Consider the following 112673-nt stretch of genomic DNA (forward strand, 5'->3'; position numbering starts at 1 on the left):
CGATGTCGGCCTGGCTCGGCCGGCCAGCGGCGGCCATCGCGGCGGTCTCGGTCTCGGCGAGGCGCTGGAGGCCGGGATCGAGGGCGAGCGGCGGAAGGCCCTTGTTGCGGCGGTAGGCGGCGATCATGTCGCGGGCGGCGCCCGCGTCGATCTGCGCCCCGGCCGCGGACATCGGCCAGTACAGGCTCGGTCCCGCCGCCCCGGTCGACACCCGCGTCGCCTCGGTCGCCGAGCAGGCGGCGAGGGCGAGCGGCAGGCCGAGACAGGCGAGGCGCTTGAGCGCGGCGGGACGGAGTTTCACGGCACGGTCTCGGGGGTTCGGCGACGCTCGGCCTCGGGCTCGTTGCGGGCCTCGGGACGGAAGGCGGCAGGGGTCGCCATGCGGGCGATCTGCCCCATGGCATCCTGCATCGCATCCAGCCCCTGAACCGTGACGACGCTCGATCCAGGTCCGAGATTGGGGATGAGACCGCCCTCGGACAAGGTCTTGAACACCGCGAAGTTGAGGTCGCTCTGCACCTTCAGCTGCGAGCCGACGTCCGTGATCATCGCGATCAGCTCGAATTCGAGGAACGGATCGCCGATCTTGCGGAACACCACCCGCGGGGGCGGCTCCTTGAGCACGTCCGGATGGGCCTTGGCGCACACGACGATCAGCTCGGCGGCGTGGACCGGGTCCTGGTTGCGCAGGACGCTCACGGTGATCGAGACGCGCCCGGTGCGGTCGCCGCGGACCCGGTTCTTCACCACGCCGGAGATCAGGTTCGAGTTCGGCACGATCACGGCCGAGCGGTCGAAGGTCTGGATCTCGGTCGAGCGCACGCTGATGCGGCGGACATAGCCCTCGTTGTCGCCGATCACCACGAGGTCGCCGACCCGGATCGGCCGCTCCCAGAGCAGCAGCAGGCCCGAGACGAAGTTGTTGACGATCGATTGCAGGCCGAAACCGATACCGACCGACAGGGCACCGGCCACGATGGTGAGCTTCTCGAGGCTCAGACCCAGATAGGAGAAGGCGAGCGCGATGGTGAGCAGGAAGCCGACATAGCCGCTCACCGTCGAGATCGAGTTGCGCAGGCCCGGGTCGAGGTCGGTGGCCGGCAGGTAGGTGTTCTCGAGCCAGCGCTGCACCGCCTTGGTGATGACGAGGCCGAGGGTGAACAGGCCGATCGCGATGGCGATGGTCGAGAGCGAGATCGTCACCCCGCCGACGGTGAAGCCGAAGAACGCGGCCTGCGCCCAGGCGAAGATGTCGGTCGAATCGACGCCCCAGGAGGCGAGCAGCAGCACGCCGGCGGCGGTGAGCAGCACCACCCGGACGAAGCCCGAGATCAGGACGGCGATCTGGTTGAGCGAGCGCTTGCGCAGGCCGGTATTGGCCTGGAGCGCCGTGGCGATGCGGGAATCGTCCTGGAGGGCGGAAGAGACCACCGCGTCGACGCTCGAGATCGCCAGGTAGAGGATCGCCGCGGCGATCGCGGTCCACATCAGCTGGTCGATCAGGAACGACGACAGGGCGATGTAGCCGACGAGCGCCGAGATCCCGATCGCCGCCACCACGATCCAGCCGAGGATGCGCAAGGGGCCGCCGATGCCGGTATTCGCGTCGGCCGCGATGTAGGGGCCGAGGCAGGCCTCGTCGGTCTCGGCGCGAGCCGCGAACCGGCGCAGGCCCTCGGCGAGCACCACGGCGACCACCGCGGCGAACACCCCCTTGGTGACGATGGTGATCGGCAGGCTGAGCGAGATGCCCTCGTTCAGACCCTCGATGGTGCGGCCGACCGCGATCACGGAGGCGATGGCGAGCACCAGGCGGTTCAGCCGCTCGGCGGTGGCGTCGGTCATCGCGACGAGGCGCCAGGCCGGGCGGTCGGGCGAGAGCAGGGCGTCGGCCATCGCCTCGACCACCGCCACGAAGGCCAGCGAGGCGACGATCCGGTGGGCCGCCGGCAGGAGGCGCACCGGCAGGAGCTCGGTGACGTCGAGGGTGTAGCCGACGAGGAAGCTGCCGAGCACCGCCGGCACCGCGCCGACGAGGAAGACCCGCCAGGCCGCCATCACCCGCGCGTAGCGGCTCGGCTGCGCGTCCTTGGACGAGCGGTGGCCGACCCGCGGGGCGATGTGCCGGCGCCCGACATAGAGCGCCACCGACACGCCGATCGCCAGGGCGAGCAGGAACAGGTTGAACACCGTGCCCCGGCGCTGGACCTGGGTGACCGAATCGTCGAGGGAGGATTTCAGCGCCCGCAGGTCGCGGGTGTAGTCGCTGGTGGCGCGCATCCACAGGCTCGGGCTCACCAGGCCGTCGGTGCGCTCGAACAGGGCACGGGTGAAGGCGGCGCGGCGCCGGTTGCTGATCTGATCGGTGATCTGCTCGCTCTGGACCAGGAGCGAGCGGGCGAGGCGCAGGGTGTCGTCGATCTCGGCGACGCCGGCCTCGCGCTGGGCCCGCTCCTGGGCCACGTCGGCGCCCTCGGGCTCCTTCGGCTTCGGCCCGAGCTGGTTCAGCCGCTCCTTGGCCGCATCGAGCCGGGGTCCGAGATGGTCGACGACCTGGCGCAGCCGTTCGGCCACCGGCGGGATGCCCTCGCGCAGGAGGGCGAGGTCGTCCTTGTTCAGCTCGCGATGGGTCAGGGCCTGCTCGCGCTGGTCGAGGTCGGCCTTCTCGGCGTCGAGCTGCGCGCGGATCTGCTTGATCTGCTCGGAGATCGGCGTCTGCGGCGGGGGCTTGGCCGGTTCCTTGGGCGCCTCGGCCGGCACGGCGGCAGGCTGGCCGGCGGCGGGCTGGCCGGGCTTCGCGTCCCCCTTGCCGGCCGGCGCCTGCGCGACCGTGGTCCGCTCCGGTTTCGCCACCGGTCCCTGCGCCACCGCGAGCCCGGAGCTCAGCAGCGCGGCCGCCAGGGCGATCGTCCATCGGCGGAGCTGTCTCATGCGCAATCCTTCTCACCCGCGTGTCGGGCTCGTCTCCCGGCGGCCCGGCCTGGTCGGTCATGGCGAAACGCCCGGCGCTCTGGCCGGCGATCCTCGCGATGGGGTCGTCGGTTCGAGCCCTCTACCTAGGTCATCCGCCCGGCAGGGGAAACCGGACGGAGGAGACGAGGCGGGACGCGGCATCGCGGATCAATGGGGCGAAAATCCGTGCCGGGGGCGCCTCCCCCGGCCGAAGGCCGGCGCCGGAGGCCTGTGGTATGCGGATTCGTGTGGGCGTGACGAGACGCCCCGGCGCGAAACCTTCACAACCCTGTCATGGTGCTATTAGACTAAGCCCCAATGGACTCGGCCTTTTCGTTCTGCTGCGGGAGGATGTCGGTGATCGCCCCTCATCAGCAGCCCAGACGGCGCCCGGATCGCATCCCGGCCGCGCCCCCCGGCGTCCGCTCCCCGAGCGGCCGTGGCGGGCATCCGCCGTGTCCCCCCACTCTCCCCGACCGGCTCGGAGGATAGGCGATGGTTCCCATCTCCTCTCCTGGCGAGCACCGCGAGGACCGGCATCATGCCGGCTCCCCTCGCTGCGGTCGGCCCGTCGCCAGGGCAGGATGATGCTGGACCTTCAAACCCTCGTGCTCAACGCGGATTATCGGCCGCTCTCGTACAATCCGCTCTCCCTGTGGTCGTGGAAGGATGCGTTCACGGCCCTGTTCCTCGACCGCGTCACCCTGGTGGCGAGCTACGACGTCGAGGCGCGCTCGCCCAGCCGCTCCCTCAAGGTGCCGAGCGTGGTGGCGCTCAAGAGCTACGTCGCCATGGCGCGCAGCCCCGCCTTCACGCGCTACAACATCTACCTGCGCGACACGTTCTCGTGCCAGTATTGCGGCCTGCGCCTGCCCTCCGGCGGCCTGACCTTCGACCACGTGGTGCCGCGCTCCCGCGGCGGCCAGTCGAGCTGGGAGAACGTGGTCGCGGCCTGCAGCCCGTGCAACCTGCGCAAGGCCAACCGCACCCCCGAGGAGGCCGAGATGCCCCTCCTCAACGAGCCGCGCCGGCCGAGCCGCCACGAGCTGCACCGCCGCCAGCCGGAATTCGACCACCGCCAGTACCACCACACCTGGGTCGACTACCTGTACTGGGACAGCGAGCTCGAGACCTGAGGGGGCAGCGCCGGCTGCCGTCGCGGGGTGGCCCATGGGCACGGGGTGCTATTCTGAACCGGTCGGAGGAGTGGAGCCATGCCCCTCGCGGCCGTCGCGCACGCATGCCGGATGTCGGGGACGGAGTTCCGCGCCTTCCAGGCGGGACGGCCGGACCACGAGCGCTGGGAACTGATCGAGGGGATTCCGGTCATGATGACGCCGCCCCTGATGGAGCACGAGTGTCATCACGACGAACCTCCAGCCCCTCTTCAACGCCGCCTTGCGGGGCCACGACGAGAGCCGCTACGCCGTCCAGCGGCCGGGCATCGAGTTCCCCTGGCCGCGCGCTGTCGTGGCGGAGACGGAGAGGAACGGCGCCTACAGGCCGGAGCCCGACGTGGCGGCGGTCGATGACGACGACGCGGTCGGAGGCAAGCGGTTCACCGAGACGGCGTATCTGCTGACCGAGGTAGTCTCGAGCACCGACGAGGACCTGACGCCGGCCAGCTTCGCGCGTTGGATCGGCGTGACGGTCAGGCTGTACCGGGAGCACGATCCCTGCCAGGCCATCCTCGTCGCGGAGCAGGAGTCCGTTCACGTGACGGTGCATCTTCGCGATGCCGGCGGCTGGACGCATCGGGTCTCGACCGGCCTCGACGACGATCGCGCGATCCCCTCGGCCGGTCTCCTCTGCAAGGTCGGGGATCTCCACCGGGACACCCGCTGGCAGCCGCGCCGGGCTCGGTCGCACCGAACCTGGCCGGTTGACCGCACGACACCCTGGAGGGAGCGGCGCGGATTGCGCTACACGCTGGACGCTTGTCCCGTCGCGGCCGCGCCATCGCGCGGCCCGCCAGCGCCGAAAGCCGCATGCCGCACCCGACCGTGACCGACGCCCCCGCACCCGCCCGCACCCGCCGCGACTGGCCCGGGCTGTTCCTGCGCGCCGTCCTCTCGCTGTTCCTCGGCCTGCCGCTGGGCGGCCTGCTCTTCGCCCTGACAGGGCTCGGGATCGCGCTCGTCAACGGCGACCCGATCCTGCAGCATCCCTGGCTGCTCGCCTTCCGTACCCTCGCGGCTGCGGTCACGTACGTTTTCCTGGGCGGTTTCGCCTGGACGCCGGAGGGAGGCTACGAGAGCATGCATGCCTGGTACGCCGCCGGCGTCGTGCTGGCTTTCATCCTGCTGAGTCGGCCGTGGCGGCGCTGGACCCGGCGGAGGCAGGCAGAACCCTGGCCGCGGCGGGGCTGAGACAAGGCACGCCTGATACGGGCCTGCGCGATATTGCCGCTGTTATGCTTCGGGAGGTAGCGGAACGGAACGTCCGTCGGGCGAGAAATTTACTCCCCCCGAGCATCCGGGCCCGCGAGCGCCGGGATGCGTGCCCTCCACCGGAGCCACATCCATGCACCGTCGCGACGTCCTGGTCAGCATGCTCTCCGCCACCGCGGCCCTCGCGGTCACCCGCACCGCCGTGGCCCAGCCGACGCCGGCCGGCGCCATGCCGACGCCCGTCTACCTGGCGATGGCCACCAAGGGCGGACTCTTCCTCGAGAACACCGCGCGCGACGCCTTTGCCAAGACCGGCAACCCGCGGGTCAAGCGGTTCGCGCGGGCGGAGGTGACCGAGCAGGTCAACCTCGCCAACAAGATCGACGGGGTGACCGGCGGCAACGTCGCGGTGCCGGTCGGCGGGGGCCAGCCCGGGGGACCAGCCGGTCCCGGCGGCCTCGTCGGCGGCCTAGTGGCGGCGCCGCTCGCGGTCGCGGGTGGCGTGGCCGGCGCGGCGGTCGGCACCGTGGGCGGCGTGCTCGGTGCTCCCGGGGGCGGCGGCGCTCCCGGCGGCATGACCTCGGACGAGCAGAAGGCACAGATCCAGGCGCAGCTCTCCGGCCTGCAGGGCGGTCCGCAATACGACGCCGCCTTCGTCAACGCATCGCTCCAGGGCCACCGGGAGGCGTTGATGATCCACGGTTCCTACGCCCAGAGCGGCGAGGATCCGGCCCTGCGGCGCGTCGCCCGCGGGGCCATTCCGCTGATCCAGCTCCACATCTCGCAGCTCTCCCAGATGCAGCGGATGATGGGCGGCGGCGGCGAGGGGTAGGGGGCGCTGGCCAGAGCGTCGGGCGGAGGCTCGGCGCTCACGCCAGGATGATGCGAAGGGCAACCGGCCGGATCCGGAATGCCGTTCGGCGTGCGTACCGAGCCTCGCCCCGTCAGTCCGAGGCCGCGAAGGCGGAGCCCGGGATGACATGGTGGGCGTGAATTGCGTCACCCAATTTCGCGATATGGATGATCGACAGGAACGCCCCCGAGCCCGTCGGCCGGGGGCATTTCTCTTTGTCAGTCCTTGAGGTCCTTCTCGATGTCGGCGAGCAGCGCTAGGTGCTCGCGGATCTGGCCGCGGGCGAGCTTGGCGACGCCGATGGTCTCACGGTCCTTGCCGGAGCCGAGGTAGGCCTCCTGGATCTTGAGAAGCGCCTGATGGCCCTCGACCTGGCCTCGGATGTACTCGAGGTCGAAGGCCTTGCCGGACTTGGCCTGTTCGAGCTTGTCCAGCATCGCCTTGCCCTTCGGGTCGAGCTGGCCGGTGACATCGGGCTCGGCCGGCGGCTTCACCTGGCCGGAAGCGGCCTGGGTGGGGTCGCGCATCGCCTTGAGCACGTCGGCGATGGTCTCCTGCTCGGCAACCTCGAAGCGCGCGAACTGCTTCACGTCGCCGTCGGAGCCCTTGGTGAGCGCGACGCGGCTCGCCGCCAGGGAGGCCGACCCGGCCGCGAGGGTGTCGGCGACGTATCGGGCCTCGGCCTCGCCCATCCGGGCGCCGCTATTGCCGGTCGCCGCCGCGGTCGGACCGCCCTGCAGCTGCGCGAGCGCCACCGTGGTGAAGGAGGGAATCGCCACGGCCGAGGCGATGGCGGTCAGTGCGAGACGACGATGCATGGGACACCTTGCTCTTCGCGGTGGAAACTCTCGACAGTGAGAGGCGTCCGGGCGTCGGACCTCTCGAGAGCAAGCACTAACGTTATGGCGAGAGAGGGGGTTTCACCGTCGCCTTTCGGGAATCGCGTCGGCCCCCGCGCCGCGGAGCGCGGCCGAGGGCGAGGAGCGCTGCACGGGGATTACGGGCCACGGCCCTGCACCGTTCGCGCCCGGCGGCTACGCCCATCGGTGAGGTTACGCCGATCGTCGTTAACGTGTCGTCTGCCGGTGACAAGGGCCATGATCGGCAAGGCCAGGATCGGCAAGGCCAGGATCGGCGGGACGGCCGCGGGACGACGGAGGCTGAGGATGACGACGATCTTCTTCGGATCACTCCGCGCGGCCCCGGACGCCAGGCAGGGGGGCGTCAAGCCGGTGGCGTTCGTCTGCTGCTCGGCGATCGTCGTCTGCCACATCGTCGACCGACGCAGGGTGACGAAACCGTAATCTCCCGGTGAGGTCCGGGCCATCAGGCCGCGCGCACTCTGCCACCTCGGCGGCTCGACAACCGGCCGCGCGAGGATCTGGGCCGAGGATCTGTGCCATGTGGATCTGTGCCATGCGACGCACTCTCACCGCCGGAGCCTTGGCGGGGATCTTGAGTGCGGGGATGCTCGCCACGGCTCTGGCGCAGGCGCCGGACGCGTCGCGGCCGATGCAGGTCGCCCATGCGGGCGACAGGCCGGGCGAGCCGGGCGGCCGGCACCGTCTCAGCGCCGAGGACGTCCAGGCCCTCACCGACGCGCGCGTGGCGGCCCTGCATGCCGGCCTGAAGCTCACTCCCGACCAGGAGAAGCTGTGGCCGCCGGTCGAGGGGGCGATGCGCAACCTCGCCAAGGTCCGGCGCGACCAGCGCGAGGCCCGGCGCGGGCGCGACCGCGATCCCGTGGCGGAGACGGCGCCGGATGCGATCCGGGCCCGGGCCGACGCCCTGGCGGCGCGCTCGGACGCGCTGCGCAAGCTCGCCGACGCTTCGCAGCCGCTCTACGCCACCCTCGACCAAGCGCAGAAGCAGCGCGCCGCGATGCTGAGCCGGCCGATGGGACCGCGCCACCATCCGGGCATGCACCGGCACCATCGCGACGACTGACCCCGCGACGCCCGATCCGATGCCCGCGTAACCGCCGAGCGGACGTCCCGAGCCTCCTCCTCGATCCCCTCCCTCCGCAAGCCCTTTCCCCCCTCCTGCCGCTCCTCGCCGCCCCGGCTCACGCCGCGGGCGGCGCTGCCGCGTGGGGCGCTCGCAACATTCCGCGCAATCCGCACGCAATCCGGCCATGCGATACCGGACGGCGCGGTGAAGCTCGGCAGAAATCGACAACTGGCCGGGACACCGCGAGGAAACGCGCCGCGGCGGGCCCTCGCGACCGATCGGACCCTCGACGAGGCCGAGCGGCGCGACCGACCCAACCGAAGAGCAGCCATGACAGACTGAGCGGCAACCAGCGGGAGAGGCAGATGGACAACATCATCCGTCCGGATTTCCAGCGTGCGGCCAAGGCCCGAGCCGGCGAGACGAGAAAACCCGGCGCCAGCAGTCCCGTGCAGTACGTCAAGACCTACGGCGAGGTCGGCTCGCACGCCGTCTCGCTGGTGCGCACCCGGTCGGGTCTTGGGGGCGACGTCTACCAGGTCGTGATCGACATGCCCGGCGGCCAGGTCGGCCCGGTCGGCGTCGAGCCGGCGACGAAGGACGGCATGTTCGACGCCGACCGCGTCGGCATCGCGGTGCTCCGCACCCTCGAATTGCTGGCTCTTCGCTCCGGCGATTTCGACGTCGCCTGACGCGCAGCAGGTTCAACCCCCTCCCTCTCTCCCCGAAGGCTTCCCGCGTGGACAGTCGCCACCGGGCCGCGCCATCATGCGGAAGAGAGGGTTGGGAGGACATGATGGCCGAGCCGACGGGAGCCGGGAACGCCGTTACCGAGGAAACGTGGACGTATTTCGAGGGCGCCTGGCATCCGGGCAACGTGCGGATGATGGGGCCGCGCACCCACGCCGCCTGGCTCGCCTCGACGGTGTTCGACGGGGCCCGGGCCTTCGAGGGCGTGACCCCGGATCTCGACCTCCACCTCGCCCGGATCAACCGCTCGGCCGCCGCCTTCGGCCTCGAGCCGGTGGTGGCGGAGGGCACCTGGGCCGAGCTGGTGCGGGACGGGCTCAGGCGCTTCGCGCCCGACGCCGCGCTCTACATCCGGCCGATGTACTGGGCGGAGGCGGGCCTGGGCGGCGCGGTGCGGTTCGATCCGGCCTCGACCAACTGGTGCCTGTGCCTCTACGAGGCGCCGATGCCGCCGCCGACCGGCTTCACCGCCACCCTGTCGCCGTTCCGGCGCCCGACGCCGGACACCGCCCCCCTCGACGCCAAGGCCGGCTGCCTCTACCCGAACAGCGCCCGGGCGATCGCCGAGGCCGCCTCCCGCGGCTTCGGCAACGCCCTGATGCGCGACGCGCTCGGCAACGTCGCGGAATTCGCCACCGCCAACGTGCTGATGGCCCGGGGCGGCGTGGTCTACACGCCGGTCCCGAATGGCACGTTCCTGGCCGGCATCACCCGCGGGAGGGTGATCGCGCTCCTGCGCGAGGCCGGGATCACCGTGGTCGAGAAGACGCTCACGGTCGACGACCTGATGGGCGCCGACGAGGTCTTCTCCGTCGGCAACTTCGCCAAGGTCGTGCCGGTGACGGCCCTCGACGGCCGGTCCTTCGGACCCGGGCCGCTGTTCCGGAAAGCCCGCGAGCTGTACTGGACCTTCGCGCATCGTGGCTGATCCGCCTTTACGGCTCCGCTTCCCGCGCTACCCTTGTGGCAGCGTGGCGGTGCGGGGGATGTCGGGCAGTGATGGTCGTGCGGTTGGCGGTGGCGTGGGCGACAGTGGCGGCCTTCGCGGTGTTCGGCGGCGGCTGGCTCGGGGGGCTCGATGCGCCGCTGGTGGCGGCAGGGCTGTTCGTCTGGCTCTTCTCCGTGATCCTGTGGTCGGCCTTCGGGGTGGTGCACGAGGCGGAAGAGCTCGCCGACCGCCTTGGCGAACCCTACGGCACCCTGATCCTGACTCTGTCGATCGTCGTGATCGAGGTGGCGCTGGTCGCCGCCGTGATGCTCGGGGCCAAGGCCGCCCCGACGCTCGGGCGCGACACGATGTTCGCCGTCATCATGATCGTGATGAACGGCCTCGTCGGGGTCGGGCTGATCCTCGGCGGCCTGCGCCACCACCGCCAGAACTACAACCTCGATGGCGCCGGCGCCTACCTGGCGGCGATCATCCCGCTCACCACCATCGCCCTCATCATCCCGAACTTCACCACCTCGACCCCGGACGGCTCGCTGACCGCGTTCCAGGCGGTCGCCTTCTCGGTACTGACGGTGGTACTCTACGGCATCTTCCTGCTGCTCCAGACTGGCCGGCACAGCGACTTCTTCACCGACTTCGTCAAGCCGGGCGCCGTCGCACCGGAGGCGGCGATTGCCCACCCGGATGCGGGCCGCGGCGCGATCCTGCGCCATGCCGGCCTGCTCCTCGTCAGCCTCCTGCCGATCGTGCTCCTGTCGAAGAGCCTGGCGGCGATCCTCGACCACGGCATCAAGGCCCTCGGGGCGCCCTCGGCCCTCGGCGGCGTCATCATCGCCGCCATCGTGTTCACCCCGGAGGGCATCAGCGCCATCAAGGCGATCCGGCGCGACCAGCTCCAGCGCGCGATCAACCTCTGCCTCGGCGCCGTGACCTCGACGGTCGGCCTCACCGTGCCGGCGGTGCTCGCCATCGGCCTCATCTCGGGCCAGCGGGTGGTGCTGGGCCTGGCTCCGGCCGAGATGGCGGTGCTCGCCATGACGCTGCTGCTCAGCGTCATCACCTTCTCGCGCCAGGGGACCACGGTGCTGGAGGGCGCGGTGCACCTGGTGGTGTTCCTGACCTACCTGACGCTGATCTTCAGTCCGTGAGGCAGCCGACGCGCCACGATTCCATCCCACACGCGACCTCGGGATGACGTCGCGTGCGGCATGGGCCGAAGCATGCAGCCCGATATGGAAAACGGCGCGGGCCCTTCGGCCCGCGCCGCTCATGCTCTCACTGCTCTTGCACCGCTCTTGAAGAGGCTCAGGCCGCGGCCGAGACCTCGGTCGGGACGGTCGAGATGGTCTTCAGGATCTGCGAGGCGATCTGGTAGGGGTCGCCCATCGAGTTCGGGCGGCGATCCTCGAGATAGCCCTTGTATCCGTTGTTGACGAAGCTGTGGGGCACGCGGATCGAGGCGCCGCGGTCGGCTACGCCCCAGCTGAAAGTGTGGATCGAGGCGGTCTCGTGCTTGCCGGTCAGCCGCATGTGGTTGTCCGGGCCGTAGACGGCGATGTGGTCCTCACGGGCATCCCCGAAGGCCGCCATCAGCTTCTCGAAGTACTCCTTGCCGCCGACTTCGCGCATATACGAGGTCGAGAAGTTGGCGTGCATGCCCGAGCCGTTCCAGTCGGTGTCGCCGAGCGGCTTGCAGTGGTACTCGATATCGATCTCGTACTTCTCGCAGAGGCGCTGCATCAGGTAGCGCGCCATCCACATCTCGTCGGCGGCCCGCTTGGAGCCCTTGCCGAAGATCTGGAACTCCCACTGCCCCTTCGCCACCTCGGCGTTGATGCCCTCGTGGTTGATGCCGGCGGCGAGGCAGAGATCGAGGTGCTCCTCGACGATCTGGCGGGCGACCGAGCCGACGTTGGAGTAGCCGACGCCGGTGTAGTACGGGCCCTGCGGCGCCGGGAAGCCGGTCTCGGGGAAGCCGAGCGGGCGGCCGTTCTTGTAGAAGAAGTATTCCTGCTCGAAGCCGAACCAGGCGCCTTCGTCATCCAGGATGGTGGCGCGCTTGTTCGACGGGTGCGGGGTCTTGCCGTCCGGCATCATGACTTCGCACAGGACCAGGACGCCGTTGGTGCGGGCCGGATCGGGGAAGTGGCGGACGGGCTTCAGCACGCAATCCGAGGAGCTGCCCTCGGCCTGCTTGGTCGAGCTGCCGTCGAAGCCCCAGAGCGGGAGCTGCTCGAGGGTCGGGAAGCTGTCGAAGGCTTTGATCTGGGTCTTGCCGCGAAGGTTCGGGGTCGGCGTATAGCCGTCAAGCCAAATATACTCGAGCTTGTATTTGGTCATCTCGCGTCTCTCTTCAGGTTCCGATGGAGCCCGTGATTCCTCGTCGGCGCCCATCACCCGCCAGCGGCATCCCCCGGCTTGCATGTCCCGTGCCAAACTCGGTCGGGCCCGACCGAACCGGCGGAACGATCGCGGGGGCGAGACGTTCTGGAGACCTTGCGGGGTATCGGGAGCGTCCCTGCATTCCGTCTCGCTCGGCGTGGCCCGCAACGCGCGCGGACGCTGCGACCGACGAGACCGGACGAATGCCCGGTTGCGCGCCAGGACGCCAAGGAGCCCAACTCCGCGCCACACCCGCCAATTCGAGCGGCGGCGCAAGCGCAGGCATGCACGAATTGTAGCCAATCATTGTTTTTTTCGTAGTCAAGCCGCGCAGTTTCCAGGCACACTTCGTTACGAACTCAGAGGCCGTGGCAGGCATGCGCGGCCCTCACGGGAGGCCAGCCCATGAGCACCACCAACCCGCACGTCTCCGCCAAGATCTACGCCTTTCCGGCCGGCGGCCGCAGCCGCGGCGGCCGCAACGACTGGTCGGTGCCCGGTCCCGTGGCCCGGGAGCGGGCGCCCGTGATCGTGCCGGCGAGCGGCGGCTACCACGACGAGGCGATCCGCGAGGAGCGCTCGCGCAAGCCGTAGGAGGACGGACGAGCGCCTGCATTGAGGCGAAGCCCCCGGGCGGGCCGCGCCTACTCGCCGAAGATCGACCAGCCGAGGCGCTTCGTCAGCCGCTCCAGGGCGATGCGCCCGAGATGGGAATTGCCGGCGGCATCAAGCCCCGGGGCCCAGACCGCGATGGAGGCCTTACCCGGCGCCACCGCCAGGATGCCGCCGCCGACGCCGCTCTTGCCCGGCAGGCCGACCCGGTAGGCGAACTCGCCGGAGCCGTCATAGTGGCCGCAGGTCAGCATCACGGCGTTGATGCGCTTGGCCCGCTCGGGCTGCACCACCGACAGGCCGGTGCTGGGATCGCGCCCGGAATGGGCGAGGAACCGCCCCGCCACCGCGAGCTGCCGGCAGGTCATGCTGATGGCGCAGTGGTGGAAATAGACCCCGAGCGTGTACTCGACCGGGTTGTCGATCACCCCGAACGACTTCATGTAGTTGGCGAGCGCCACGTTGCGAAAGCCCGTGCGCTGCTCGGAGGCCGCCACCGCCTCGTCGATGGTGATGCTCGCGTCCTGCGCGAGGAACTGCATGAAGCGCAGGATCTCGCCCAAGGCCTCGCGCGGCTGGTGGCGCGACAGGATCAGGTCGGTGACGGCGATCGCTCCGGCGTTGATGAACGGGTTGCGGGGGATGCCGCGCTCGTATTCGAGCTGGACGACCGAGTTGAACGGGCTGCCGGAGGGCTCGCGCCCGACCCGCTTCCACAGCTTGTCCCCGACCATGCCGAGCGCGAGCGTCAGGGTGAACACCTTCGAGATGCTCTGGATCGAGAACGGCACGTCGCAATCGCCCGCCGCCGCGACCGCGCCGTCGGCGCCGATCACCGCGAGGCCGAAATGGCCGGGATCGACCCGGGCGAGCTCCGGGATGTAGCGCGCCACCTCGCCGCGATCGGGACGCTGGCGCATCTCGTCGACGATCTCGCTCACGACGGTTTCGAGGTTCGGCACGAATCGGGGATCCCGGACTGGAGGAGAAGCGCGGCCTTATCGCTGCAAGTTCGAGGCCTCAAGCGCGACGCCGCAGGCTCCCACCTCCGCCACACGAGATTTCGCGCGATTGATTGGCACCGCAGCGGATTGCCGTGCGTTGACGCCGCGGCTGGACGGAAGGCAGCCGCAGCGCGGGAGCGGCAGGATTGGACCGGAACGGGACCATCGCGATCATCGGGGCGGGCATCGCCGGCGCGGCGGCGGCGCGCCGGTTGAGCGGGGCGGGCCGGCGCGTCGTCGTGATCGACAAGGGCCGCAGCCCCGGCGGCCGGATGGCGACGCGGCGCGGCCCGGACTCCCTGCGCTTCGACCACGGTGCCCAGTATTTCACCGCCCGCGACCCGCGTTTCGCCGCTCTGGTCGAGGACTGGACGGCGCGGGGCATCGCGGTGTCCTGGGGCGGAGCGGGCCGGCATGTCGGCGTTCCGGCCATGACCGCGCCGGTGCGCGACCTCCTCGCCGACATCGACGTGCGATGCGGCCGCGCCGTCGGCCGCCTCGTTCGGGAGGGGCGGGACTGGCGGCTGGCGGAAGCCGACGGCGCGGCCCTGGCCGGGGACGCCGCCTTCTCGACGGTGCTCCTCACCTGCCCGTCGCCCCAGAGCCTCGCCCTTCTCGAGGCGGCGGGCCAGGATCTGCCGGGTGTGGCCGAGATGCGCTACGCGCCGTGCTGGACCCTGATGCTCGCCCATGACGGCCCGCCGTTCCGCGGCGGGCCGGTGCGGGAGGACCGGGATCCGGAGGCGACGATCGCCTGGATCGCCGAGAACGGGAGCAAGCCCGGGCGCGAGGGCGGCACGATCGTGGCGCACGCGTCCCCGTCCTGGTCGCGCGCCAACCTTGAATGCGCGGCACAGGACGTCGCCGAGCGGCTGGTCGCGGCCTTGCAGGATAGCGTCGGACCACTCGGCGAGATCCGCCACCGCGCCGCCCATCGTTGGCGCTACGCCGCGGTCGAGCAGGCCGTGGGCGAGCCATGCCTGTTCGCACCGGAGGCGGGCCTCGGTTTCGCCGGCGACGGCTGCCTCGGGCCGCGGGTGGAGTTCGCCTATCTGAGCGGCCTCGCCCTCGCCGAGCGGGTGCTCGCGGCATGACCGTCAAGGTGCGGGAACGCACCGCAAGCCGGGCGCGGTCGGAGTTAACGTGGTGCCACATCAGGACCATCGTTCCGCCCAAAGGCGGTGCGACACCCCTCCTCACCGGGATGCCCGCATCCCTCCAAGCCGGCGATGCCGGCCCTCGAAGGTCGGAAGCCTCCGGCCTCGCACCAAGCCACAGGGAGCTCATGAACCCGGACCAGGGGGTGCGTAGCCTCCGCGGTTCTGCTCGAGTCCCTCTTGTCGGGTGAGTCCCATGTCTGATGCGTCCCTTTTCCTCCATATCGCCCTGTCGCTGAGCTTCGTGGGCCTCGTCGGCCTCGGGATCGGCCGGGCCCTCGACGCCTGGGTGCGGCTGGCGCCGACCGGCGCCGACGACGAGGGCGCGCTGGCGGACTAGACCCGACCGGATAGTCTTCCGCCCGAGCCAGGAGGACCCCGCTTGCGCGAGTTGATGGAGAGGGCCGGCCGCATCACCGCCCGGCTGACGGCTCGGCGGGAGACCGTCGCGGTGGCCGAATCCTCGGCGGGCGGCCTGGTGGCGGCAGCCCTGCTGGCAGTCCCGGGAGCCTCCGCCTACTTCCTCGGCGGGGCCGTGATCTACACCGCTCAGGCGCGCCGCGCCCTGATCGGGCTCGACGAGGCCGGGATGGCCGGCCTGCGCAGCGCCAGCGAGCCTTACGCCGAGCGCGTGGCCGCTTTGGTGCGCGAGAGCCACGGTGCGGTCTGGGGCCTGTGCGAGACCGGCGCCGCGGGCCCGGGCGGCAACCGTTACGGCGATGCGGCGGGCCATACCTGTCTGGCCGTCGCTGGTCCCGTGACCCGCCGCCTCACCCTCGAGACCGGCAACAACGATCGCGTCGCCAACATGGAGGCCTTCGCGGCCGCCATGCTCGACGCGTTCCTGGATGCGCTCGCGGAGGCGGACCGGGCTCCTTGAGGAGCCCGCCCCAGGACGCTCCTCCCCGGCTCAGCTCGGCCGGTCCATCCGGCAGGTGGTCGGCACCAGCGTGTCCTTAGTCTCGACCCGCCCGGCCATCTTCCAGCCCCAGCCGGTGCCCTCCTCGTCGAAGCGCATGCCGGGCTCCATCGGGCCGAAGGACGAGACGAACATCGTCTGGAAATATTGGTGGTCGTCGGGCCGCATGTAGCCCTCGCCGCCGGAATACGGCTTGAGGCGGGCCTGTTCGAGCTTCGGCGCCACCTTGCGCGCCTCGGAGGAGCCGGCCTCCTGCATCGCGGTCAGGAGCGCGTTCATCGCGTTGAACGCGCGGGGATAGGTCGAGCCGATGCCGGTGCGGGCCCGGAACGCGGTCTCGAAGTCCTGCGAGGCGGCGTCGCCGACATTGGCCGCGCCCTGCGTGACTTGGAACACCCGGTGGGCGAGCCCGGTCTGGCGCACCACCGTGGGCCCGCCGGTGCCGCCGGCATAGTAGGTGTAGAAGCTCGCCTGCAGCCCGGCCTCGGCGGCGGCCTTGAGCAGCAGGTTGAAGTCCTGCGCCCAGTTGCCGGTGATGACGGAATCCGCCCCCGAGGCCTTGATCTTGGCGACGTAGGGCGCGAAATCATTGACCTTCTGCAGTGGCGTCACCTCGTCGCCGACGATCTCGATGTCGGGCCGCTTGGCCTTCAGCATCGCGCGGGCCTGCGACCGCACCGACTGACCGAAAGAGTAATCCTGGTTGATCAGGTAGACTCGTCTGATCTCCGGCCGCGCCTTCATGAAGTTCGTCAGCGCCTCCATCTTGATGTCCGAATTGGCATCAAAGCGGAAGTGCCAGTAATTGCACTTCTCGTTGGTCAGCGACGGATCGACGGCGGAATAGTTGATGTAGATGACCTGGCGGTTCGGGTTGCGCTCGTTGTGCTTGGCGACAAAGTCGGTGAGCGCCGCGGCAGCCGAGGAGCCGTTGCCCTGCACCAGCACCCGGGCGCCGGCATCGATGCCCTTCTGCGCGGCGATCAGGGTCTCCTGCGGGTTGACCTTGTTGTCGTAGGCCAGCACCTCGAAGCGGAACTGCTTCTGTCGGGCGTTCAGCACCTCGGCCATGTACTGGAAGTGCCGCAGGCCCGCCTCGCCGGTCGGCGCGCCCCCGCCCGAGAGCGGATCGATGAAGGCGATCTTCACGGTCTCCTGCTGCGCGAGGGCCGGGACGGAGAGGGCCAGGGTCGCGGCGGCTCCCCCGAGCGCCAGGATGGCGGATGGGCCCCACAGGGACACGGCGACGGCGGCGCCACGCAGCGCCTCGCGGATGGACGTCATGCTTCCTCTCCTCTGGGCCGCGATCGTCTCTGGCCCGTCAGGGCCGGCATCGCATTGCCGGAGGGGAGAGTCCGGCGCGGGGGAGAGGCTCGTCAAGCCGAAACTGCGCGCACTCGCCGCTATTCGCGCCTCACACGTGAGATGCGCGCACGATCGAAGTAGAAAGGCGCTCATGACCCAGTGACCGCGCCCAGCCTGGAATCGTTATAATGATATATCGTCCGCGATCCGAACCGATTTCGTTGACACACTCTTCGCCCGGGGCATAAGCGTCGGGGTGACGAGGGATATCGGCCGGCGATCTTGCGACAGCGATCTGCGGCCCGGCGCGCGACGCGGGAATACGGACCATGACTCAGCCCGACGCAGGCTCCGCGCCCGCGGCCACCGCCGCCCCGGCCCGCGCGGGAATTCGTCGGTGAGGAACGTCCTGTTCCAGGTCCACTGGTTCCTCGGCCTCACCGCCGGCCTCGTCCTGATGCTGGTCGGGGTGACGGGGGGAATCCTTAGCGTCGAGGACGAGATCACGGGCCTTGTGAGCCCCGGCATCGTCACGATCCCGGCTCGGGAGACGCCGCGCCTGACGCCGGACGCGCTGATCGCCCGCCTGAAGGAGGAAGCGCCGGGGCGCCGCGTCATGCTGATGGTCCTGAGCGGCGCCGCCGACCGGGCCGCGCAGGTCCGCCTCGCCGACGGGCCCGGACGGGGCACCGAGACCTATGTCGACCCTTATGACGGGCGGGTCCTCGGGCGGGCGTGGGGCGAGGACTTCTTCGCCGCCGTCCGGCGGCTGCACCGCTGGCTGCTGCTCCCCGGCAACGGCGACGGCTGGGGCCGCACCATCACCGGCGCCTCGACCCTGGCGCTCGTCTATCTCGCACTGTCGGGCCTGTACCTGCGCTGGCCGAAGGGCCGGCGCGACTGGCGGATCTGGCTGAAGCCGGCAGTCAGTCGCCGCGGCCGGGCACTGTACTGGTCGCTGCACGCGGTCGTCGGCACCTGGGTGCTGGTGCTCTATCTGATGATGGCGCTGACCGGCCTGTGGTGGTCCTATGGCTGGTACCGCGACGGGGTGACGGCACTGCTCACGGGCCGCCCGCCCGCTGCCGCGCCCGCCCGGGGCAAGGAAAACAGGGATATGGGCAAGCGCGAGGGCGCGCCCGCCCCCCTCGATCCCGCCTTCGCGGCCTTCACGGCGGCCACGAACGGCCGCTACGCCACCGCCTCGCTCGCCCCCGCCCGGGACGGCGAGACGATCCGCATCCGCTCGGTCGCGCCCGACGCCGACCACGTCCAGGCCCGCGACGAGTGGCGCTTCCGTCCCGACGGCGCCCTCGACTCCCGCGACCTCTACGCCGAGCGGCCGCTGGGCGCCCGGCTCACCGGCAGCATGCTGGCCCTGCACGGGGGCCGCTTCTTCGGGCCCGTCGGCTGGATCGCCTTCATGCTGGCGGCTCTCGCCATGCCGCTCTTCGGCGTGACGGGGCTCCTCCTCTATCTCGGCCGGCGCCGCAGCCGGCGCCGCCACGCGGCCGCGACGGCCCAGACGGCCTGACGCGCCGTCGCGAGTTGCCTTCGGGTCCCATCAGGCATTAAGCGCACGGGCAGCAGGGCCGCCCGACCGGCGAGAGGATGCCGCATGATCCGCAACGACGTCTCCATCACGCCCGAGCTCGTGCGCCAGCACGGCCTGACCGAGGACGAGTACCAGCGCTTCGTCGGGCTGATCGGGCGCGAGCCGACCATCACCGAGCTCGGCATCGTCTCGGCGATGTGGAACGAGCACTGCTCGTACAAGTCCTCGCGCCTCCACCTGAAGACGCTGCCGACCAAGGCGCCGTGGGTGATCCAGGGCCCGGGCGAGAATGCCGGCGTCATCGACATCGGCGACGGCCTCGCCTGCGTGTTCAAGATGGAGAGCCACAACCACCCGAGCTTCATCGAGCCCTACCAGGGCGCGGCGACCGGGGTCGGCGGCATCCTGCGCGACGTGTTCACCATGGGCGCGCGGCCGATCGCGGCGCTCAACGCGCTCCGCTTCGGCTCGCCGGACCATCCGCGCACGCCCCACCTCGTCTCGGGCGTCGTCGCGGGCATCGGCGGCTACGGCAATTCCTTCGGCGTGCCGACGGTCGGTGGCGCCGTGGGCTTCCACACCCGCTACGACGGCAACATCCTGGTCAACGCCATGGCGGTCGGCCTCGCGCGTGCCGACGCGATCTTCTACGCCGCCGCCACGGGCGTCGGTAACCCGATCGTCTATCTCGGCTCGAAGACCGGCCGCGACGGCATCCACGGCGCCACCATGGCGTCGGCCGCCTTCGACGCCTCGTCCGAGGAGAAGCGCCCGACGGTGCAGGTCGGCGACCCCTTCGCCGAGAAGCTGCTGCTCGAGGCCTGCCTGGAGCTGATGGCGTCGGGCGCCGTGATCGCGATCCAGGACATGGGCGCGGCGGGGCTGACCTGCTCGGCGGTCGAGATGGGCGCCAAGGGCAATCTCGGGGTCGAGCTGAACCTCGACGCGGTGCCGACCCGCGAGCCCGGCATGACCGCCTACGAGATGATGCTGTCGGAGAGCCAGGAGCGGATGCTCATGGTGCTCAAGCCCGGCATGGAGCGGGAGGCGGAGGCCATCTTCGTGAAGTGGGGCCTCGATTTCGCGATCATCGGCCACACCACCGACACGCTCCGCTTCGTCATCAAGCATGGCGGCGAGACCGTCGCCGATCTGCCGATCAAGGAACTCGGCGACGAGGCGCCGCTCTACGACCGGCCGCACCGTCAGAACGCCTATCAGCCCGAGCTGAAGGCGGAGGACGTCGTGGCGCCGATGCGCAACGTCGATGCCTTGAAGCAGCTCGTCGGTTCGCCGGACCTGTGCTCGAAGCGCTGGGTCTACGAACAGTACGACCACTTCATCCTCGGCAACACCGTGCAGAAGCCCGGCGGCGACGCCGCGGTGGTGCGGGTCGAGGACGGGCCGAAGGGCCTGGCGCTCACCACCGACGTGACGCCGCGCTACTGCGAGGCCGATCCGGTCGAGGGCGGCAAGCAGGCGGTCGCGGAAGCCTGGCGCAACATCACGGCGGTCGGCGGCCGCCCGCTGGCGATCACCGACAACCTCAACTTCGGCAACCCGGAGAAGCCGGAAGTGATGGGCCAGTTCGTCGGCTGCATCCAGGGCATCGGCGAGGCCTGCCGCGCCCTCGACTTCCCGGTCGTGTCCGGCAACGTCTCGCTCTACAACGAGACCGAGGGCGTCGGCATCCTGCCGACCCCGTCGATCGGCGGCGTCGGGGTGATCGACGACGTCAACAAGATCGCCACCGTCGCCTTCAAGCGCGACGGCGACGCCCTGGTGCTGATCGGCACCACGAAGGGCTGGCTCGGCCAGTCGGCGTATCTCGCCACGATCTGCGGCCGCGAGGAGGGAGCGCCGCCCCCGGTCGACCTCGCCGCCGAGAAGCGCAACGGCGACTTCGTGCGCGGGCTCATCACCTCGGGCCTCGTCGACACCGTCCACGACCTGTCCGACGGCGGCCTCGCGGTGGCGGTGGCCGAGATGGCGCTCGCCGGCAATATCGGCGCCGTGCTGCCGGAATGCCCGCTGCCGGTGCCCTGCCACGCCTACCTGTTCGGCGAGGACCAGGGCCGCTACCTCCTGGCGGTGGAGCCCGACGCGGTCGCCGACCTCCTCTACAGCGCCAGCGCGCAGGGCATCGACGCGGCGGTGATCGGCGTCACCGGCGCCGATTCGCTGACCCTGCCGGGCGACGAGATCATCGCCCTCGACGACCTGCGCACGGCGCACGAGGGCTGGCTGCCGACCTATATGGCCGGTCCCTCGGCCGACGCGGCCTGAACAGGAGACGACCCGATGCCGATGGATGCCCGCGAGATCGAGGCGATGATCCGGGAAGCCCTGCCCGACGCCACGATCGAGATCCGCGACCTCGCCGGCGACGGCGACCACTACGCCGCCACCGTCGTGTCGGCGGCGTTCAAGGGCAAGTCGCGGGTGCAGCAGCACCAGATGGTCTACGGCGCGCTCCAGGGGCGCATGGGCGGCGTGCTGCACGCCCTTGCCCTGACCACGGGCGTGCCGCAGGATTGACGCCCTAGGATCGACGCCCTTGGAGGGCCGCCGCATGGACGAGATCCGCACGGATCAGCCGAGCCTCTACGACGAAGACGTCGTCGCCTGGGCGGAGCAGCAGGCGGCGGCCCTCCGCGCCCTCGGGGCGCGCCCGGACCTCTCGAACGTCCTCGACTGGGACAACATCATCGAGGAGGTTGAGGACGTGGGGCGGTCGCAGATCAGGACCCTCGAGGGCACCCTGCAGGCGATGCTGGTCCACGTCCTGAAGTACCTGTCGGCCCCGAGGGCCCAATCGGTGCGTTCGTGGCGGGCCGAGATCATCGCGTTCCACGCGACGGCGAGGCGCCGCTACACGCGATCGATGCGGCAGCGGATCGACTGGAACGGCCTCTGGCGCGACGCGAAGGCGGTGGCCGCGGCCGAACTGGCGGTCTGGGGCGACGAGCTGGCGACCGGGCTGCCGGACCGGAGCCCGTTCACGCCCGCGGAGCTGGTGGCCGAGGACTTCACCCTCGATTGGGCGCTCCTGCGCCTCGCTTCGGCCTTGCAAAACCCGAGCGACCATCACTAGCTAGGATCCACACAGGGATAGAGCCATGACCGACGTCAACAGCCGCATCGAGACCGAGATCAAGTCCCAGGACGTGGTGGTGTTCATGAAGGGCACGCCGCAATTCCCGATGTGCGGCTTCTCGGGCCAGGTGGCCCAGATCCTCAACTACCTCGGTGTGCCGTTCAAGGGCGTGAACGTGCTCGAGGACATGGAGATCCGTGAGGGGATCAAGGCCTTCTCGCAGTGGCCGACCATCCCGCAGGTCTACGTCAAGGGCGAGTTCGTCGGCGGCTGCGACATCACCCGCGAGATGTTCCAGTCCGGCGAGCTGCAGCAGATGCTCTCCGAGAAGGGCATCGCCACCAACACCGCCGCGGCCTGAAGCACAGGCCCGATCGGAGACCGGAGGAGGGCGCGCGAGCGCCCTTTTTCGTTGCATCCGCGAACCCGGCCACGCGCCGGCGCGTCTACCCGTGTGCGGCGCGGCGCGGACAGGTGCGACATGCGGGACGTGATCATCGTGGGCGGCGGGCCGGCGGGCCTGTCGGCAGCGCTCATCCTCGGGCGTTGCCGGCGCCGGGTACTGCTGATCGATGCCGGCCACCCGCGCAACGCGGTGACGCCGCGCATGCACGGCTTCCTCGGCCGCGACGGCCGCGCGCCCGGCGACCTGCGCGACGACGCAAGGAAGGAACTCGCCGCCTACGACACGGTCGAGGTCTGGGACGGGCGCGTCGTCGATGCGGTGCGGGCGCCGGACGGCTTCCGGGTGGTGATGGAGGACCAGCGCCGGGCCGATGGCCGCCGGATGATCCTCGCCACCGGGCTGCGCACCGACCTGCCCGCCATCGAGGGCTTCTCGGAGTTCTGGGGCCACGGCGTCCATCATTGCCCCTATTGCGACGGGTTCGAGAACCGCGACCGGCCGCTCGCGATCTACGGCCCCGGCGAGGCGGCCAAGGGTCTCGCCCTCGAACTCACCGCCTGGAGCCGCGACCTGACGCTCTGCACCGATGGTCCCTGCGACCTCGACGCCGCGGAGCGGAATCGGCTCGCCCGCCACGGGATCCGGCTCGAGGAGCGCGAGGTCGCCCGGCTCGAGGGAGAGGGCGGGCGATTCTCCCGGGTCCGCCTGCGCGACGACACGGCGCTCACCTGCGCCGCCCTGTTCTTCACCACCGGGCCCTGCATCCCCTCCCCTCTCGTCGAGCGGCTCGGCTGCGACCTGTCGCGCAAGGGCACGGTGCCGACCGGCGACTACGAGGAGACGAACGTGCCGGGCCTCTACGTCGCGGGCGATGCCTCGCGGCGGGTCCAGCTCGCCATCGTGGCCGCCGCCGAGGGGGCGATGGCGGCCTTTGCCATCAACACCGAGCTTCTGCGCGAGGACACCCGCTGATTCGCCGGCCGATTCGCCCGCCGCGCACGGATCAGCATAGCGCAGGACAGGATTCCATCGATTTGCAGCGCCGCGCTCCCACGCAAATAACACGGCAGCAGCAAGCGCTTGGCGGGCCGGACGGCGCCCCCTGCCGAACCCGGTGAGCCGACAATTCTCCTGTCAAGACTTTATCGCATGACGAAGGTTTGTTAGCCTTTATTGACTGATCACGGGAGGGGCGCCCATGATAGCGTTGGCGCAGGCATGGCGGGCCGGGCTCACCCGGCGCACGCAACGCGCAGCGATGGCCCGCGAAGCCACCCGACCGGCCGAGGCTGAGCCGCCCGAGCACCACGAGTTCACCGTGCGGGAACTGATCCGCATGGCCCAATCCGCCCGCGCCGCATCCGAATCGCGGGGCTGACGCCGGACATGGCTTCCGCGCGGCTGTCTGGACGCACGGGCGCGACGAGAGGGCAGTACGGGATCCCTTCTCCCTTCTGGGAGTGGCTGGTGGGGATCAAAGATCCTGCGTGAGGAGACCTGCCTGATCGCGGGTCGATCACCTGCCAATGCTGGCGCGGATCCGTCAGGGCTGAGATGTGGTCGAGGATCGACAAAGCTGACGGCATGGGGGCCGCGCGGAACGCCGAGTCCCGGCTGAACCACGATCCTCCACCTCGCCCGGCCCAAACCCGCTCCGGGGCTGAAGCGATCGCCCCGGTTCCCGGAGCGTCGCCTCTTGCCCTCGCGTGAAAACCTGCTATAGGCCGCGCCTCGCGTTCGCTCCGGCCGGGGGCTGAACGGACGGTGTCGGGCCTTTGGCCTGACATAGGGGTTCGCCCCGTCGTCCCGTGTCTCCGCCTTCGAACAACCGCTCGGGCCTTTGCAGGCTCGAAGGGCTTGGCGCCGTGCGACGCGAGGACGAACCGGCCCGACGCCCGACGCACGCCCGTGCTCTCAGGCAGCGGGCCTTAGTCTCCCTGAGAAAGGCCCATCATGGCTCTCTACGAGCATGTGTTCCTGGCTCGCCAGGACGTGACCTCGCAGCAGGTCGAAACGATGATCGAGACCTACAAGTCCGTCATCGAGCAGAACGGCGGCAAGGTCGAGAAGACCGAGATGTGGGGCGTGAAGTCCCTCGCCTACCGCATCCGCAAGAACCGCAAGGCGCATTTCACCCTCCTCAACATCGACGCTCCCCCGGCGGCCCTCGCCGAGATGGAGCGCCAGATGCGCATCTCCGAGGACGTGCTGCGCTTCATGACCGTGCGCGTCGAGGAGCTCGAGACCGAGCCGTCCGCGATGATGCAGAAGCGCGACCGTGACGAGCGCAAGGACCGCGAGCGCGGCCGGCGCCGCGACGATGACGGCTTCGGCGGCGGCTTCGGCGGCGGCGACCGTGGGGAGCGCGGCGAGCGTCCTGAGCGGGCCGAGCGCCCGGAGCGCGCTGAGCGCAACACGAACGAGGAGCAGTAAGCCATGGCTTTCGGTGCTGGTGGCGGCGGTGGCCGTCGTCCGTTCTTCCGTCGGCGCAAGACCTGCCCGTTCTCGGGCCCCAACGCCCCGAAGATCGACTACAAGGACGTGAAGCTGCTCTCGCGCTACGTCTCCGAGCGCGGCAAGATCGTGCCCTCGCGCATCACGGCGGTGTCGGCCAAGAAGCAGCGCGAGCTCGCCCAGGCGATCAAGCGCGCCCGCTTCCTGGGCTTCCTGCCCTACGTGATCCGCTAAATCTCTGATCAACAACCCGGCGGCCGCGTGCCGCCGGGTCGCTGGGGCGGATGTCTTCCGCCTCTAACCCCGCCCGAACGGGCGGCGGGACAGCGGACGGGTTCGTCATGGTTCGTCACACCGGCATCGGCGTCGTCGCCGGCCTCGCCTCGGCGCTCCTGATCGGGGTCGTCGTCCAGGCGACGCCGCTCGCGCTGGCCCTCTACCTGCTCGCCCCGCTGCCGATCCTGATCGTGGCGATGGGCTGGAGCCACCGGACCGGCCTCGTGGCCGCCGCTTCCGGCACGCTCGCCCTCGCGATCGTCTCCTCGCCCCTGCGCGGCCTCGCCTTCCTGGTCTCGACGGCGCTTCCCGCCTGGTGGCTCGGCTACCTCGCGCTGCTGGGGCGGCCCAAAGCCTCCGGTGGGACGCCATCCGGCGAGATGGAATGGTACCCGACCGGCCGGCTGCTGGCCTGGGTCGCCGTCACCGCCGCCATCGCCCTCGTCGTCGTGGTGATGCTGTCCTCCGGCGACCACGCCGCCTACCAGGAGCGGGTCCGCCGCCTCGCCCGGGCGATGCTGCAACTGCAGATGCAGGAGACTCCGTCCCGCGGCGCCGGGCTGGAGGAGGACGACCTCGCCCGCATCGCCGAGCGGGTCGCCGGCCTCGCGCCCGCCATCATGGCGACGACCTTCACCCTGCTGCTGACGTTCTATCTCTGGGCCGGCGCCCGAGTGGTGCAGATCTCCGGCCGCTTAGCCCGGCCCTGGCCCGACCTGCCCGCCACCGCCCTGCCGCGCCGGGCCCTGTGGGGATTGGTCATCGGCGCCGTGCTCTCGGTCGCGCCGGGCTATGCCGGGGCGTTCGGGGTCGCGCTGCTCGGGGCCCTCTCGGCCGCCCTGGCGCTGCAGGGCCTGGCGGCGCTCCACGACCGCAGCCGGGGCAAGCCCGGCCGCACGCCGCTGCTGATCGGCCTCTACGTGCTGGTCTTCCTCACGCAGGGGCTGGCGCTCGCCGCGCTCGCCCTGTTCGGCCTGGTCGTCGCCCTCACCGGGCGCCGCCGGCCGGTTCAGGCGCCTCCGGTGGCCTGACGCCCTCGAATCCCCGGGCCGCCCAGGCGATCCGGATCCCCGACGGCGGAACGCTCCGCCATCACCATCCGAGGCCGACGAGGCCTCACAGCAAAGGACGACGACCATGGAAGTGATCCTGCTCGAGCGCGTGGCCAAGCTCGGCCAGATGGGCGAGACCGTGAAGGTGCGGCCGGGCTTCGCCCGCAACTTCCTGCTCGCCCGCGGCAAGGCCCTGCGCGCCACCGAGGCGAACAAGAAGCGCTTCGAGGACCAGCGCGCCCAGCTCGAGGCCCGCAACCTCGAGCGCCGCTCGGAGGCCGAGAAGGTCGGCGAGACCCTGAACGGCAAGAGCTTCGTGCTGATCCGCCAGGCCGGCGAGACCGGCGTGCTCTACGGTTCGGTCTCCCCGCGCGACCTCGCGGAGGTGGTGACCCAGGAGGGCTTCACCATCAACCGCGACCAGTTCAGCATTGCGCAGCCGATCAAGACGCTCGGCCTGCACACCGTCCCGGTGGTGCTGCACCCCGAGGTCGAGGTCGCGGTGACCGTCAACGTTGCCCGCAGCCCCGAGGAGGCCGAGCGCCAGGCCCGCGGCGAGTCGACCACCACCCGCGAGGAGTTCAACCTCGACGATCTCGGCCTCGAGGTCGGTGCCGCCCTGGCCGAGGCCGGCCCGGACGCCGACAGCGACCGCTGATCATCCACGGCTCTCCCGCTCTCCGGGTGGGATAACCGGGACAGCGGGGACAAGCCCGCGCACCGGGCTTGACATGTTCCCATTTTGTTCCAGCATGACGGGGTCCGCGGCGTGAGTCGCGGGCCCCGCCTTCGTTTCGGACGACCGCCCGCGGCCCCTCGGGCAAGGTTCGGTCAAGGATGCAAGGTTTGGTCAACGACGACAGTGCGATGGTCGCCGCAGCGTTTATGATCTGACATGCGGTCGTCCCGACCCGTGCCGCCCCCCTCGATAAGCCGGAGCCCCGCCGGATGGCCATTCCCAGCACCCTGACGGCGAATCTCGAGCCCGTGCAGCAGGAATACCGCGTCGCGCCGCACAACATCGACGCGGAGCAGGCGCTGCTCGGCGCGATCCTGGTCAACAACGACGCGTTCTACCGGGTGTCGGACTTCCTGCTGCCCGAGCACTTCATGGAGGAGGTGCACCGGCGGATCTACGAGGTGTCGATCAGCCTGATCAAGGCCGGCAAGCTCGCGAGCCCGATCACCCTCAAGACCTATTTGGGCGACGCGGATCTCGGCGGCCTCACCGTCGGCCAGTACCTCGCCCGGCTCGCCGCCGAGGCGACCACGGTCATCAATTCCGAGCATTACGGCCGCACGATCTACGACCTCGCTTTGCGCCGGCGGCTCATCACCATCGGCGAGGACCTGGTCAACGGCGCCTACGAGGCCCCGGTCGAGACCTCGCCGCGCGACCAGATCGAGTCGACCGAGCGCCGGCTCTACGAACTCGCCGAGACCGGCAAGTACGACGGCGGCTTCCAGAAATTCTCCGACGCCCTGACGGCGGCGGTCGACATGGCGGCCAAGGCCTACCAGCGCGAGGGGCGGCTGTCGGGCATCGCCACCGGCCTGTCCGACCTCGACGCCAAGATGGGCGGCCTGCAGGCCTCGGACCTGATCATCCTGGCCGGCCGGCCCGGCATGGGCAAGACCTCGCTCGCCACCAACATCGCGTTCAACATCGCCAAGGCCTATGTCGGCGAGAAGCAGCCCGACGGCACCATCGCGACCAAGAACGGCGGCATCGTCGGCTTCTTCTCGCTCGAGATGTCGGCCGAGCAGCTCGCCACCCGCATCATCGCCGAGCAGTCGGGCGTCGCCTCCTACAAGATCCGCCGCGGCGACATCCGGCCGGAGGAGTTCTACAAGATTACCGACGCCGCCCGGGACATGCAGACGATCCCGTTCTACATCGACCAGACCGGCGGCATCTCGATCGCCCAGCTCGCCGCCCGGGCGCGGCGGCTCAAGCGCCAGCGCGGCCTCGATCTCCTCGTCGTCGACTACCTCCAGCTCCTCTCCGGCGCCTCGAAGAAGGGCGACAACCGGGTGCAGGAGATGACCGAGATCACCACCGGCATGAAGGCGCTGGCCAAGGAGCTGGCGGTACCGATCATCGCCCTGTCGCAGCTCTCGCGCCAGGTCGAGGCCCGCGACGACAAGCGGCCGCAGCTCTCGGACCTGCGCGAATCGGGCTCGATCGAGCAGGACGCCGACGTAGTGATGTTCGTCTTCCGCGAGGAATACTACGTCAAGAACAAGAAGCCGCGCGAGGGCACGGAGGAGTTCTTCACCTGGGAGGCCGAGATGAACCGCGTCTATGGCAAGGCCGAGGTGATCCTGGGCAAGCAGCGCCACGGCCCCACCGGCACGGTCGAGCTGCAGTTCGACGCCGAGATCACCCGGTTCTCGAACCTCGCCCAGGGCGACCGGCTGCCGGATACCCACTGACGCCCTGTCGACGCAGGAACCGAGATGAAGCCCTCGATCGTCATCCCGGGGGCCCGGCACACCCGGGATGACACCGTGAGGTTCGGGTGGGAGCGTCTGACTTTCGGTCAGGCCGCCCCTCGCTGCGGCCTTGGCGCTACCCCTCGTCAGAGGGTAGACCGGGCGCCAGGAGCGAGATCATGACCGAGCCCACCCCGATCGGCCACGGCGGCCGCCTCATCATCGACCTCGCGGCCCTGCGGGCGAACTGGCGGATCCTCGCCCGGGCGGCGGAATGCCCCGAGACCGCCGCGGTCATCAAGGCCGACGCCTACGGGTGCGGGATCGCCCGGGCCGCCCCGGCCCTGTGGGCCGAGGGCTGCCGCACCTTCTTCGTCGCCCATCTGTCGGAGGCGCTGACCGCCCGGGAGGCCGTGCCGGAAGCGGCGATCTACGTGCTCAATGGGTTTCCGCCGGGTCGCGCGCCGGCCTACCGCGGTGCGGGCTTACGCCCTGTGCTCGGCTCGCGCGAAGAAATCGCCGAGTGGGCGGCGGCGAACCGCGCTGAGGGCGTGACGCGCCCGGCGGCGCTCCACGTCGATACCGGCATGAACCGCCTCGGCCTGTCGGTGCCGGAGGGACTGGCGCTCGCCGGCGACCCGGTCGTGGCCGAGGCTGGCATCGACCTGCTGATGAGCCATCTCGTCAGCGCCGAGGTCGCGCACGATCCCCTGACCGACCATCAGGCCGCCGAGTTCGCGCGGGTGCGCGCCGCCTATCCGGGACTCCGCGCCTCCCTCGCCAATTCCTCGGGCGATTTCCTGCCCTCCTGCCGCGCCGACCTCGCGCGGCCGGGCTACGCCCTCTACGGCGGCAATCCACGGCCCGGCCGCGACAACCCGATGCGCCCGGTGGTGCGGCTCGAAGCCGGCATCCTCCAGATCCGCGAGGTCGCAGCCGGCGAGACCGCCGGCTACAACGCGCGCTGGACCGCGCCGGGGCGGCGGCGCCTCGCCACCCTGTCGATCGGTTACGCCGACGGCTATCCGCGTTCCTCGACCGGCCGCGGCGAGGCTGTGGTCGGTGGCGTGCGCTGCCCCTTCGCCGGCAACGTCTCGATGGACCTCATCATCCTCGACGTCACCGAGGCGCCGGACGAGGCCCTGGTCCGGGGGGCGCCCGCGACCCTCATCGGCGACGGGCTCGACCTCGACGCGGTGGGGCGCAACGCCGGCACGATCGGCTACGAGATCCTGACCAATCTCGGCCGGCGCTACGAGCGGGTGTATCGGGACTGAGAGCTTCGAAAACCCGGTACGGAGCCGGCGCAGCGCACATCTCCCACACCTTTCGAAAAGACGGTTTTGCTCTCGCGCGGTTGGCGCTAGGCTCCGGCCCGGCAAGGCCGGGGCGCGAGACCCCGGCGACGGGAGGAACCGCAGATGGACTTCACCCTCTCCGAGCGGCAGCGCCACTGGCGCGACCGGGTCCGGGCCTTCATGGACGAGCATGTCCGCCCGGCGGTGCCGACCTACAAGGCAGAGATGGAGGCCTTCGGACCTGAGCGCTGGCAGCCGGTGCCGGTGATCGAGCGCCTGAAGCCCAAGGCCCGCGAGGCAGGCCTGTGGAACCTCTTCCTGCCCCCCTCGCCTCAGCACGACGACGGCGATTTTCGCGGCGCGGGGCTGACCAACCTCGACTACGCGCTCTGCGCCGAGGAGATGGGCCGGATCCAGTGGGCCTCCGAGGTATTCAACTGCTCGGCCCCCGATACCGGCAACATGGAGGTGCTGCACCGCTACGGCACCAGGGCCCAGAAGGAGCGCTGGCTCACGCCCCTGATGGCGGGGGAGATCCGCTCGGCCTTCCTGATGACCGAGCCGGACGTGGCCTCGTCCGATGCCACCAACATCGAGACCCGGATCCGCCGCGACGGCGACCATTACGTCATCACTGGCCGCAAGTGGTGGTCCTCGGGCGTCGGCGACCCGCGTTGCGCCGTCGCGATCGTGATGGGCAAGACCGACACCAGTGCCCCCCTGCACCAGCAGCAGTCGCAGATCCTCGTTCCCCTCGACACCCCTGGGGTCGAGGTGGTGCGGATGCTGCCGGTCTTCGGCTACGACGACGCGCCGCACGGCCACGCCGAGGTGATCCTGCACGACGTGCGGGTGCCGGCCGAGAACCTGCTCCTCGGCGAGGGCCGCGGCTTCGAGATCGCGCAGGGGCGCCTCGGGCCGGGGCGCATCCACCATTGCATGCGCACCATCGGGGTGGCCGAGGAAGCGCTGGAGAAGATGGCCAAGCGCCTGCTCGGCCGCGTCGCTTTCGGCAAGCGCATCGCCGACCACTCGGTCTGGGAGCAGCGCATCGGCGAGGCGCGGATCGACATCGAGATGACGCGGCTCCTCTGCCTCAAGGCGGCCGACATGATGGACAAGGTCGGCAACAAGGGCGCCAAGCTTGAGATCGCGATGATCAAGGTCGCCGCCCCGCGCATGGCGCTCAAGATCATCGACGATGCGATCCAGGCCCATGGCGGCGCCGGCGTCAGCAGCGATGCCGGCCTCGCCTATGCATACGCCCGCATCCGGACCCTGCGCCTCGCCGACGGGCCGGACGAGGTCCATAACCGCTCGATCGCCCGGCTCGAGCTGGCGCAGTACGGGAACCGCGAGCGGCCGAAGGCCTGACCGGGCGAAAGGAAGATCACCCGCACGGAGAGCCCGATCGGGAGAACGGGTTTTCCGCGCGGGCAGCAAAAAAGCACGACGATGCTTTTGACGAGGCGGAATACGCTCCGGATACTCAGGGTCAACCGCACCGCCCGCCCGGGCGGTACCGGCTCTTCTTGCGAGAAGACGAGCGAGGACCCGCCATGACACAGCAGACCCCTGAGCCGATCCGCTTCGCCTACTGGGTGCCGAACGTCTCCGGCGGCCTCGTCATCAGCAAGATCCCGCAGCGCACATCCTGGGACGCCGACTACAACCGGGAGCTGGCGCGGATCGCCGAGCGGGCGGGCTTCGACTACGCCCTGACCCAGATCCGCTTCACCGCCGGCTACGGCGCCGAGTACCAGCACGAATCGGTCGCCTTCAGCCACGCGCTGCTCGCCGCGACCGACCGCCTGACGGTCATCGCCGCGATCCTGCCCGGTCCATGGAACCCGACGCTAGCGGCGAAGCAGGTGGCGACGATCTCGCAGCTCACCGGCGGGCGCATCGCCGTCAACATCGTCAGCGGCTGGTTCTCGGGCGAGTTCCGGGCGATCGGCGAACCCTGGCTCGACCATGACGAGCGCTACCGCCGCTCGGAGGAGTTCATTCGCAGTCTCCGCGGGATCTGGACCCAGGACGCCTTCACCTTCCGGGGCGATTTCTACCGCTACACGAGCTACACCCTGAAGCCGAAGCCGGCCGCGCCCCTGCCCGAGATCTTCCAGGGCGGCTCGTCGCGGGCGGCGCGGGACATGGCGGCCCGGGTCTCCGACTGGTACTTCACCAACGGCAACACCCCGGAGAATCTCCGCGTCCAGGTCGACGATATCCGCCACAAGGCTCACGCCGAGGGGCGGAGCGTGAAGATCGGCGTCAACGCCTTCGTGATCGCCCGCGACACCGAGGAGGAGGCCCGGGCGGTGCTGCAGGACATCATCGACCAAGCCGACCCGGAGGCGGTGCGCGCCTTCGGCCACGAGGTGAAGAATGCCGGCGCCGCCTCGCCGGAGCGCGAGGGCAACTGGGCGAAGTCCAGCTTCGAGGATCTGGTGCAGTATAATGACGGCTTCCGCTCGAACCTGATCGGCACGCCCGACCAGATCGCCGAGCGCATCCTGGCGCTCAAGGATGCGGGCGCGGATCTCGCGCTCCTCGGCTTCCTGCACTTCCAGGAGGAGGTGGCGTATTTCGGCGAGCAGGTGATCCCGCGGGTGCGGACGTTGGAAGCGGCGCGGGCCGAGCGGAGGGCGGCGGCCTGACGGTGCGGCCTCCCCGCCCTATCCTGATGGGGCTATTTCCAGGGGAGGCATCCATGACCGAGGCGAGCGCGGGACCGATTCACGCCTTCCTGGCCGGCGACGGTCGCGACGGGCGTGGGCGCAGCCTCGCCGAGGTGCTGGCCTTCGACGACGCGCACATCGAGCGCGTGCACGACTTCATCCAGTGGCTGTTTCCACTCGCGGAGCCGAGCCGGGCGGTACCGGGAGCGCCGGTGCTCGGAGCGGCGGAGGCCACAGCGATTCGGGCCGATCCGGCGGCGCGAGCCGGGCTCCTGGCCGCCCGCGACCGGATGCTGCGCTTCTATTCCGGGACCGACGGGTGGCTCACGGCCTTCGACCACAACCACCTGCGGATCACCCGCATCCTCACCTCCCTGCGCGACCTCGTCGGATTGGAGGAGGCCGAGGCCTTCCACGAGGCCGTTCTCCGCCTCAACGACAGGGCAGGCTCCCCCGTGAATCCGGGGAGCCTGGATTACTGGCGGAGGACAGTTGCCTAATCATCTTCCTACTGATGATTGGAATTTGCACACCCTGCGGATGATCGGGAAACCCTCGACGTCGCGAATCTCTCGCAGGGGAACATCGAGGCACCGGACCCGTTAACCGGTGGTCGTTTGTGCAGTGCACCAAAGAGGTCGAGTCACGATGTCCAGACGTGTAGCCGACGTGATCGTCGCAACCCTCGCGGCCGCCGGCGCGAAGCGTTGCTACGGCATCCCCGGGGATACGCTCAACTACGTCACCGACGCGATCCGTCGCAGCGACCTGCGCTGGGTTCATGTCCGCCACGAAGAGGCTGGCGCCTTGGCTGCCGGAGCGGATGCCCTGCTGACCGGCGAGCTGGCTCTGTGCGCGGGATCCTGCGGGCCGGGCAGCCTGCATTTCATCAACGGCGTTTGGGAGTCGAACCGCAATCGGGCGCCCGTCGTCTTGATTGCCAGCCAGATCACGCGAGACGAACTGGGCTTCGACTTCCCGCAGGAGGTCGATTTCAAGGCGGTCTACGCCAAGGGGACGGTCTTCTGCGAGGAGATCCGGACCCCGGCGCAGGCCAGGCGGATGACCGCGATGGCGGCGCAGGCGGCCCTCGCGCACAAGGGGGTCGCCGTCCTGATCGTGCCGATCGACGTGTCCAAGGCCGAGGCACCGGAGGAGCCCGACTTCGCGGTCCACCGCGCCCGCCCCGTGATCCGTCCGTCCGACGCCGAGCTTCAGGCGGTCGCCGACGCGCTCAACCGGGGCAGGAAAATCGCCATTTACGGCGGATCAGGATGCGAGGGCGCACGAGAGGCGATCGTCTCGCTCGCCGAGCGCCTGAAGGCGCCGGTCGCACGGACCAGCCGCGCCAAGGACTTCCTGGAATACGCCAACCCGTACGACGTCGGCATGACGGGCGTGTTCGGGACGGCCGGCGGCTATCACACGCTGATGGAGTGCGACACGCTCCTCCTTCTAGGGTGCGACTTCGCCTGGCGGCAATTCTACCCGAGCAAGGCGACGATCCTTCAGATCGACATCGACGCCACGCATCTCGGCCGGCGCCACCCGGTCGACATCGCGGCCGTCGGCAACATCGCGGATACGGTCAAGGCGCTGATCCCGCTCGTCGAGCCGCGCGAGGACAGCGCTTTCCTCGACGCCGCGCTACGTCACGCCCGCAAGGCCGAGGCGGCGCTCGACGCGCGCGCCACGCCTGGCCACCAGGGCCTCGTCCACCCGCAATACCTGACCGAGCTGATCGCCCGCCACGCCGCGCCCGACGCCGTCTACACCGCCGACGGCGGCTCGCCGATGGTCTGGTGCCTGCGCCACATTCCGGCGACCGGGGCGAACCGCACGGTGGTGAGCCTCTCGCACGGCACGATGGCCAATGCCATGCCGCAGGCGCTCGGGGCACAGGCGGCCTATCCCGACCGTCAGGTCATCTCCATGTCCGGCGACGGCGGCCTGACGATGCTGCTGGGCGACCTTCTGACCGCCGTGCAGGAGAAGCTGCCGATCAAGGTCGTGGTCTTCAACAACGGCACGCTCGGCTTCGTCGAGATCGAGCAGAAGGTCGAGGGCCTGCTCGACACCTTTACCGATCTCCACAACCCGGACTTCGCCAAGCTCGCGGAGGCGGCCGGCTGGTGGGGTCAGCGCGTCGATCACCCGGACACCCTGGAGGATACCGTCAAGGCGTGGCTCGCGGCTCCCGGCCCGGCCCTCCTCGATGTCGTGACGGTGCGCGACGAACTGGTGATGCCACCCAAGATCGAGCCTGGGCAGGTCTTCGGCATGGCGCTCTACTCCGCGAAAGGCCTTCTGGCCGGTCAGGAGCGCGCCAAGAGCGTGGTCGAGATGCTCAAGGACGCTGTCATCGCCTGAGGGCTGCGACGCGCGTGTGGGGACGGTGGGCCGATGGAGACCCGCCTTGTTCGACTTGTTCGATTTGGCGGGTCCGGCACTCGATGGAGAGATGCGCCGGCATCGGCTTATACCCTCGCGCCTTCGCATCGACGCGAAGGCGACCGGCGCATCAGCGCCGGCGCCCATTCGGGCTTGCCTGGCACCGTCGAACGCGTCCGTTCGAAGGCGCGGCGGTATTACGCGTGCGTCCAGCCAATGCCGGAGGCGGTGGCCCAACCTCGGCTCCCGGCTGCCGTTTCCTGATCAGAGTATCACGAAGCGGCAGCCCCGAATCGGTAACGCAAGCAGCCCGACAGGACCGCCGCTCGGGCGATCCCGACGATGCGTCGATGGGCGCCGCGCAGGGGCGTCCGGTCATCGTCGGCCGCAGATCAGATGTGGATCGCGCGGCCGCAGGTACCTAGAAGAAGGCCTGCAGTCCGGTCTGCGCCCGGCCGAGGATCAGGGCGTGCACGTCGTGGGTGCCCTCGTAGGTGTTCACCGTCTCGAGGTTCTGGGCGTGGCGCATCACGTGGTACTCGCCCATGATGCCGTTGCCGCCGTGCATGTCGCGCGCCTCGCGGGCGATCGCCAGCGCCTTGCCGCAATTGTTGCGCTTGACCAGCGAGATCATCTCGGGCGCCATCCGGCCCTCGTCGAACAGCCGGCCGACCCGCAACGAGCCCTGGAGACCCAGCGCGATCTCGGTCTGCATGTCGGCGAGCTTCTTCTGCACCAGCTGCGTCTGGGCGAGCGGCCGGTTGAACTGCTTGCGGTCGAGCGTGTATTGCCGCGCCCGGTGCCAGCAATCCTCGGCCGCGCCCAGCGCCCCCCAGGAGATGCCGTAGCGCGCCCGGTTCAGGCACCCGAACGGCCCCTTCAGCCCCGAGACGTTGGGCAGCAGCGCGCTCTCCGGCACCTCGACGCCGTCCATCACGATCTCACCGGTGACCGAGGCGCGCAGGGACAGCTTGCCCTTGATCTTCGGCGCCGAGAGCCCCTTCATCCCCTTCTCCAGGACGAAGCCGCGGATCTGGTTGTCGTGGGCCGGGGACTTGGCCCACACCACGAACACGTCGGCGATCGGGGCGTTCGAGATCCAGGTCTTGGCGCCGGACAGCCGGTAGCCGCCGTCGATCTTGTCGGCCCGGGTCTTCATGCCGGCCGGATCGGAGCCGGCATCCGGCTCGGTCAGGCCGAAGCAGCCGACGAACTCGCCCGAGGCGAGCTTCGGCAGGTACTTTTTGCGCTGGTTCTCGTCGCCATAGGCGTAGATCGGGTACATCACGAGCGAGGATTGCACGCTCATCATCGAGCGGTAGCCCGAATCGACCCGCTCGACCTCGCGGGCGACGAGGCCGTAGGCGACGTAGCTCGCGCCGGCGCAGCCATACTCCTCCGGCAGGGTGACACCGAGGAGGCCCAGTTCGCCCATGGCGTTGAAGAGCGAGCGGTCGGTCTTCTCCTCGGCATAGGCCTCGACGATGCCGGGCAGCAGGCGCTCCTGGGCGAAGCTGCGGGCGGAGTCGCGGATCAGGCGCTCATCGTCGGTGAGCTGGTCGTCGAGCAGGAACGGGTCGTCCCACCGGAACGCGCCGCGGGTCCCCTCATGGGGCTTCACCGGGCTGAGGTTGGTCTGGGTCGCGACCGCGGCGGACGGGGCGTTCATCTCGTCTCCTCCTTGCATTTCGGGCGGGACGTTACCCCGGGTGCGCCGAGTTCGCCAGGATGCGAAACCGCATTCCGCACGCTCCAGCCATGCAGGCGGCCCGGGGGCCGCGGCACGGGACAGGATTACTTGACCTGCTGCTTGTCGAGCTTGCGGGCCAGCGTCCGGCGATGCATCCCGAGCCGCCGGGCGGTCTCCGAGATGTTGAAGTCGGTCTCGACCAGGGTCTGGTGGATGCGCTCCCATTCGAGCGTCTTGATCGAGGTCGGCCGGCCGTCGAGGGTGACGTCGACGTCGCCTTCCGCCTTGGAGAAGGCCGCCTCGATGTCATCGGTATTGGCGGGCTTGGCGAGGTAGTGGCAGGCGCCGAGCTTGATCGCCTCGACCGCCGTGGCGATGCTGGCATAGCCCGTCAGCACCACCGTGAGGATGCCGGGATCGTGGTCGTGCAGGGCCTTGACGCAAGCGAGGCCCGACTCCCCGTTGAGCTTCAGGTCGACCACGGCGTAGGTCGGGGTGCGCTCGGCGAGCAGGGCCTCGAGTGGTGCGAGCCCGGCCAGGCTCACCACCGTGTAGCCGCGCCGCTCGAACGAGCGCGTCAGGGTGGCGGCGAAGCGGTCGTCATCCTCGACGATGACGAGCAGGCGGTCCTCGTCGGGCATCTCACACCGTCAGGCTCGAGAGCGGCAGGCTGATGGTCACGACGGCGCCTCCATAGCTGCGGTTGCGGGCCTCCACCGTGCCGCCGAGCTTGCGCACGACGTTGACGACCAGGAACAGCCCGAGCCCGCCGCCGAGGCGGCCCTTGCTCGATGTATAGGGCTGGCCGAGCCGCGCCAGCATCTCTGGCGCGAAACCCGGGCCGCGATCGGTGACGGAGAGCCGCAGGGTGTCGCCGTCGCGCAAGAGCACCAGCTCGACGTAGTTCGGCGATAGGTCCAGCGCGTTGTCGAGGACGTTGAACAGCACCTGCTTGAGGGCGGTGTCGGAGACGATCTCCTCGTCCTCGCCGAACTCGTCGCGGACCTGGAGGCAGAAGCAGGAGCGCATCCGCCGCCAGTCGCCGACGAGCTCGGTCACGAAACTGCGCACGGTGGTGAGGTGGGGCGCCTCCCCACGGGCGGCGCCAGCGGCGAGCAGGATGCCGGTGACGATCGCCTTGCAGCGCCCCACCGCCTCCTGCATCTCCTCGATCTCGCGGGCGATGTCGGGGGAGGACGTCAGTTCCGGCATCCGGCGCCAGTCGCCGAGGATCACCGAGAGCGAGGAGAGCGGCGTGCCGAGCTCGTGCGCCGCGCCTGAGGCCAGCAGCCCCATCCGGACGATGTGGTCCTCCTCCGCCGCGCGCTGGCGCAGGTCGGCGAGGCGGGCATCCTGCCGGCGCAGGTTGCGCGAGATCCGGGTGACGAACACCGCGATGAGCGCCGCGTCGATCACGAAACTCACCAGCATGCCGACGAGGTAGAGCCGGAACAGCTCGTCGCTGTCGCCCGGCGGCAGCACCAGCGGGCGGTAGGCCAGCATCAGCACGCCGAGCGCCGCGGTGGTGATGGCGACGAGGCCGATCGTCGCCCGGCTGCTCAGCAGCACCGCCGCCAGGGTGAGCTGGAGCAGGAACAGCGAGGTGAACGGGTTGGTGGCGCCGCCGCTCAGGGAGAGCTGCAGCGTGAGCGCCACGACGTCGAGGAGGAGTGCGACGAACAGCACGCCCTCGGTGACGCCACCGCCGCGGGCGATCCAGCCCAGGCTGACGAGATTGAGGAGGACGAGCCCGGCCAGTACCACCGCCATGGGCCCGAGCGGCAGCGCGATGCCGAGGCCCGCTTGCGCCACCGCGATGGTGACGACCTGGCCCGCCACCGCGATCCAGCGCAACTGCACCAGGAGCAGAAGGTTCTGGCGGCCGCCATCATGATCCTCGGGCGTGCCGGACTCGCCGAGGCCCGCCAGGGAGCCGATGCCGAGGTGGCGCGCGGCGGTGACGAGGATGGCTCGCAGATCAGATCCGTCGATCACGGGAGTGCGACCAGCGCGCGCCCGAACCCTCCCCCCTCTGCGGGGGAGGGTGCCCCGCGGAGGGGGGAGGGAGGGGGGAACCACGCTTCCGGAAAAGACTGAGTCGTTCTGGAGGGCGCCACCTGGACTAGCGTCGCGCTGCCCCTCTTCCGGCCTGCTCCGCAGGCCACCCTCCCCCGCAGAGGGGGGAGGGTTCTCGCGCGTTCGTCCTGTCTCGAACTCATCACCCTGAAGAACCCGCCTCACCGCTCGCGCAGCGCCCGATAGGCCGCATAGCCCGACAACGCCGCCAGCCCGAACCAAGTTAGTGCGTAGATCAGGTGATGGTTGCGGAACGCCACGACGGTGAGCCCGCCGACCGGCCCACCGGGGCGATTGGCCGATGCATCCGCGTCGATGAAGTAGGGCGCCACCGGACCGAGGCCCTTGGCCGCCGCGATCGCCGCGACGTCGCGGGAATACCAGCGGTCGTGGGCCGGATCGTTGCTGCGCAGGAAGCCGCCGCCGGGCTCGGGCAGGCGCAACAGGCCCGTCACCGTCCTCTCCCCGCCTCCGGATACGGCCTGCCAATCGGCCGGCACGAAGCCGCGATTGATCAGGATCGTGTCGCCGGCCTCGGTCACGAGGGGGACGAGGAGCCAGGAGCCGGCGCCCTTCTCGGTCACCGCCAGGGTGCGGACGGCACGGTCGGAGAGGAAGCGGCCTTGCACCGTGACGCGGCGATACTCGTCGGCATCGCGGGAGATCTTTGGCCACTCGGCCCGGCCGGGCGCCGGGACGGGGGGGCTCGCGAGCCGCGCCTCGACTCGGGCGATGAGGTCGAGCTTCCAGGCCCGGCGCTCGACCTGCCAGATCCCGAGACCGACGAACAGGGCGGTCGCCAGGAGCGAGAGCGCCACCAGGACGAGGCGCTTGGCCCCCGGGGCGGACCGGGGCGGAGCCGCCCCGGCCGGTGTCTGTCGATCGTCGCTCGCGATCGTCACGGCATGTTGCGCATGTCGCCCGGCGACATCGGCATCATGTTGGTGTTGAGGTGGTACATCACCCAGAGCGAGCCCGACAGAGCGATCACCACCAGCACGATGGTGAAGATCAGCGCCATCATGGTCCAGCCGCCTTCCGAGCGCGCGTTCATGTGCAGGAAGTAGATCATGTGAACCACGATCTGCACGACCGCGAAGGCCATGATGACGAGCGAGGTGACGCGTGGATCGGTGAAGACCTCGGCCATCACCAGCCAGAACGGGATCGCCGTCAGGATCGCCGACAGGACGAAGCCGGTGATGTAGCCCTTCCGGCTGCCGTGGCCGGCCTCGTGGTGGTCGTGGACGACTTCGACGTGCACGTCGTCGGAAGCGGGCGCGCGGGCGCTCATGTCAGGGACCCCATCAGGTAGACGAAGGTGAAGACGCCGATCCAGATCACGTCGAGGAAGTGCCAGAACATGCTCAGGCACATCAGCCGGCGGCGGTTGGCTTCGATCAGGCCGCGCTGGTGCACCTGCACCATCAGGGTCACGAGCCAGATCAGCCCGAAGGTGACGTGCAGGCCGTGCGTCCCGACCAGGGTGAAGAACGAGGACAGGAAGGCGCTGCGCTGGGGCGTGGCGCCCTCGTGGATCAGGTGGGCGAACTCGTAGAGCTCGAGGCCGATGAAGCAGAGGCCGAAGGCCCCGGTGATCGCCAGCCAGCGCTGGGTCATGCGCTGGTCGCCCTTCTCCATCTCCAGCATGGCGAAGCCGTAGGTGATGGAGGAGAACAGCAGCATGGCGGTGTTCACCGCCACGAGCTTGAGATCGAACAGGTCCGCGCCGGACGGGCCCGCCGCGTAGTTCCGTCCCAGCACGCCGTACGTCGCGAACAGGATCGCGAAGATCAGGCAGTCGCTCATCAGGTAGAGCCAGAACCCGAGCATGGTCCCGCCCTCGGCGTGACCGTGCTCGTCGTCCGAGACATAGAAGTGCAGCTCGGCGTCGCTCGCCGTGACGGTCTGTGACTGTGCCATGGCGGGGTCCTCAGGCGCCGACGGGGGTGGGGGCCGGGGCGAGGGCGAGTGCGCGGGTGCGCTCGTCCTCGGTCCGCGCGACCTCGTCGGCGGGGATGTAGTAGTCGCGGTCGTAGTTGAAGGTGTGGATGATGGTCGCCGCGATCACGCCCACGAAGGCGATCGCCGCCAACCACCAGACGTACCACACCATGGCGACGCCGAAGACGGTGGCGATGGCCGAGATGATGATGCCCGCGCCGGTGTTCTTCGGCATGTGGATCGGCTTGTAGCCCTCCAGCGGACGCTTGTAGCCGCGGCTCTTCATGTCCCACCAGGCATCGCCGTCATGCACCAGCGGGGTGAAGGCGAAGTTGTAGGCCGGCGGCGGCGAGGACGTCGCCCATTCGAGGGTGCGGCCGCCCCAGGGATCGCCGGTGAGGTCGGCGAGCTGCTCGCGCCGCAGGATGCTGACGGCGAACTGGACGATCATCGCGGCGATGCCGCAGGCGACCAGGAGGGCGCCGAAGGCCGCGATCACGAAGAGCGGCTGCAGCGAGTGGTCGGCGAAGGAGCTCATGCGCCGGGTCACGCCCATCAGGCCGAGGATGTAGAGCGGCATGAAGGCGACCCAGAAGCCGACCACCCAGCACCAGAACGACACCTTGCCCCAGAACGGGTCGAGGCGGAAGCCGAAGGCCTTCGGCCACCAGTAGTAGATGCCGGCGAACAGGCCGAACAGCACGCCGCCGATGATCACGTTGTGGAAGTGCGCGACCAGGAACAGCGAGTTGTGCAGCACGAAGTCGGCCGGGGGCACGGCGAGCAGCACGCCGGTCATGCCGCCGATGACGAAGGTCAGCATGAAGGCGACGGTCCACATCATCGGCAGATCGAAGCGGATCCGGCCGCGATACATGGTGAACAGCCAGTTGAAGATCTTCGCGCCGGTCGGGATCGAGATGATCATCGTGGTGATGCCGAAGAACGAGTTGACGCTCGCCCCCGACCCCATGGTGAAGAAGTGGTGCAGCCAGACCAGGTAGGACAGGATGGTGATGACCACCGTGGCGTAGACCATCGAGGCGTAGCCGAACAGGCGCTTGCCGCAGAAGGTCGAGACCACCTCGGAGAAGATGCCGAAGGCCGGCAGCACCAGGATGTAGACCTCGGGGTGGCCCCAGATCCAGATCAGGTTCACGTACATCATCGGGTTGCCGCCGAGATCGTTCGTGAAGAAGTTGGTGCCGACGTAGCGGTCGAGCGTGAGCAGCGCCAGCACAGCCCCGAGCACCGGGAACGAGGCGACGATCAGGATGTTGGTGCAGAGCGAGGTCCAGGTGAAGACCGGCATCTTCATCATCGACATGCCCGGCGCCCGCATCTTGACGATGGTGGCGATCAGGTTGACGCCCGACAAGGTCGTGCCGACGCCGGCGATCTGCAGCGCCCAGATGTAGTAGTCGACGCCGGTGCTCGGCGAGTAGGCGATGTTCGACAGCGGCGGATAGGCGAGCCAGCCGGTGGCCGCGAACTCGCCGACGAACAGCGACATCATCGTCAGCACGACGCCGCCGGCGGTCATCCAGAAGCTGAAGTTGTTGAGGAACGGGAAGGCGACGTCGCGGGCGCCGATCTGCAGCGGCACCACGAAGTTCATCAGCCCGGTGACCAGCGGCATCGCCACGAAGAAGATCATGATCACGCCGTGGGCGGTGAAGATCTGGTCGTAGTGGTGCGGCGGCAGGAAGCCCTCGGCGCCGCCATGGGCGATCGCCTGCTGCGACCGCATCAGCGCCGCGTCGGCGAAGCCGCGCAGCAGCATGACGAGGCCGAGGACCATGTACATGATCCCGATCTTCTTGTGGTCGACGCTGGTCAGCCAGTCGCGCCAGAGCGGCCCCCAGAGCTTGTAGCGGGTCAGCGCGCCGAGGATGGCAAGGCCGCCCAACGCCACCACGACGAAGGTCACCACCACGATCGGCTCGTGGAGCGGCAGGGATTCGATGGTGAAGCGGCCGAACAGCAGCCGCCACCAATGCGGGTAGGCTTCGATCGGATTGTGCTCGGAATTCATGGCTCAGCCTGGAATGCGGGTCGTTCTGTCGGGGTCCGGGCTCTCAGTTCAGGCGCGGCGTCGCAGGGGACGCGGCGGACGTCTTCGAGGCGTTGCCGAGGCCGTAGGCGTCGGCGGGGGTGCAGAGCGCGGTGACGAAGGTCGCCTGCTGGGTCGCGCCGGTGCCGCGGCGGACGGCCTTGTCGTAGGTGAGGCTCATGACGCTGTGCAGGCCCTCGCGGCCGCCGCCGCCGCGGGCGTCGATCGCCGCCATGTCGTGCATGCACATCTTGGCGCGGTCGACGCACATGTTGAGGATCGCGTCGTAGAGGTCGGCGTCGACGGTCTTGTAGTAGCGCACCGGCTCCTTCTCGCTCGGGCGCTCGAGCTTCAGGTAGTCGGCCCGGGTGAGGCCGCCGCCCTCCTGCTTGACCTTGTCGACCCAGGCGCTGAACCCGCCCTCGTCGACGCCCTTGAAGGTGAAGCGCATGTGGGAGAACCCGGCTCCGCTGTAATTGGCCGAGAAACCCTCGTAGTCGCCGGCCTTGTTGATCACGGCGTTGAGCCGCGTCTGCATGCCCGGCATGGCGTAGATCTGGCCGGCCAGCGCCGGGATGAACAGCGAGTTCATCACCGAGGAGGAGGTGATGCGGAACTCGATCGGCCGGTCGACGGGGGCAGCGACCTCGTTGAGCGAGGCGATGCCCTGCTCGGGGTAGAGAAAGAGCCACTTCCAGTCGAGGGCGACGACCTGGACCACCAGGGGCTTGCCGGAGACCATCGGGTCGCCGACACTCGACACGATCGGCTTCGAGGCGCTGATGCGGCTGACCGACCGATAGGGATCGAGCAGGTGGGTGCCGAGCCAGGTGAGCGCTCCGAGCGCCACGATGATCAGCAGTGGCGCCGACCAGATCACCACCTCGAGACCAATCGAGTGATGGAAGCTCGGGTCGTAGACCGCCTTCTTGTTGCCCTCGCGATAGTGCCAGGCGAAGGCGACGGTCAGCGCCATCACCGGCACGATGATGAGGAGCATCAGCACCGTGGAGGCGATCAGCAGGTTACGCTGCTGCAGCGCCACGTCGCCCGCGGGCGACAGGAGCACCATATTGCATCCTCCGGTGAGGAGGATGAACGGAAGTACGAGGAGGAGGCGCAAGTGTTTCACGGGCAGCCCGGACGATCAGCTTTCGGCTCCTGTCCTGTACGCCCGCCGGGGCACTCGCGGGATTGGACGTTTTGTCCAGGCCCCCAAAGGGCCGGTTCTCCTCTAAGGAAGGGGTCTTCGTAGAGTGACGAAGCAGGATTCCGATATGGCCACGATCACGGCGGACCCCGCCGCCGCCAACTCCTCCAAGCCGGAACGGGATGCCCGCCTGGTCTCGTCGGAGCCCGGCCACGTCGCCCCCGGCGAGATCGCCCTCGGGGTCATCATCGGCCGCACCTCCGAGTTCTTCGACTTCTTCGTGTTCGGCCTCGCCTGCGTGCTGGTCTTCCCGCGCCTGGTGTTCCCGTGGGCCGAGCCGGTGACCGGCACGCTGTACTCGTTCGGGCTCTTCGCCCTCGCCTTCGTGGCGCGGCCGGTCGGCTCGGTGCTGTTCATGTCGATCGACCGGCGCTACGGCCGGGCGACGAAGCTCACCATCGCGCTCTTCCTGCTCGGCCTCTCGACCTGCCTCATCGCCTTCCTGCCGGGCTACGAGACGATCGGGCACTGGTCGGCGGTGCTGCTCGGCCTGTGCCGGATCGGCCAGGGCCTGGCGCTCGGCGGCGCCTGGGACGGGCTCGCCTCGCTTCTCGCCCTCAACGCGCCGGAGAACCGCCGCGGCTGGTACGCGATGCTGCCGCAGCTCGGCGCGCCGGTCGGCTTCATGCTGGCGAGCGGGCTGTTCGCGTTCTTCCAGCTCCAGCTGTCGGATGCCGACTTCATGGGCTTCGGCTGGCGCTACCCGTTCTTCGTCGCGTTCACCATCAACGTGGTGGCGCTGTTCGCGCGCCTGCGCCTCGTGGCGACGGAGGAGTTCCGCCGCCTGCTCGAGGCCGACGAGCTCGAGCCGGAGCCGGTCCTCGAGACGGTGCGGGCGAGCGGCCGCAACATCCTGGTCGGCGCCTTCGTGCCGCTGGCCTGCTACGCGCTGTTCCACCTCGTCACGGTGTTCCCGGTCAGCTGGATCAACCTGTTCACCGGCCGCTCGGTCGGCGAGTTCCTGATGGTGCAGTTCGCCGGCGCCACCATCGCCACGATGACGATCATCATGTCGGGCCTGATCGCCGACCAGATCGGGCGGCGCTCCACCATCGCGCTCGCCGCCGCCCTGATCGGCCTGTTCGCCCTCGGCAGCATCGTTGCCCCGCTGCTCTTCGGCGACAGCATGGCCGGGCAGACGATCTTCGTGGTGGTCGGCTTCGCGCTGCTCGGCCTCGCCTACGGCCAGAGCTCGGGCGCCATCGCGGAGAATTTCGGCACCAAGTACCGCTATACCGGCTCGGCGCTGACCTCCGACCTCGCCTGGCTCGTCGGCGCCGGCTTCGCCCCGCTGGTCGCGCTCTACGCCTCGAGCCATCTCGGCCTGCCGTGGGTCGGCGTGTACCTGCTGTCCGGCGCGGTCTGCACGCTCGGCGCGCTCGGGCTCAACCGGCGGCTCGGGGTGTCGGCCTGAAGCGCGTCCCGCAACGGACCGGGATGCCGGTTCGTCGCGAAGCGCGCGGCACGAGCGGAGAGACAGGAGCACCGCCCGATCCGACCGATCGGGCGGTGCTCCTCATTCCGGCTTCGCCTCGGCGGCGAAGATCGTCATGCTCGATCCGAGGTTCAGCGCCGGCTCGCGCGGCGTGTTGACGAAGCGCAGCAGGACCAGCGTCTCGCCCATGACCATCTTGAAGGCGGGCGTGATCTTGAAGGGCAGGCATCGATCGAGCGCGGCGTAGGCAGCCGCCTCGTACGCGCGCTTCGCCGGCTCGTCGCCCTTCAGGACCCTGGCGAGCACGCGGGGCGGACCTCGCAGTCCACCATCGGGCGCGAAGAGAAACTGGAAGGCGACGACGGATCCCTCCGTGCCGCGCGGCACCGTCCAGCACTTGACGAAGGCGGCGCGGATTTCGGCCCACGAATGAATGCCTTCGACGGCACGGGCCGATCCCATGCTCAGCACGATGCCTGCCGCTGCGATCATCGGGACGCGCATCTCGCTCTTCGCCCCCAATCAAGTACACGCCATGCTTTCGGAGAGTTGACGACGGACCGGATCACGCCGTCAACTGCCATTTCCTCGCAAGCACGCCGATGGTCCCCGACGCACAGGCGGCGGTCGGGAGCCAGAGCATCGTTCGACCGGGCATCCGGCGACAGGACGGGCGCATCCCGTCCGCGCATCGCGGCTGGACCGCCCGATCGGTGATCCGGAGCCTCGCCTACTCCGCCCCCACGCGGAACCGCGCCGCGTGGCTGCCGATCTCCTCGAAGGCCCCCGGCGCCGCACTCGCCTCGGTGAGGGCTGCCCGCGCCTCCTCGGGGCTCACGCTCCCAGGCAGCGCCAGGAGCTGGCTCAATCCTCCGCCGAGACCGGCGCTCGCCACCACCTCGCCACCCAGCTCGGCCACCGCCTCCGCCGCCTCGTCGCGCCAGCGCTCGAACCGGGCGGCGTAGAGCACCCAGTCGCGCTGGGCCGCGCTCGGATCGTCGAGGGGCTTGGCGATGCAGAAGACCGGGGTGCCGGCCGGGTGGCCGGGCCGCTCGATAAAGGGCAGCCGGGCGATCACCTTCGGGCGGCCCGGACCCGCGAGCAGGCGCCACCACGCCCCGGCCGTCACCCCCTGGTCGAGGCGGAAGACCCCGAGATCGCCGCGCGAGGCGGCCACCGCGGCGATCACGGCGGCGGCGCTCGGATGCGGCCGGTACGGCACCGTGAAGCCGAAATGGAACCGGGCCGAATCGCGCATCGGCGCATCGCCGCCCGAGACGTCGGCATGGACGGCGAACGGCGCCTGCACGTAGGTGAAGGTGGCGATGATGACCCGCCAGATCCCCTCCACCGTGTCGAGGGGCAGGAGACCGGTATGGCGCTCGGCGATCGCCCGCATCATCGAGGCCTCGCGGCCGGGCCGAAAGGCGGAGCCGGAGGCCGAGGTCTTCTTGACGGCGATCAGCCGGTCGATGATCCGGCCGCGCTCCATCAGGAGGTCGTGCATGGCGGAATCGATGCGGTCGATGTCGGCCCGGAGGGCGGCGAGGTCGGCGGGCGGGGTCGACGTCATGGCGTCCCGTGAGGCAGCGGCGGAAAAGTCCGTCTTACGACCGGCTGCGCCCGCGGGCCAGGGCCGCCGTCGCGCGAGCCTCCGAGAGAATGCCCTTCTGTCGATTGACGACGCGACAGCGAAGCCCTACCTCTCTCGTCCGTCGAAGCGGAATTTTTGGACGCTTTAACGACCGGTCCGGTTTGGAGAACGAATCGTCTCCGGTTTTTTCCCAGCCAACGCCTCGTCAAGCCCGCCATCCGGCGACAGCCCCGTGAGAAGCATGGCCACACCACTCCTGAAGCCCGGCCCCGAGACTGCCTCCCAGGCGGTCGAGCCGACGAGCCCCGTCGCTCGGTTCGAGGCGGACGCAGCCCTGGCGATGGATGCGGGCGTGGATCTGGCGCCCTGGCAGATCGCCTACCAGACGGCGGGCACGCTCAACGCGGCGCGCAGCAACGCGGTGCTGGTCTGCCACGCGCTCACCGGCGACCAGCATTTCGCCAACACCCATCCGGTGACCGGCAAGTCCGGCTGGTGGGACCGCCTGGTCGGGCCCGGCAAGCCGGTCGACACCGACCGCTACTTCGTGATCTGCGCCAACGTGGTCGGCTCCTGCATGGGCACGACGGGACCTGCCTCGCTCAACCCGGCGACAGGCCGCGCCTACGGCCTCGACTTCCCGCTCGTCACCATCCGCGACATGGTGCGGGGCCAGGCGATGCTGCTCGACCGGCTCGGCATCAAGGACCTGTTCCTCTGTATCGGCGGCTCGATGGGCGGGATGCAGGTGCTGCAATGGGCGGCGAGCTACCCCGAGCGGGTCTTCGCCGCGATGCCGATCGCCACGGGCGCGCGCCACTCGGCCCAGAACATCGCCTTCCACGAGGTCGGAAGGCAGGCGATCCTCGCCGACCCGAACTGGCACGGCGGGCGCTACCTCGATGTCGGCACGCGGCCCGCCAAGGGCCTCGGCGTCGCCCGGATGGGCGCGCACATCACCTACCTGTCGGAGCCGGCGCTCCACCGCAAGTTCGGCCGCCGCCTGCAGGACCGGGACGCCCCGACCTTCTCGTTCGACGCCGACTTCCAGATCGAGAGCTACCTGCGCCACCAGGGCATCACCTTCGTCGAGCGCTTCGACGCCAACGCCTATCTCTACCTCACCCGGGCGATGGACTATTTCGACCTCGCCGCCGACCATGGCGGCGTGCTCGCCAACGCCTTCCGGGGCACGCGGACGCGGTTCTGCATCATGTCCTTCACCTCCGACTGGCTGTTTCCGACCGCCGATTCGCGGGCGATCGTCCACGCGCTCAACGCCGCGGCGGCTCCGGTCGCCTTCGTCGAGGTGGAGAGCGACAAGGGCCACGACGCCTTCCTGCTCGACGAGCCCGCGATGGTCTCGGCGGCCAAGGGCTTCATCGCAGCCGCGGCCCGGGAGCGCGGCCTGTGAGCGCGACCGCCTCCCTCGCCCCGGCGGGCCTGCCCCAGGACGCCACCGGCTCCACCCGCATCGACCACCTGGTGATGCTCAACCTCGTCGAGCCCGGATCGCGGGTGCTCGACGTCGGCTGCGGCGACGGCTCGCTGCTCGCGCTCCTGCGCGACCGGCGCGGCGTCGACGGCCGCGGCATCGAATTGTCGCGCGAGGGTGTCAATGCCTGCCTCGCCCACGGCCTGCCGGTGATCCAGGGCGACGCCGACACCGATCTCGCCGCCTATCCGGACGACGCCTTCGATTACGTGATCCTGTCGCAGACGATCCAGGCGACGCGCCAGCCCAAGGTGGTGCTGGAGCACCTGCTGCGGATCGGCCGGCGGGCGATCGTGTCGTTCCCGAATTTCGGCCATTGGCGGGTGCGCAGCGAGCTGCTGCTGCGCGGGCGGATGCCGGTGACCGACACCCTGCCCGATCCCTGGTACGAGACCCCCAACATCCACCACTGCACCATCCGCGACTTCGTCGGCCTCTGCCGCCTCGTCGGCGCCCGGATCGAGCGCGCCTCGGCCCTCGATGCGTCGGGCCACCCGATGCGCTTCGCCCTGCCCTGGTGGGTGTGGAACCTCGTCGGCACGCAGGGGGTGTTCCTCCTGCGACGGGGGTGAGCGGTCCCACGCCGCCGCGATGATCGCGCCTCGCCGCATCTCCGGCGTCACGCCCCTCCTCCTGGCCTTCGCCTGTGGATCGGCCGTGGCCGAGGAGGCCGACCTCGCGGCCCTCGAGACCCGCTGGCACGCTTGCGTGCGGCAGGCCTTCACCGGACAGCCCCTCGGGATGGAGCGGCGGGCGGCGCAGCGGGCGGCGCTCGCCGCCTGCAAGCCGCAGGAGGACGCCTACGTCCACGCCATGCTGGCCGCGCAGGAGGCCGAGGCGCGGGCCCGCGCCACGCGCGGCGTCGTCGCCCGGGCGAGGGACTGGGCGCTCGGCGCGGCGGGCTCGGCGCGGGCGGCGGCCGGCGGGCTCATGGACCGCCTGCGCTGGTGAACCGTGGCGCTCCGGCCCCGTTGAGGCCCTTGAAGCCCGCACCGTCCGGAGACCCGACATGACCGCTCCCTTGACCGCTCCCTGGCGCGCCCTCCTCGGCGCCCTGCCGCTCGCCGCCCTGCTCTCGGCCGCGCCCGCCCTCGCCCAGCAGCCGGCCGCTCCCGATCCGGCGGCGGGCTTCCTGACCCGGCCTGAGCCAGGCTTCATGCGGGCCTCGAAGCTCGTCGGCGTGACGGTGATCGGCATGGACCACGTCCGGGTCGGCGAGATCGAGGACGTGCTGCTGACCGAGGACGGACGGGTGCGGGCGGTGGTGATCGGCGTCGGCGGCTTCCTCGGCATCGGCCAGAAATCCGTGGCGGTCCCCTTCGACAAGCTGGCCTGGAACACCGGCGCCGCCGCCGCCGAGGCCCCGCCGTCCCACACCACGCCCGAGCGCGCGCCCAGCGACGCCGCCGCGAGCACCGCCGGCCCGGAGACCATGCCGGGCGCCAAGGTGACCGACCAGGCGCTCGCCGCCGTGCCGGCCAGGCGCAGCGGCACCGTCGACGACGCCACCGGCTCGGTCGCGGCGCCCGAGCCCCGCGGCCGCGCCACGGTGCTGGCGACGGGGCCCGGCGGCACGGTGAGGGAGGCCGAGGTGCGGCTAACCAAGGCGCAGCTCCAGGCCGCACCGGCCTTCAAGTACGAGGTCGCCCGCTGAGCGCTGCGAGCCTCCGCTGGCGCCCGCTGCGGGCGTCGGACTTGGCTGGCGCCTCGGCCATCGCCGCCCGCATCCACCCGGGTTACCCGGAGGACGACGCGGTGATGGCCGAGCGCCTGCGCCTGTGCCCGGAGGGCTGCTTCGCGCTGACGGCCGACGGAGACCTGCTGGGCTACGCCGTCGGCCATCCGTGGTTCGCAAGGTCGGTGCCAGAACTCGACACTCTCCTGGGCTTCCTGCCGGAGCCGGCGGGCGCCTGGTGCATTCACGACGTCGCCCTGCTCCCCGAGGCGCGCGGGCGCGGCGGCGCGGCCGAGCTCGTCGGCCTCATGCGGGACGAGGCCCGGCGGCGCGGCCTGCCCGCGATGGTGCTGGTCGCGGTCGGCAATGCCGCCGGCTTCTGGCACCGCCACGGCTTCCGGCCGATCCTCGAGGCGCCGCCTTCCGGCTACGGCGCCGGCGCGACCCTGATGATGCGGGAGGTGGCTGCCTCTGCGTGAGGCGGGCGGGCGCGACGCCGCCCGTCCTTGCGGACTCGACTGTGACATTCGGCCGTTCTCGCACCGGCGGCCTCTGGCCGAGACCGGACGCTGCGCCACCTAGCCTGGCATTGTTCCGAACTCGGCTGCGGCATGATGAGGACGGCGTGCAGAGCGTGACCTCCGCCTTGAATCATGGGTGCCCCGATCCCGGGTGCCCGATGCACCTCCGGGACGGGGCCTGAGCCCGTGCGCCAGCTCTTCGCGCCGGGCGCCGACGCTCTCCTGCGCCTCGCCCTCCTCGCCGGTGCGGCCTGCCTCGCGGCGCTGCCGGTGGTGGGGGCGGGCCTGGTGCGCTCCTCCTACGTCACGGGCGTCGGGGTGGCGCCGGCCCAGCCGGTGCCGTTCAGCCACAAGCACCATGCGGGCGAGCTGAAGATCGACTGCCGCTACTGCCACACCACGGTCGAGACCCAGGCCACCGCCGGCATCCCGCCGACCCATACCTGCATGACCTGCCACAGCCAGATCTGGTCCGGCTCCGAGATGCTGGAACCGGTGCGGGCGAGCTACGCCAAGGACCAGCCCCTGGTCTGGACCCGCCTGAACAAGCTGCCGGGCTACGTCTACTACAACCATGCGGTCCACGTGACCAACGGCATCGGCTGCTCGACCTGCCACGGCAGCGTCACCGACATGCAGCTCACCTACCGGGCCAACGCCTTCGAGATGAGCTTCTGCCTCGACTGCCACCGCAACCCCGAGAAATACGTGCGGCCGAAGGACCAGATCCTCAACATGTCCTGGAGCCCGCCGGCGAACCAGGCCACGCTCGGGCCGGAACTGGTGCGCCAGTACCACATCCGCGGCGGCGAGCGGCTGACCGAATGCGGGATCTGCCACCGATGAGCGGGGACATCGCTCACCTTCGCGCCCGCCTCGCCGGCGGCGACGGCCCGGCCTTCTGGCGCAGCCTCGACGCGGTGGCGGATTCGCCCGAGTTCCGGGCCTTCCTCGACACGGAGTATCCGGCCGCCGCCCGCCTCGCCGCGTCGCCGGACCGGCGCGGCTTCCTCAAGCTGATGGCCGCCTCCTTCGCGATGAGCGGGCTCGCCGCCTGCGGCCAGCCGGACGGGCGAACGCAGGAGGTGCCTTACGTCCGCCAGCCCGAGCGGATCGTGCCGGGGGCGCCGCTCGCCTACGCCTCGGCGGCGTTGATCGACGGGTTCGCCAACGGCATCACCGTCACCACCCGCAACGGCCGGCCGCTCAAGATCGAGGGCAATGCCGAGCATCCCTGGAGCCGCGGCGGCACCGACGTTTTCGCGCAAGGATCGGTGCTCGGTCTCTACGATCCGTTCCGGCTCCAGACGCCGCAGCATCTCGGCCGGCCGAGTTCCTGGCAGGCGTTTCGCGCCGCGATGACCGGGCGCTTCGCGGCGCTGAGGGCGAGCGACGGCGGGCGCGGCCTTCACCTCCTCACCGGTCCGGTGACCTCGCCCTCGCTCGCAGCCCAGATCGCCGCGATGCGCCGGGACTTCCCAGGCCTGCGCTGGCACGTCTCGGCGCCGGTCGGGCGCGACGCGCTCTACGAGGGCACCCGCCTCGCCCATGGCCGTGCGCTCGAGACCCGCTGGCGCTTCGATCAGGCGCGGGTCGTCGTCTCGCTCGACGGCGACGCGCTCGATCCCGGGCCCGGCCAGATCGGCCAGGCGCGGGACTGGATCGAGGCCCGCCGCAGGGCCGCGGCGGAGGGGCGCCTCCTCGCCCTGCACCATGCCGGCCCGAGCCCGAACCTCACCTCGGCCAAGGCCGACGCTCCCCTCGCCATCGGCTCGGACGGCCTGGACAGGCTCGTGCGGGATCTCCTCGCCGAGGCCGGGGGCGGCACGGCGGAGGATCGCAGCGGCCCGGCCGCCGCGTGGCGCCAAAAGGCCTTCGCGGCGCTGAACGCGGCACGCGGCAGCGGCCTCGTCCTCGCGGGCGCCCAGGCCGGGCCGGAGCTGCAGGCGCAGGTCCACCGCCTCAACGCGGCCCTCGGCAATACCGGCCGCACGGTGTTCCACACCGCGCCGGTGCCGGTCCTCGAGCCTGAGCCCCTGTCGGCCCTCACGGAGGCGATGCGCCGGGGCGAGGCGCAGGTCCTGGTGATGCTCGACGTCAACCCGGTCTACGACGCGCCCGGCGACCTCGGCTTCCTCGACGCCCTCGCCCGCGTGCCGCTCAAGATCCATGCCGGGCTCTACCAGGACGAGACCGCCTTCCACTGCGACTGGAACCTGCCGCTGGCCCACCCACTGGAGGCCTGGGGCGACGCCCGCTCCCTCGACGGGACGGTGACGCTGATCCAGCCGACGATCCGCCCGCTCTATGACGGCCGCTCGGTGCCGGAGATCCTGTCGGTCATCACCGATTCGGAGGCGAAGGACGGCGCCGCCCTCCTCGACGCCCATTGGCGCCGGCCCGGCGAGGACGACGCCGCGTGGACGACCCGGCGCGAGGCGTTCCTGCAGGCGGGCTTCCTCGCGGACACCGCCCTCCCGCCGGAGACCGTCGGCTCGACCCTGCCGGCCGCCGCGGCCCCGGCCCGCCCCGCGCCCTCGCCGGCCGGCCCGGCCCGGCGGGTCGAGGTGCTGTTCCGGCCCGACGCGACGGTCTGGGGCGGGAGCCTGGCGAACCTCGCCTGGCTTCAGGAGCTCCCGAAGCCGCTGACCAAGGTGGTGTGGGGCAACGTGATCGCGGTGAGCCCGGCCCTCGCCGAGCGCGAGGAGCTGCGCCAGGGCGACGTCGTCACCCTCGAAGCCGAGGGGCGGCGGATCGAGGGGCCGGTCTGGATCCAGCCGGGCCAGGCCGACGATGCCGTCACGGTCTCCCTCGGCTACGGCCGCCGGATTCCCGAGCAACTCGCTGACGGGCTCGGCTACGACGCCTCTCCCTTGCGCGCCAGCGCCACGCCCTGGCGCCTCGCCGAGGCGATGCTGGCGAAGACCGGCCGCCGGGCGCCGCCCGTCACGACCCAGAATCACGGCACCATGGAGGGGCACGATCTCGTGCGGGTGCAGGCGGTGGGAAGCACCGCGCCGGTCGCCTCCCGCGAGGCGCTGCCCTCGCTCTATCCCCCGGCCCCGACCTCGCCCGGCGGGCGCTACGCCGATGAGCGTGCCTGGGGCATGGTGATCGACCTCGATGCCTGCATCGGCTGCAACGCCTGCGTCACCGCCTGCCAATCCGAGAACAACATCCCGGTCGTCGGCAAGGAGGAGGTGGCGCTCGGGCGCTGGCTGCACTGGCTCCGGATCGACCGCTACTACGAGGGCGAACTCGACGACCCGAAGACCCACTTCATGCCGGTGCCCTGCATGCATTGCGAGCAGGCACCCTGCGAGGTCGGCTGCCCGGTGGAGGCGACCGTCCACGACCGCGAGGGCCTGAACCTCATGGTCTACAACCGCTGCGTCGGCACGAGGGCCTGCTCCAGCTACTGCCCGTACAAGGTCCGGCGCTTCAACTACCTCGACTATTCCGGCGACATGGCGCCGGTGCAGCAGCAGCAGCGCAACCCGGAGGTCACGGTCCGGGCCCGCGGCGTGATGGAGAAATGCACCTACTGCGTCCAGCGCATCGCAGCAGGGCGGATCGATTCGACGAAGGGCGACCACGCCCCGATCCCCGACGGCGCGGTCGAAACCGCCTGCCAGGGCGCCTGCCCGACCCGGGCCATCACCTTCGGGGATCTGCGCGACTCCGGCAGCCGGGTCGCGGCGGCCACCGCCGATCCGCGCAATTACGGGCTGCTCGCCGAGCTGAACACCAGGCCCCGCACCACCTACCTCGCCCGGCTGGTCGAGGACGCCGCCGTCAAGGATTCCTCCGTGAAGCCTGGGAGCGCCCCGTGAGCGGCACCGTCACGCCCCTGCCGGCACGGGCCGGCCTTCTGGGCGCCCGCGAGGACTTCGCCTCGATCGGCCGCGCCGTTACCGGCGCCTCGGCCCATACCCGCTCGCGGGCGTGGTGGATCGCCTTCGCGGCGGCGTGCGGGCTCCTCGGCGTCTTCGCCGTCACCCTGGCCTGGCTGCTCCTCAACGGCGTCGGCATCTGGCACAACAACAACCCGGTCGTCTGGGCGCTCGACATCGTCGCCTACGACTGGTGGATCGGCATCGCCTGCGGAGCGCTCCTCACCTCCGCCTCCTTACGTCTCACTGGCGCCGCCTGGCGCTCCGGCATCGACCGCATCGCCGAGACCACCGCGATCCTGGCCGCGGCGGCGGCCGCCCTCTACCCGATCATCCATCTCGGGCGCCCCTGGGTGTTCTACTGGACCCTGCCCTACCCCAACACCCTGGCGCTGTGGCCGCAATTCCGCTCGCCGCTGGTCTGGGACGCGGTCGACATCATCAGCTTCCTCGGGGTCTGCCTCGGCCTGTGGTATGTCGGGCTGCTGCCCGATCTCGCCTCGTTGCGCGACCGCGCCTTCGAGGCGGTCCTGACGGAAGCGGAGGAGCGCGGCCGCAGCCGGCGGCTGACGCTCCTGAAGGCGCAGGTCTACGGCATCCTGGCGCTCGGCTGGCGCGGGGCGTCGACCCACTGGGAGCGCTGGCTGCTCGCCACCCGCACCCTCTCGGCGCTCGCCCTCGTCCTCGTCGTCTCGCTCCAGACCGGGGCCTCGGTGATGCTCGCCGGCACCGTCCTGCCGGGCTGGCACGACACGCTCCTGCCGGTGACCTTCCTCGCCGCGTCGCTGCTCTCGGGCGTCGGGGTCACCGCGGCGCTCACGGTCCTGGTGCGCCGGGCGCTCGGCCTCGAGGCGCTGATCACCGAGCGGCACATCGCCCTGATGGCCCGCCTGATGCTGGCCTTGGGTCTCGCCTCGGCCTATTGCTACGCCACCGAGATCTTTTCCAGCCTCCTGCACGGCGATGCCTACGACCGGGCGGTGCTGGTGCGCCGCCTCTCCGGGTCGCATGCCTGGGCGTTCTGGATCATCGTGGTCTTCGCCCTGCTGCCGGTGCAGCTCTTCTGGTTCGCCCCCTTCCGCCGCTCCGGCCTCGTCGTGGCTCTGGTCGGCGTGGCGGCGGCCATCGGCAGCTTCGGCGACCATTTCATGCTGTTGATCGTGACCTTGAGCCACGATTTCCTGCCCTCCTCGGCGCATCCCTACAGCATGGGCGCCTGGGGCCTCGCGACGCTCGCAGGCAGCATCGGCCTCTTCCTCGCCCTGCTGCTCCTGGGGCTTCGCACCCTGCCGATGGTCTCGATCACCGAGACCCGGCGCTTCGCCGAGAGACACCCGGACGGGCGGCCGAGCGGCGAGCGGGCGCCGACCCTCGCCGAGACCGCGGAGGCGCGGCTCTGGGGCATCAGCGCCGAGTTCGACGATGCCGGCGCCCTGGCCGCCGCGGTGAAGGCCATGAAGGAGCGCGATCTCGGCGCCCGGATCGAGACCTACGGCCCGGTGCCGATGCGCCGGGCCGCCGATATCCTCGGGCGCCCGGCCGGGATCCTGCAGTTCCTCGCCCTCGGGGCGGCCCTTGCCGGCGGCACCGCCTTCATGGCGATGTGCCTCTACGCCACCGGCTTCGACTACGTGTTCGATGTCGGCGGGCGGCCGCTTTTCTCCTGGCAGGCCTTCCTGGTGCCGAGCATGTCGTTCGGCACGCTCTGCGGCGGGCTGACGACGGTGCTGGCGCTGCTTTTCCAGAACCGCCTGCCGCGGCTCAACCACCCGGCCTTCGCGATTCCGGGCTTCACCAAAGCCAGCGAGGACCGCTTCTTCCTCGCCCTGGAGGCGGCGGGGCCCCGCTTCGACCCGGCCCGGATCGAGCAGGCCCTGGCGCGGCTGCCCGACGGCCGGCCCCTGATGGTCCGGAGGGTACCGCTGTGAGGCGCCTCGCTCTCCGGATTCCCTTGGCGCTCGTGCTTCCCTTGGCCCTCGCCGCCTGCGACCAGGCCAACATGGTGAGCCAGCCCAAATCCAAGACCTGGGACAGCAACCCGTTCTTCCCGCAGGGACAGACGATGCGCCTGCCGGCCCCCGGCACCGTGGCGCGCAAGAGCCCCGATCGGCCGGTGCCGCAGCCGGCCTCCGCGAGCCACGCCCTGCTGGCGCGGGGGCAGGAGCGCTACGACGTGTTCTGCACACCCTGCCACGGCGGCGCCGGCCACGGCGACGGGCTGATCGTGCAGCGCGGCTACCCGCGTCCGCCCGCCTTCGACGAGGCCCGCCTGCGCGCCGCACCCGCGCAACACCTCTACGACGTCATCAGCAACGGCAAAGGCAACATGCTGCCTTACGCCGCGCAGGTGCCGCCGGCCGACCGCTGGGCCATCGTCGCTTACATCCGCGCACTCCAGTTGAGCCAGGGCGCGACGCTGGCGAGCCTGCCGGCGGAGGATCGGGACGCCGTCGCGGCCGTTTCACGCCGGCCCACCCCGGGGGACACGCGATGAGCCGCCGCCCGATCTCCCTCGCCCTCGGCGTGGCGGCGCTCGCGGTCTGCGCGCTGGCCGGCGCCTCCGGCAGTCCGGTGATGCCGTCCTACCTCGCCGCCTGGCTGGTCCTGGTGGCGCTGCCGGTCGGCGCCCTGCCGCTGCTGATGGGGCTCGAACTGGCCGGATTCGCCGCGGGACCCATGGCCGCTTCCTTGCGCCGCCTGCTCGGCCTGCTGCCGATCGCCGGCCTCCTGCTGCTGCCGGTGCTGCTCAGCCTCGGCGGCCTCTATCCCTGGGACCGCGGCGCTCCCCCGCGCACGCCGTTCGCGGCCGTGTGGTTCACCCCGGTCTTCTTCATCCTGCGCAGCCTCGCCTATCTCGCAATCTGGCTCTGGTTCGCCAGCACCTTCCGGCGCCCGGCCGCCGAGCCCGGCAGCCCGGCGGCGACGCAGAGGCGGAGCCGAGCCGTCCTCGGCCTGATCCTCTACGCGATCACCGGGACGCTGGCGGCGGAGGATTGGGTCCAATCGGCCGATCCCGGCCTCGCCTCCACGGCCTTCGGCCTCCTGATGATGACGATCCAGGCCGGCCTCGCCCTCTCGGCGGCGGCCCTGATCGCGGCGCGCGATTCCTCCGGCCGGCCGGGCCGTGACCAGCGCACCGCCGCCGCCTTCGCCGACCCGATCCTGGTGCTGCTGGCGATCTGGGGCTTCGTCCACGCGGCGCAGTACCTCACCGTGTGGTCGGCGAACCTCCCCGAGGAGGCGCGCTGGTATCTCGCCCGCGACGGGGCGCTCGGCCGCCTCGGTCTCTGGGCCGGGATCGGCGTGATGGTGCTCGCGACCCTCGTCCTGGTGCCGCGCCGCAATGCCGGCCGGCCGGCGCTGCTGGCCGGCATCGCCCTGCTGATCCTGCTGCTCCACGGGGCCGAGATGTTCTGGCTGGTCACGCCGGGCTTCCGCGGCGCCTTCCGCTTCACCTGGGCCGACGCCCTCGCGCTGATCGGGGTCGTGGGCGTCGCCGGCGGCCTCTACGGCCCGGTCGATCGCCGCCTGCGAGGGGGCGCGTCGTGAGCGACGGCATCACCAGGCCCGGCCCCCTCGCCCTGCTCTCCGCCATCGCGGCGGCGGGTCTCCTGCGCCTCTCCGGGCTCACACCCGCCGTCCCCGCCGAGCCCGATCACGGCCCGCACAACCCGGAGGGCTTCGAGGAGGAGGACGTCGATGTCCGCCGCACCGCCTTCGTGGTGGCGGGGCTGGCCGCCTCCGTCGCCGCCGCGATCACGGCGGTGGGGCTGATGATGCACCTGTTCGGCGCCTGGCACGTGGGCGATACCCCGCCGCTGACGCCGCAGCAGACGGCGACGGTGCAGCCGCCGCCGCCCAACCTCCAGGGGGCTCCTTACGAGGACCTCGCCCGCCAGGAGGCGCGCGACCGGGCCGCGCTCACCACCTACGCTCCCCTGCCCGACGGCCGCGCCCGCATCCCGGTCGAGCGCGCGATGCGCCTGATCGCCGGCCACTCCCTCGATCCTGTCCCGCCCCCCGGCGGAGCCCCCGTGCGATGAACCCCACCGACCTCGCGCTCCAGCTCTGGCCGCCGGCCGCCTCCAGCACCGCGGTCGAGACCGACTGGCTGATCCTCGCCTTCACGGTCCTGACCCTGCTGCTGACGGTGCCGGTCTTCGTCGCCATCACGTGGTTCGCGATCCGCTATCGCCAGGGCGAGGAGGCCGACCGCAGCCACGGCAACACCCGCAGCGTGCTCATCGAGATCAGCTGGATGCTGATTCCGTTTCTGCTCACCCTGATCTTCTTCGTCTGGGGCGCCCGGCTGTTCTTCATCTCGAAGCAGGTGCCCGGCGACGCCATGGTGGTCGAGGCGATCGGCCGGCAATGGATGTGGAAGTTCCAGCATCCCACCGGCCAATCCGAGATCAACGACCTGCACCTGCCGATCGGCCAGCCGATCAAGATCCGGATGATCAGCCAGGACGTGATCCACAACCTCTACCTGCCGGCCCTGCGAATGCAGATGGCGACGCTGCCGGACCGCTACACCGAGATGTGGTTCAAGGCCGACCGCACCGGCAGCTATCGGCTCTACTGCTCGGAATATTGCGGCACCGACCACTCGAAGATGGACGGAACCCTGACCCTGATGACCCAGGCCGATTACGCCGCCTGGCTGGAGAAGGCCGGCGCGCAGCAGGGCGGCCAGGCCGGGGCGGGACGCGCGGTCTACGAATCCTACGGCTGCGGCACCTGCCACGATCCCGGCGCCACGGTGCGGGCGCCCTCGCTCGCCGGCCTCTACGGGCGCGAGGTCAAGCTCGCCGACGGACGCACGGTCACGGCCGACGAGACCTACCTGCGCGACAAGATCCTCAACCCGAACCGGCAGAAGCTCGCCGCCGACTACAAGCAGGTCATGCCGGCCTTCCGCAACGTGATCCCGACCGACGACCTCGACCGTCTCGTCGCCTACCTGAAGAGCGGACGCGCGACGGCGCAGCAGGAAGCCTCCCCATGACGAGCGGCACCATCACCGACGGGCCGGTCCTGCGCGACCCCCACACCCCGGATTCCCGCCTCGGCCACGGGGCCGATTACCTGCACGCCGAGCACACCCTGCGCTCGTGGTTCTTCACCACCGACCACAAGCGCATCGCGCTTCTGTATCTGGCCAGCATCACGGCCTTCTTCGTCATCGGGGCGGTGACGGCGGGGCTGGTGCGGCTGGCGCTGGTGGTGCCGGACGGGCAGGTCTTCACCAACGACACCTACAACAAGCTGTTCACGATCCACGGGGTCGTGATGGTTTGGTTCTTCCTGATCCCGAGCATTCCCGCCACCTTCGGCAACTTCCTGATCCCGCTGATGATCGGCGCGCGGGACCTCGCCTTTCCGAAGCTGAACCTGGCCTCCTGGTACGTGTTCATGACCGGGGCGCTCTTCACGCTGGCGAGCGTGGTCCTGGGCGGCGTCGATACCGGCTGGACCTTCTATACGCCCCTCTCCACCGCCTTCTCGAATACCTGGGTGGTGCCGGCGCTGATCGGCGTGACGATCGTCGGCTTCTCGTCGATCCTGACCGGCCTCAACTTCGTGGTGACGATCCACACGATGCGGGCGCCGGGCATGACCTGGTTCCGGCTGCCGATCTTCGTCTGGACCCACTACGCCACCAGCCTGATCTTCCTCCTCGCCACCCCGGTCATCACCGTGGCGCTGATCCTGCTCATCGCCGAGCGGGCCTTCCATATCGGGGTGTTCGATCCGGCCTACGGCGGCGATCCGGTGCTATTCCAGCACCTGTTCTGGTTCTACTCGCACCCGGCGGTCTACATCATGGTCCTGCCGGGCATGGGAGTGATCTCCGAGATCGTCCCGGCCTTCGCGCAGAAGAAGCTCTTCGGCTACAAGTTCGTCGCCTACGCGGCGATCGGGCTCGCCTCGGTGACCTTCTTCGTCTGGGGCCACCACATGTTCGTGAACGGGCAGAGCGATTTCGCCAGCGTGGCGTTCTCGGTGCTCAGCTTCGCGGTGGCGGTGCCCTCCGCCGTCAAGGTCTATAACTGGACCGCGACGATCCATAAAGGCTCGCTCAAGCTCGACACGCCGATGCTCTACGCCATGGGCTATATCGGGCTGTTCGTGCTCGGCGGCCTCACCGGGCTCTACCTCGCCACGCTCGCCATCAACCAGCACGTCCACGCCACCTACTTCGTCGTGGCGCATTTCCACTACATCATGGTCGGCGGCACGGTGCTGGCCTTCCTCGGCGGCCTGCATTTCTGGTGGCCGAAGATCACTGGAAGAATGTACATCGAGGCCTGGGGCCGGATCTCCGCCTTCCTGATCTTCATCGGCTTCAACGTCACCTTCTTCCCGCAATTCATCCTCGGCTATCTCGGGATGCCGCGGCGCTACCATGTCTATCCGCCGGAATTCCAGTTCCTCAACATCCTGTCCTCGGCGGGCTCGACCATCCTGGCGGTCGGCTACATCTTCCCGATGGTCTACCTCGTCTACTCGATCTGGCTCGGGAAGCGGGCGCCGGCGAACCCCTGGGACGCCCGCGGACTCGAATGGACCGTGGCCTCGCCGCCGCCGGCCCACAACTTCGTCACCGAGCCGCAGGCGCCGAAGATCCCCTACGACTACCCGATTCAGGCCCGCGAGACCGGGAGGCAGCACTCGTGAGCGCGGGAGCGACCGACGGGGCCGTGGGCGTCAAGCTCGTCTCGCACTTCGCCACGGTGGAGCAGCAGAAGCGCGCCGCGGTGCTCGGGATGTGGGCCTGGCTGCTGACCGAGCTCCTGCTCTTCGCCGGGCTCTTCCTCACGGCGCTCATCCTGCGCCTGCTCCATCCGGAGGCGATCCAGGAGGCCGCGCGCCACCTCAAGTTCTGGATCGGCGCGGTCAACACCGTGGTGCTGATCGGCTCGAGCCTGACCATGTCGGGGGCGATCCAGCTCTCACGCCTCGGCTGGCAGCGCGGCATGGTGCGGTTCATGCTCGCCACCGCCGCGCTCGGCACGCTGTTCCTGTTGCTCAAGGGCTACGAGTACTACGCCGACTACCAGGAACACATGATGCCGTTCCTGTCCGACCGGCCCTACGAGCTGAAGGACTCGCCGCCCTCGCGGCTGTTCGTGAACCTGTACTACGTCGCGACCTCGCTCCACGGCCTGCACCTTCTCACCGGCATCACCATCCTCCTGGTGATGACCTGGCAGGCGGGCCGGCCGGGCTTCCTGAGCCGCCACCAGAATCGGATCGAGATCTTCGGCCTCTACTGGCACTTCATCGACCTGATCTGGATCCTGGCCTTCCCGACCCTCTACGTGCTCAACCGGTAGGAGACCGCCTTGTTCGGCACCAGCGACGAGCGCCGCATCCTCTGGCAGCACATGCGCGAGCCGGTCCTGACGGCCTTCGCGCTGCTGGTGATGCTCGGGATCAACGTGGCCCTGGGCGCCACCCTCCCCTTCCCGCATGTCTGGGTCGTCGAATTGCTGGTCGCGGCCGTGATGGTGGCGACGATCCTGCTGTTCTCGATGGAGGTCCGCCACGAGCCGCCGCTGGTCAAGCTGTTTGCCGGCATCGGCTTCTTCTGGGTCGGGATCCTGTTCACGATGACGCTGGTGGATTACCTGTCGCGGGCGTAGAGAGTCATGCCGGACTGAATATCCCCGCGCTGAGCGACCCATCATGGCCCTGTCGACTTGGTCGCCGCTCCGTTAAGCGAACGCCGTCCCTTGATGCCAAGCCGGCAATATGACATACAATGTCATATTGCGAAGGCTGCTCTGCTCTTCTCCGAGAAGTGCGTCTACGAGGATGGGACGATCCTCCAGGCTAAGCTTTGGGTGCTACCCGGCTCGAGACAGGTTCCGGGATCGGCCCATAGCCTGAAGTACTCGCTTTATTACGGTCGACCGGGACAAAGGATCGTTGCATACGATAATGAGTCCGGGAAGGGTGATCACATCCGCCATGGGAACGTCGAGACGCCCTATCGATTCGTCTCCGTCGAGCAGCTGATGGCAGATTTTCTCGCGGAAGTCCGCGCTCTTCGCGGAGGAACGTTATGACGGACAATCTGAAGATCGAGATCGGTGGTTCGGCCGAAGATATGGGGCGCCGCTTCATCGACGCCTGGCACAAGGCCGAGCGAGGAGAGATCCTGCCTCCCGCTCTCGGCATCACCTTCGAGAACTGGGAAGCGTTCGTGGCGACGCTCTCGCCCGCCCGAATTGCGCTGCTCAAGCGCCTCGCTGCGGATGGACCGGCGCCATCCATCGCTGCGCTCGCCGATGCGCTCGAACGTCCCTACCGCCGCGTCCATGACGATGTAACCGCCCTCCACGCTGCCGGCCTCGTGGAGCGGAGCGGCAGGGCGATTGCGCTCGCTGTCTCCAGGATCTCGGCCCATCTCGACTTGAACGCGGCTTGAGCCTGTCGCAGAGGCACGGCTCTCCTCGGCATCGGGGAGCAGCCGTTCACTCCCCGCTCACCGCTGAGGCCCTATAATCGTCGCCATGTGCGAATTGCTCGGCATGAGCGCCAACGTCCCGACCGACATCCGATTCAGCTTCGCCGGCCTGGCGCGCCGCGGGGGCGAGACCGGGCCGCATCAGGACGGCTGGGGCATCTCGTTCTACGAAGGCCGCGGCTGCCGCAGCTTCCACGACCCGGAGCCGAGCGCCCGCTCGGAAATCGCCCGGCTGCTGCGGCAGTACCCGATCAAGAGCCGGATCGTGATCGCCCATGTGCGCCGGGCCAATCGCGGCCGGGTGGCCTTGGAGAACACGCATCCCTTCAGCCGCGAATTGTGGGGCCGCACCTTCACCTTCGCGCATAACGGCCAGCTCAAGGGCGTGAAGCGGCTGAAGCTCGGCCGCTTTAAGCCCGTCGGCACCACCGACAGCGAGCACGCCTTCTGCTGGATGCTGGGCCGGCTGGAGGAACGGTGGGGCACGCTCCCGAAGCCCACGCGCCTCGATGGGGCGGTGCGGGAGCTCTGCGCCGAACTGCACGGGCTCGGGGTGTTCAACATGCTGCTGTCGGACAGCCGCACGCTCTACGCCCATTGTGGCAAGCGCCTGTGCACCCTGACCCGCCGGGCACCGTTCGGCACCGCGACGCTGATCGACGAGGATTGGCGGGTGGATTTCGCGCAGGAGACCACGCCCGACGACATCGTGACCGTGGTGGCGACCCGGCCGCTGACCCGTGACGAGAGCTGGACCGACCTCGCCCCCGGCGAGGTGCTGGCCTTCCGCCTCGGCGTGCCGGACGGGGACGAGACCGGAGCCGGAGCCGGAGGCTGACACCCCGGAGGCCGTGTCACGGCGCCCTATCGGTTCCGGCTCGTTTCTCGCTAAGGTTGGGCTTTCCGGTCGCGGCCCCCGGGCCCATCTTCCTCAAGGCAGGCAGACGCGAGAGCCATGACGCGAGACATTGCCCCGAATCCGTCGGCCCCAAATCCGTCGGCGGAAGACCGCCCCGGCCTGTCGGCCAGCATCCGGTCGCATCTCGGCACCCAGCTCCGGGCCACCTACGAGGCCCTGGGCAACGCCGATGCGGACAACCGGTTCGCCGAGCTGATCGCGCGCCTGGAAGCCGCCCTCAAGGCGCAGGGCGAGATCGTCCTGCCGGAATTCCGCGACGGGCTCCTGCAGGCGGTTCCGTCCTTGCGCGCCTTCGCGCTGTCGCTCACCAGCAATCCGGCCCGGGCCGACGACCTGGTGCAGGACACGCTGCTGAAGGGCTGGCAGCACCGGGCCCGGTTCCAGGCCGGCACCAACCTGAACGCCTGGCTGTTCACCATCCTGCGCAACATCTTCTACTCCGATCACCGCAAGCGGGTGCGCGAGGTCGAGGACCAGGACGGCTCCTACGCCGCGCGTCTCGCCACCGCGCCGCACCAGGGCGACCGGCTCGACGTCGAGGACCTGCAGAGCGCGCTCGCCAAGCTGCCGCCGGACCAGCGCGAGGCCCTGGTGCTCGTCGGCGCCGAAGGCGTCTCCTATGAGGAGGCGGCGGCGATCATGGGCTGCAAGGTCGGCACGGTGAAGAGCCGCGTCAGCCGCGCCCGCGGCCGGCTGGCGGAACTTCTCGGCTACGACGAGGAAGATCTCGGCACCGACCGGCTGATCCAATCGGCGATGCCGAAGGACGCGTGATTCGCAACCTGTACCCCCGCGGGGTTTAAGTCGACTTTTTCGGCCATCACGATTGAACCGTTTCGCCCATGGCGACGTTACCACCCCCGAAGAGCCGCCCCGCTCGACCGGGGTGGACTGGACGAAACGGAGATCGACCCGATGAAGACCAAGACCTTCCTGGCTGCCGCTGCCCTCGCCCTCTCCCTGCCGATGGCTGCCCACGCGCAGGGCCTGATCGGCGGCGCCCAGCGCGGTGCAGAGGACGGTGCGGATGCGGCCGGCCCGGTCGGCGCGATCGTCGGCGGTGCCGTAGGTGCCGCGACCGGTGCGGTCGGCGGCCTGCTCGGCGTCGACGACCGTCCGCGCTTCCGCTCCTACGCCGTGCGCCAGCACCGCTCGTACGACTGGGACGGCGACGTCCGCGTCGGCACCGTGCTGCCCTCCTCAGGTGTGAGCTACTACGAGGTCCCGTCCGATTACGGCATCCGCGGCCGCCGCTACACCGTGGTCAACGACCGCGTCGTGCTGGTCGATCCGGGCACCCGCCGCATCGTGCAGGTCATCGACTAAGACCCGCATGCGCGCCGCCCTCGGGCGGCGCAGCCCTCGTATTCGAAAAGCCCCGGCTCCGCGCCGGGGCTTTTCTTTTTCGAAGTCGCGTAAATTCTCTCTCGATGCAGCGTCGAATCCTGCAACGAAACCGACGCGATCGTCGTTCTGCTTCGACGATGGCGCGGACGAATTGAATACCGCGCCACGGAACCTCAACGATACGGATTCCGATGCCCTCCGACCCGTACGAGAACCACGACGCCGCACTGCCGCAGCCGGTGCGCGAGCACCTCGGGCAGCAGCTCCGCTCGACCTACAATGCCGAGGCCGAGAAGCCGGATTATCTCGGCGATCCGGGTCTGCCGCCGGAATTCACCCCGCAGCTGCGCCGCCTCGAAGGCCGGCTGAAGGCTCACGACACCGGACGCGAGGCGGTGGAGGACGCGCTCAACGATATCCTGCGCGAGCTGCCGGCGAAAAGCTGACGCTCACCGCCGCGCCGCCAGCAGATCCCGGATCTCCGTCAGCAGCTTCACGTCGGCCGGATCCTCCTTCGTCACCTCCTCGCGCCGCTGCAGCTGGTTCATGGCGCGGATCACCATGAACAGCACGAAGGCGACGATCAGGAAGTTGAGCGCCACGGTGATGAACTGGCCGTAGCCGATCACCGCCCCCTGCTTCTTGGCCTCGGCATAGGCGAGGCCGGTCTGCACCGTCGAGGACAGCGGCAGGTAGTAGTTCGAGAAATCGAGCCCGCCGGTGATCGCCCCGACCGCCGGCATGATGACGTCCTGCACCAGCGAGGTGACGATGGCCCCGAAGGCTGCGCCAATCACCACGCCGACCGCGAGGTCGACGACGTTGCCGCGCAGGGCGAACTTCTTGAATTCCTCGAGCATGTCGGATCTCCTCGCGGCGTCGTGCCGGACGCTCGCGTAACGCGGCGTCACACAGCCAAGCTGGGGCGCGGCCGCGCGATGGGGAGTCGGTCGATGGCGGATTGGGATGCGGGCCAGTACCTGAAATTCGCCGACGAGCGCACGAGGCCGGCCTCGGACCTGCTGGGGCGGGTCCCGCTGGTCTCGCCCGCCCGGGTGGTCGATCTCGGCTGCGGGCCCGGCAACAGCACCGCGCTTCTCGCCGCGCGCTTCCCGGACGCGGCGATCACCGCCCTCGATTCCTCGCCCGCGATGCTGGAGGAGGCGCGCCGCACCCTGCCGGGCCTCACCTTCGTCGAGGCCGACCTCGCCGCGTGGGAACCGGACGCCGCGCCCGACCTGATCTTCGCCAACGCGGTGCTGCAATGGCTGCCGGACCACGCCGTCCTGCTGCCGCGCCTCGCGGGCGTCCTGGCGCCGGGCGGATGCCTCGCCGTGCAGATGCCGGACAATCTCGACGAGCCGTCCCACCGGCTGATGCGCGAGGTGGCGGCGGAGGCACCGTTCCGCGCGGCGCTGGCCGGGGCCGCCGGCGCGCGCACCACGCTCGGCACGTTCCAGGACTACGATACCTGGCTGTCGCGGGCGGGCTGCACGGTCGATCTGTGGCGCACCACCTACGTCCACCCGCTTCCCGACCATCACGGCATCGTCGAGTGGGTGCGCGCCACGGGCTTGCGGCCGTTCCTGGCGCCCTTGAGCCCAGAGCAGCAGGCCGCCTATCTCGCCCGCTACGAGGCGGCCCTGCGCGAGGCCTACCCGGCGCAAGGTGACGGGCGGGTGCTGCTGCCCTTCCCGCGGCTGTTCCTGGTGGCGCGGCGGGCCTGACGCGGGCCCCCGCCCGGTCCGTCGCGGAGCGCTCGGGAAGAGCGCGAGCCCCATCCTCCGCCGCCGGGGATGACAACCGCCGCACGGCTCGACATCGCGGCCGGAAAAGACCAGTCTTGTCCAGTCGGGCGGGGCGGTGCACCAATCTCCGCAAGACGAGAAGAGATGTGAGATCGGTACAGCGTGCGTCGCCACACCGCGGCCGTTCGGCCGCCGGTGCACAGAAGGGACGGCTTCCCCACGGAAGCGCCCCCTCTCCCGCGTGGAGGAGATTCCGACGATGAGACTGTCTTCACTCGCCGCAGCGGCCTCGCTGCTCCTGGTCGTAACACCCGCCCTCGCGCAGGGCACGCCGGCGCAACGGGCCGCCTGCACCTCGGACGCGATGCGCCTGTGCGCGTCCCACATCCCGAATGTCGGGGCGATCGCCTCCTGCCTGCGGCGCGAGAAGGCGAGCCTCAGCGCGGCCTGCCGCACCGTGATGGACGCCTCCGAGGCCCCGGCCCAGCGCACCGCCGAGGCGCAGAGGGCACCCGAGCCGCGGATGATCCCGCGCAGGATGGTGCGGTCCGGCGTGGTCGCCCGGGCAGAGGCGCGGACTATGGGCCGGCGCGCGGGTCCGCGCCGTATCGCGGCCCAGCCCAGGACAGTCCGCTACGCCGCCGTGCGGCACCGGGCCGGGACGGGGCGGATGGCCGGCTTCGCGGGCCTCGGCGGCCGCTCCTCGGAGATGCGTCAGGCCATGTACTGGATGAACCGGCTCGGCGGGCTCAGCGGCATGATGGGCGGCATGGCCGGCATGACGGGGGGCATGGGCGGCGGGGGCATGTCCCTCGACACCATCCGCGACGTGCGCATCGGCGACATCATGAGCATGATGGAGTGAGGCATGGTCCGGACGATGACGTCCGGACCGCGCGGCACGAACCGGACTCACGGCCCGGATCGGCGGGGTCCAGCCCCGCCGCAACCTCAGGCGGCCGGCGCCTCGTCGCTCGGAAGCGAGGCCGTCTCGGCGGCCTCGGCCTTGAGCCGCCGCCGGTACTGGTTGGCGCCGATCGGGATCGCGCAGAGATAGCCGAGGCTGAGCAGCGCCAGGATCTCGAACGGGAAGCTGATCAGCAGCCCGAACGCCGCCACCGTCACGACGAAGATCGGCAGCACGTATTCCCGCGGCACGCGCTTGCCGACGGTCTTGCCCGAGAAGGTCGGCACCGTGGAGATGACGAGGAGCGCGATCACCAGCATGTAGATCAGCGCCACCGGCGCGAGACCCGGCACCATCTCGAAGCCGAGGAAGTGCAGGTAGAGCGGCAGCATCACCGTCAGCGCGCCGGCCGGGGCCGGCATGCCGACGAAGAAGTTCTTCTTCCATTCCGGCCGGTTGGGATCGTCCAGCATCACGTTGAAGCGGGCGAGGCGCAGCGCCATCGCGATGGCGAAGATCAGGGCGACGATCCAGCCGAGCGACTTCAGGTTGTGCAGCACGAAGCTGTAGAGGATCAGCGCCGGGGCGCAGCCGAAATTGACGAAGTCGGCGAGCGAGTCGAGCTCGGCGCCGAAGCGCGAGGTACCCTTGAGCAGGCGGGCGACCCGCCCGTCCACGCCGTCGAGCACCGCGGCGGCGACGATCGCGATCACCGCCGGCTCGAACTTGCCCTCGAAGCCGAACCGCACGGCGGTGAGCCCGAGGCAGACCGCCATCAGGGTGATCATGTTGGGGATGATCATCCGTACCGGCACCGGCTTGAACCGGCGCGGTTTGGGCTCGTTCGGCTCGGGCGCGAAGGGCGGGAAGAGGTCGTCCATGCGGGTCCCCTCCCTGTCAGACGCGGCGGAACTGCCGCACCGGGCCGGTCCCGCGCAGGTCGGCGAGCACGGTCTCGCCCGCCACCGCCTTCTGGCCGAGGCCGACCAGCACCCGGGTACCCGCCGGCAGGTAGACGTCGACCCGCGAACCGAAGCGGATCAGGCCGAACCGGTCGCCGACGGTGAGGTCGTCGCCGGGCTTGACCCAGTCGACGATACGGCGCGCCACGAGGCCGGCGATCTGCACCACGCCGATCCGCACCGGCTCGCCGTTCTGGCGCGTCTCGATCACGAGCCCGTTGCGCTCGTTGTCCTCGCTCGCCTTGTCGAGCTCGGCGTTGAGGAAGAGGCCCGGGGTGTAGTGGACCTGGTCGATGCGGCCCGTGACCGGCACCCGGTTCACGTGGCAGTCGAACACGTTCATGAACACCGAGATCCGCAGCATCGGCACGGAGGGCAGGTCGAGCTCGGAGGGGGGCAGCACGGTGCTGATCAGGTTCACCCGCCCGTCCGCCGGGGAGATCACCAGGCCGTCGCCGACCGGCACGATCCGCTCGGGGTCGCGGAAGAAGTAGCAGACCCAGAGAGTGAGCAGCAGGAAGATCCAGCCGAGGAACTGGACGAAGGTGCCGGCGAGCACCGTCAGGACGATGCCGATCGCGATGAAGGGATAGCCCTCCTTGTGGATCGGCACCAGCACGCGGCGGATCGTCTCGAACAGGTCGGTCATAAGTCCTCGGATGGTCCTCGGGCCTGTCGCCGGCCGCGAACGCGCCGGTTCAGCGCCCGCGGATGGCAGGCGCATGGCTTCACGTCAATTGTCAGATCGGCGCGGATCGCCTCACGACACCGCGGCCGGCTCCGGCGCCTTCGCCACGGGGCCCGGGATCTCCCCCGGCTCCAGATGCGTGCGCAGGCTCGTCCCTTCTTCCGCTTCCGCCCGCTTCAGCGCCTCGCGGGCCGCGTCGGCCTCGCGCTGGCGGTTCCACATCGCCGCGTAGACGCCGCCTTGCGCCAAGAGCGCCAGATGGGTGCCGCGCTCGGCGATGCGGCCCTGGTCGAGGACGATGATCTCGTCGGCACTGACCACCGTCGACAGGCGGTGGGCGATGACGAGGGTCGTGCGGCCGCGGCTCACCCGGTCGAGGGCGTCCTGGATCTCGCGCTCGGTGAAGGAGTCGAGGGCCGAGGTCGCCTCGTCGAGGACGAGGATCGGCGGCCCCTTCAGGATGGTGCGGGCGATGGCGACGCGCTGCTTCTCGCCGCCCGAGAGCTTCAGGCCCCGCTCGCCGACCGGCGTGTCGTAGCCCTCCGGCAGCGCGGCGATGAAGCGGTCGATCTGGGCCAGCTGCGCCGCCTCGCGCACCTCCTCCTCGGAGGCCTCCCAGCGGCCGTAGCGGATGTTGTAGCCGATCGTGTCGTTGAACAGCACCGTGTCCTGCGGCACCATCCCGATCACGGCTCGCAAAGAGTCCTGCTGCACCGCGGCAATGTCCTGCCCATCGATCGTGATGCGCCCCGATTGCGGCTCGTAGAACCGGAACAGCAGCCGCGACAGCGTGGATTTCCCGGCGCCCGAGGGCCCGACGATCGCCACGGTGCGGCCCGCCGGCACCGTAAAGCTGATGCCGCGCAGGATCGGCCGCTCCGGCACGTAGGCGAAGTGCAAGTCCTCGAACCGCACCACCGCCTCGCCGATCGCGAGCGGGGCGGCGCCCGGCCGGTCCGCGATCTCCGGGTTGCGGTGCAGGATCTTGAACATGTCGTCGATGTCGATCAGCGCCTGCTTGATCTCGCGGTAGATCATGCCCATGAAGTTGAGCGGCATCGAGAGCTGCACCAGCATGGTGTTGACCAGCACGAAGCCGCCGATCGTCGCCCGTCCGGCCATGATGTCGCGGGCGGCCAGCCACATCACCACGCTCATGCCGATCGTGAAGATCACCGCCTGGCCGGCGTTCAGCACCGCGAGCGAGACGTAGGTCTGGGTCGAGGCCTTCTCGTAGCGGGCCATCGACTGGTCGTAGCGAGCGGTCTCGCGGGTTTCCGCACCGAAGTACTTCACCGTCTCGTAGTTGAGCAGCGAATCGACCGCCTTGGTGTTGGCGTCGGTATCGGAATCGTTCATCCGCTTGCGGATGGCGATGCGCCACTCCGTGGCCTTGTAGGTGTAGCCGAGATAGGCCGCCACCATGACCAGCACGACGACCGAGTAGGAGAGGTCGAACTCGTAGGCGAGCGTGCCGAGCACCAGCAGGAACTCGACGATGGTCGGCACCAGCGTCAGCACCATCAGGCGCGAGAGTTCCTCGATGCCGTTGCGCCCGCGCTCCAGCACCCGGGTCAGGCCGCCGGTCTTGCGCTCCAGGTGGAAGCGCAGCGACAGGCGGTGCATGTGCTGGAAGGTCTGGAGCGCCAGCCGCCGCACCGCGTGCATCGCCACCTTGGCGAACAGCCCGTCGCGCACCTGGGTCAGCAGCGCCATGGCGATCCGGGCGGCGCCGTAGAGCAGGATCATCAGGGCCGGCGCGGCCCAGATCCCGGTCGGGACGGCCTCTTCCTTGCCTCCCACCGCGGCCACCAGCGCATCGGTCGCCCACTTGAAGGTGAACGGCATCGCCAGGGTGACCACCTTGGCGACGAGCAGCAGGCCGAAGGCGACGAAGACGCGGCGCTGCAGGTCGGGCCGGCCGTGTGGCCAGAGATAGGGCCACAGGCGGCGGTAGGTGGCGACGAGGCCGGGCCGCTCGGGCTCGGCCGGATGGTTCGGGTCAGTGGACAAGGGACCGGTTCCGGACGGGATCGGCGCCGCATATAGGCCAGGACGGCACGGGGAGACAGCGCGCCCGACGCGGCCCGGCCCTGCGGCGAGCCTGTCCGCGCGGCGGCAAGGCACCGGAAACCCGCGCGACACATCCGCGAAACCCGCCTAGAACGACGGCCTTCCGGCCAGGCCGGCGTCGCGCGTCCCCTCCCGCATGTCCGGGTCGTCCATGCTGCTCCCGTCCTCCCGCGATGTTCGGCGCCCGCGCACCGGGCCGGCCCTGCTGCCCGTGCACGCGCCCCCGTCCTGGGCCGGGGGCTCGACGGTCGCGGTCCTCGAACGCTGCCTCGCCCGCTGGCGCCGCTACAAGGCGTCGACCGTCGATCCGGAGGCCTCGGTCCATGACGACATGCTGGTCGATACGCCGGAGGGCCGGGCGCATTACCGGGCCGTCGGCCTCTCGGCCCTGCGCCTGATCACCGAGGCGATGCTGCTGACCGGGCGCACCGAGCCGACGCACATCCTCGACCTGCCCTGCGGCGGGGGCCGGGTGACACGCCACCTCGTCAAGTTCTTCCCCGAGGCCGAGATCGCCGTCGCCGACCTCGACGCCCGCAAGGTGGCGGACGTGGTGGCGCAGTTCGGCGTGACCGAGATCACCGGCAGCAAAGTCTTTTCCGCAGCCCTGCCCGGATCCTACGACCTGATCTTCGTCGGCTCGCTGGCGACCCATTTCGACGCGGCTTTGTTCGCCCGGTCGGTGAACGTGATGATCGACGCGCTCTCGCCCGGCGGCGTGCTGGTCCTGACCTCGGCGGGACGCAACTGGGCCGCCCTGTCGGGGGTGCAGGATCGCGATGCGGGGCTGGTGCCCTTGCGCTGGTGGCGGGCGGCCCTGTCGCTCGTCGGCGGGCCGAAGGTCTCCGACCGCCTGCGCGTGCTGGAGAGCGACTACGCCCGGCACGGCTTCGGCTACACCGAGGTGCGCAGCTGGACCAAGCTCTACGGCCAGAGCTACGGCGGCAGCTACGCGGCGCCGTCCTGGCTGATGCGGCTGGTCGAGGAGCGGAAGGACGCGCTGGTGATCGGCCTCAAGGAGCGGGGCTTCGACAACCTCCTCGACGCGACGCTGATCCAGCGGGCCGGCTGACCGGAGTCAGCCGGGGCTCTCCGGCTCCCGCGCCTGCGGCGCCTCGCCGGGCAGCACGAAGACCTGGCCGGGATAGATCCGGTTCGGGTCGCGGATCTGGCGCTGGTTGGCGTCGAAGATCACCGTGTAGCGCAGGCCCTTGCCGTAGGCCCGGCGGCTGATGCTCCACAGGTTGTCGCCGCGGATCACCTTCGCGGTGCTGATGCCGGGCACGAACACCGCGCCGGACTCGGCGGAACCGTGCGCCACCTCCGCGCCGGGCGCCCGCGCGGGAGCCAGGGCCGTGGCCGTCGCGCCCGCTGGCGGAACGGTCGCGGAGGGAGCCACCGCGACCATCGGGCCGCCCGCCGGGGCGCCGCGCACCAGAGGCTGGCGCGCCGGCGCCTCGGCCGCACCGGTGGTGGCCGGCCCGAGGTTCGGCGGCACCGCGAAGGCGGTCTCGGCGCGGGTCTTGACCGCTCCGGAGGCGGGATCGACCTGATCGATCCGCACCCGGTAGTCGCCGGGCTTGACCCCGCGCCCGATCGTGAAGGCGACGCGGCCATCCGGCCCCGCCTGGCCTGGCGCTACCAGCGTGTCGTTGAGGTAGAGACGCAGATCCGCCTTCGGGGCGCCCTGCGCCGTGACGTAGAGCCGCCCGCCCGGCTCGGCATCGACGCCCACGACCTTGACCGGCCGGGGACCGGACGGCGGCGCGGGCTTGGTCTCGGGCCTGGTCTCGACCTTGGCCTCCGCCTTGGCGGCGGGCTCCGGCAGCGAGAGCACCGCGGTCGGCTGGCCGGGCGTCGTCACGGCGACGAGGGGCTTGGTGCGGCGGTCCTGCGCCACCACCACCACGGCGCTGGCCTGGCTGGAGGCCGTGGCGCCGTCCGGCGCGGTACTGCGCAGGGTGATCTCGTGGCTGCCGGGCGGCAGGACCGGGGGTACCAAAGCGAAGTTGCCGGCGGCATCGGCCGTGGTCCGGGCGAAGGGCTGGCCGTCGCGCAGCATCTCGACCTCGGCCCCGGGCCGGCTGCGCCCGGCGACGACGCTCGCCCCGTCGGGCTCGACCCGGATGACGTCGAAGGACGGCGCAACACCCGCCGCGGCGGGGATCTCGGGCTTGGCCGGCAAGGCGGCGAGCGGCGCCACGGCAGGCGCGGGCGCCGGCGCCGAGAGGGTTGCCGACGGCGAGGTCGTCGTCGGATCCGTCTCCGGCGAGGCGAGCGAGAACAGCCGCGTGCCGCTCGCCGCGACCCCGATGAGCACGAACCCGGCGACGAGGCCGACGGCCGCGAGGACGATGCCCCTCCGCAACTCGGTCGTCATGGCGCAACACTCCCGCTCACGGGTCCTCCCGGCCGATGGTCTCGAACGATTGCGCGACCTTTCGCCTCCGGTCGACACGCCCACGCCATCGCCCTCATATTAACAGGACTGGCGGGGCGAGACCACGCGGCGCGAATCGCGCGGCTCGGCCGGAAACTTGCCTCGTGAAGGCGATGCGTGGAACGGCCGGTTTCGGCTGCGAACGGTGCGGAGACTCGATGCGGACGGTTTGCGTGTATTGCGGCTCGGGGTTCGGCACCGATCCGGTCTTCGAGGCGGCCGCGCGGGCGCTGGGGCGCCACCTGGCGGAGGCCGGCATCGCCCTGGTCTATGGCGGCGGCAATGTCGGGCTGATGGGCACGGTGGCGCGGGCGGTGCTCGACCATGGCGGCCACGTCACCGGCATCATCCCGGACTTCCTGAAGTCGCGCGAGCGCATGCTCGACGACGTGCAGGAGACCATCGTGGTCTCCGACATGCACACCCGCAAGAAGCTGATGTTCGATCGCTCCGACGCCTTCGTGGCCCTGCCGGGCGGCATCGGCACCCTGGAGGAGCTGGTCGAGCAGATGACCTGGTCGCAGCTCGGCCAGCACGCCAAGCCGATCATGCTGCTCTCGGTGGCCGAGTTCTGGGGCCCGTTCCTCGCTCTTCTCGACCACATGCGCCGCACCGGCTTCATCCGCGAGGGTCTGGATCTCAGCTACCTCGTGGCCGAGGAGCCGGACCAGGTGGTGCCGATGCTGCGCGAGGCGATCCGCAAGACGGCGCCGCGCCCGGAGGCCGAGGCGCTGATCGAGGAGAAGTTCTGAGCCTGCGACGGCTCATCGACGGACCTGTTCCCTCCGCATCGTCCCGGGACCGCGAGAGCGGAACCCGGGACCGACGGCGGCAGGCCTGTCGCGTGCGGTGAGGTCGCGGGTCGGCAGACTCTGTCGAGCAGGCTGGAAACGCGCTCAGCCGAGCCGAGCCGGCAGGCGCAGGAAGCCGCGGAAGCGCACCCGCTGCGAGCGCTCGCCTGCGCCGTCGAGGCGGTAATCCGGGAAGCGGGCGAGGAAGCGCCCGAGGGCGATCCGGCCCTCCAGCCGGGCCACCGCCATGCCGACGCATTGGTGGATGCCGCTCGCGAAGGCGAGGTGGCGGTTGGGGTCGCGGGCGACGTCGAAGCCGTCGGGGTCGGGGAACTGCGCCGGGTCGCGGTTGGCGGCGCCGATGCAGAGCGTGATCTGGGTGCCGGCCGGGAAGTCGCGCCCGCCCATCGCGAAGCCCGTGGTGGCGACGCGGTTGCCGAGCTGGTTCGAGCTCTCGAAGCGCAGGACTTCCTCCACGCCTCTCCGCATCAGGTCCGGTTCGGCGAGGAGCCGCGCCCGCGCCTCCCTCCGCTCATCGAGGAGGTGCAGCCCGTTGCCGATCAGGTTGGTGGTAGTCTCGTGCCCGGCATTGAGGATGAAGATGCAGTTCTGCAGCAACTCCTCCGGCGAGAGCCGCTCGCCGCCGACCTCGCCCTGGATCAGGCGGGTGAGGATGTCCTTGTCCGGGTCGCCCGGGTGCCGGCGACGGTCCTCGACGAGACGGTCGAGATAGGCCAGGAACTCGGTCACCGCCCGGTTGCCGGCGGCCTCGACCTCGGCGGAGAGCACCGGCTCGAGGGCGCCGAGGATCGCCAGCGACCAGTCCCGCAACGGCCCGCGCTCCGCCCGCGGCACGCCGAGCAGGTTGCCGATCACCTCGACGGGGATCGCGGCGGCGAAGTCCTCGATCAGGTCGATCCGTCCGCGCGCCTCGGCCGCGTCGAGCAGGCCATCCACCAGCGCGACGATGCCGGCCTCCATCGCGGCGACCGCCCGGGGGTTGAGCGCGCCGGCGATGATGCGCCGGACCCGCGTGTGGCGCGGCGGGTCGTTGAAGACCAGGCTCGTGGTGTGGTGGCGGTAGAGCGGGGAGGCTCCCTCGTCCTCGAGCCGGAACTTGGCCCCGAACTCGACGGTCTTGTCCGAGCTGAAGGTCGCGGCGTCCTTGTAGACCCGCTCCAGGTCGGCGTAGCGCGAGAGCAGGATCCGCGCCTCGCCCGAAGGACCCCGGCCCATCGCGTGGACCGGGGCATGCTCGCGGAGCGCTGCGTAGACGGGATACGGGTTCTCGATGAACCCGTCCGGCAGGCGCCGCAGGTCGAACCCCTCGGCGAGGGCGGAGTCGCTCATCTGGCTCACCCGCGCCCGTTGGGGGCGCAGGCCGGGTTCATCGGCAGGAACGCCTCGGCTTGCGGGATGGTGCGCAGCACCTCGTAGAGGTCCCACGGGCCCTTGCTCGCGGACGGCTCCTTCGCCCGGTAGAGCACGGGGTCGTAGAGGAGGCGCCCATCGGCCCTCAAGGTGGCGGGGTGGTCGAAGAACGCCACCGGCAGGCTCCGCATGGCGGCGTTCGCCGCGACCGCCTCGTCGGTACCGGCCTTGTCGATCCCCTTCAGGTAGTGGGTGACGGCGGTATAGATCAGCGCCTGGTTCTTCGTCGGCATCGCGCCGGTGCGCTCCTGGAAGCGCTTGGCGAAGGTGCGGGCGGCGTCGTTCTGGTCCCAGTAGAAGGCTTCCGAGAAGGTCAGGCCGTGCGCCACCGGCAGGCCGAGGCCCTTGATGTCGGTGACGTAGACGAGGAAGCCCGTCAGCGTCTGGCGCCCGCTCGTCAGGCCGAACTCGTCGGCCTGCTTGACCGCCTTGGTGAAATCGTCGCCGACGCTCGCGAAGCCGACCACGTCCGCCCCGGAACTCTGGGCCTGGAGCAGGAAGGACGAGTAGTCGGCGGTGTTGATCGGGTGGCGCGAGGTGCCCACCACCTTGCCGCCCAGCGATTCGACGACCGTGGTCGCCTCCTTCTGCAGCGCGTGGCCGAAGGCGTGGTCGACGGTGATGAAGTACCAGGTCTTGCCGCCGCGCTCGAACACCGCCCGCGCCGTGCCGGCGGTGAGCGCGTGGGTGTCGTCGGTCCAGTGCGAGCTGACGGGCGAGCAGGTCTTGGCGGTGAGGTCGGAGGTCGCCGCCGCGGTGATCATCACCGTGCGGTTCTTCTCCTTGGCGACCGCCTGGACGGCGAGCGCGATCGCCGTCACCGGCAGGTCGACGATGGCGTCGACCCTGTCGACGTCGTACCAGCGCCGGGCGATGCTGGAGGCCACGTCCGGCTTGTTCTGGTGGTCGGCCGAGACGATCTCGACCGGCTTGCCCCGCACCGTCCCGCCGAAATCCTTCGCCGCCATCTCGGCCGCCGCCACCGAGCCGCGCCCGCCGCTATCGGCATAGGGCCCCGAGAGGTCGGTGAGGACGCCGATCCGCACCACGTCGTCGGAGATCTGCGCCGCGGCCGGTCCGGCAAGGAGACCGGCGAAAGCCGCGAGGGTCAGGGCGGCCCCGCACAGGCGGGTGGCGAATCGGTTCATCGGTCGGCTCCTCCCGGCGCCCGCGTCGTCCGCGCCTGGTCGCCGTGTCATCACGCCTGCCTTCACAGCCGATCCGCGCCGGCCTGGCAAGGGATTCCGTCGAGAGATTTCGCCGAGAGCGTCGTCCTCGCCAAATCGTCGGCGTCGGCCGCACCGCCCTGCGGGAGAACCGGACGAGAGGACGGCGCCGATCTGTTGTGGGATATCGAGTTGTGGGATCTTGGGCGGGGACGGAAGGCAAGTTACGATGGCGGTTGCCGCAAGGTCCAGCCGCGCCGGTTGTTAGAAGCTGTCCCGGCACTTCATCGAGAGCCATCGAGGTCGCCCGTATGCTGAAGCCCAAGCCGAGCCTCGGCCTTCTCGCCGACCTGCTCGACGGCCTCGACATCGGCCTGTGCGTCTTCGACGCCGAGGACCGGACGCTCGCCTGGAACCAGGCCTTCCTGTACTTCTTCCCCGAGCATGACGGTTTCGTCCATGTCGGCGAGCATTACCGCGAGAACCTGCTGAGGTTCTATCGCACCCGCCTGACCTCCGACGAGCTCCACTACGTCGAGGAATACGTCGCGAGCGGGATCGCCCGCCACCAGGCCCAGACCCGACCGTTCGAGTTCGAGCATCGCGGCACCTGGCTGCAGGTCTCGGCCCAGACCATCCCGGGCCTCGGCCGCCTGCGGCTGTGGCGGCAGATCACCCGGGAGGTCGAGTCCTCCCCCCGCCCCAGCGCCGCGGATCTCCGCATCGGCGCGCCGGACGGCATCGCGGCGGCGAATGCCGACGGGCGCATCGTCTCGGCCAACTGGCAGTTCGGCCAGCTCTACGGGCTGCCCCCGGGCGAGGCCGTGGGCCTGACACTCGAATCCGTGGTGGCTCAGGCCTGGCAGAACGCCGACAGCGACGCGCCGGCCCAGCTCCTGGCGCACTTGCGCGAATCCCAGCGTTTCGCGGGGGCGCCGTTCGAGGTGCCGCTGCCGGGCGAGCGCTGGATCCGGGTGATCGAACGGGTGCGCGAGGGCGGGGAGCGCACCGGCTTCCACTTCGACATCAGCGCGCTCAAGCGCGAGCAGGTGGCGCTCAGGGCCGAAGGGGCCGAGGCCCGCCGGAGCGCGAGTCATTTCCGCGGCATCATCGAGCACGCGCCCGCCGGGATGCTGGTGGTCGATGCCGAAGGCCGGCTGGTCGAGGCGAACCGCGCCTTCCGGTCCGCCCTCGGGGACGGGGCGGACCCCGTCGGGCGGCCGCTCGCCACCCTCGTCCTGCCGGAGGATGCCGACGTGCTGGCGGAGATGGTGGCGGAGGTAAGGACCCTGGCGGCCGAGGGTCGCGGGCCGGCGGTGCGCGAGATGCGCTTCCCCCGCCGGGATGGCAGCCCGATGTGGGCCCGGGTCTCGGCGGTGCGCCTGCACCTGCCGCCGAACCCGGCCGCAACGCTGCTCCAAGTCGAGGACATCACCGCCCGGCGGGAGGCCGAGCGGCGCATCGCCCACATGGCGCGCCACGACGCGCTCACCGACCTGCCGAACCGCACCCACTTCCGCGAGCGCCTCGACTTGCTGCTCAGGCAGGGCGCCGGCGCGATCCTGTGGCTCGACCTCGACCGGTTCAAGGTCGTCAACGACACGCTCGGCCACGCCGCCGGCGACACGCTCCTGTGCGAGGTCGCCCGGCGCCTGCGGGCCGCCCTGCGGTCCGGCGACACGATCGCCCGGCTCGGCGGCGACGAGTTCGCGGTGCTCCTCGACGACGGCGACCCGCTGGCGGCGTCGCAGGCGGCCGCCCGGCTGATCGCGGCGATGCAGGCGCCGGTCACCGTCGCCGGCCGGTCGATGCATGTCGGGGTCAGCATCGGCGTCGTGCTCGTCCCCTGCCACGGCGGCGACGCCGACACCCTGATGGCCCGGGCCGACCGGGCGCTCTACGGCGCCAAGGCCGCCGGCCGCAGCACCTTCCGGCTCTACGACCCGGGCATGGACGAGGCGGTCGCCGAGCAGCACGGCCTCGAGCTCGACCTGCGCCTCGGCCTGGAGCGCGGCGAGTTCGAGCTGCATTACCAGCCGATCGTCACGGCGGCCGAGCGGCGGGTCGTCTGCCGCGAGGCGCTGGTGCGCTGGCGCCACCCGACCCGCGGCCTGGTGGCGCCGGCCGCCTTCATCCCCCTCGCCGAGGCGACCGGCCTGATCGACCGCCTCGGCACCTGGATCCTGCGCCGGGCCTGCTGCGACGCGGCCGGCTGGGCCGACGGCACCCGGGTCGCGGTCAACGTCTCGGCCGCGCAGGTGCGGCACGGGCTCCTGATCGCCGCCGTCCAGTCCGCCCTGCGCGAATCCGGCCTCGCGGCGGACCGGCTCGAGATCGAGATCACCGAGAGCCTGCTGATCGACAGCGAGGCCGCCGACCTGCTCCTGGCACTCCGCCGCCACGGGGTGCGCATCGCGCTCGACGATTTCGGCACCGGCTACTCGTCCCTGAGCTACCTGCGCCGCTTCCCCTTCGACGCGATCAAGATCGACCGCTCCTTCATCGCCGACATCGCCGATCCCGACACGGCCGCGATCGTGCGCGCGGTGGTCGGCATCGCGGCCCAGCTCGGCGCGACGATCACCGCCGAGGGCATCGAGACCGAGGCTCAGCTCGCGGCGGTGCGGCAGGAGGGGTGCACGGAGGCGCAGGGCTACCTGTTCGGCCGGCCGGTGCCGCTGGAGGACGGGCTGACACCGGCCCAAGACGCGGTCTGAGACGCGGTCTGATCACGCCCGCCGCGGCCGGCACCTCACCCCGCCTCGCCCCGAAACACCTCCTCCATCTCCCGCCGGAAGCGGATCGCCGGGTCGTCGGCCGAGAACGAGACGTCGTCCCACGAAACCGGCCGGCCGGCGGCGACCGGGCGGGTGAGGGTGAGGCCGTGGGCGAGGCCGATCGGCAGGCCGCCGGCCCGGAGCGAATCCCGCGCCGGCATCAGCCGGCCGTAGACGGTGTAGCCCCCCTCCCCGTCCAGACGCTCGCCGGCCTTCAGGTCGCGCTTGGCCGTCGCCACCACGTCGCCGGAGAAGCCCCGCGTGGTCCCCGTCGCCTCGCCTCGGACCGCGATGCTGGCGACGGAGAGCCCGAGCTCGAGCCCGATCAGGTGATAGGGCTTGTACATCGCGCTGTACCGCCCGCTCGGATCGGTCTTCAGGCCGTACTCCGAAAAGCACTTGCGGACGTAGTCGGAAGGCGCCTCGAAGGTGGCGTAGACGCCCCAGCGCAGGTCGCGAAAGACCGGGCGGCCGTCGCGCTCCAGGGACGACACCACCTCGACGGTGCCGTCCGCCGGCAGGACGCCGCCGGCGGCCGCCGGCCGCAGCAGGGTCGGCAGGTCGTCGACGCCGCAAGCCGGGAAGGCGAGGCCGGCGGGCGGGGGGGTCAGATCGCAGGCATTGGCCACCGCCGCCATCTCCAGCGCCGACTTGGTGCCGTCGAGGAAGGAGTTGAACATCTGCGGGTTGAAGTCGCCGCCGGCGACCTGCTCCTCTGTGAAGCCGTAATGGCCCCAGACCGTGTCGGGGGTCGAGGCGTGGTAGACCGGCAGGTACTTCGTGCCCTTGCCGGCGCAGACCACCCGGAAGCCCGCCGTGCGGGCCCAGTCGACGATCTCGGCGATCAGCGCCGGCTGGTCGCCGTAGGCGAAGGAGTAGACGATGCCGGCCTCGGCCGCCCGGCGTGCGATGAGGGGACCGGCGAGCGCGTCGGCCTCGACATTGACCATCACGATGTGGCGGCGGTGCCGGCAGCAGGCGAGGGCGTGGCGGATGCCGGCGCCCGGATGGCCGGTCGCCTCGACGATCACCTCGATCCCGTCCGAGGCGATCAGGCCCTCGGCATCGTCGGTGAGGACGGTCGTGCCCTGGCGCATCGCCTCGGCGACGCTCCTCGCCTCGTACTGCTCCGCCGGCCAGCCGACCCGGGCCAGCGCGGCGCGCGCCCGCTGCGGATCGAGATCGGCGATGCCGACGACGTGCAGCCCCGGCGCGCGCGGCGCCTGCGAGAGGAACATCGAGCCGAACTTGCCGGCCCCGATCACCCCGATCCGCACCGGATTGCCGGCTTCCGCCCGCGCGGCGAGCTTGTGGTACAGGCTCATGTCCCCTCCCGGGGCGGCGCGGCCGCCCTGTCGATCTGTCGGCGCTCGGAGGGCGCCGTTGCGTGAACCGTCACGGATCGGCAGCATAAGGTCAACTGGGCCGGAAGCGGGCGGGGGATCGGAGACGGGCATGACGATCACGCTGACGCGCGCGAAGCTGGTTCCGGAACTCGTGGTCGCCGACCTCGGGCTGAGCCTGCGGTTCTGGATCGGCCTGATCGGCTTCCGGATCGCCTACGACCGGCCGGAGAACGGCTTCGCCTATCTCGACCTCGGCGGGGCGCAGGTGATGCTGGACCAGTACAACCCCTCCGCCCGTCACTGGCTGACCGGACCGATGGAGCGGCCGTTCGGTCGCGGCATCAATTTCCAGATCGAGGTCGCGGCGGTGGAGCCGGCCCTGGCGCGGCTGGAGGCAGCCGGGTGGCCGCTGTTCATGGCGGTCGAGGATGCGTGGTATCGAGCCGGCGACGTCGAGGTCGGGCAGCGCCAGTTCCTGGTGCAGGATCCGGACGGCTACCTGCTGCGCCTCGGGGCGAAACTGGGCGAGCGGGCAGTGGTCGGGAAGGGATCATGACTCCGGTCCGCATCCGCGCCATTGACCACTTCGTGCTGGTCGTTCTCGACATCGACGCGACGGTGGCGTTCTACCGACGCACCCTCGGCCTTGAGGCGCGCGAGATCGCGCCCAAGCGCTGGGCGTTGCATTTCGGGTCCCAGAAGATCAACCTCCAGCAGCTGCATGCGAGCGTCGATCCGCAGACCCGCCGCCCGAGCCGCGGCTCCGGGGATTTCTGCCTGCTGACCGATACGCCGCTCGTTGAGGTCGTCGCCCACCTGACGCGGGAGGGCGTCGCGATCGTTGAAGGGCCGATCGAGCGCACGGGCGCGACCGGCCGGATCCTGTCGGTCTACTTCTACGATCCCGACGAGAACCTGGTCGAGGTGAGCAATCTCATCGGCTGAGGGAAGGCGCGCTGGCGGTCGTCAGATCTCGATCTCCGTTCCCACCTCCATCACCTGCCGGGTCGGCACGCAGAAGAAGGCGCCGGTGCGCTCGCCGTTGCGCATCATGAAGGCGAACAGGGTCTCGCGCCACGCCGCCATGCCCTGATGATTGCGCTTCGGGATGATCGTCTCGTGGCCGACGAAGACCGTCACGTCCTCGACGAAGTCGGCCGGCAACCCGCGATGGGCCACCGCGCAAGCGAGCCCCTGCGGGATCGAGGCGTCCTCCATGAAGCCGTAGCGGAGCGTCACGCGGTAGAGATCGGGGGCGATGCGGATCACCTCGGCGCGCTCGGCTTCCGGCACCACCGGCATCTCCTCGTAGAGGGCAGTGACGATGGTGCAGCGGGACGGCAGGGCGTGGCTGCGCTCCAGGAAGCGGGTCATGTGGAGCGGGATGCCCTTGGTGGCCGCCGACAGGAAGGCCGCCGCACCGGGCAGGCGGATCGGCGGGTCGTCGCGCAAGGACGCCAGGAACACCGCCTCGTCCTGGCGGGCGCCGACCCGGTAGGCCTCGATCAGCCGGGTGCCCTGGAGCCAGGTCAGCATCGTCACGGCGACGATCGCGGTGAGCACCAGGGGATACCAGCCGCCCTCGAGCACCTTCACGCTGTTGGCCGACAGGAACACGAGGTCGATCCCCAGGAACAGCCCGTTGACCAGGAGGACGAGGATCAGGTTGTAGCCCCAGCGCCGGGCGATCAGGCCGGCGAGCAAGGTGGTGATCGCCATCAGCAGCGAGACCGCGATGCCGTAGGCGCCGGCGAGCGCGTCCGAGGTCTCGAAGATCAGGACGGCGCTCAAGGTGGCGGCGGCGAGCAGCCAGTTGACGATCGGCACGTAGATCTGGCCGCGCTCGTCGCGGGCGGTGTGGATGATGCGGATGTAGGGCAGGAAGCCGAGCTGGACCGCCTGCTGGGTCAGCGAGAACACCCCCGAGATGATCGCCTGCGAGGCGATGACGGTGGCGACCGTCGCGAGGCCGATCAGCGGGTAATGCGCCCAGTCGGGGCTGAGGCGGTAGAACGGGTTCTCGATCGCGTCGGGCTCGGCGAGCAGCACCGCGCCCTGACCGAAATAGTTGATGACCAGAGCCGGCAGCACCAGGCCGAACCAGGCGAGCCGGATCGGCCGGGCGCCGAAATGGCCGAGATCGGCGTACATCGCCTCGCCGCCGGTCACCGCCAGGAAGGCCGCGCCGAGCATCGCGAAGCTGATCTGCCAGCCCGCATGGGTGAGGAAGTCGACCGCCTTCAACGGGTTGAGGGCATTGAGGATCTGCGGCGACTGCAGGATGCCCCCCAAGCCGAGCAGCGCCAGGACGCAGAACCACACCAGCATCACCGGCCCGAAGATCCGCCCGATGAAGGCCGCGCCCTTGCTCTGGATCAGGAACAGCCCGATCAGGATCACCAGGGTGATCGGCACCACCGCGCGGGCGAGGCCGGGCGCCTCGACCTTCAGGCCCTCGACGGCGCTGAGCACCGAGATCGCTGGGGTGATCGCCCCGTCGCCGTAGAGGAGCGCGGCGCCGATCAGCCCGACGATGAGGAGGAGGCCGGCCCAGCTGCGCGGCTCGGCGTGGCGGGCACCGAGCAGCGCCAGCATCGCCACGATGCCGCCCTCGCCGTGGTTGTCGGCCCGCAGGATCAGCACCGCATACTTGAGCGAGACGACGATGATGAGCGCCCACAGGATCAGCGACACCGCGCCGAGCACCGCGGCGGGCTCGGCCTGGCCATGACCGGCCGCCCGCACCGCCTCCTTGAAGGCATAGAGCGGGCTGGTGCCGATATCGCCGTAGACGACCCCGAGGGCGCCCAGCAGCAGGGCAGGCTTCAGCCGCCGCGCCGGCTCCTGCGCGGATGCCTGCGATGACGTGTCCTCGTCCACCGTCGCGAGCTGACCCACGGGCGCCTCCGCCGGCACGCCCGGGCGCTCCCGGCCCCGCTGCCGCGTCTAGGAACGCGGATCTCCCCGTCGGGCTCCGCCCGGCTCAGGGCTTAGGACGAAGAACCTATGCCGCAACGGCATGGCTGGCCGCACGGGAACCCGCGCGCGCGCCGGCGTTGTCCCGTCGGACAAGAGCTAACGAAGGGACCTGGCAGATGACGGAGACCGTGCTGATCGTCGGCGCGAGCGGCATCGTCGGCAGTGCCGCGGCGGCGGTGATGGGAGAGGCCGGCTGGACGGTGCTGGGGCTCGCCCGCACCCCGCCGGCGCAGCCCGGGGTCGTGCCGGTCGCCGCCGACCTGCAGGACGCCGACGGCCTCAAGGCCGCGCTCACCCCGCACCGGCCGACCCGGGTGGTGCTGTCGACCTGGATGCGCCGGCCGACCGAGGCCGAGATGATCCGGGTCAACGGCGCGATGGTACGCAACCTCCTCGACGCGCTGCGCCCGGCCGGCAGCGTGCGCCACGTCGCGCTGGTGACGGGCCTGAAGCATTATCTCGGGCCGTTCGAGGCCTACGGGAAGGGGGCGGTGCCCCAGACCCCGTTCCGCGAGGAGCAGGGACGTCTGCCGGTCGAGAACTTCTACTACGCGCAGGAGGACGAGGTCTTCGCGGCGGCCAAGCGCGATGGGTTCACGTGGAGCGTGCACCGCCCGCACACGATCATCGGCAAGGCGGTCGGCAACGCGATGAACATGGGCACCACGCTGGCGGTCTACGCCACGCTCTGCCGCGAGACCGGCCGGCCTTTCCGCTTCCCGGGCTCGCCCACCCAGTGGAACGGGCTCACCGACATGACCGATGCGCGGCTGCTCGCCCGCCACCTGCTCTGGGCCTCCACCGCGCCCCAGGCGGCAAACCAGGACTTCAACGTGGTGAACGGCGACGTCTTCCGCTGGAGCTGGATGTGGGGGCGCCTCGCCGCCTGGTTCGGCCTCGCACCGGCGCCCTTCGACGGCACGATGCGGCCGCTGGAAGAGCAGATGGCCGGCGACGCCCCGCTCTGGGCCGAGATCGCGAAGAGGCACGGTCTCGCCGAGCCGGACCTGAACCGCCTCGCCTCGGCCTGGCACACCGATGCCGATCTCGGCCGGCCGATCGAGGTCGTCACCGACATGAGCAAGAGCCGCCGCCTCGGCTTCCTCGATTACCAGCCCACCGAGGACGCCTTCACCGACCTGTTCGCGCGCCTGCGCGCCGACCGGCTGATTCCGTGATGAGCCGGGCTGGGGCTCACAAAGCACAAACCGGCCGGCTCAACCGCGGGTTGCCGCAATATAGTAGGAATTGCTTCAGATCTCGCCGTTATCGTGCTTACGGTGAGGAGATACGAGAGAATGTCCATCAGGGCGCGCGTATTCGGGGGGTTCGGTCTCATCCTCCTGCTGACGGTCGCGGTTGCGGCGATCGGGTGGCACAGCCTGACGGGCTTCGCCCGGCGGGTCGATACGGCCAATGCGGCGCAGCTGCTGGCGGGCGAGATCGGCGATCTCGCCCTCGCCACCGACCGCGCCCTCAAGAGCGACGATGCGCGCCGGGACGAGGCGCTCAAGGCGGCGATCGGGCGGGTGCGGGCCAGCGCCGGCGCCTTCTCGGGCCGCCTCGCGGACGATCCGCAGGCTGCCGCCTCGGCGGCCGGCATCGTCGGCGCCCTCGATGGGTTCGAGGCGGCCGTGAAAGCCTTCGGCACGCAGAAGGCGACGACGCGGACGCTCCAGGACCGCCACGCCGCCCTGATCGCCGAGTTGCAGACGAATGTGACCGGCATCGGCGCGGCGCAGGAGCGGCAGCTCGCCGAGGCCGGCCAGGCTCTCGAGAAGGCCCTCGCCGATCAGAAGACCGCCACCAACACCGCCGTGGTGGTGGCCTTCGCGATCCGCTCGGCGCTCGAGATGCAGGTGCTGCAGGTCGGCTTCCTGGCAGCCGACGGCGACGACGGCAAACTGGAGATGCAGTCGAAGGTGAATTCCGTCGCCGTGCTGCTGCGCCGCCTCGGTGCCATGACCTCGCTCGAGACGATCGAGCCTGCGCTGACGGCGCTCGAGGAGTATCGCGTCAAGATCGAGGAGCCGATCGGGCCCGGCGGGAAGGCTGGTCGCGGCGAGGAGCTCGCGCCGCTGTTCGGCAGCCTGATCGTGGGCCTGCGCCAGGTCGAGCAGGCGCAGAACAACGCCCAGACCGCCGCCCAGGTGACGTTGCGCCAGCAGCAGGACCGGGTCGCCTCGGGCACGAGCCTGCTCGTCGCCAGCGGCAAGGCGATCAACGCGGCCAAGGAGGCGCAGATACTGGAGCAGCGCCTGATCCTGGCCGGCGACGCCGACGCCGCCCCGGCCCTCGACGCGACCGCCGCCGAGCTGATCGAGCAGGGCGAGACGATCCTGTACGGCGACATCGACGCCGCCGCTCAAGCCGTGCTGCGCGCCCTGAACGCCAAGGTGCGCGAGTTCAAGGACAGCATCCCGGACATCGTGAAGGCGAACGAGGCGCAAGGGAAGATCTTCGCCGATCTCGACCGGCGCTCGGCCGAGCTGGTCTCGGCCGCGCAGGGCATCGGCGCGGGCGAGCTCGCCCAGCTCGGCGCCGAGCGCGACCGGGCGCTCTGGCTGCTCGCCGGCGGCGTCGGTCTCGCCTGCGCCATCGGAGCGGCACTCGCCCTGCTGATCGGGCGCGGCATCACCCGGCCGATCGACCAGCTCTCGGGCGCCATGCGGGCACTGGCCGGTGGCGATCTCGCTACCGAGGTTCCGGCGCAAGGGCGCCGCGACGAGATCGGCGCCATGGCGGGCACCGTGCGGGTGTTCCGCGAGGCCCTGCTCGCCAAGGACGAGGCCGACCGGGCGGCCGCGGCCGAGGCCGCCGCCAAGGCCGAGCGGGCGGAGCGCCTCGAGACCGTGACCCGCTCCTTCGAGGCCAACGTCGTGGCGATGACCGAGACCCTGGGCGAGGCCGCCGCCGGGATGGAGGCGACCGCCCGGGCGATGACCCAGGCCGCCGAGACCACCAACGGTCGTTCGGCCGAGGTGGCGGGCGCCGCCGAGCAGACGCTCGCCAACGTCCAGATGGTGGCGGCGGCGAGCGAGGAGCTCTCGGTCTCGATCGACGGCATCGCCGCCCAGGTGGCCCAGTCATCGGACATCGCCCGCGACGCGGTCGACCAAGCTCGCCGGACCGACGAGACGGTGCAGCGGCTGGTGAAGTCTGCCGACCAGATCGGCGACATCGTGGCCCTCATCTCCTCGATCGCCAGCCAGACCAACCTGCTGGCCCTCAACGCCACGATCGAGGCGGCGCGGGCCGGCGAGGCGGGGCGCGGCTTCGCGGTGGTGGCGGCGGAGGTCAAGGACCTGGCGAGCCAGACGAGCCGCGCCACCGCCGAGATCGCCCAGCAGATCGGCCACATCCAGGAGACCACCGGCGGCGTCGTGCAGGCGATCCGGGACATCTCCGGGGTGATCGAGCGGATGTCGGAGATCGCCGAGGGCGTGGCCGGCGCCGTCGACCAGCAGGGCTCGGCGACCCAGGAGATCGCCCGCAACGTCCAGCACGCGGCGCAGGGGACGCAGGTGGTGACGACGGGCATCGTGGCGGTGCAGCGCGAGGCCGGCAGCACGGGCGCCGCCGCCGCCGAGGTGCTCGGCGCCGCCGACCGGCTCGGCCGCTACGCCGCGGATCTCGAGCGCGAGGTGGCGGTGTTCCTGAAGGGGGTGAAGGCGGCCTGAGCCCCGACCGTTCCGGTCGGAAGCGAAAGCAAACGAAGGGGGCGGACGGGGGCAGACCCGTCCGCCCCCTCACTGCATGTCGGCACGGAATCGCAGGCCCCGACTGCGAGACCGAAAAAACGCCCTTGCGGAGCAGGATCAGGCGCCGACCCGCACCGTCAGCGCGCCCAATCCCCCCAACTCCGCCCGCACCACGTCCCCCGGCTCGACCGGCAACGGCACCGTGGTGGTGCCGGTGGTCACGACCTGCCCCTTGCGCAGGGTCAGCCCTTGCGCGGAGAGCGCGTTGGCGAGCCAGGTCAGCGCGAGGCGCGGGTCGTCGAGGGCGTTGCCGCCGCGGCCCTGGTGGGGCTCCCTCCCCTCCGCGGTGATCCGGGTCGGCATGGCGGCGAGGTCGATGGCGCGCCAGCCCTCGGGCGCCGGGGGGCCGAGGACGAAGAGGTGAGCGCAGGCGTTGTCGGCGATCAGGGCCGCCTCGCCGGCCCTCTCGAAGGCCGTGAGCCGCGAATCCGGGAACTCGATCGCCGGATGGGCATCGGCCACCGCCGCCATCACCTCGTCGACGATGTAGGCCTGCGCTCGGGGCGGCAGGTCGCGGCCCATCCGGAACGCCACCTCGGGCTCGGCCACCCGCATCTGGTTGCCGGCAAGCGGCACCTCCGCGTCCACCGCCAGGACCTGCTCGGCGAGGAGCCGCCCGGCGAGCGGCCCGTCGGCGCCGATATGGCGCTGGCCGGCGAGGCTCGTGGCGGCGATCTTCCAGCCATACAGGGGAGCGGCGCTGTGCGGCTCCAAGAGCGCCTGGATCCGGTAGGCCTCCGCCCGGTCGGCGGGCGCGAGGTCCGGCGGCAGGGCGGCGAGCAGGCGGCCCTCGCGCCAGTGGCGCCAGAGAAGGTCGGCGGCGGCTTGCAGGCTCACGCGACCCTCCCGGTCAGGCCGCCATCGACGGGGAGCGCCACGCCGGTGATGTAGGCGGCCTCGTCGGAGGCGAGGAAGAGCGCCGCGTTGGCGACGTCCCAGGCGGTGCCCATCCGGCCCATCGGGCAGGCGGCGTCGCGGGCCCGCACCATCTCGTCCGGGTCCTGGTACTGGCCGGAGATCTGCTGGTGGATGAGCGGCGTGTTCATCAGCCCCGGCATGATCGCGTTCACCCGGATGCCGTCCTTGGCGTATTGCAGCGCCAGCCCCAGGGTGAAGTTGTTCACCGCGGCCTTGGCGGCGTAGTAGGCGGCGTAGGGATAGCCGGTGTAGCGGATCGCCGCCGCCGACGAGATGTTGACGATGCTGCCCGCCCGCTGCGCCAGCATGTGCGGCAGCACGTGCTTGCAGGTGAGGAAGCAGGTGGTGAGATTCAGGTCGAGGGTGCGGTGCCAGTCGGCCTCGCTCAGCTCGACCGGTCCGCCCATCTGGGCGTAGCCGACATTGTTGTGCAGCACGTCGATGCGCCCCTGCGCCGCCATCACCTCGGCGACGAGGGCCGCGACCGCGGCCGAATCGGTGGCGTCGCACGACGCGGCCGTGGCGGCGCCGTCCTCGCGCCGGATGATCTCGGCGGTCTCTTCGGCCGCCTCGCGCCGCACGTCGACGCAGACCACCCGGGCGCCATGGCGCGCGAAGGTCACCGCCGCAGCCTTGCCGTTGCCCCAGCCCGGGCCCGCCGAGCCGGCGCCGAACAGCAAAGCCACCTTGCCCTCGAGCCGCCGCGAGCCCGGGGCGCTCCCGCCCTCCGCCATGCCGTTCCTCCCTGGGTCCCCGCGGGGCCCTTCTTCGTTCGCGCCTGTCGGCGCGTTGGATTCATGCTTGCCACGCGCCTGTCGGCGCGCGGAGGGGCAGCCTATAGAGATCGGAGACCGGCCGCAAAGCGAAGACGGCCGACCCGACGAGGAGACGCCATGCCGACCCGCATCATCGCCGAGACACCGCCCCGCCTGTCACCCGACCTGATCGAGCGGTTCGCCACCGTGCCGGTGGCGGTGGTGGTCGACCTGCTGGAGGGCCGCACCCAGGTCGATCCGGCGATCCGGCCGCTGCGGCGCATCGCCGGAGGCCCGACGCTGCTCGGCAGCGCGGTCACCGCCCTGTGCGACCCGAAGGATTACGGCGCCGTGCACCACGCCATCGCGGTGGCGCAAGCCGGCGACGTGGTGGTGATCGATGCCGGCGGCCGCAGCGACGTCGCGATGATCGGCGACCTGCTCTCGACGGCCGCGCGACGCAAGGGCATCGTCGGCCTCGTGGCCGACGGCGCGGTGCGCGACACCGGCATCCTCGGCGGCTGGGGCGACTTCGCGGTCTTCACCCGCCACGTCACGGCCCGGGGCCCGGCCTCGAAGGATGGCGGCACCGTCGACGCTCCCGTCACGATCGGCGGCGCGCCGGTCCGCCCCCGCGACCTGATCCTCGGCGACGATGACGGCGTCGTGGTGATCCCGCGCGAGGCGGCGGAAGGCCTGATCGCCAAGGCCGAGGAGCGGGCCCAGGCCGAGATCGGCTGGGAGAAGCGGCTCTCCGCCGGGGAGAGCACGCTCGCAGTGTTCGGGGTGCCGGACGCGGTCAGGGGCTAACGGCCCTTGGCCTCTCTCCCTTGGCCTCCTCGGGCGTGACCCGGGGCACCGCGAAGCGGTCGCCGGTGCGGGCGTAGAGGTCGCCGTAGAGCCGGCCCACCGGCAGGAACGCGCCGTCGCGCAGGTGGCGCCCGTCCGGGGTGAAGAGGTCGTCTCTCGCCTGCAGCGACACCACCTGCCCGAGCACGATCCGGCGCTCGGGCGAGAGGTCGATGACGGTGTGGGTGCGGCAGCCGAGGCTCGCCGGCGCCTCGGCGATCCGCCCAGGCAGCACGCCGGTGCAGGGCAGGAGCGTCAGCCCCGCCGCCGGGATCTCGCTCTCGGCGTGGGGGAACTCGGCAGCGCAGACGGTCATCGCCGGGACCAGAGCCTCGTCGACGAGGTTGACCACGAACTCGCCCGTCTCGGCGATGTTGCGCGGCGTATCCTTCAGGGTGCCGTCCGAGCGCAGGTTGAAGCTCAAGGCGACGATCGGCGGCTCCTCGGCCAGGACCTGGAAGAAGCTGACCGGCGCCGCATTGTCGGTGCCGGAGGCCGAGCGCGTGGTCACGAGGGCGATCGGCCGCGGGGTCACGAGGGCGGTGAGCAGGCGGTAGCGGTCGCGGGGCGCCAGCTCGTCGAAGCGGAGGTCCATGCGGTCATCGGGCTCCGGGAAGCGCGCTTTTCGGCAGCAGCATGTGCACGCCCTTGTTGCCGTCGACCGTCTGGGTGATGCGCAGGTTGCCGGCGAGCGAGCACAGCATGTAGGCCTGGTTGCGGGTGAGCCCGGTGCGGGCGGAGACGTGGCGGATCATCTCGCGCACGGCTTGGCGCATCGCCTCGTCCAGGCTCTCGTGCAGGCCGATCGCCATCAGGTCGGTCGGCGTCTCGGCAAAGGGCCAGTCATAGGCGAGGTCCTTGCGCAGGGTCAGCCGGAACGTGCCGGTCAGGCCGGTCTCGAGCGCCGTGATGCAGACCTCGCCGTCGCCCTGCACGCCGTGGCCGTCGCCGGCATAGAACCCTGCCCCTTCCGTGAAGACCGGGAGGTAGAGGGTGGTGCCGGTCTTCAGCTCCTTGTTGTCCATGTTGCCGCCGAAGCGGCGCGGCACCGGCGAGGTCACCCGGCCCCAGGCCGGCGGCGGGGACGTGGCGAGGATGCCGAAGAACGGGTCGAGCGGCAGTTCCGTGCCCCAGGGCAGCACTGCGACGCCGCGCTCGGCATCGATGTCCGGGTGGATGGTCTCGTAATCCTCGAACTCGTCCGGGAGCGTGCCCAGCAGCGGCAGGATCGCGACGAACCCCCAATCCATCCGGAATTTGAGGTCGAGGATGTCGACCTGCAGCACGTTCCCCGGCATCGCGCCGCGGACATGGACCGGCCCGGTGACGAAGTGCGGGCCGATGCCGGGCGAGAGCGCATCGAGGGCGGCGAGGTAATCGGCCGGGTGGCGGGACGGATCGGGATGGAGCGTCGCGCGTCCGCCGGCCGGGTGGGAATGCAGCGTGACGGTGTCGCCGGATTCCACCGTCAGCACCGGCGGCAGCGCGGCGTCGAAGTAGCCCAGCACCATCGTGTCGGGCGTGGCGGGGATCTCGTGGTGCGTCGGCATGGGATCCTTCCGGAGCGTTAGCCCTTCACCGCCTGCAAGAGCCGAGCCGACACGGAAGACAGCGGCGCGCAGCCGGCGCATGATGCCCGCAACAAGATTCGGGAGGGATGCATGGCGGAGATCTGGATCGAGGCGGCCCTGAATGGGCCGTGGGGGCGCGAGCGCCAGCCCGGCATCCCGATCACGGTCGCGGAGGTGGTGGCAGACGGGCTCGCGGCGGCCGCCGAAGGGGCGGCGATCGTCCACGTCCACGCCTACGATCCGGAGACGGGGCGCCAGAACGACGCCTGGGAGACCTATGCCCGCATCATCGAGGGCATCCGGGCGAAGGCCGACGTGATCGTCTACCCGACGATCCCGCTGGCCGGCTCGGACTACGCCGCGAGCGCGGCGAAGCGCTACGCCCACACCGAGGAACTGGCCCGGCGCGGCCTGATCGAGTGGGCGGTGTGCGATCCGGGCTCGACCACCTTCCTGCGCTACGACGAGGTGTCGGCCGACGACAGCGGCTTCCTGTACCAGAACCCGATGGCCGACATCCGCGAGGGCCTGCGCATCGCCCGCACCCACCGCATCCGCCCGGGCTACGCCATCTACGAGCCGGGCTTCACCCGCCTCGGCGCGGCGCTCGCGGCGCTGGAACCGCGCCCGCCGGTGCCGGTCTACCGCTTCATGTTCTCCGACGAGTTCGCCTGGGGTTTTCCGCCGCGGGAGGCCTATCTCGACGCGCATCTGGCGCTCCTCGCCGAGTGCGCCCCCGGCGCGCCCTGGATGGTGGCGGGCTTGGGCGTCGACATCCTGCCGCTGGTGCCGGCGGCGGTCGCCCGCGGGGGCCACGTCCGGGTCGGTCTGGAAGACGCGCCGTGGGGAAGCGCACGGGGCAATCGCGCCTGGGTCGAGGCGGCGCGGCGGGCGATCGAGGCGGCCGGGGGGCAGCTGGCGGGGGCGGAGGCGGTGCGGCGGGAGTTGGCGGCCCGGGATGCGACACCCTGAGTACCACCGGGGGGTTTATTCGGCGAAAACCTCGTGGCAGGCAAGCGTGGCGGCCCTCGATCGCACGGAAAGCCGCGCCTGATTCCTGCAACCGGACACGATGACGACACAAGCTCACCGTGACGAGAGCGTCTGGCGCCCCCAGAGCGGTTTCCTGGCGCAGATCGGTTCGCGCAAGCAGCTCCAGTCCTTCAACGACACCGGCGGCATCGCGGTCTCCTTCGACGTCGTGCGCGCGATCCCGCCGGAGATCCACATCAGCGGCTGCCAGGACGACCGGCTCGCCCTGTGGCACACGCACGCGCCGAGCGGCTTCGTCAGCCAGCCGAAGTTCAACGCCGACCTAGTCACCGTCCGGATCGTGACCGGCGGACACATCCTCTACCGTCACCGGGCCGGCGACTTCCTCGGCGCGCCGAGTTTCGCGACGCTGATCGGGTTCGACGGCATCCGCCAGATGGAAGCCGCGCCCGGCTTCTCCGCCGTCAGCGCGACGATCCTCGTGGCGACGCTCCTGCGCGCCCAGCGGGCGCTGATCGGCGACGAGACCGCCGCGCTGCCGATGCTCGAGCCGGTCGCCGAGGTCGAGAGCCTGAGCATGAAGGCCCTGTCCTGCACGGTGATGCAGATCCAGCGCCGGATGCACGCGGCGGGCCGTCACGGCGATCTCCTGTTCCCGTTGCTGGAGGAGATCATGTGCTACCAGCTGCTGTCGGCCTGGCCCGCCCGGTCGCCGCGCGAGGTCGCCGGCCCCGCCGACCTGTCGCCCCGCTACCTGCGGCTCGCCCTGAGCTACGTCGAAGCCAACCTGACGACCCCGCTGACGCTGGCCGAGATCGCCGCCGTGGCCGGCGTGAGCGTGCGCACCATCCAGCTCGCCTTCCACAAGGAGGTCGGTCAGTCGCCGACCCAGTTCATCATCGGCCGGCGCCTGGAGCGCGCGCACAGGGACCTGATCGAGACCCGCAGTCTCGACGTGCCGATCGCCGAACTCGCCCGGCGCTGGGGTTTCGTCCACGCGAGCGATTTCGGTCAGCGCTACCGCCGGCAATTCGGCTGCACGCCCACCGAAACCCGGCGCCAGGCCCGGCAGACGGCCGGGCGACGCGACCAGCCGGCCGCGGAGTGACCGCGTCCGGCGACCGCCCGGTGAGGCATCGCCGGCCAGCGAAGCTCGGGCGCGCCGCTGCACGAGCCGGCATGACTTCCTTCACCCGATGAGGTCGTGAGATCTCGCCGGCCCCGAGGGCGATGCGGAGGGCGATGCGGGAGGCCGGCGCGTCGCACTCATTTTTGCGAAACACTTTCTCATTTTTCCGCATCCGTTGACACTAACATGCCATCAGGGCGAAAATCACTGCATTCCCAGCCCATGCGAAGATTACGCACGCGCCAAAACTGGTAGAGGCCCGGCGTCTCGCACGCTCAATCGTGACAAGAATTTGATCTTCGGAGAAGGATCGATGTCCCGTCGCATGAAACCGCGCCCGCGCGGACTCTCGGTGCTGGCTGCGCCCCGGCCACGGCGCGTCTCACGCCACACCTGACCGCTCGGCCGAGGCCGCTGATCTCGAACCCCCGCCGTCGACATGCCCGCACACATCGCTCTTCCCACGCCACGGGGTCACCAAGCCGCCGTCGACCAACTCCTGGTGGAGATCCACGACGCCATCGGCTCCTTCGTCGCCCACTATGCGGGCCAAGATCGAGCCTCCCAAGACCGAGCCTCCCAAGACCGAGCCTGCGGCACCGGTGACGGGACGCGGGAGCAGGCGGGTGCCGCGCGCGATCGGACTGCGCAGGGCGCCACCGGCCTCGTGGAAGAGGCCGGCATCACGGCCGGGATGCCGGAGATCGATCCAGGCCTGATCCTGCGCGGCCATCACGTCCGCGCCGGACGGGCCCTGCTCGACTGGACGATGTCCGATCTGGCGGATTCCAGCGGGCTCTCGCTCTCGACGGTCCGCCGCCTCGAGCAGGATGCCGAGGGCGTGCTCACCCGCAACCGCCGTTCGGCGGTCCAGGCGCTACGGCACGCGGGCGTCTGCTTCCTGCCCCTGAGCAACGGCGCCGTCGCGGTCGCGAAGCTCACGGACGCGGTCCCGGTGCCGTGATTGCCGATCCCGGGGCGGCGAGTCGTCGGGCGACCGGCGTCACGCCGCCCGCAACGTCTCGATCTGTGCCAGGGCCGCCGCCCGCGCCACCTCGATCCGGCGGTGCAGATCCGGCAGGTCGGCGCCGGCGAGGCAGGCCCGCTCGATCTCGCGGCACAGGTCGGACAGGCCGGTGAAGCCGAGGAGGCCGGCGGCGGAGATCATCGCGTGAGCGTCGCGGGCGAGGCCGGCGCGGTCGCCGCTGCGGGCACGGAAGCGCTCCTCCAGCTCCGCCGCGAGGAGCCCGAGCAGGCCGTCGATCCGCTCCGGCCCCATCAGCGTGCGGGCCGCCGCGAAGGCCTCGAAGTCGATCAGCGCGGGAAGCGGGACGGAACCGCCATCGGCGCGGTGCCGCGCGATCGCCGCGGCGAGTTCGGCGCGCTTGAACGGCTTGCCGACATGGCCGTCCATCCCGGCGGCCCGGAAGGTCTCGAGCTGGGCCGGCAGCACGTTGGCGGTCATCGCGACGATCGGCACGGCGCCGACGGGCGCGGGCAGGCCCCGGATCGTCCGGGTGGCGGTGATCCCGTCCATCCCGGGCATCTGCACGTCCATCAGCACGAGGTCGTAGGCGTGCGCCTGCACCGCCTCGATCGCCGCCGCCCCGTCGCCGGCGACGTCGACGCTGTGGCCCTCGGATTCGAGCACCGCCCGGGCGAGGTCCTGGTTGATCGGCACGTCCTCGACGAGGAGGAGGCGGGCCGGGCGCACCGGGGCGGGATGTCCTTCCGCGGCCTCCGCCGCCGGCGCCGGGCAGGCCGGCAGCGGCACCCGGAACCAGAAGCAGGAGCCGGCGCCGGGCCGGCTCTCGAGGCCGATCGTGCCGCCCATCAGCTCGACCAGGCCCTTGCAGATGGCGAGGCCGAGCCCGCTGCCGCCGTATTGCCGGCGGATCGAGCCGTCGACCTGGCTGAAGCGCTGGAACAGGCGGCCGCGCTGCTCGGGCGCGATGCCGATGCCGGTGTCGGACACCGAGAAGCGCAAGGTGCCGCCCTCGGCCTCGACCCGCACCGCGACCCGGCCGGCGGGGGTGAACTTGACGGCGTTGTTGAGCAGGTTGAGCAGGATCTGGCGCAGGCGGTCGGGATCGCCCCGGACCCAGGCCGGCACCGCCGGGTCGAGGGCGACGTCGAGGGCGAGTCCCTTGGGCTCGGACAGGCCGCGCACGATCGAGGCGGCGTTGTCGACGAGGGCGGCGGGGGCGAACGGCACCTCGGCCAGCGCGATGCCGCCGGCCTCGATGCGCGAGAAGTCGAGGATGTCGTCGACGACGGTGAGGAGCGCCCCGCCCGCCGCGGCGATCCGGTCGACGTAGCGCCGGTACCGGCCCGGCAGGGTGCGGTCGGCGAGCAGGAGATCGGCGTACCCGATCACGCCGTTCAAGGGCGTGCGGATCTCGTGGCTCATCGAGGCCAGGAAGTCGGTCTTGGCCTGGCTCGCCCGCTCGGCGGTGATCCGCGCCTCTTCCAGGGCCCGGGCGTGGCGCTGGCGCTCGCCGACGTCGCGGAAGGTCGCGATGATCGCGGGCTCGCCCGGGGCGGCGCCCGGGATGCGCCGGAACGCCCCCTCGACCCAGACCCAGGCCCCGGTGCGGTGGCGGGCGCGGCAGACCACGCTGACCTGCGCCTCGCCGGCGGCGAGGCGGCGGGCCTGGGTCACCAACAGGGCGAGATCCTCGCGGTGGACGCAGTCGCGCAGGCGCATCGCCGCGGCCTCCTCCGGCGTGTAGCCGAGCAGGCGCCGCACCGCCGGCGAGACGTAGCTGCGCCGGCCGTCGTCATGGGCGAGCACGATCAGCTCGCTGGTGTTCTCGGCGAGCAGCCGGTAGCGGGCCTCGCCGGCCGAGAGCATGCCGGCGGCGCGCCGGGCCTCCTCCTCGAGGTCGCGGTGGCGCGTCAGCGCCCGGGTCAGCCCGAAGCCGAGGCCCACCAGCACGGTGCTGATCCCGAGCACCACCGCGGCGTCCTGCTGCACGCCCTCGCGCCAGGCGGCCAGGGTCTCGTCCTTCGACACGCCGGTGGTGACGAGGAGCGGCGCGCCGGCGACGCGCTGGAAGCTGCCGTAGCGCGGCACGCCGTCGATCGGCGAGGGGTTGCCGCCGAAGGTGCCGCCGACCGCGCCGGCCGCCGCCCGCATCAGGGAGCCGCCGGCGACGCTGCGGCCGACCTTGTCCGGCACGTAGGGATGGCGCACCAGGATCACGCCGTCGCTGCGCAGGAGCCCGATGGCGCCGTTGGGCCCGAGGTCGAGCCGGCCGTAGAGCCGCTGCAGCTCGGTGAGCGACAGGTCGGCCACCGCCACGAGCGGCGTCTCGCCCGGGCGCGGCACCACCAGGCGGGCGACGCTGACGAACCAGGAATCGGCCGGTCCGGTCCGGGTCGGCCAGCCGACCGCGATTTCGGACTGGCCGACCGACAGGGCGGCGCGGATGAGCTCGGCGTCGGCGGGCCGGCCCTCGCTGCCCGCGCCGCCCTGCCCGAACAGCACGCCGGCGGTGCTGCCGTCGAGCACCCGCACGGCCATGACCGCCGGGATATGGGCCATCAGGCCGGAGAGGAGCTGGCGGGTATAGAGCTGGCTCGCCCCGAAGGTGTGCGCGTCGACCCGGGCGGCGGCCGCACTGAGCAGCATGTCGACGGAGGAGACGAGGCGGTTCGCCTCCTGGCCCAGCGCCTGCACCACCGCCTCCGCGGTGCTCTGCGCGTCGCGGATCGTGCGCTCGTAGTCGCGGGTGTCGGTCCAGGCCGTGACCGTGGCGAGGCCGAGGCAGGTCGTCAGCACGCCTGCCCAGACGCCACCGACGAGACTGCGGTAGGACCGTTTCAGGTTCATCTCTCAAGCGCCCCCGCGCCTCGCGCGCCCTGTCCGGGAGCCGCGAACGGCCTCCCGGGCAGGCCGCCCACAGGCGTACGGGGCGGACCGCCCCGCCGCAAGGGAATCTTGTCAGAGCAAGCCGCGCGGCGGAGCGGCGATCGGACGCTTACATCGCCTCGAAGCGGATCGGCTGGGCGCCCTTGAGCAGCGTCATGCGGCCGAGGTCGTAGACGTGCTCGATGCCGGTGGTGATGGTCAGGAAGTGGTTGCCGGCGAGCTGGCCGACCTTGCTGGCGAAATGCACGCCGCCATAGGCGAGCAGGATCTCGGTCTCGCTGATGCCGCCCGGATAGAGGATCATCTGGCCCGGCGCCGGGTAGCTGGTGTGGTTCTCGTAGCCGACGCCGAAATCGAGGTCGCCGAGGGGCATCCACACGCCCTCGCCGCTCCAGCGCACGTGGATCACCTCGCTCACGAACGGCAGGGCCTTGAGGAAGGCCGCGCAGGTCTGGGGCGCCTTCTCGAGCTCGAGCCGGCCGACGAGGTCGAACGGGCCGGCCTTGATCTTCAGTTCCTTCACGGGGTCTCTCCTGGTTGGTGTGGAAGCGGAACCGGGCCCTCAAGCGAGGGCCGGGCCAAGGATTCGGGCCGCAGGTGGCGCAGCACGTCGACGAGCAGGCGCGTCGCCGCGTCGACATCCTCCGTCGTGACGGATTCGGCCGGGGAATGGCTGAGCCCGCCGGCGCAGCGCACGAAGATCATGCCGATCGGGCACAGGCCGGCCAGCGCCAGGCCGTCATGGCCGGCCCCGCTCGCCAGGTGCAGGGGGCGAAAGCCCAGGCGGGCGATGCCGTCGGCGATGGCGTGCATCAGCCCGGGCGCGCAGGACGCGGCGGGCTCGTCGTAGGTGGCCTGCGCACTCACCGCGACGCCGCGGCGTTCCGCGGTGGCCGCGAAGGCGGCGCGCAGGCGCGCGAGCGCGGCGTGGCGCACGGCATCGCTCGGGCTGCGCAGGTCGAGGGTGAACCGGGTCAGCGCCGGGATGACGTTGACGGCGCCCCGGGGCACCTCGATCTGGCCCACCGTGGCGACGAGGTCGGGAGTCCCCTTCGCCTCGGATTCGATCGCCAGCACCATCTCGGCCGCCGCTGCCAGGGCGTCGTGGCGCAAGGCCATCGGCACCGTGCCGGCATGGCCCGCCCGGCCTTCGACCGTGACGACGAGGCGGCTCGCCCCGGCGATGGCGGTGACGATGCCGACTGGCAGGTCCGCCTCCTCCAGGACCGGGCCCTGCTCGATATGGACCTCGAGGTAGCCGAGCACCGAGGCCGGGTCGCGGGCGAGACGGGCCACGCCGTCGGGATCGCCGCCGAAGTCGCGCAACGCCTGCGCCAGGCTCACCCCGTCGCCGTCGCGGGCCGCGAGGACCTCGGGCCGGACGAGGCCGGCGAGCGCCCGCGAGCCCGTGAGGGTGACGGGGAAGCGCACCCCCTCCTCGTCGCCGAAGGCCAGCACCTCGATCGCGAAGGGCAGGCGCTCGCCGGCCTCGTGCAGTTGTTTCACGGCGGCGATCGCCGTCACGACCCCGAGATTGCCGTCGTAGCGGCCGGCATGGCGCACGGTGTCGATATGCGACCCGAGGAGCAGGGTCGGGGCGCCGGGCGTCGCGGCCTCGTAGCGGCCGATCACGGTCGCGGCGGCGTCGAGCCGGGTCGTCATGCCGGCCTCCTCCATCCAGGCGGCCACCTGCCGGGCGGCGTCCGCATGGGCGGGGGTGAGATAGAGGCGGGTGAGCCCTTCCGCGTCGGCGCTGAAGCGCGCGAGCGCGTCGAGCTGCGCCATCACGGCGGCGCCGAGGGACGTGTCGTTAAGCGGCCGGTCGTGCTGCATGGTGGCGGTCGGGTCCGATCAGTGCATCCGGGGTATGGCCGGGGCGGCGGGCTGTCCAGCCGCCGCTTGGTCGACGGAGGCCAGCACGGCGTCGGTCGAGGCGGGAACCTCGCCGTCGAGGACCCGGCGGGCCCGCTCGCGGTCGATGTCCCCCTCCCAGGCCGCCACCACCACGGTCGCCACGCAGTTGCCGACGAGGTTGCCGAGCGCCCGGGCGATGCCGATGAACCAGTCGACCGAGAGCACCAGCACCAGGCCGATCACCGGGATCGCCGGTACCGCCGAGAGGGTGGCGGCGAGTACCACGATCGCCGAGCCCGGGACGCCGTGCGCCCCTTTGGAGGTGAGGAGCGAGATCCCGAGGATCAGCGCGAGGTCGTGGATGGAGAGCGCCGTGCCGGTGGCCTGGGCGATGAACACCGTCGCGAGGGTGAGGTAGAGCGAGAAGGCGTCGAGGTTGAACGAGTAGCCGGTCGGGATGACGAGGCCGACGGTCGAATCGCGGATCCCCAGGGCTTCGAGCTTGCGCATCACCTGCGGCAGCACGCTGTCCGACGAGGCGGTGCCGGCGACCACCAGCAATTCCTCGCGCAGGTAGGCGAGGAGCTTGAACAGGCTGAAGCCGGCAAGCCGCAGGATGCCGCCGAGCACCACCACGACGAACAGCGCGACGCCGACATAGAACACCGCCACCAGCTTGCCGAGCTGCAGGAGCGAGCCGGCGCCGTAGCGCCCGACCGTGAACGCCACCGCGCCGAGCACGCCGAGCGGCGCCAGCCGCACGATGAGGCCGATCACCTTGAACAGGACCGCGGTGACGCGATCGATCGAGGCGGCGAGCGGCCGGCCGCTCTCGCCGAGCAGCGACAGCCCGGCGCCGAACAGGACCGCGATGATCAGCACCTGCAGGATGTCGCCTCGGGCGAAGGCATCGAAGATCGTGGTCGGGATGAGCTTGAGCAGGAACCCGGTGGTGTTGGTGACCTGATCGACATTCGCCGTGTAGCCGGCGATGGCCTTGGCATCGAGCGTGGCCGGGTCGATGCCCATCCCCTCGCCCGGGCGGACCACGTAGGCGAGGGCGAGGCCCAGCACGAGGGCCATCGTCGTCACCGCCTCGAAGTAGATCAGGGCCTTCAGCCCGACGCGGCCGACCTTGCGCAAATCGCCGGCGCCGACGATGCCGTGCACGACGACGCCGAAGACCAGCGGCGCGATCGCCATCTTGATGAGCTTGATGAAGCCGTCGCCCAGCGGCTTCAGCGCCACCGCGAAGTCCGGCCAGACGATCCCCACCATCACGCCGAGGATCAGGGCGGCCACCACCTGGCCGAACAGCGAGCGGAGGAAGCGGGGCATCGGACGATCCTTCCCGGGTGACGGTCCCGCGCGGAGGCCAACGCTCTTCCCGTGCCCGGACCGAGGCCTCACCACTGGGGCCGCCCAAGCTGGACGTCCAATATTCCGTTGCGTATGGTCCAGTCGTTTTTCGTCTGGATCTGGCCGGCCATCGTCGTGGAATTACGGCACCTGCGCTACTTCGTGGCGGTGGCGGACTCCCTGAGCTTCACTGGGGCGGCGGAGCGCCTGGGCGTCTCGCAGCCGCCGCTGAGCCAGCAGATCCGCGACCTCGAGGCGGAGCTGGGCACGCCGCTCCTCTGGCGCACCAGCCGCAGCGTCGCCCTGACCCCCGCCGGCACCGCCTTCCTGGCCCGGGCGCGGCGCGTCCTGACGGAGGTCGAGGAGGCCTCCGCCGAGGCCCGGGACGTCGGCGCCGGGCGCACCGGCACCCTCGATATCGGGCTCACCGGCTCGATCCTGGCCGGCCCCCTCGGGCGGCTGATCCGGTGCTTCGGCGAGCGCTACCCCGCCGTGCTGGTGCGCCTGCACGAGATGCCGCCGGGCGAGCAGCAGGCGGCGTTGCACGCCCACCGCACCGACCTCTGCTTCCTGCGCCGGCCGCCGGACGATCCGTCCTTGCGGGTGGTGCGGGCCTGGCGCGAGGCGGTCGGCGTCGCCCTTCCGGTGGGCCATCGCCTGGCGGGCCGCGCCGCGATCTCGTTGAGCGAGCTGTCCGACGAGCCCTTCGTCTCGCTGCGCCTGCGCGATTCGCGCTTCGCCACCTCCCTGCGGGACGCCTGCCTCTCGGCCGGCTTCGCGCCGCGGATCATGCAGCAGGTGGTCGAAGCGGCGTCGCTCGTGAACCTCGTGGCGGCGGGCCTCGGCGTCGCCCTGGTGCCGGAGTCGATCGGCGCCCAGCCGCGGCCGGACATCGCCTACCGCCCCCTCGCCGGCCCGGCCCCGGTCGCCGATGTCTGCGCCCTCCATCGCGCCCCGGCGGGCGCCGTGACGGAGAATTTCCTGGGCCTGATGCGCGACGCGCTCGGCCGGATGGACGACGCGAGTCCGGCCGCCGGGTCATTGGCCGCCGGGTCCTCGGTCGCCTCGTAGGGTTTCTGAAATCTTCATCCGGCGATAATGAGGGCCGCCGCGCGGGCGCCGCGCGGCTTGGGTTGTTGGATTCCGGGATGTTGGTGTCCCGGATGTCGGTTTTCAGGTGATCGAGGGTTCGCGCATGACCGAGAAGACCCGCGTCGCCGTCCTCTACGGCGGCAGATCCGGCGAGCACGAGGTCTCGCTGCGCTCTGCCGCCTCGGTGATCCGCTACCTCGACCGCGACCGCTTCGAGGTGATCCCGGTCAGCATCGACAAGGCCGGACGCTGGCAGCGCCACGACCTGCGCCGGATCGCGCAGACCGGGGACGAGTCCCTGTCGATCCCGCCGGAGAGCCCGGAGGTGCGGCTGGCGCCGGGCGCCGGCGGACGTGCCGCCGTCGTCGCGCTCGACGGCGAGCCGGCGCGCGCCGAGGTCGACGTGGTGTTCCCGGTCCTGCACGGGCCGCTCTGCGAGGACGGGACGCTGCAGGGCCTGCTGGAGCTCACCGAAGCCGCCTATGTCGGCTCGGGCGTGATGGCCTCGGCGGTCGGCATGGACAAGGACGTCACCAAGCGGCTGGCCGGACTCGCCGGCATCCCGGTCGCGCCCTACCGCGCCTTCACCCGCCGCGCCTACGAGCGCGGGGAGGTCTCCCTCGACGACATCGCGGCGTCCATGACGCTTCCGGTCTTCGTCAAGCCCTGCAACATGGGCTCCAGCGTCGGCATCCATAAGGTCAAGGCCTGGGCCGACCTGCCCGGAGCGCTCGCCGATGCCTTCCAGTACGACGTCAAGGTGCTGATCGAGCAGGGCATCGACGCGCGCGAGGTCGAGGTGGCGGTGCTCGACGGCGACCCGCCCTTCGTCAGCGTCGCGAGCGAGCTGAACCCGCAAGCCCACCACGACTTCTACTCCTACGCCGCCAAGTACCTCGACCCGGAGGGCGCCAGCGTCGACCTGCCGGCCAACATCGCGCCCGAACAGATGGAGCGGGTGCGCGCCCTGGCACTGCGCGCCTTCGAGGCGCTCGAATGCAGCGGGATGGCCCGGGTCGACTTCTTTCTCGACCGGCAGAGCGGCGCGTTCTACCTCAACGAGGTCAACACCCTGCCGGGCTTCACCTCGATCAGCATGTACCCGAAGATGATGGAGGCCTCCGGGATCTCGTATCCGGAGCTGCTGACGCAGCTCGTCGACCTGGCGCTGGAGCGGCACCGGACCCGGCGGGGGTTGAAGCGGGAGTTCGCAGGGTGATCCCGACGGCCTTCGAGGACCGCCGTCGGATCGCGAGGGTGCGCCACCGGCGATGCGACGTTCGATCGACGGACCGGTGCCTCGACATTCCGGGCCGCCGACTTCGCCGATCGTCAGGGCCTGGCTCGCATCTGGCGCCGGATCACCCCAGGGGCTGATCGAAGGCGATCCCGGCTGCGAAGGCGACCGGCGCCTCAGCGCCGGCGCCCGTTCGGGCTTGCCTGACACCATCGAACGCGTCCGTTCGAAGGTGCGGCGGTATTATCGAACGCGGCCGTGAGGTCGACATCTGGTGAGCAAGGTTAAGCGGCCCGCGCGCCGCCATCGTGCTGCCAGCGGGCGGCAGGGCCTTCCTGACGCGCCGGGACGAGGACGAGCGGGCCCGCTCCGCCGTCGAGACGTCTTTGGCGTGATCGAGCCGGCCTGATCGAGGCCCGGGCGGCGGACGGCGCGTCGCCCTCGTTCACACGGCCCCCGTCCCTCTGCCCAACCGCATGACCTCCCACGGCGGCGCGATCTCCTCCCGCGTCGCACAGAGGCCAGCCCTGACCATCGCCTGCCCCACCCCCGGCGCCGCCGTGAGGACGCAGAGCGGGACCGCGAGCAGGCTGCCGAGGGTGAGTGGGAGGCTCCAGGCGAGGAGCGCCGGCGAGACGAGGGCGAGCGTCCCGCACACGACGACCCCGAACAGCGTGACGCCGCTCAAGGCGCGGGCAGCCTCGCCCCAGCGCACGCCCCGCGCGTCCCGAGCTTGCGCGGTCCACAGCCCGGCGCGGCCGGCGGCGAGCCCGATCATCACCACGGTGAGCCGCACCGACGAGGCGCCGAGCAGCAGGAACGAGGCCGCGATCTCCGCCGCCATCCCGGCGAGGAACCGCAGTGCCCCGCCATGGGCCGCCCGCGCTGTCCCATCCGCCAGCACGGCGGCGTAGCCGGCGAGCTTCGGGGCGAGGGAGAGGAGGAGCCAGACGAGGTAGAGCGCCGCGGCGCCCGTCGCCGGGCCAGCTTGCGTCGCGGCGCGCCAGGGCAGGAGCAGGAGGGCGAGCGTCAGGGCCGGCGGGTTGAGGAACATCATCACCGCCCAGGCGAGCTGGAACCGGCTCATCGGCAGGAGTCCGGGCATCGCCGGCAGGCGCAGGTACTGCAGGTTGCCCCGGCACCAGCGGGCGTCGCGGGCGAGGTGGTCGAGGAGCGTCGGCGGGTTGTCCTCAAAGCTGCCCTCCTCGAGCGGCAGCACCCGGACCTCGTAGCCGGCCCGGCGCATCAGCACCGCCTCGACCTGGTCGTGCGACAGCACCGCCCCGCCGCCGCGCAACGGCGGCAGCCGGCAATGGTCGGCGAAGGGGGCGATGCGCACCAGCGCGTTGTGGCCCCAGAACGGGCCGCATTCCGCCCCCCACCAGGCGGCGCCGAGCGTGTAGGGCAGCATGCCGTGGCGCATGCCGAACTGGAACAGCCGGGCGAAGGCGCTGTCCGCCGGCGCGCCGACCGCCAGGCTCTGCAGGATGCCGAGGCGCGGATGCGCCTGCATGATCCGCACGAGGCGCAGGATCGCCGGCCCCGTCATCAGGCTGTCGGCGTCGAGGGGCAGCATCAGGTCGGCGTCGCTGCGGGCGCAGAAATCCTGCAGGTTGCCGGCCTTGTAACCGGCATTGTCGCGGCGCCGGCGATACTGGATCCGGTCGGCCTCCGTGTCGGGCAGCCCGGCGCGCCATGCCGCGACCCACGCCTCCTCGGCCCGGATCACGCTCACGTCGTCGCTGTCGCTCAGCACGTGGTAGCGGAAGGCGCCACCGTGGCCGGTGCGCTCCAGGCTCTCGCGCACCAGGGCGAGGCGCGACAGGGCCCGGGCCGGATCCTCGTTGCGCAGGGTCATCACCACGGCGGTGGTGAGATGCGGCGGGGCCTCCCCCTCCCCCGCTGCGGCATGCGGCGCGGCTGCCATGAGCCCGACGCGGCCGGCCCGCAGCAGCAGGAAGCCGATCGCGGCGTTCCAGAACCCCAGGACCGTCCAGGGCAGGGTGGCGAGGCCGCAGGCGAGGAGCGCGAGGTCGAGCCCGTCGATTCCATCCTCCGCCAGCACCACCCACAGGCCCGCCGCGAGGCCCAAGATGGTGGCGAGGGTGAGCCCGAGCACCAGCCACCGGCGGCGACGCACGATGACGCAGGCTTGCAGGCCCGTCGGCGTCGTGAGAGGAGCGCGGGCGGCCCCTTCCGCGAGGGTGACCACCGAGGAGTCGGTTTGCGGCATCGTCAGGCATCCGGGAGCGGCACGGCGGACGCCGTGCGGGCGCTCTGGTATAGCGCAGCCGGCCAAGCGGAGCTGCGGCAAGAGCGCCTGCCCATACCGGGCCCGGACGAGGTGCGGGCGCGCACCCTGTGGACGGGCTTGAGCCGGGGCACCGAGCGGCTGGTCTTCGAGGGCCGCGTGCCCGAGGCGGTCGCCGGGCGGATGCGGGCGCCGGCGCAAGGCGGCGACTTCTCCTTTCCTGTCAAGTACGGCTACTGCGCGGTGGCGGAGACGGAGGACGGCGAGCGGGTCTTCGCGCTCCAGCCCCATCAGGAGGCGTTCGTCGCGCCCCGGGCGGCGCTCTGCCCCCTGCCGGAGGGCCTGCCGCCGCGCCGGGCGGTGCTCGCCGCCAACATGGAGACGGCGCTCAACGCCCTGTGGGATTCGGGCGCCGGGCCGGGGGACCAGATCGCGGTGGTCGGCGGCGGCGTGGTCGGGCTCCTCGTCGCCCATCTCTGCGCCGGCCTTCCGGGGACCGAGATCTGCCTGATCGACCGCGATCCCGCCCGGGCCGAGACGGCGCGGGCGCTCGGGCTCGCCTTCGCGTTGCCGGAGGCGGCGAAGCTCGAGGCCGACATCGTCTTCCATGCCAGCGCCAGCGAGGCCGGGCTGGCGCTCGCGCTGTCGCTCGCCGGGGAGGAGGCGACCATCGTGGAGCTGAGCTGGTACGGCGAAACCGCGATCGCCGCTCCGCTCGGCCTCGCCTTCCACGCGCGGCGCCTGCGCCTCGTCGCCAGCCAGGTCGGGGCGGTGGCGGCCTCGCGCCGCCCGCGCTGGAGCCACCGGCGCCGCCTGCTCAAAGCGCTCGACCTGCTGCGCGACGATCGCCTCGACGCCCTCCTCACCGAAGAGATCGCCTTCGCGGACCTGCCCGCGGCTCTGCCGCGCCTGCTGAGCCCCGGCGCGCCGGGCCTGTGCACCGTGATCCGCTACGAGGGCAGCGCCCGATCGCGCTGCAATCGGGCGCTGCCCTAGGTCTTTGGTTTTGCCGCATTGTCATCGACGAAGCGGTATCCGTTTCGTCGGACGATGCTCTTGAGGAGCCCGCATGTACGCCATCGAGGTCCGCGACCACGTGATGATCGCCCACAGCTTCCGGGGGGAGCTGTTCGGGCCGGCGCAAGGCCTGCACGGGGCGACCTTCGTGGTCGACGTGGCGTTCTTCCGCGAGAGCCTGACCCCGGACGGGGTGGTGGTCGATATCGGCCGGGCGAGCGAGGCGCTGAAGACGATCCTGGCGCCGCTCAACTACCGCAACCTCGACGACCTGCCGGACTTTTCGGGCAAGAACACCACCACCGAGTTCCTGTGCGGGCACATCCACGCGGCGATGGCCGCCGCCACGCGGGCCGGTGCGCTCGGCCCCGGCGGCGAGGGGGTGAGCCGCCTCCGCGTCACCCTGCACGAATCCCACCTGGCGCGCGCCTGGTTCGAGGCGCCGCTCGCCTGATGCGCCTCGTCCTCGCCGTTCCGGGCGACCTGTCGGCGCCGACCGGGGGCTACGCCTATGCCCGCCAGCTCCTGGCACACCTGCCGGCGCAGGGGGTGGCCGTCACGCATCTCCCCCTGCCGGGTGGGTTCCCGGATCCTGCGCCCGACGACCTCGCCCGCACCGCCGGCCTCCTGGCGGCGGTGCCGGCGGAGGCGGCTCTCCTCATCGACGGCCTCGCCTACGGGGCGCTGCCGCCCGCGGTGATCGGCGCCGCCGGGTGCCCGGTGGCGGCTCTCGTGCACCACCCCCTCGGCTACGAGACCGGCCTGTCGCCGGAGCGGACGGCGGTGCTGGTCGCGGGCGAGCGCGCGGCGCTGGCGCTGGCCTCCCGCGTCGTCGCGACGAGCCGCTACACCGCGCGGCTGCTCGCGGCCGAGTTCGGCGTGGCGCCCGCGCGGATCGCGATCGCCGAGCCGGGCACGCCGCCCGCCGCCCGGGTGACGCCGCGGCCGGGCCCGCACGCGAGGCTTCTCGCCGTCGGCACCGTGACGCCGCGCAAGGGATACGCGATCCTGGTGCGGGCGCTGGCGATGCTCGCCGACCTCGACTGGTCGCTGACGGTCGCGGGCAGCCTCGATCGGGCGCCGGACTGCGCCGCCTCCTTGCGCGACCTGATCGCCGCATCGGCTCTCGAGAGCCGGATCACGCTGGCGGGCCCGGTGACGCCGGACGCCCTCGACCGACTCTATGCCGGAGCCGACGTCGCGGTCTCGGCCTCGCTGTTCGAGGGATACGGCATGGCGCTCACGGAAGCCCTGGCGAGGGGCCTGCCGCTCGTCGCCACCCTGGGGGGCGCCGCCGCCGAGACCGTACCGCCGGGAACGGGCATCGCCGTGCCGCCCGGCAACGCGCCTGCCCTCGCCGCCGGCTTACGCGCGCTGATCGCCGATCCGGCCCGCCGGGCCGAGGCCGCCGCCGCGTCCTGGGCCGCCGGGCAGCGCCTACCGGACTGGCCCGACACCGCCGCGGCGGTCGCCGCCGCCCTGAGGACGCCCTCGTGAGGACAGCATGAGCGGCTTCAGCCCCGACTGGCTCGCCCTGCGCGAGCCCGCCGACCACGCTGCCCGCGACGCGGGCCTCGTCTCCACCCTCGCGCGCGCGCTGCCGCCGCGGATGCGGGCGGTCGATCTCGGCTGCGGCACCGGCTCGAACCTGCGGGCACTGGCGCCCCATCTGGGTCCCCGGCAGGACTGGGTGCTCGCCGACCACGATCCCGCGCTGCTTGCCGCCGCGAAGACCCGCCTCGCGGCCTGGGCGGAGCGGGCGGAGGACGCCGAGGACGGCCTGATCCTGCATCGCGGCGGGGTGCGGATCACCGTGCGGCTCCGCGCCCTCGACCTCGCGGCCGATCCGGCGGCAGCCCTGGCGGAGAGACCGGACCTCGTGACCGCGGCGGCCCTGTTCGACCTCGCCTCGGAGGCCTGGATCGCCACCGTCGCGCGGGCGGTCGCAGGCGCGGGCGCTGTCTTCTACACCGCCCTCACCTATGACGGGCAGGAGAACTGGACGCCGCCCCACCCGGCCGACGCCGCGGTCCACGCCGCCTTCCTGGCCCATCAGGCCGGCGACAAGGGGTTCGGGCCCGCCGCCGGCCCGGGCGCGACCGAGGCGCTGACGCAGGCCTTCCGGGGCCACGGCTACGCGGTCGAGACCGCAGCCAGCCCCTGGCGCCTCGGAGCGGACGCGGCGGCGCTGCTGCGCCCGCTCGCCGAGGGAACGGCGCGGGCGGCGCAGGAGACCGGGCGCGTCGCGGCGGCGGAGGCGGCAGCCTGGATGGCGATGCGGCAGGCGCCCGGGACCGAAGCGGTGATCGGGCATCGCGATCTGCTGGCGGTGCCGGTCCGGGGTGAGACGGCGCCGGCCTGACCGCGCCGGGGACAGTGCCGCGATCCGCGACGGCCTCAGGCCCGGACGCGGCCGGCGGGCTTTCAGGCCGTCCGGCGGATCGGGGCCTCGGAGGGGGACATCGCCGCAGCGTCGGGCCGCAAGCATCGCGACCGCCATCTTGTGGGAAGGATGGATGAACGACGAGGGCGACGCCCGATCGCGATGAGATCGGGCGTCGCCCTCGTGCAAGAGAGAGACGGCCCGTGCGCGCGATGCCGCACGGGCCTGCTCAGGTCGTTGGTTACGGCGTGTAGAGATTGACCGACTCGAATGCCTTTCTCATGGTCGTGAGACCCGACTTGAACGAGTAGCTGCTCTCGATCAGCTCACGCCCGCGCCTGGAGATGTTCGACCACAGCTCGGCATCCTCGTATAACCGCATGACGCACTCGACCCAGTCGGCCGGAGTTTCCGCGATCAGGCAATCGTAGCCGTGCCGCAGGCCGATCCCCTCCGCGGCGACCGGCGACAGGACGCACGGCGTGCCGTGCGCGAGGGCCGCGAGCACCTTTCCCTTGATCCCGGCCCCGCTGATGAGCGGGGCGACGAACACGCGGCAGCTGTCGAAGACCGTATCCACGGTCTCGACGTAGCCACGCACGATCACGTCGTCGGACGCCAGCTGGATGACGTCCTTGCTCGGATTGCTTCCGTAGATGTTGAACTTGATCGGCGACTTCTGGCGCAGGAGCGGCATCACGGCCCGCACGAAGAACCCGACGGCCTCTCCGTTCGGGTGATGATTGAAGCCGCCCAGGAACGCGATGTCGGACCGCGCCTCGAAGGGCGGCACGTTGTCCGAGGTCTTCTCGACCCAGGGAACATGCATCACGCGCGTCGAATCGAGATTGTGGCTCATGATGACCGCGTGCTCGACGGAATTGTAGCTCAGGACCAGGTCGACATCCCGCATGACCGCGAGTTCTTCGCCCCTGACGGTCAGGGCTTTGTCGATCAGAGCCCCATCGTTGCGGGTGATCGCGGTGCGCAGCTCACGCAGGAAATGCAGATCCGCGTTGTTCATGATCAACTTGGCCTGCGGTGCGTATCGCCGTGCCGCCGGGATGCAATCACGGGCCACGTAGTACCGCGTCATGTAGACGACGTCGAAGTCTTTGCCATGCTTCTCGAACACTTCTTCGATCGACTGATAGAAAGGTGCGTGATAGACCTCGACGCCGATGCGCTGCAGATACTCCGTGTGCTTTCCAAGATGCGCGAGGTTCTGCGAGAGGAAGGAAACCTTGTAGCCCAACGCCTGAACCAGGCGCATTTCCTGAACGGCGGCGTAGCTGCCCGCGTCGGTATCGACTTTCGGCGCCTGATAATCGACGAACAAGGCGCGGCCGTGAATACCCCGGTCCTTCTCGAGGTCCGGGCTCACGCCCTCGCGCCCGTGCCGGCGATAGGCATCGATCCACTTTCTCTTGAATTTCGGCCGGTTGATCTCCTGATGCCGCTTGGCTCCGCCGCCCGACACGTCGGTGCCGCTCGTGACGCCCTCGAAATGGTAGACGACGGACGAGGCGACGTAGTAAGTCTTGAAGCCGTGCGCCCTGACCTTGAACGCGAGGTCCGTGTCTTCGAAGTAGGCCGGCATGAACTCGGTGCTGAAGCCGCCGATCTCGTCCCAGACCAGCTTGGGCAGCATGATGGCGGCGCCGGACAGGTAGTCGGCTTCGCGGCTATAGGCGAAGCGCGGCTCGTGCGGGTTCTGGCTTCGCCCGTAATTCCACGGATTGCCGGACCCCCACACGATGCCGCCGGCTTCCTGGAGCGTGCCGTCCGGATAGACGAGCTTCGATCCCGCCAAGCCGACCTTGTCGAAGATCGTGAAGCTGTCCAGCAATTCGTCGAGCCAGCCGATCGTCGGCTCGGTATCGTTGTTGAGGAAGACGACGTACTCGCCCTCGGCTGATTCGGCCCCCTTGTTGCAGGCGCCGATGAAGCCCAAGCCTGCCTCGTTCCTGATGATCTTGATCCCGTCGACGTACGACGAGAGCTGCTTTGTCTTGTCTGTGGATCCGTCATCGACAACGATGACCTCGTATGGCGCCTTGTTGTAGGCGACCAGCAGCGCACAGAGACAGAAGTATGTAACTTCAAACTTGTTATGAACCGGAATGATGACCGAAACCTTCGGTTTTCCGTTCTGGTGAAACGTCAGCGGCCGGAAGTTCTTGTTGAACTTGAAGCCGAGAACCAGGACCTGATGGGCATGGAACAGCTGCGCCTGCAGCGCGTCGCTGATGCCATTTTCGAGATGCGCCTGGAGCGCGCGATAGCGATCGGCCGCCGCGGGGGCGAGATAGCTGGGCGGGAACGGAGCGGAGTGCTCCTGCAGGATGTACCAGGGTGTCGTCACGTAGGGGACGATGAAGTAGTCACGAGCCAGGATGGTAATACCGGTCGCGTCCCTCACGTCGAAGAGGTGCGCGCCGCCATCCAGCAGGCTGTCGGGTAGCTTGACCGTCGTATGGTGATGGCTGTGGTGATAGCCGGACGCGATCGGCTGGTTATCACAATACAAAACATAGTCCATCGACGTATTGATTTTTATTGTTATGAAACGTCCATGCTCGAATCTGAGCTCTGACTCTGAATATTTGAAAATGGAGTTGGAGTCATAAATGAGAATGCGGTCGAATTCGTCGGACTTGTTGACGAGGTGGATCTCGGGTCGATGCGCATTGATGCTCTCCACATCAATGTCAGCGCTGTACATCGAGTAGCTGGAAATACCCGAAAGAATCGACAACAAAAGACGAGTCCATCCGTCGCTCGCCGTCTTGTTGGTCTCCCCCTTTTTCGTCCAAGCGATTTTCAAGCTAACAGAATTGAAGAAGATGAAAAAGTTCATATCGCGTATCGCGTTATATGAACGGACGAAGCAAATGTCGATCTGAAGATACTTCGCACCGTTGGGCGCCGTGCAATAGGTATCGACCTGCTTCCAATCTTCCAGCTGGCCCCCTGCCTTGTGTTCCGTGAGAAGCTCTTCACAGCCGTCGATCGGCTTCTTCTCCTCGTCCAGGAAGGTCAGCTTGACGCGGCCCAGCGCGCGATGGGTCGCGAAGAGCCCGCGAAGCTGATAGGTGGCACCGGCGACCGCCGGAAGATCCGTA

The 112673-nt window shown here is 70.6% G+C and carries 106 protein-coding genes (2 of these 106 only partly in view); 71 read left to right on the forward strand and 35 right to left on the reverse strand.

What is annotated here, in order from left to right:
* Positions 1-301, reverse strand: the 5' portion of a protein-coding gene (locus tag MFF64_RS02410) for a CAP domain-containing protein (RefSeq protein WP_099904043.1). 215 nt of this gene lie to the left of the window's left edge; the window shows 301 of its 516 coding nt (coding positions 1-301); it begins with the start codon at positions 299-301; its stop codon lies beyond the left edge, outside the window.
* Positions 298-2931 carry a DUF3772 domain-containing protein gene (locus MFF64_RS02415; protein WP_099904044.1) on the reverse strand — a complete coding sequence of 878 codons (2634 nt, stop codon included), beginning with the start codon at positions 2929-2931 and terminating at the stop codon, positions 298-300. The genes MFF64_RS02410 and MFF64_RS02415 overlap by 4 nt, the downstream gene beginning before the upstream one ends.
* A 608-nt stretch (positions 2932-3539) precedes the next feature.
* Between MFF64_RS02415 and MFF64_RS02420 the strand changes: the two genes are divergently transcribed.
* The 4 genes from MFF64_RS02420 (at position 3540) to MFF64_RS02435 (ending at position 6174) form a co-directional block, all read left to right on the forward strand.
* Entirely contained in the window at positions 3540-4088 is a 549-nt protein-coding gene (locus MFF64_RS02420) for an HNH endonuclease (RefSeq protein WP_238189404.1), read from the forward strand.
* Between the two features lie 379 nt (positions 4089-4467).
* A complete protein-coding gene (locus tag MFF64_RS02425) occupies positions 4468-4959 on the forward strand; it encodes a hypothetical protein (protein ID WP_133123334.1) in 492 nt (163 codons plus the stop codon).
* Entirely contained in the window at positions 4941-5321 is a 381-nt protein-coding gene (locus tag MFF64_RS02430; RefSeq protein WP_238189407.1) for a hypothetical protein, read from the forward strand. Before MFF64_RS02425 ends, MFF64_RS02430 begins: the two co-directional genes overlap by 19 nt.
* Positions 5322-5475: 154 nt before the next feature.
* Positions 5476-6174, forward strand: coding sequence for a DUF4142 domain-containing protein (locus MFF64_RS02435; RefSeq protein ID WP_238189410.1), 699 nt, complete (start codon positions 5476-5478; stop codon positions 6172-6174).
* A gap of 239 nt (positions 6175-6413) precedes the next feature.
* Here MFF64_RS02435 and MFF64_RS02440 read toward each other — a convergent pair whose 3' ends face one another.
* The gene (locus tag MFF64_RS02440; RefSeq protein ID WP_099904516.1) at positions 6414-7013 is read right to left on the reverse strand and encodes a DUF4142 domain-containing protein; all 600 of its coding nucleotides are present in this window, start codon (positions 7011-7013) and stop codon (positions 6414-6416) included.
* A 279-nt stretch (positions 7014-7292) separates the two neighbouring features.
* Here MFF64_RS02440 and MFF64_RS02445 point away from each other — a divergent pair, with 279 nt between their 5' ends.
* The 5 genes from MFF64_RS02445 (at position 7293) to MFF64_RS02465 (ending at position 10992) form a co-directional block, all read left to right on the forward strand.
* Complete coding sequence (locus MFF64_RS02445; RefSeq protein WP_099904518.1) at positions 7293-7499, forward strand: hypothetical protein; 207 nt, start codon at positions 7293-7295, stop codon at positions 7497-7499.
* 112 nt (positions 7500-7611) lie between these two features.
* Positions 7612-8142 (forward strand): Spy/CpxP family protein refolding chaperone, encoded by a 531-nt coding sequence (locus tag MFF64_RS02450; protein ID WP_238189412.1) that lies wholly within the window; start codon positions 7612-7614, stop codon positions 8140-8142.
* A gap of 368 nt (positions 8143-8510) precedes the next feature.
* Positions 8511-8837 carry a hypothetical protein gene (locus MFF64_RS02455; protein WP_099904522.1) on the forward strand — a complete coding sequence of 109 codons (327 nt, stop codon included), beginning with the start codon at positions 8511-8513 and terminating at the stop codon, positions 8835-8837.
* A gap of 104 nt (positions 8838-8941) precedes the next feature.
* On the forward strand, positions 8942-9823 hold the full coding sequence (locus tag MFF64_RS02460; protein WP_099904524.1) for a branched-chain amino acid aminotransferase: 882 nt from the start codon (positions 8942-8944) through the stop codon (positions 9821-9823).
* 71 nt (positions 9824-9894) lie between these two features.
* Positions 9895-10992 (forward strand): calcium:cation antiporter, encoded by a 1098-nt coding sequence (locus tag MFF64_RS02465; protein WP_238189414.1) that lies wholly within the window; start codon positions 9895-9897, stop codon positions 10990-10992.
* 157 nt (positions 10993-11149) lie between these two features.
* Here MFF64_RS02465 and MFF64_RS02470 read toward each other — a convergent pair whose 3' ends face one another.
* Complete coding sequence (locus tag MFF64_RS02470; RefSeq protein WP_238189418.1) at positions 11150-12184, reverse strand: glutamine synthetase beta-grasp domain-containing protein; 1035 nt, start codon at positions 12182-12184, stop codon at positions 11150-11152.
* Positions 12185-12631: 447 nt separating this feature from the next.
* Between MFF64_RS02470 and MFF64_RS02475 the strand changes: the two genes are divergently transcribed.
* Positions 12632-12820 carry a DUF2735 domain-containing protein gene (locus MFF64_RS02475; RefSeq protein ID WP_099901874.1) on the forward strand — a complete coding sequence of 63 codons (189 nt, stop codon included), beginning with the start codon at positions 12632-12634 and terminating at the stop codon, positions 12818-12820.
* Positions 12821-12870: 50 nt separating this feature from the next.
* Here MFF64_RS02475 and MFF64_RS02480 read toward each other — a convergent pair whose 3' ends face one another.
* Positions 12871-13800, reverse strand: coding sequence for a glutaminase (locus MFF64_RS02480; protein ID WP_238189421.1), 930 nt, complete (start codon positions 13798-13800; stop codon positions 12871-12873).
* A gap of 188 nt (positions 13801-13988) precedes the next feature.
* Between MFF64_RS02480 and MFF64_RS02485 the strand changes: the two genes are divergently transcribed.
* From MFF64_RS02485 to MFF64_RS02495, 3 genes are all read left to right on the forward strand, one after another.
* The gene (locus tag MFF64_RS02485) at positions 13989-14936 is read left to right on the forward strand and encodes an NAD(P)/FAD-dependent oxidoreductase (protein ID WP_133123241.1); all 948 of its coding nucleotides are present in this window, start codon (positions 13989-13991) and stop codon (positions 14934-14936) included.
* A 259-nt stretch (positions 14937-15195) separates the two neighbouring features.
* Positions 15196-15339, forward strand: coding sequence for a hypothetical protein (locus tag MFF64_RS02490; protein WP_238189423.1), 144 nt, complete (start codon positions 15196-15198; stop codon positions 15337-15339).
* 42 nt (positions 15340-15381) lie between these two features.
* On the forward strand, positions 15382-15879 hold the full coding sequence (locus MFF64_RS02495; RefSeq protein ID WP_238189425.1) for a CinA family protein: 498 nt from the start codon (positions 15382-15384) through the stop codon (positions 15877-15879).
* Between the two features lie 30 nt (positions 15880-15909).
* Here the strand turns inward: MFF64_RS02495 and MFF64_RS02500 are convergent, their stop codons facing one another.
* Positions 15910-17193: a branched-chain amino acid ABC transporter substrate-binding protein gene (locus MFF64_RS02500; protein WP_238189600.1), complete on the reverse strand. Its 1284-nt coding sequence runs from the start codon at positions 17191-17193 to the stop codon at positions 15910-15912.
* A gap of 427 nt (positions 17194-17620) precedes the next feature.
* Between MFF64_RS02500 and MFF64_RS02505 the strand changes: the two genes are divergently transcribed.
* From MFF64_RS02505 to MFF64_RS02585, 17 genes are all read left to right on the forward strand, one after another.
* Positions 17621-18757, forward strand: a complete 1137-nt coding sequence (locus MFF64_RS02505; RefSeq protein ID WP_238189427.1) for a PepSY-associated TM helix domain-containing protein — start codon at positions 17621-17623, stop codon at positions 18755-18757.
* Between the two features lie 84 nt (positions 18758-18841).
* The gene (purL, locus tag MFF64_RS02510) at positions 18842-21064 is read left to right on the forward strand and encodes a phosphoribosylformylglycinamidine synthase subunit PurL (protein ID WP_238189430.1); all 2223 of its coding nucleotides are present in this window, start codon (positions 18842-18844) and stop codon (positions 21062-21064) included.
* A 15-nt stretch (positions 21065-21079) separates the two neighbouring features.
* Entirely contained in the window at positions 21080-21316 is a 237-nt protein-coding gene (locus MFF64_RS02515; protein WP_048444429.1) for a BolA family protein, read from the forward strand.
* Positions 21317-21350: 34 nt separating this feature from the next.
* Positions 21351-21872: a DUF29 family protein gene (locus tag MFF64_RS02520; protein ID WP_099900723.1), complete on the forward strand. Its 522-nt coding sequence runs from the start codon at positions 21351-21353 to the stop codon at positions 21870-21872.
* Between the two features lie 25 nt (positions 21873-21897).
* A complete protein-coding gene (grxD, locus tag MFF64_RS02525) occupies positions 21898-22236 on the forward strand; it encodes a Grx4 family monothiol glutaredoxin (RefSeq protein ID WP_139039067.1) in 339 nt (112 codons plus the stop codon).
* Between the two features lie 120 nt (positions 22237-22356).
* Positions 22357-23253, forward strand: coding sequence for an NAD(P)/FAD-dependent oxidoreductase (locus tag MFF64_RS02530; RefSeq protein WP_099901470.1), 897 nt, complete (start codon positions 22357-22359; stop codon positions 23251-23253).
* 226 nt (positions 23254-23479) lie between these two features.
* Positions 23480-23659: a hypothetical protein gene (locus MFF64_RS02535; RefSeq protein WP_165795648.1), complete on the forward strand. Its 180-nt coding sequence runs from the start codon at positions 23480-23482 to the stop codon at positions 23657-23659.
* 575 nt (positions 23660-24234) lie between these two features.
* Entirely contained in the window at positions 24235-24714 is a 480-nt protein-coding gene (gene rpsF / locus MFF64_RS02540) for a 30S ribosomal protein S6 (RefSeq protein WP_238189432.1), read from the forward strand.
* 3 nt (positions 24715-24717) lie between these two features.
* On the forward strand, positions 24718-24969 hold the full coding sequence (gene rpsR / locus MFF64_RS02545; RefSeq protein WP_012332436.1) for a 30S ribosomal protein S18: 252 nt from the start codon (positions 24718-24720) through the stop codon (positions 24967-24969).
* A 107-nt stretch (positions 24970-25076) separates the two neighbouring features.
* Positions 25077-26042 (forward strand): DUF2232 domain-containing protein, encoded by a 966-nt coding sequence (locus MFF64_RS02550; RefSeq protein WP_099901087.1) that lies wholly within the window; start codon positions 25077-25079, stop codon positions 26040-26042.
* A gap of 106 nt (positions 26043-26148) precedes the next feature.
* Positions 26149-26721: a 50S ribosomal protein L9 gene (rplI, locus tag MFF64_RS02555; RefSeq protein WP_238189434.1), complete on the forward strand. Its 573-nt coding sequence runs from the start codon at positions 26149-26151 to the stop codon at positions 26719-26721.
* Between the two features lie 290 nt (positions 26722-27011).
* Positions 27012-28499: a replicative DNA helicase gene (locus MFF64_RS02560; RefSeq protein ID WP_099901743.1), complete on the forward strand. Its 1488-nt coding sequence runs from the start codon at positions 27012-27014 to the stop codon at positions 28497-28499.
* Between the two features lie 179 nt (positions 28500-28678).
* Positions 28679-29776, forward strand: coding sequence for an alanine racemase (alr, locus tag MFF64_RS02565; RefSeq protein WP_099903361.1), 1098 nt, complete (start codon positions 28679-28681; stop codon positions 29774-29776).
* Between the two features lie 144 nt (positions 29777-29920).
* Positions 29921-31171, forward strand: a complete 1251-nt coding sequence (locus tag MFF64_RS02570; protein WP_099903363.1) for an acyl-CoA dehydrogenase family protein — start codon at positions 29921-29923, stop codon at positions 31169-31171.
* 185 nt (positions 31172-31356) lie between these two features.
* Entirely contained in the window at positions 31357-32457 is a 1101-nt protein-coding gene (gene sfnG, locus MFF64_RS02575) for a dimethylsulfone monooxygenase SfnG (RefSeq protein ID WP_238189436.1), read from the forward strand.
* Positions 32458-32510: 53 nt separating this feature from the next.
* The gene (locus tag MFF64_RS02580; RefSeq protein WP_099902308.1) at positions 32511-32978 is read left to right on the forward strand and encodes an opioid growth factor receptor-related protein; all 468 of its coding nucleotides are present in this window, start codon (positions 32511-32513) and stop codon (positions 32976-32978) included.
* Positions 32979-33126: 148 nt separating this feature from the next.
* The gene (locus tag MFF64_RS02585) at positions 33127-34848 is read left to right on the forward strand and encodes a thiamine pyrophosphate-dependent enzyme (protein ID WP_238189439.1); all 1722 of its coding nucleotides are present in this window, start codon (positions 33127-33129) and stop codon (positions 34846-34848) included.
* Positions 34849-35290: 442 nt separating this feature from the next.
* On the opposite strand, the gene MFF64_RS02590 is transcribed toward MFF64_RS02585, so the two are convergent.
* The 8 genes from MFF64_RS02590 to cyoA form a co-directional block, all read right to left on the reverse strand.
* A complete protein-coding gene (locus MFF64_RS02590; protein WP_238189441.1) occupies positions 35291-36538 on the reverse strand; it encodes an acyl-CoA dehydrogenase in 1248 nt (415 codons plus the stop codon).
* Positions 36539-36663: 125 nt separating this feature from the next.
* A complete protein-coding gene (locus tag MFF64_RS02595; RefSeq protein ID WP_238189443.1) occupies positions 36664-37200 on the reverse strand; it encodes a response regulator transcription factor in 537 nt (178 codons plus the stop codon).
* Position 37201: 1 nt separating this feature from the next.
* Entirely contained in the window at positions 37202-38497 is a 1296-nt protein-coding gene (locus MFF64_RS02600; RefSeq protein ID WP_238189602.1) for an ATP-binding protein, read from the reverse strand.
* 299 nt (positions 38498-38796) lie between these two features.
* A complete protein-coding gene (locus MFF64_RS02605) occupies positions 38797-39537 on the reverse strand; it encodes an SURF1 family protein (protein WP_425324333.1) in 741 nt (246 codons plus the stop codon).
* Positions 39534-39929, reverse strand: a complete 396-nt coding sequence (gene cyoD, locus MFF64_RS02610) for a cytochrome o ubiquinol oxidase subunit IV (protein ID WP_099900691.1) — start codon at positions 39927-39929, stop codon at positions 39534-39536. The genes MFF64_RS02605 and cyoD overlap by 4 nt, the downstream gene beginning before the upstream one ends.
* On the reverse strand, positions 39926-40558 hold the full coding sequence (cyoC, locus tag MFF64_RS02615; RefSeq protein WP_238189445.1) for a cytochrome o ubiquinol oxidase subunit III: 633 nt from the start codon (positions 40556-40558) through the stop codon (positions 39926-39928). Before cyoC ends, cyoD begins: the two co-directional genes overlap by 4 nt.
* Positions 40559-40568: 10 nt before the next feature.
* Complete coding sequence (gene cyoB / locus MFF64_RS02620) at positions 40569-42614, reverse strand: cytochrome o ubiquinol oxidase subunit I (protein ID WP_099903114.1); 2046 nt, start codon at positions 42612-42614, stop codon at positions 40569-40571.
* Between the two features lie 43 nt (positions 42615-42657).
* Positions 42658-43764 carry a ubiquinol oxidase subunit II gene (cyoA, locus tag MFF64_RS02625; RefSeq protein WP_238189448.1) on the reverse strand — a complete coding sequence of 369 codons (1107 nt, stop codon included), beginning with the start codon at positions 43762-43764 and terminating at the stop codon, positions 42658-42660.
* 145 nt (positions 43765-43909) lie between these two features.
* Between cyoA and MFF64_RS02630 the strand changes: the two genes are divergently transcribed.
* Complete coding sequence (locus tag MFF64_RS02630) at positions 43910-45256, forward strand: MFS transporter (RefSeq protein ID WP_238189450.1); 1347 nt, start codon at positions 43910-43912, stop codon at positions 45254-45256.
* Positions 45257-45358: 102 nt separating this feature from the next.
* Here the strand turns inward: MFF64_RS02630 and MFF64_RS02635 are convergent, their stop codons facing one another.
* Both MFF64_RS02635 and MFF64_RS02640 read right to left on the reverse strand, forming a co-directional pair.
* Positions 45359-45781 carry a UCP034077 family protein gene (locus MFF64_RS02635; RefSeq protein ID WP_238189452.1) on the reverse strand — a complete coding sequence of 141 codons (423 nt, stop codon included), beginning with the start codon at positions 45779-45781 and terminating at the stop codon, positions 45359-45361.
* Positions 45782-46007: 226 nt separating this feature from the next.
* The gene (locus MFF64_RS02640) at positions 46008-46850 is read right to left on the reverse strand and encodes a chorismate mutase (protein WP_238189454.1); all 843 of its coding nucleotides are present in this window, start codon (positions 46848-46850) and stop codon (positions 46008-46010) included.
* A gap of 262 nt (positions 46851-47112) precedes the next feature.
* Here MFF64_RS02640 and metX point away from each other — a divergent pair, with 262 nt between their 5' ends.
* The 21 genes from metX (at position 47113) to MFF64_RS02745 (ending at position 65643) form a co-directional block, all read left to right on the forward strand.
* The gene (gene metX, locus MFF64_RS02645; RefSeq protein ID WP_099905039.1) at positions 47113-48285 is read left to right on the forward strand and encodes a homoserine O-acetyltransferase MetX; all 1173 of its coding nucleotides are present in this window, start codon (positions 47113-47115) and stop codon (positions 48283-48285) included.
* The gene (gene metW / locus MFF64_RS02650) at positions 48282-48938 is read left to right on the forward strand and encodes a methionine biosynthesis protein MetW (RefSeq protein WP_099905037.1); all 657 of its coding nucleotides are present in this window, start codon (positions 48282-48284) and stop codon (positions 48936-48938) included. Before metX ends, metW begins: the two co-directional genes overlap by 4 nt.
* Positions 48939-48957: 19 nt before the next feature.
* Positions 48958-49317 carry a hypothetical protein gene (locus MFF64_RS02655; protein WP_165795790.1) on the forward strand — a complete coding sequence of 120 codons (360 nt, stop codon included), beginning with the start codon at positions 48958-48960 and terminating at the stop codon, positions 49315-49317.
* Positions 49318-49375: 58 nt separating this feature from the next.
* Positions 49376-50020, forward strand: coding sequence for a PRC-barrel domain-containing protein (locus tag MFF64_RS02660; RefSeq protein WP_099905035.1), 645 nt, complete (start codon positions 49376-49378; stop codon positions 50018-50020).
* Between the two features lie 41 nt (positions 50021-50061).
* Complete coding sequence (locus MFF64_RS02665; RefSeq protein WP_099905033.1) at positions 50062-50520, forward strand: GNAT family N-acetyltransferase; 459 nt, start codon at positions 50062-50064, stop codon at positions 50518-50520.
* 228 nt (positions 50521-50748) lie between these two features.
* Positions 50749-51408 (forward strand): cytochrome c3 family protein, encoded by a 660-nt coding sequence (locus MFF64_RS02670; protein ID WP_099905031.1) that lies wholly within the window; start codon positions 50749-50751, stop codon positions 51406-51408.
* Positions 51405-54395 (forward strand): TAT-variant-translocated molybdopterin oxidoreductase, encoded by a 2991-nt coding sequence (locus MFF64_RS02675; protein ID WP_238189457.1) that lies wholly within the window; start codon positions 51405-51407, stop codon positions 54393-54395. Before MFF64_RS02670 ends, MFF64_RS02675 begins: the two co-directional genes overlap by 4 nt.
* Positions 54392-56383, forward strand: coding sequence for a quinol:electron acceptor oxidoreductase subunit ActD (locus MFF64_RS02680; protein ID WP_238189459.1), 1992 nt, complete (start codon positions 54392-54394; stop codon positions 56381-56383). The genes MFF64_RS02675 and MFF64_RS02680 overlap by 4 nt, the downstream gene beginning before the upstream one ends.
* Entirely contained in the window at positions 56380-56949 is a 570-nt protein-coding gene (locus MFF64_RS02685; protein ID WP_238189461.1) for a c-type cytochrome, read from the forward strand. The genes MFF64_RS02680 and MFF64_RS02685 overlap by 4 nt, the downstream gene beginning before the upstream one ends.
* Positions 56946-58004, forward strand: coding sequence for a hypothetical protein (locus tag MFF64_RS02690; RefSeq protein WP_099903773.1), 1059 nt, complete (start codon positions 56946-56948; stop codon positions 58002-58004). The genes MFF64_RS02685 and MFF64_RS02690 overlap by 4 nt, the downstream gene beginning before the upstream one ends.
* On the forward strand, positions 58001-58498 hold the full coding sequence (locus MFF64_RS02695; RefSeq protein ID WP_238189463.1) for a hypothetical protein: 498 nt from the start codon (positions 58001-58003) through the stop codon (positions 58496-58498). The genes MFF64_RS02690 and MFF64_RS02695 overlap by 4 nt, the downstream gene beginning before the upstream one ends.
* Positions 58495-59463 carry a cytochrome c oxidase subunit II gene (coxB, locus tag MFF64_RS02700; RefSeq protein ID WP_099903285.1) on the forward strand — a complete coding sequence of 323 codons (969 nt, stop codon included), beginning with the start codon at positions 58495-58497 and terminating at the stop codon, positions 59461-59463. Before MFF64_RS02695 ends, coxB begins: the two co-directional genes overlap by 4 nt.
* Positions 59460-61136 carry a cytochrome c oxidase subunit I gene (locus MFF64_RS02705; protein WP_099903288.1) on the forward strand — a complete coding sequence of 559 codons (1677 nt, stop codon included), beginning with the start codon at positions 59460-59462 and terminating at the stop codon, positions 61134-61136. Before coxB ends, MFF64_RS02705 begins: the two co-directional genes overlap by 4 nt.
* A complete protein-coding gene (locus tag MFF64_RS02710) occupies positions 61133-61795 on the forward strand; it encodes a cytochrome c oxidase subunit 3 (protein WP_238189466.1) in 663 nt (220 codons plus the stop codon). The genes MFF64_RS02705 and MFF64_RS02710 overlap by 4 nt, the downstream gene beginning before the upstream one ends.
* 9 nt (positions 61796-61804) lie before the next feature.
* Positions 61805-62104: a cytochrome C oxidase subunit IV family protein gene (locus MFF64_RS02715; RefSeq protein WP_238189468.1), complete on the forward strand. Its 300-nt coding sequence runs from the start codon at positions 61805-61807 to the stop codon at positions 62102-62104.
* A 93-nt stretch (positions 62105-62197) separates the two neighbouring features.
* Positions 62198-62530: a toxin-antitoxin system TumE family protein gene (locus tag MFF64_RS02720; protein WP_238189470.1), complete on the forward strand. Its 333-nt coding sequence runs from the start codon at positions 62198-62200 to the stop codon at positions 62528-62530.
* A complete protein-coding gene (locus MFF64_RS02725; RefSeq protein WP_099899298.1) occupies positions 62527-62892 on the forward strand; it encodes an HVO_A0114 family putative DNA-binding protein in 366 nt (121 codons plus the stop codon). Before MFF64_RS02720 ends, MFF64_RS02725 begins: the two co-directional genes overlap by 4 nt.
* An 85-nt stretch (positions 62893-62977) precedes the next feature.
* A complete protein-coding gene (locus MFF64_RS02730; protein WP_099899296.1) occupies positions 62978-63769 on the forward strand; it encodes a class II glutamine amidotransferase in 792 nt (263 codons plus the stop codon).
* Positions 63770-63886: 117 nt separating this feature from the next.
* Entirely contained in the window at positions 63887-64624 is a 738-nt protein-coding gene (locus tag MFF64_RS02735) for a sigma-70 family RNA polymerase sigma factor (protein ID WP_099899294.1), read from the forward strand.
* Positions 64625-64765: 141 nt separating this feature from the next.
* The gene (locus MFF64_RS02740) at positions 64766-65176 is read left to right on the forward strand and encodes a DUF1236 domain-containing protein (protein WP_093568537.1); all 411 of its coding nucleotides are present in this window, start codon (positions 64766-64768) and stop codon (positions 65174-65176) included.
* A 212-nt stretch (positions 65177-65388) separates the two neighbouring features.
* Positions 65389-65643, forward strand: coding sequence for a hypothetical protein (locus MFF64_RS02745; RefSeq protein WP_099899292.1), 255 nt, complete (start codon positions 65389-65391; stop codon positions 65641-65643).
* Positions 65644-65646: 3 nt separating this feature from the next.
* Here MFF64_RS02745 and mscL read toward each other — a convergent pair whose 3' ends face one another.
* Positions 65647-66057 (reverse strand): large conductance mechanosensitive channel protein MscL, encoded by a 411-nt coding sequence (gene mscL, locus MFF64_RS02750; RefSeq protein ID WP_099899290.1) that lies wholly within the window; start codon positions 66055-66057, stop codon positions 65647-65649.
* A gap of 93 nt (positions 66058-66150) precedes the next feature.
* Here mscL and tam point away from each other — a divergent pair, with 93 nt between their 5' ends.
* Positions 66151-66924, forward strand: coding sequence for a trans-aconitate 2-methyltransferase (tam, locus tag MFF64_RS02755; RefSeq protein WP_099899288.1), 774 nt, complete (start codon positions 66151-66153; stop codon positions 66922-66924).
* 280 nt (positions 66925-67204) lie between these two features.
* A complete protein-coding gene (locus tag MFF64_RS38000) occupies positions 67205-67810 on the forward strand; it encodes a hypothetical protein (RefSeq protein ID WP_099899286.1) in 606 nt (201 codons plus the stop codon).
* Between the two features lie 86 nt (positions 67811-67896).
* Here MFF64_RS38000 and pssA read toward each other — a convergent pair whose 3' ends face one another.
* The 3 genes from pssA to MFF64_RS02775 all read right to left on the reverse strand — a co-directional run bounded on the left by pssA (position 67897) and on the right by MFF64_RS02775 (position 71515).
* Positions 67897-68733 carry a CDP-diacylglycerol--serine O-phosphatidyltransferase gene (pssA, locus tag MFF64_RS02765; protein WP_099899284.1) on the reverse strand — a complete coding sequence of 279 codons (837 nt, stop codon included), beginning with the start codon at positions 68731-68733 and terminating at the stop codon, positions 67897-67899.
* Between the two features lie 16 nt (positions 68734-68749).
* A complete protein-coding gene (locus MFF64_RS02770) occupies positions 68750-69463 on the reverse strand; it encodes a phosphatidylserine decarboxylase (RefSeq protein WP_099899282.1) in 714 nt (237 codons plus the stop codon).
* Positions 69464-69574: 111 nt separating this feature from the next.
* Entirely contained in the window at positions 69575-71515 is a 1941-nt protein-coding gene (locus MFF64_RS02775) for an ABCB family ABC transporter ATP-binding protein/permease (protein ID WP_238189473.1), read from the reverse strand.
* A gap of 211 nt (positions 71516-71726) precedes the next feature.
* Here MFF64_RS02775 and MFF64_RS02780 point away from each other — a divergent pair, with 211 nt between their 5' ends.
* Positions 71727-72647 (forward strand): methyltransferase domain-containing protein, encoded by a 921-nt coding sequence (locus tag MFF64_RS02780; protein ID WP_099899278.1) that lies wholly within the window; start codon positions 71727-71729, stop codon positions 72645-72647.
* Positions 72648-72653: 6 nt separating this feature from the next.
* On the opposite strand, the gene MFF64_RS02785 is transcribed toward MFF64_RS02780, so the two are convergent.
* A complete protein-coding gene (locus tag MFF64_RS02785; protein WP_099899276.1) occupies positions 72654-73955 on the reverse strand; it encodes a LysM peptidoglycan-binding domain-containing protein in 1302 nt (433 codons plus the stop codon).
* Positions 73956-74173: 218 nt separating this feature from the next.
* Here MFF64_RS02785 and MFF64_RS02790 point away from each other — a divergent pair, with 218 nt between their 5' ends.
* On the forward strand, positions 74174-74767 hold the full coding sequence (locus MFF64_RS02790) for an LOG family protein (RefSeq protein ID WP_238189476.1): 594 nt from the start codon (positions 74174-74176) through the stop codon (positions 74765-74767).
* 144 nt (positions 74768-74911) lie between these two features.
* Here the strand turns inward: MFF64_RS02790 and MFF64_RS02795 are convergent, their stop codons facing one another.
* Entirely contained in the window at positions 74912-76156 is a 1245-nt protein-coding gene (locus tag MFF64_RS02795) for a cytochrome P450 (protein WP_238189478.1), read from the reverse strand.
* A 5-nt stretch (positions 76157-76161) separates the two neighbouring features.
* Positions 76162-77385: an ABC transporter substrate-binding protein gene (locus MFF64_RS02800; protein WP_238189480.1), complete on the reverse strand. Its 1224-nt coding sequence runs from the start codon at positions 77383-77385 to the stop codon at positions 76162-76164.
* Between the two features lie 329 nt (positions 77386-77714).
* On the opposite strand from MFF64_RS02800, the gene MFF64_RS02805 reads away from it, so the two are divergent.
* Entirely contained in the window at positions 77715-80120 is a 2406-nt protein-coding gene (locus MFF64_RS02805; protein WP_238189482.1) for an EAL domain-containing protein, read from the forward strand.
* 35 nt (positions 80121-80155) lie between these two features.
* On the opposite strand, the gene MFF64_RS02810 is transcribed toward MFF64_RS02805, so the two are convergent.
* On the reverse strand, positions 80156-81505 hold the full coding sequence (locus MFF64_RS02810; protein ID WP_099907185.1) for an NAD(P)H-dependent oxidoreductase: 1350 nt from the start codon (positions 81503-81505) through the stop codon (positions 80156-80158).
* Between the two features lie 130 nt (positions 81506-81635).
* Between MFF64_RS02810 and MFF64_RS02815 the strand changes: the two genes are divergently transcribed.
* Positions 81636-82082, forward strand: a complete 447-nt coding sequence (locus tag MFF64_RS02815) for a bleomycin resistance protein (protein ID WP_099907188.1) — start codon at positions 81636-81638, stop codon at positions 82080-82082.
* Entirely contained in the window at positions 82079-82471 is a 393-nt protein-coding gene (locus MFF64_RS02820) for a VOC family protein (RefSeq protein ID WP_099907191.1), read from the forward strand. The genes MFF64_RS02815 and MFF64_RS02820 overlap by 4 nt, the downstream gene beginning before the upstream one ends.
* 21 nt (positions 82472-82492) lie before the next feature.
* On the opposite strand, the gene MFF64_RS02825 is transcribed toward MFF64_RS02820, so the two are convergent.
* Positions 82493-84406 carry a potassium transporter Kup gene (locus MFF64_RS02825; protein WP_238189608.1) on the reverse strand — a complete coding sequence of 638 codons (1914 nt, stop codon included), beginning with the start codon at positions 84404-84406 and terminating at the stop codon, positions 82493-82495.
* A 215-nt stretch (positions 84407-84621) separates the two neighbouring features.
* Here MFF64_RS02825 and MFF64_RS02830 point away from each other — a divergent pair, with 215 nt between their 5' ends.
* Both MFF64_RS02830 and MFF64_RS02835 read left to right on the forward strand, forming a co-directional pair.
* The gene (locus tag MFF64_RS02830; protein WP_099907193.1) at positions 84622-85683 is read left to right on the forward strand and encodes an SDR family oxidoreductase; all 1062 of its coding nucleotides are present in this window, start codon (positions 84622-84624) and stop codon (positions 85681-85683) included.
* Between the two features lie 120 nt (positions 85684-85803).
* Positions 85804-88185 carry a methyl-accepting chemotaxis protein gene (locus MFF64_RS02835; protein WP_238189484.1) on the forward strand — a complete coding sequence of 794 codons (2382 nt, stop codon included), beginning with the start codon at positions 85804-85806 and terminating at the stop codon, positions 88183-88185.
* Between the two features lie 138 nt (positions 88186-88323).
* On the opposite strand, the gene MFF64_RS02840 is transcribed toward MFF64_RS02835, so the two are convergent.
* Together MFF64_RS02840 and MFF64_RS02845 are read right to left on the reverse strand one after the other, a co-directional pair.
* Positions 88324-89103, reverse strand: a complete 780-nt coding sequence (locus MFF64_RS02840; RefSeq protein ID WP_099901658.1) for a 2-keto-4-pentenoate hydratase — start codon at positions 89101-89103, stop codon at positions 88324-88326.
* A complete protein-coding gene (locus tag MFF64_RS02845) occupies positions 89100-89918 on the reverse strand; it encodes an SDR family NAD(P)-dependent oxidoreductase (protein WP_238189486.1) in 819 nt (272 codons plus the stop codon). The genes MFF64_RS02840 and MFF64_RS02845 overlap by 4 nt, the downstream gene beginning before the upstream one ends.
* Positions 89919-90077: 159 nt before the next feature.
* Here MFF64_RS02845 and MFF64_RS02850 point away from each other — a divergent pair, with 159 nt between their 5' ends.
* On the forward strand, positions 90078-90749 hold the full coding sequence (locus MFF64_RS02850) for an RraA family protein (RefSeq protein WP_099902183.1): 672 nt from the start codon (positions 90078-90080) through the stop codon (positions 90747-90749).
* Here the strand turns inward: MFF64_RS02850 and MFF64_RS02855 are convergent.
* Together MFF64_RS02855 and MFF64_RS02860 are read right to left on the reverse strand one after the other, a co-directional pair.
* Entirely contained in the window at positions 90739-91383 is a 645-nt protein-coding gene (locus tag MFF64_RS02855; protein WP_099902181.1) for a flavin reductase family protein, read from the reverse strand. The genes MFF64_RS02850 and MFF64_RS02855 overlap by 11 nt on opposite strands.
* A 4-nt stretch (positions 91384-91387) precedes the next feature.
* Complete coding sequence (locus MFF64_RS02860; RefSeq protein ID WP_238189488.1) at positions 91388-92338, reverse strand: acetamidase/formamidase family protein; 951 nt, start codon at positions 92336-92338, stop codon at positions 91388-91390.
* A 111-nt stretch (positions 92339-92449) separates the two neighbouring features.
* Here MFF64_RS02860 and MFF64_RS02865 point away from each other — a divergent pair, with 111 nt between their 5' ends.
* From MFF64_RS02865 to MFF64_RS02875, 3 genes are all read left to right on the forward strand, one after another.
* Positions 92450-93331 (forward strand): beta-keto acid cleavage family enzyme, encoded by an 882-nt coding sequence (locus MFF64_RS02865; protein ID WP_099900475.1) that lies wholly within the window; start codon positions 92450-92452, stop codon positions 93329-93331.
* A 100-nt stretch (positions 93332-93431) separates the two neighbouring features.
* Positions 93432-94460 carry a helix-turn-helix domain-containing protein gene (locus tag MFF64_RS02870; protein ID WP_238189490.1) on the forward strand — a complete coding sequence of 343 codons (1029 nt, stop codon included), beginning with the start codon at positions 93432-93434 and terminating at the stop codon, positions 94458-94460.
* Positions 94461-94920: 460 nt separating this feature from the next.
* Positions 94921-95445 (forward strand): helix-turn-helix domain-containing protein, encoded by a 525-nt coding sequence (locus tag MFF64_RS02875; protein ID WP_238189492.1) that lies wholly within the window; start codon positions 94921-94923, stop codon positions 95443-95445.
* A 39-nt stretch (positions 95446-95484) separates the two neighbouring features.
* On the opposite strand, the gene MFF64_RS02880 is transcribed toward MFF64_RS02875, so the two are convergent.
* The 4 genes from MFF64_RS02880 to dctA all read right to left on the reverse strand — a co-directional run bounded on the left by MFF64_RS02880 (position 95485) and on the right by dctA (position 101547).
* Positions 95485-98316, reverse strand: coding sequence for an ATP-binding protein (locus MFF64_RS02880; RefSeq protein WP_099905370.1), 2832 nt, complete (start codon positions 98314-98316; stop codon positions 95485-95487).
* A gap of 148 nt (positions 98317-98464) precedes the next feature.
* The gene (locus MFF64_RS02885) at positions 98465-98878 is read right to left on the reverse strand and encodes a DUF3830 family protein (RefSeq protein WP_048450618.1); all 414 of its coding nucleotides are present in this window, start codon (positions 98876-98878) and stop codon (positions 98465-98467) included.
* A complete protein-coding gene (locus MFF64_RS02890) occupies positions 98875-100188 on the reverse strand; it encodes an allantoate amidohydrolase (protein WP_099905368.1) in 1314 nt (437 codons plus the stop codon). The genes MFF64_RS02885 and MFF64_RS02890 overlap by 4 nt, the downstream gene beginning before the upstream one ends.
* Before the next feature lie 18 nt (positions 100189-100206).
* Entirely contained in the window at positions 100207-101547 is a 1341-nt protein-coding gene (gene dctA / locus MFF64_RS02895) for a C4-dicarboxylate transporter DctA (protein ID WP_238189495.1), read from the reverse strand.
* Between the two features lie 156 nt (positions 101548-101703).
* Between dctA and MFF64_RS02900 the strand changes: the two genes are divergently transcribed.
* Both MFF64_RS02900 and MFF64_RS02905 read left to right on the forward strand, forming a co-directional pair.
* On the forward strand, positions 101704-102639 hold the full coding sequence (locus tag MFF64_RS02900) for a LysR family transcriptional regulator (protein WP_099901948.1): 936 nt from the start codon (positions 101704-101706) through the stop codon (positions 102637-102639).
* Between the two features lie 124 nt (positions 102640-102763).
* Positions 102764-103879 (forward strand): D-alanine--D-alanine ligase family protein, encoded by a 1116-nt coding sequence (locus MFF64_RS02905; RefSeq protein WP_099903051.1) that lies wholly within the window; start codon positions 102764-102766, stop codon positions 103877-103879.
* A 463-nt stretch (positions 103880-104342) separates the two neighbouring features.
* On the opposite strand, the gene mdoH is transcribed toward MFF64_RS02905, so the two are convergent.
* Entirely contained in the window at positions 104343-106130 is a 1788-nt protein-coding gene (mdoH, locus tag MFF64_RS02910; protein WP_238189498.1) for a glucans biosynthesis glucosyltransferase MdoH, read from the reverse strand.
* Between the two features lie 72 nt (positions 106131-106202).
* Here mdoH and MFF64_RS02915 point away from each other — a divergent pair, with 72 nt between their 5' ends.
* The 4 genes from MFF64_RS02915 to MFF64_RS02930 all read left to right on the forward strand — a co-directional run bounded on the left by MFF64_RS02915 (position 106203) and on the right by MFF64_RS02930 (position 109527).
* Positions 106203-107144: a zinc-dependent alcohol dehydrogenase gene (locus MFF64_RS02915; protein ID WP_438823055.1), complete on the forward strand. Its 942-nt coding sequence runs from the start codon at positions 106203-106205 to the stop codon at positions 107142-107144.
* A gap of 73 nt (positions 107145-107217) precedes the next feature.
* Positions 107218-107619 (forward strand): 6-pyruvoyl trahydropterin synthase family protein, encoded by a 402-nt coding sequence (locus MFF64_RS02920; RefSeq protein WP_238189503.1) that lies wholly within the window; start codon positions 107218-107220, stop codon positions 107617-107619.
* On the forward strand, positions 107619-108662 hold the full coding sequence (locus MFF64_RS02925) for a glycosyltransferase family 4 protein (RefSeq protein WP_099902568.1): 1044 nt from the start codon (positions 107619-107621) through the stop codon (positions 108660-108662). The genes MFF64_RS02920 and MFF64_RS02925 overlap by 1 nt, the downstream gene beginning before the upstream one ends.
* Before the next feature lie 7 nt (positions 108663-108669).
* Positions 108670-109527 (forward strand): class I SAM-dependent methyltransferase, encoded by an 858-nt coding sequence (locus tag MFF64_RS02930; protein WP_099902570.1) that lies wholly within the window; start codon positions 108670-108672, stop codon positions 109525-109527.
* 262 nt (positions 109528-109789) lie between these two features.
* On the opposite strand, the gene MFF64_RS02935 is transcribed toward MFF64_RS02930, so the two are convergent.
* Positions 109790-112673 carry the 3' portion of a glycosyltransferase gene (locus MFF64_RS02935; protein ID WP_238189506.1) on the reverse strand. The gene runs 362 nt beyond the window's last position, so only the last 2884 of its 3246 coding nucleotides appear in the window; the start codon falls outside the window, past its right edge; its stop codon occupies positions 109790-109792.

Source organism: Methylobacterium frigidaeris, assembly GCF_022179185.1.
Taxonomy (GTDB): domain Bacteria; phylum Pseudomonadota; class Alphaproteobacteria; order Rhizobiales; family Beijerinckiaceae; genus Methylobacterium; species Methylobacterium frigidaeris.

What these genes read in the sequence shown, in the direction of transcription:
- MFF64_RS02415 (WP_099904044.1), bottom strand. Translation starts at nt 2,931, where the DNA reads ATGAGACAGCTCCGCCGATGGACGATCGCCCTGGCGGCCGCGCTGCTG.
- MFF64_RS02420 (WP_238189404.1), top strand. Translation starts at nt 3,540, where the DNA reads ATGCTGGACCTTCAAACCCTCGTGCTCAACGCGGATTATCGGCCGCTC.
- MFF64_RS02430 (WP_238189407.1), top strand. Translation starts at nt 4,941, where the DNA reads ATGCCGCACCCGACCGTGACCGACGCCCCCGCACCCGCCCGCACCCGC.
- MFF64_RS02435 (WP_238189410.1), top strand. Translation starts at nt 5,476, where the DNA reads ATGCACCGTCGCGACGTCCTGGTCAGCATGCTCTCCGCCACCGCGGCC.
- MFF64_RS02440 (WP_099904516.1), bottom strand. Translation starts at nt 7,013, where the DNA reads ATGCATCGTCGTCTCGCACTGACCGCCATCGCCTCGGCCGTGGCGATT.
- MFF64_RS02445 (WP_099904518.1), top strand. Translation starts at nt 7,293, where the DNA reads ATGATCGGCAAGGCCAGGATCGGCAAGGCCAGGATCGGCGGGACGGCC.
- MFF64_RS02450 (WP_238189412.1), top strand. Translation starts at nt 7,612, where the DNA reads ATGCGACGCACTCTCACCGCCGGAGCCTTGGCGGGGATCTTGAGTGCG.
- MFF64_RS02455 (WP_099904522.1), top strand. Translation starts at nt 8,511, where the DNA reads ATGGACAACATCATCCGTCCGGATTTCCAGCGTGCGGCCAAGGCCCGA.
- MFF64_RS02460 (WP_099904524.1), top strand. Translation starts at nt 8,942, where the DNA reads ATGGCCGAGCCGACGGGAGCCGGGAACGCCGTTACCGAGGAAACGTGG.
- MFF64_RS02465 (WP_238189414.1), top strand. Translation starts at nt 9,895, where the DNA reads ATGGTCGTGCGGTTGGCGGTGGCGTGGGCGACAGTGGCGGCCTTCGCG.
- MFF64_RS02470 (WP_238189418.1), bottom strand. Translation starts at nt 12,184, where the DNA reads ATGACCAAATACAAGCTCGAGTATATTTGGCTTGACGGCTATACGCCG.
- MFF64_RS02475 (WP_099901874.1), top strand. Translation starts at nt 12,632, where the DNA reads ATGAGCACCACCAACCCGCACGTCTCCGCCAAGATCTACGCCTTTCCG.
- MFF64_RS02490 (WP_238189423.1), top strand. Translation starts at nt 15,196, where the DNA reads ATGTCTGATGCGTCCCTTTTCCTCCATATCGCCCTGTCGCTGAGCTTC.
- purL (WP_238189430.1), top strand. Translation starts at nt 18,842, where the DNA reads ATGATCCGCAACGACGTCTCCATCACGCCCGAGCTCGTGCGCCAGCAC.
- MFF64_RS02515 (WP_048444429.1), top strand. Translation starts at nt 21,080, where the DNA reads ATGCCGATGGATGCCCGCGAGATCGAGGCGATGATCCGGGAAGCCCTG.
- MFF64_RS02520 (WP_099900723.1), top strand. Translation starts at nt 21,351, where the DNA reads ATGGACGAGATCCGCACGGATCAGCCGAGCCTCTACGACGAAGACGTC.
- grxD (WP_139039067.1), top strand. Translation starts at nt 21,898, where the DNA reads ATGACCGACGTCAACAGCCGCATCGAGACCGAGATCAAGTCCCAGGAC.
- MFF64_RS02530 (WP_099901470.1), top strand. Translation starts at nt 22,357, where the DNA reads ATGCGGGACGTGATCATCGTGGGCGGCGGGCCGGCGGGCCTGTCGGCA.
- MFF64_RS02535 (WP_165795648.1), top strand. Translation starts at nt 23,480, where the DNA reads ATGATAGCGTTGGCGCAGGCATGGCGGGCCGGGCTCACCCGGCGCACG.
- rpsF (WP_238189432.1), top strand. Translation starts at nt 24,235, where the DNA reads ATGGCTCTCTACGAGCATGTGTTCCTGGCTCGCCAGGACGTGACCTCG.
- rpsR (WP_012332436.1), top strand. Translation starts at nt 24,718, where the DNA reads ATGGCTTTCGGTGCTGGTGGCGGCGGTGGCCGTCGTCCGTTCTTCCGT.
- MFF64_RS02550 (WP_099901087.1), top strand. Translation starts at nt 25,077, where the DNA reads ATGGTTCGTCACACCGGCATCGGCGTCGTCGCCGGCCTCGCCTCGGCG.
- rplI (WP_238189434.1), top strand. Translation starts at nt 26,149, where the DNA reads ATGGAAGTGATCCTGCTCGAGCGCGTGGCCAAGCTCGGCCAGATGGGC.
- MFF64_RS02560 (WP_099901743.1), top strand. Translation starts at nt 27,012, where the DNA reads ATGGCCATTCCCAGCACCCTGACGGCGAATCTCGAGCCCGTGCAGCAG.
- alr (WP_099903361.1), top strand. Translation starts at nt 28,679, where the DNA reads ATGACCGAGCCCACCCCGATCGGCCACGGCGGCCGCCTCATCATCGAC.
- MFF64_RS02570 (WP_099903363.1), top strand. Translation starts at nt 29,921, where the DNA reads ATGGACTTCACCCTCTCCGAGCGGCAGCGCCACTGGCGCGACCGGGTC.
- sfnG (WP_238189436.1), top strand. Translation starts at nt 31,357, where the DNA reads ATGACACAGCAGACCCCTGAGCCGATCCGCTTCGCCTACTGGGTGCCG.
- MFF64_RS02580 (WP_099902308.1), top strand. Translation starts at nt 32,511, where the DNA reads ATGACCGAGGCGAGCGCGGGACCGATTCACGCCTTCCTGGCCGGCGAC.
- MFF64_RS02585 (WP_238189439.1), top strand. Translation starts at nt 33,127, where the DNA reads ATGTCCAGACGTGTAGCCGACGTGATCGTCGCAACCCTCGCGGCCGCC.
- MFF64_RS02590 (WP_238189441.1), bottom strand. Translation starts at nt 36,538, where the DNA reads ATGAACGCCCCGTCCGCCGCGGTCGCGACCCAGACCAACCTCAGCCCG.
- MFF64_RS02595 (WP_238189443.1), bottom strand. Translation starts at nt 37,200, where the DNA reads ATGCCCGACGAGGACCGCCTGCTCGTCATCGTCGAGGATGACGACCGC.
- cyoD (WP_099900691.1), bottom strand. Translation starts at nt 39,929, where the DNA reads ATGAGCGCCCGCGCGCCCGCTTCCGACGACGTGCACGTCGAAGTCGTC.
- cyoC (WP_238189445.1), bottom strand. Translation starts at nt 40,558, where the DNA reads ATGGCACAGTCACAGACCGTCACGGCGAGCGACGCCGAGCTGCACTTC.
- cyoB (WP_099903114.1), bottom strand. Translation starts at nt 42,614, where the DNA reads ATGAATTCCGAGCACAATCCGATCGAAGCCTACCCGCATTGGTGGCGG.
- MFF64_RS02630 (WP_238189450.1), top strand. Translation starts at nt 43,910, where the DNA reads ATGGCCACGATCACGGCGGACCCCGCCGCCGCCAACTCCTCCAAGCCG.
- MFF64_RS02635 (WP_238189452.1), bottom strand. Translation starts at nt 45,781, where the DNA reads ATGCGCGTCCCGATGATCGCAGCGGCAGGCATCGTGCTGAGCATGGGA.
- MFF64_RS02640 (WP_238189454.1), bottom strand. Translation starts at nt 46,850, where the DNA reads ATGACGTCGACCCCGCCCGCCGACCTCGCCGCCCTCCGGGCCGACATC.
- metX (WP_099905039.1), top strand. Translation starts at nt 47,113, where the DNA reads ATGGCCACACCACTCCTGAAGCCCGGCCCCGAGACTGCCTCCCAGGCG.
- MFF64_RS02655 (WP_165795790.1), top strand. Translation starts at nt 48,958, where the DNA reads ATGATCGCGCCTCGCCGCATCTCCGGCGTCACGCCCCTCCTCCTGGCC.
- MFF64_RS02660 (WP_099905035.1), top strand. Translation starts at nt 49,376, where the DNA reads ATGACCGCTCCCTTGACCGCTCCCTGGCGCGCCCTCCTCGGCGCCCTG.
- MFF64_RS02675 (WP_238189457.1), top strand. Translation starts at nt 51,405, where the DNA reads ATGAGCGGGGACATCGCTCACCTTCGCGCCCGCCTCGCCGGCGGCGAC.
- MFF64_RS02690 (WP_099903773.1), top strand. Translation starts at nt 56,946, where the DNA reads ATGAGCCGCCGCCCGATCTCCCTCGCCCTCGGCGTGGCGGCGCTCGCG.
- coxB (WP_099903285.1), top strand. Translation starts at nt 58,495, where the DNA reads ATGAACCCCACCGACCTCGCGCTCCAGCTCTGGCCGCCGGCCGCCTCC.
- MFF64_RS02705 (WP_099903288.1), top strand. Translation starts at nt 59,460, where the DNA reads ATGACGAGCGGCACCATCACCGACGGGCCGGTCCTGCGCGACCCCCAC.
- MFF64_RS02720 (WP_238189470.1), top strand. Translation starts at nt 62,198, where the DNA reads ATGCCAAGCCGGCAATATGACATACAATGTCATATTGCGAAGGCTGCT.
- MFF64_RS02725 (WP_099899298.1), top strand. Translation starts at nt 62,527, where the DNA reads ATGACGGACAATCTGAAGATCGAGATCGGTGGTTCGGCCGAAGATATG.
- MFF64_RS02730 (WP_099899296.1), top strand. Translation starts at nt 62,978, where the DNA reads ATGTGCGAATTGCTCGGCATGAGCGCCAACGTCCCGACCGACATCCGA.
- MFF64_RS02735 (WP_099899294.1), top strand. Translation starts at nt 63,887, where the DNA reads ATGACGCGAGACATTGCCCCGAATCCGTCGGCCCCAAATCCGTCGGCG.
- MFF64_RS02740 (WP_093568537.1), top strand. Translation starts at nt 64,766, where the DNA reads ATGAAGACCAAGACCTTCCTGGCTGCCGCTGCCCTCGCCCTCTCCCTG.
- MFF64_RS02745 (WP_099899292.1), top strand. Translation starts at nt 65,389, where the DNA reads ATGCCCTCCGACCCGTACGAGAACCACGACGCCGCACTGCCGCAGCCG.
- mscL (WP_099899290.1), bottom strand. Translation starts at nt 66,057, where the DNA reads ATGCTCGAGGAATTCAAGAAGTTCGCCCTGCGCGGCAACGTCGTCGAC.
- tam (WP_099899288.1), top strand. Translation starts at nt 66,151, where the DNA reads ATGGCGGATTGGGATGCGGGCCAGTACCTGAAATTCGCCGACGAGCGC.
- MFF64_RS38000 (WP_099899286.1), top strand. Translation starts at nt 67,205, where the DNA reads ATGAGACTGTCTTCACTCGCCGCAGCGGCCTCGCTGCTCCTGGTCGTA.
- pssA (WP_099899284.1), bottom strand. Translation starts at nt 68,733, where the DNA reads ATGGACGACCTCTTCCCGCCCTTCGCGCCCGAGCCGAACGAGCCCAAA.
- MFF64_RS02770 (WP_099899282.1), bottom strand. Translation starts at nt 69,463, where the DNA reads ATGACCGACCTGTTCGAGACGATCCGCCGCGTGCTGGTGCCGATCCAC.
- MFF64_RS02780 (WP_099899278.1), top strand. Translation starts at nt 71,727, where the DNA reads ATGCTGCTCCCGTCCTCCCGCGATGTTCGGCGCCCGCGCACCGGGCCG.
- MFF64_RS02785 (WP_099899276.1), bottom strand. Translation starts at nt 73,955, where the DNA reads ATGACGACCGAGTTGCGGAGGGGCATCGTCCTCGCGGCCGTCGGCCTC.
- MFF64_RS02790 (WP_238189476.1), top strand. Translation starts at nt 74,174, where the DNA reads ATGCGGACGGTTTGCGTGTATTGCGGCTCGGGGTTCGGCACCGATCCG.
- MFF64_RS02795 (WP_238189478.1), bottom strand. Translation starts at nt 76,156, where the DNA reads ATGAGCGACTCCGCCCTCGCCGAGGGGTTCGACCTGCGGCGCCTGCCG.
- MFF64_RS02800 (WP_238189480.1), bottom strand. Translation starts at nt 77,385, where the DNA reads ATGAACCGATTCGCCACCCGCCTGTGCGGGGCCGCCCTGACCCTCGCG.
- MFF64_RS02805 (WP_238189482.1), top strand. Translation starts at nt 77,715, where the DNA reads ATGCTGAAGCCCAAGCCGAGCCTCGGCCTTCTCGCCGACCTGCTCGAC.
- MFF64_RS02810 (WP_099907185.1), bottom strand. Translation starts at nt 81,505, where the DNA reads ATGAGCCTGTACCACAAGCTCGCCGCGCGGGCGGAAGCCGGCAATCCG.
- MFF64_RS02815 (WP_099907188.1), top strand. Translation starts at nt 81,636, where the DNA reads ATGACGATCACGCTGACGCGCGCGAAGCTGGTTCCGGAACTCGTGGTC.
- MFF64_RS02820 (WP_099907191.1), top strand. Translation starts at nt 82,079, where the DNA reads ATGACTCCGGTCCGCATCCGCGCCATTGACCACTTCGTGCTGGTCGTT.
- MFF64_RS02830 (WP_099907193.1), top strand. Translation starts at nt 84,622, where the DNA reads ATGACGGAGACCGTGCTGATCGTCGGCGCGAGCGGCATCGTCGGCAGT.
- MFF64_RS02835 (WP_238189484.1), top strand. Translation starts at nt 85,804, where the DNA reads ATGTCCATCAGGGCGCGCGTATTCGGGGGGTTCGGTCTCATCCTCCTG.
- MFF64_RS02845 (WP_238189486.1), bottom strand. Translation starts at nt 89,918, where the DNA reads ATGGCGGAGGGCGGGAGCGCCCCGGGCTCGCGGCGGCTCGAGGGCAAG.
- MFF64_RS02850 (WP_099902183.1), top strand. Translation starts at nt 90,078, where the DNA reads ATGCCGACCCGCATCATCGCCGAGACACCGCCCCGCCTGTCACCCGAC.
- MFF64_RS02855 (WP_099902181.1), bottom strand. Translation starts at nt 91,383, where the DNA reads ATGGACCTCCGCTTCGACGAGCTGGCGCCCCGCGACCGCTACCGCCTG.
- MFF64_RS02860 (WP_238189488.1), bottom strand. Translation starts at nt 92,338, where the DNA reads ATGCCGACGCACCACGAGATCCCCGCCACGCCCGACACGATGGTGCTG.
- MFF64_RS02865 (WP_099900475.1), top strand. Translation starts at nt 92,450, where the DNA reads ATGGCGGAGATCTGGATCGAGGCGGCCCTGAATGGGCCGTGGGGGCGC.
- MFF64_RS02870 (WP_238189490.1), top strand. Translation starts at nt 93,432, where the DNA reads ATGACGACACAAGCTCACCGTGACGAGAGCGTCTGGCGCCCCCAGAGC.
- MFF64_RS02875 (WP_238189492.1), top strand. Translation starts at nt 94,921, where the DNA reads ATGCCCGCACACATCGCTCTTCCCACGCCACGGGGTCACCAAGCCGCC.
- MFF64_RS02880 (WP_099905370.1), bottom strand. Translation starts at nt 98,316, where the DNA reads ATGAACCTGAAACGGTCCTACCGCAGTCTCGTCGGTGGCGTCTGGGCA.
- MFF64_RS02890 (WP_099905368.1), bottom strand. Translation starts at nt 100,188, where the DNA reads ATGCAGCACGACCGGCCGCTTAACGACACGTCCCTCGGCGCCGCCGTG.
- dctA (WP_238189495.1), bottom strand. Translation starts at nt 101,547, where the DNA reads ATGCCCCGCTTCCTCCGCTCGCTGTTCGGCCAGGTGGTGGCCGCCCTG.
- MFF64_RS02905 (WP_099903051.1), top strand. Translation starts at nt 102,764, where the DNA reads ATGACCGAGAAGACCCGCGTCGCCGTCCTCTACGGCGGCAGATCCGGC.
- mdoH (WP_238189498.1), bottom strand. Translation starts at nt 106,130, where the DNA reads ATGCCGCAAACCGACTCCTCGGTGGTCACCCTCGCGGAAGGGGCCGCC.
- MFF64_RS02920 (WP_238189503.1), top strand. Translation starts at nt 107,218, where the DNA reads ATGTACGCCATCGAGGTCCGCGACCACGTGATGATCGCCCACAGCTTC.
- MFF64_RS02925 (WP_099902568.1), top strand. Translation starts at nt 107,619, where the DNA reads ATGCGCCTCGTCCTCGCCGTTCCGGGCGACCTGTCGGCGCCGACCGGG.
- MFF64_RS02930 (WP_099902570.1), top strand. Translation starts at nt 108,670, where the DNA reads ATGAGCGGCTTCAGCCCCGACTGGCTCGCCCTGCGCGAGCCCGCCGAC.